Origin of the sequence: Streptomyces griseus (assembly GCF_001715295.1) — a bacterium.
Lineage (GTDB): Bacteria > Actinomycetota > Actinomycetes > Streptomycetales > Streptomycetaceae > Streptomyces > Streptomyces griseus_G.
Genome location: NZ_MDKB01000003.1, coordinates 160,557 through 242,210, shown reverse-complemented (window position 1 = coordinate 242,210; position 81,654 = coordinate 160,557). Strand labels below are relative to the sequence as shown.

The 81,654-nt window shown below is 73.2% G+C and carries 68 protein-coding genes and 2 pseudogenes; 23 read left to right on the top strand and 47 right to left on the bottom strand.

Going from position 1 to position 81,654, the window contains the following annotated elements:
* Window positions 1–25 precede the first annotated feature (25 nt).
* On the top strand, window positions 26–2,737 hold the full coding sequence (gene polA / locus BA175_RS17380; RefSeq protein WP_069172346.1) for a DNA polymerase I: 2,712 nt from the start codon (window positions 26–28) through the stop codon (window positions 2,735–2,737).
* Between the two features lie 6 nt (window positions 2,738–2,743).
* Here the strand turns inward: polA and BA175_RS17375 are convergent, their stop codons facing one another.
* Window positions 2,744–3,616, bottom strand: a complete 873-nt coding sequence (locus tag BA175_RS17375; protein ID WP_069172345.1) for a DUF4184 family protein — start codon at window positions 3,614–3,616, stop codon at window positions 2,744–2,746.
* Window positions 3,617–3,937: 321 nt separating this feature from the next.
* Here BA175_RS17375 and BA175_RS17370 point away from each other — a divergent pair, with 321 nt between their 5' ends.
* On the top strand, window positions 3,938–5,665 hold the full coding sequence (locus tag BA175_RS17370) for a lytic transglycosylase domain-containing protein (protein WP_069172344.1): 1,728 nt from the start codon (window positions 3,938–3,940) through the stop codon (window positions 5,663–5,665).
* A gap of 48 nt (window positions 5,666–5,713) precedes the next feature.
* Here the strand turns inward: BA175_RS17370 and hrpB are convergent, their stop codons facing one another.
* Window positions 5,714–8,260, bottom strand: a complete 2,547-nt coding sequence (hrpB, locus tag BA175_RS17365; protein WP_069172343.1) for an ATP-dependent helicase HrpB — start codon at window positions 8,258–8,260, stop codon at window positions 5,714–5,716.
* Window positions 8,261–8,319: 59 nt separating this feature from the next.
* A complete protein-coding gene (locus BA175_RS17360; protein WP_069172342.1) occupies window positions 8,320–9,144 on the bottom strand; it encodes a class I SAM-dependent methyltransferase in 825 nt (274 codons plus the stop codon).
* A gap of 393 nt (window positions 9,145–9,537) precedes the next feature.
* Between BA175_RS17360 and rpsA the strand changes: the two genes are divergently transcribed.
* From rpsA to BA175_RS17340, 4 genes are all read left to right on the top strand, one after another.
* Complete coding sequence (gene rpsA / locus BA175_RS17355) at window positions 9,538–11,052, top strand: 30S ribosomal protein S1 (RefSeq protein ID WP_014045325.1); 1,515 nt, start codon at window positions 9,538–9,540, stop codon at window positions 11,050–11,052.
* Between the two features lie 506 nt (window positions 11,053–11,558).
* Window positions 11,559–12,497: a PAC2 family protein gene (locus BA175_RS17350; RefSeq protein WP_175420860.1), complete on the top strand. Its 939-nt coding sequence runs from the start codon at window positions 11,559–11,561 to the stop codon at window positions 12,495–12,497.
* A gap of 58 nt (window positions 12,498–12,555) precedes the next feature.
* Window positions 12,556–13,158 (top strand): dephospho-CoA kinase, encoded by a 603-nt coding sequence (gene coaE, locus BA175_RS17345; RefSeq protein WP_069172340.1) that lies wholly within the window; start codon window positions 12,556–12,558, stop codon window positions 13,156–13,158.
* A gap of 116 nt (window positions 13,159–13,274) precedes the next feature.
* Window positions 13,275–13,655 carry a tetratricopeptide repeat protein gene (locus BA175_RS17340; protein ID WP_069172339.1) on the top strand — a complete coding sequence of 127 codons (381 nt, stop codon included), beginning with the start codon at window positions 13,275–13,277 and terminating at the stop codon, window positions 13,653–13,655.
* 234 nt (window positions 13,656–13,889) lie between these two features.
* Here the strand turns inward: BA175_RS17340 and BA175_RS17335 are convergent, their stop codons facing one another.
* A complete protein-coding gene (locus BA175_RS17335; protein ID WP_069172338.1) occupies window positions 13,890–14,255 on the bottom strand; it encodes a hypothetical protein in 366 nt (121 codons plus the stop codon).
* A 218-nt stretch (window positions 14,256–14,473) separates the two neighbouring features.
* On the opposite strand from BA175_RS17335, the gene BA175_RS17330 reads away from it, so the two are divergent.
* The 3 genes from BA175_RS17330 (at window position 14,474) to BA175_RS17320 (ending at window position 19,921) form a co-directional block, all read left to right on the top strand.
* Window positions 14,474–15,559, top strand: coding sequence for a slipin family protein (locus BA175_RS17330; RefSeq protein WP_079159655.1), 1,086 nt, complete (start codon window positions 14,474–14,476; stop codon window positions 15,557–15,559).
* A 127-nt stretch (window positions 15,560–15,686) separates the two neighbouring features.
* The gene (locus BA175_RS17325; RefSeq protein WP_069172337.1) at window positions 15,687–18,641 is read left to right on the top strand and encodes a DEAD/DEAH box helicase; all 2,955 of its coding nucleotides are present in this window, start codon (window positions 15,687–15,689) and stop codon (window positions 18,639–18,641) included.
* Window positions 18,638–19,921, top strand: coding sequence for an SWIM zinc finger family protein (locus BA175_RS17320; RefSeq protein ID WP_069172336.1), 1,284 nt, complete (start codon window positions 18,638–18,640; stop codon window positions 19,919–19,921). The genes BA175_RS17325 and BA175_RS17320 overlap by 4 nt, the downstream gene beginning before the upstream one ends.
* Before the next feature lie 10 nt (window positions 19,922–19,931).
* Here the strand turns inward: BA175_RS17320 and BA175_RS17315 are convergent, their stop codons facing one another.
* A complete protein-coding gene (locus BA175_RS17315; protein ID WP_069172335.1) occupies window positions 19,932–20,240 on the bottom strand; it encodes a hypothetical protein in 309 nt (102 codons plus the stop codon).
* A 462-nt stretch (window positions 20,241–20,702) separates the two neighbouring features.
* Window positions 20,703–21,914: a pyridoxal phosphate-dependent aminotransferase gene (locus tag BA175_RS17310; RefSeq protein ID WP_069172334.1), complete on the bottom strand. Its 1,212-nt coding sequence runs from the start codon at window positions 21,912–21,914 to the stop codon at window positions 20,703–20,705.
* A gap of 86 nt (window positions 21,915–22,000) precedes the next feature.
* Here BA175_RS17310 and BA175_RS17305 point away from each other — a divergent pair, with 86 nt between their 5' ends.
* The 3 genes from BA175_RS17305 (at window position 22,001) to BA175_RS17295 (ending at window position 24,294) form a co-directional block, all read left to right on the top strand.
* Window positions 22,001–22,684 carry a winged helix-turn-helix transcriptional regulator gene (locus BA175_RS17305; protein WP_069172333.1) on the top strand — a complete coding sequence of 228 codons (684 nt, stop codon included), beginning with the start codon at window positions 22,001–22,003 and terminating at the stop codon, window positions 22,682–22,684.
* Between the two features lie 68 nt (window positions 22,685–22,752).
* Window positions 22,753–23,247 (top strand): cupin domain-containing protein, encoded by a 495-nt coding sequence (locus BA175_RS17300; RefSeq protein ID WP_069172332.1) that lies wholly within the window; start codon window positions 22,753–22,755, stop codon window positions 23,245–23,247.
* A gap of 405 nt (window positions 23,248–23,652) precedes the next feature.
* Window positions 23,653–24,294, top strand: coding sequence for a uridine kinase (locus BA175_RS17295; protein ID WP_069172331.1), 642 nt, complete (start codon window positions 23,653–23,655; stop codon window positions 24,292–24,294).
* Between the two features lie 70 nt (window positions 24,295–24,364).
* Here the strand turns inward: BA175_RS17295 and BA175_RS17290 are convergent, their stop codons facing one another.
* From BA175_RS17290 to BA175_RS17280, 3 genes are all read right to left on the bottom strand, one after another.
* Window positions 24,365–25,642, bottom strand: coding sequence for an MFS transporter (locus tag BA175_RS17290; RefSeq protein ID WP_069172330.1), 1,278 nt, complete (start codon window positions 25,640–25,642; stop codon window positions 24,365–24,367).
* 123 nt (window positions 25,643–25,765) lie between these two features.
* Window positions 25,766–26,311, bottom strand: coding sequence for a methylated-DNA--[protein]-cysteine S-methyltransferase (locus BA175_RS17285; RefSeq protein WP_069172329.1), 546 nt, complete (start codon window positions 26,309–26,311; stop codon window positions 25,766–25,768).
* A gap of 163 nt (window positions 26,312–26,474) precedes the next feature.
* Window positions 26,475–27,347, bottom strand: coding sequence for a glycerophosphodiester phosphodiesterase (locus BA175_RS17280; protein ID WP_069172328.1), 873 nt, complete (start codon window positions 27,345–27,347; stop codon window positions 26,475–26,477).
* A 213-nt stretch (window positions 27,348–27,560) separates the two neighbouring features.
* Here BA175_RS17280 and BA175_RS17275 point away from each other — a divergent pair, with 213 nt between their 5' ends.
* Together BA175_RS17275 and BA175_RS29730 are read left to right on the top strand one after the other, a co-directional pair.
* Window positions 27,561–28,430, top strand: coding sequence for an MHYT domain-containing protein (locus BA175_RS17275; RefSeq protein ID WP_069172327.1), 870 nt, complete (start codon window positions 27,561–27,563; stop codon window positions 28,428–28,430).
* A 39-nt stretch (window positions 28,431–28,469) separates the two neighbouring features.
* Window positions 28,470–28,691: pseudogene (locus BA175_RS29730) on the top strand (DEAD/DEAH box helicase family protein); the annotation flags it as partial.
* Window positions 28,692–28,694: 3 nt separating this feature from the next.
* On the opposite strand, the pseudogene BA175_RS29725 reads toward BA175_RS29730, so the two are convergent.
* A pseudogene (locus BA175_RS29725) lies at window positions 28,695–29,981 on the bottom strand (FxsB family cyclophane-forming radical SAM/SPASM peptide maturase); the annotation flags it as partial.
* A 34-nt stretch (window positions 29,982–30,015) separates the two neighbouring features.
* Window positions 30,016–30,180 (bottom strand): FxSxx-COOH cyclophane-containing RiPP peptide, encoded by a 165-nt coding sequence (gene fxsA, locus BA175_RS17265; protein ID WP_069172325.1) that lies wholly within the window; start codon window positions 30,178–30,180, stop codon window positions 30,016–30,018.
* A 212-nt stretch (window positions 30,181–30,392) separates the two neighbouring features.
* Between fxsA and BA175_RS17260 the strand changes: the two genes are divergently transcribed.
* A complete protein-coding gene (locus BA175_RS17260; protein ID WP_254667906.1) occupies window positions 30,393–31,322 on the top strand; it encodes a DUF4231 domain-containing protein in 930 nt (309 codons plus the stop codon).
* A gap of 153 nt (window positions 31,323–31,475) precedes the next feature.
* On the opposite strand, the gene BA175_RS17255 is transcribed toward BA175_RS17260, so the two are convergent.
* The 3 genes from BA175_RS17255 to BA175_RS17245 all read right to left on the bottom strand — a co-directional run bounded on the left by BA175_RS17255 (window position 31,476) and on the right by BA175_RS17245 (window position 34,638).
* On the bottom strand, window positions 31,476–31,955 hold the full coding sequence (locus BA175_RS17255) for a hypothetical protein (RefSeq protein WP_069172324.1): 480 nt from the start codon (window positions 31,953–31,955) through the stop codon (window positions 31,476–31,478).
* Window positions 31,956–32,388: 433 nt separating this feature from the next.
* Entirely contained in the window at window positions 32,389–33,213 is an 825-nt protein-coding gene (locus tag BA175_RS17250; protein WP_069172323.1) for a DUF1684 domain-containing protein, read from the bottom strand.
* A 216-nt stretch (window positions 33,214–33,429) separates the two neighbouring features.
* Entirely contained in the window at window positions 33,430–34,638 is a 1,209-nt protein-coding gene (locus BA175_RS17245; protein WP_175420882.1) for a DUF5685 family protein, read from the bottom strand.
* Window positions 34,639–34,941: 303 nt separating this feature from the next.
* On the opposite strand from BA175_RS17245, the gene BA175_RS17240 reads away from it, so the two are divergent.
* Complete coding sequence (locus BA175_RS17240) at window positions 34,942–35,382, top strand: cell division protein SepF (RefSeq protein WP_069172322.1); 441 nt, start codon at window positions 34,942–34,944, stop codon at window positions 35,380–35,382.
* A 169-nt stretch (window positions 35,383–35,551) separates the two neighbouring features.
* Here the strand turns inward: BA175_RS17240 and BA175_RS17235 are convergent, their stop codons facing one another.
* Both BA175_RS17235 and BA175_RS17230 read right to left on the bottom strand, forming a co-directional pair.
* Window positions 35,552–36,772 (bottom strand): acyl-CoA dehydrogenase family protein, encoded by a 1,221-nt coding sequence (locus BA175_RS17235; protein ID WP_069172321.1) that lies wholly within the window; start codon window positions 36,770–36,772, stop codon window positions 35,552–35,554.
* 69 nt (window positions 36,773–36,841) lie between these two features.
* Window positions 36,842–38,605 (bottom strand): MFS transporter, encoded by a 1,764-nt coding sequence (locus tag BA175_RS17230; RefSeq protein WP_069172320.1) that lies wholly within the window; start codon window positions 38,603–38,605, stop codon window positions 36,842–36,844.
* Window positions 38,606–39,119: 514 nt separating this feature from the next.
* Here BA175_RS17230 and BA175_RS17225 point away from each other — a divergent pair.
* The gene (locus BA175_RS17225) at window positions 39,120–40,205 is read left to right on the top strand and encodes a phosphatase PAP2 family protein (protein WP_069172319.1); all 1,086 of its coding nucleotides are present in this window, start codon (window positions 39,120–39,122) and stop codon (window positions 40,203–40,205) included.
* An 83-nt stretch (window positions 40,206–40,288) separates the two neighbouring features.
* On the opposite strand, the gene BA175_RS17220 is transcribed toward BA175_RS17225, so the two are convergent.
* Window positions 40,289–40,504 (bottom strand): I78 family peptidase inhibitor, encoded by a 216-nt coding sequence (locus BA175_RS17220; protein WP_069172318.1) that lies wholly within the window; start codon window positions 40,502–40,504, stop codon window positions 40,289–40,291.
* A gap of 405 nt (window positions 40,505–40,909) precedes the next feature.
* Window positions 40,910–42,196: a glycosyltransferase family 4 protein gene (locus BA175_RS17215; protein WP_069172317.1), complete on the bottom strand. Its 1,287-nt coding sequence runs from the start codon at window positions 42,194–42,196 to the stop codon at window positions 40,910–40,912.
* 311 nt (window positions 42,197–42,507) lie between these two features.
* Between BA175_RS17215 and BA175_RS17210 the strand changes: the two genes are divergently transcribed.
* Together BA175_RS17210 and BA175_RS17205 are read left to right on the top strand one after the other, a co-directional pair.
* Window positions 42,508–43,290 carry a hypothetical protein gene (locus BA175_RS17210; RefSeq protein ID WP_069172316.1) on the top strand — a complete coding sequence of 261 codons (783 nt, stop codon included), beginning with the start codon at window positions 42,508–42,510 and terminating at the stop codon, window positions 43,288–43,290.
* 137 nt (window positions 43,291–43,427) lie between these two features.
* On the top strand, window positions 43,428–43,733 hold the full coding sequence (locus BA175_RS17205; RefSeq protein WP_069172315.1) for a hypothetical protein: 306 nt from the start codon (window positions 43,428–43,430) through the stop codon (window positions 43,731–43,733).
* Between the two features lie 74 nt (window positions 43,734–43,807).
* On the opposite strand, the gene der is transcribed toward BA175_RS17205, so the two are convergent.
* From der to BA175_RS17110, 19 genes are all read right to left on the bottom strand, one after another.
* A complete protein-coding gene (gene der / locus BA175_RS17200) occupies window positions 43,808–45,277 on the bottom strand; it encodes a ribosome biogenesis GTPase Der (RefSeq protein ID WP_069172314.1) in 1,470 nt (489 codons plus the stop codon).
* A 56-nt stretch (window positions 45,278–45,333) separates the two neighbouring features.
* Window positions 45,334–46,002 (bottom strand): lysophospholipid acyltransferase family protein, encoded by a 669-nt coding sequence (locus BA175_RS17195; RefSeq protein WP_069172313.1) that lies wholly within the window; start codon window positions 46,000–46,002, stop codon window positions 45,334–45,336.
* Window positions 45,999–46,718 carry a (d)CMP kinase gene (gene cmk / locus BA175_RS17190; protein WP_069172312.1) on the bottom strand — a complete coding sequence of 240 codons (720 nt, stop codon included), beginning with the start codon at window positions 46,716–46,718 and terminating at the stop codon, window positions 45,999–46,001. Before cmk ends, BA175_RS17195 begins: the two co-directional genes overlap by 4 nt.
* Window positions 46,719–46,840: 122 nt before the next feature.
* A complete protein-coding gene (locus BA175_RS17185; RefSeq protein WP_069172311.1) occupies window positions 46,841–47,926 on the bottom strand; it encodes a prephenate dehydrogenase in 1,086 nt (361 codons plus the stop codon).
* A complete protein-coding gene (aroH, locus tag BA175_RS17180) occupies window positions 47,923–48,285 on the bottom strand; it encodes a chorismate mutase (protein WP_069172310.1) in 363 nt (120 codons plus the stop codon). The genes BA175_RS17185 and aroH overlap by 4 nt, the downstream gene beginning before the upstream one ends.
* Before the next feature lie 320 nt (window positions 48,286–48,605).
* On the bottom strand, window positions 48,606–49,292 hold the full coding sequence (locus BA175_RS17175; protein ID WP_069172309.1) for a maltokinase N-terminal cap-like domain-containing protein: 687 nt from the start codon (window positions 49,290–49,292) through the stop codon (window positions 48,606–48,608).
* A 204-nt stretch (window positions 49,293–49,496) separates the two neighbouring features.
* On the bottom strand, window positions 49,497–50,519 hold the full coding sequence (locus BA175_RS17170; protein WP_069172308.1) for an ADP-ribosylglycohydrolase family protein: 1,023 nt from the start codon (window positions 50,517–50,519) through the stop codon (window positions 49,497–49,499).
* The gene (locus BA175_RS17165) at window positions 50,516–51,247 is read right to left on the bottom strand and encodes an NUDIX hydrolase (protein WP_069172307.1); all 732 of its coding nucleotides are present in this window, start codon (window positions 51,245–51,247) and stop codon (window positions 50,516–50,518) included. Before BA175_RS17165 ends, BA175_RS17170 begins: the two co-directional genes overlap by 4 nt.
* Window positions 51,244–52,323 (bottom strand): AAA family ATPase, encoded by a 1,080-nt coding sequence (locus BA175_RS17160; RefSeq protein ID WP_069172306.1) that lies wholly within the window; start codon window positions 52,321–52,323, stop codon window positions 51,244–51,246. Before BA175_RS17160 ends, BA175_RS17165 begins: the two co-directional genes overlap by 4 nt.
* Window positions 52,320–52,973 carry a nicotinamide riboside transporter PnuC gene (pnuC, locus tag BA175_RS17155; protein WP_069172305.1) on the bottom strand — a complete coding sequence of 218 codons (654 nt, stop codon included), beginning with the start codon at window positions 52,971–52,973 and terminating at the stop codon, window positions 52,320–52,322. The genes BA175_RS17160 and pnuC overlap by 4 nt, the downstream gene beginning before the upstream one ends.
* 129 nt (window positions 52,974–53,102) lie before the next feature.
* Complete coding sequence (locus BA175_RS17150) at window positions 53,103–54,263, bottom strand: pseudouridine synthase (RefSeq protein WP_069172304.1); 1,161 nt, start codon at window positions 54,261–54,263, stop codon at window positions 53,103–53,105.
* Window positions 54,263–54,913, bottom strand: coding sequence for an SMC-Scp complex subunit ScpB (gene scpB / locus BA175_RS17145; RefSeq protein ID WP_069172303.1), 651 nt, complete (start codon window positions 54,911–54,913; stop codon window positions 54,263–54,265). Before scpB ends, BA175_RS17150 begins: the two co-directional genes overlap by 1 nt.
* Window positions 54,910–56,031 carry a segregation and condensation protein A gene (locus BA175_RS17140; protein ID WP_069172302.1) on the bottom strand — a complete coding sequence of 374 codons (1,122 nt, stop codon included), beginning with the start codon at window positions 56,029–56,031 and terminating at the stop codon, window positions 54,910–54,912. Before BA175_RS17140 ends, scpB begins: the two co-directional genes overlap by 4 nt.
* Window positions 56,032–56,121: 90 nt before the next feature.
* Window positions 56,122–56,703 carry a hypothetical protein gene (locus BA175_RS17135; protein ID WP_069172301.1) on the bottom strand — a complete coding sequence of 194 codons (582 nt, stop codon included), beginning with the start codon at window positions 56,701–56,703 and terminating at the stop codon, window positions 56,122–56,124.
* Window positions 56,700–57,818, bottom strand: coding sequence for a ParA family protein (locus tag BA175_RS17130; RefSeq protein WP_069172300.1), 1,119 nt, complete (start codon window positions 57,816–57,818; stop codon window positions 56,700–56,702). The genes BA175_RS17135 and BA175_RS17130 overlap by 4 nt, the downstream gene beginning before the upstream one ends.
* 370 nt (window positions 57,819–58,188) lie before the next feature.
* Entirely contained in the window at window positions 58,189–59,304 is a 1,116-nt protein-coding gene (gene ald, locus BA175_RS17125) for an alanine dehydrogenase (RefSeq protein ID WP_069173081.1), read from the bottom strand.
* Between the two features lie 143 nt (window positions 59,305–59,447).
* A complete protein-coding gene (locus BA175_RS17120) occupies window positions 59,448–61,520 on the bottom strand; it encodes a tetratricopeptide repeat protein (RefSeq protein WP_069172299.1) in 2,073 nt (690 codons plus the stop codon).
* A 242-nt stretch (window positions 61,521–61,762) separates the two neighbouring features.
* On the bottom strand, window positions 61,763–62,389 hold the full coding sequence (locus BA175_RS17115) for an NUDIX domain-containing protein (protein WP_069172298.1): 627 nt from the start codon (window positions 62,387–62,389) through the stop codon (window positions 61,763–61,765).
* Window positions 62,390–62,469: 80 nt separating this feature from the next.
* Window positions 62,470–64,140, bottom strand: coding sequence for a CTP synthase (locus tag BA175_RS17110; RefSeq protein ID WP_069172297.1), 1,671 nt, complete (start codon window positions 64,138–64,140; stop codon window positions 62,470–62,472).
* A 438-nt stretch (window positions 64,141–64,578) separates the two neighbouring features.
* Between BA175_RS17110 and BA175_RS17105 the strand changes: the two genes are divergently transcribed.
* Both BA175_RS17105 and BA175_RS17100 read left to right on the top strand, forming a co-directional pair.
* Complete coding sequence (locus tag BA175_RS17105) at window positions 64,579–66,381, top strand: glycoside hydrolase family 15 protein (protein WP_069172296.1); 1,803 nt, start codon at window positions 64,579–64,581, stop codon at window positions 66,379–66,381.
* Between the two features lie 56 nt (window positions 66,382–66,437).
* Window positions 66,438–68,063: a PucR family transcriptional regulator gene (locus tag BA175_RS17100; RefSeq protein WP_069172295.1), complete on the top strand. Its 1,626-nt coding sequence runs from the start codon at window positions 66,438–66,440 to the stop codon at window positions 68,061–68,063.
* A 57-nt stretch (window positions 68,064–68,120) separates the two neighbouring features.
* On the opposite strand, the gene BA175_RS17095 is transcribed toward BA175_RS17100, so the two are convergent.
* The 5 genes from BA175_RS17095 to BA175_RS17075 form a co-directional block, all read right to left on the bottom strand.
* The gene (locus BA175_RS17095) at window positions 68,121–69,287 is read right to left on the bottom strand and encodes a glycosyltransferase family 4 protein (RefSeq protein ID WP_069172294.1); all 1,167 of its coding nucleotides are present in this window, start codon (window positions 69,285–69,287) and stop codon (window positions 68,121–68,123) included.
* Window positions 69,288–70,088: 801 nt separating this feature from the next.
* The gene (gene recN / locus BA175_RS17090) at window positions 70,089–71,852 is read right to left on the bottom strand and encodes a DNA repair protein RecN (RefSeq protein ID WP_069172293.1); all 1,764 of its coding nucleotides are present in this window, start codon (window positions 71,850–71,852) and stop codon (window positions 70,089–70,091) included.
* A gap of 74 nt (window positions 71,853–71,926) precedes the next feature.
* The gene (locus tag BA175_RS17085; RefSeq protein ID WP_069172292.1) at window positions 71,927–72,850 is read right to left on the bottom strand and encodes an NAD kinase; all 924 of its coding nucleotides are present in this window, start codon (window positions 72,848–72,850) and stop codon (window positions 71,927–71,929) included.
* Entirely contained in the window at window positions 72,847–73,662 is an 816-nt protein-coding gene (locus BA175_RS17080; protein ID WP_069172291.1) for a TlyA family RNA methyltransferase, read from the bottom strand. Before BA175_RS17080 ends, BA175_RS17085 begins: the two co-directional genes overlap by 4 nt.
* A gap of 7 nt (window positions 73,663–73,669) precedes the next feature.
* Entirely contained in the window at window positions 73,670–73,981 is a 312-nt protein-coding gene (locus BA175_RS17075) for a hypothetical protein (RefSeq protein WP_069172290.1), read from the bottom strand.
* Between the two features lie 42 nt (window positions 73,982–74,023).
* Here BA175_RS17075 and BA175_RS17070 point away from each other — a divergent pair, with 42 nt between their 5' ends.
* Complete coding sequence (locus tag BA175_RS17070) at window positions 74,024–74,371, top strand: SCP2 sterol-binding domain-containing protein (protein ID WP_069173080.1); 348 nt, start codon at window positions 74,024–74,026, stop codon at window positions 74,369–74,371.
* Between the two features lie 12 nt (window positions 74,372–74,383).
* On the opposite strand, the gene BA175_RS17065 is transcribed toward BA175_RS17070, so the two are convergent.
* From BA175_RS17065 to BA175_RS17050, 4 genes are all read right to left on the bottom strand, one after another.
* Complete coding sequence (locus tag BA175_RS17065) at window positions 74,384–75,181, bottom strand: ABC transporter ATP-binding protein (protein WP_069172289.1); 798 nt, start codon at window positions 75,179–75,181, stop codon at window positions 74,384–74,386.
* Between the two features lie 74 nt (window positions 75,182–75,255).
* The gene (locus BA175_RS17060) at window positions 75,256–76,314 is read right to left on the bottom strand and encodes a FecCD family ABC transporter permease (protein WP_069172288.1); all 1,059 of its coding nucleotides are present in this window, start codon (window positions 76,312–76,314) and stop codon (window positions 75,256–75,258) included.
* A complete protein-coding gene (locus tag BA175_RS17055; protein WP_438947337.1) occupies window positions 76,311–77,372 on the bottom strand; it encodes a FecCD family ABC transporter permease in 1,062 nt (353 codons plus the stop codon). Before BA175_RS17055 ends, BA175_RS17060 begins: the two co-directional genes overlap by 4 nt.
* A gap of 498 nt (window positions 77,373–77,870) precedes the next feature.
* Entirely contained in the window at window positions 77,871–78,899 is a 1,029-nt protein-coding gene (locus BA175_RS17050) for an HAD hydrolase-like protein (RefSeq protein ID WP_069172287.1), read from the bottom strand.
* A gap of 70 nt (window positions 78,900–78,969) precedes the next feature.
* Between BA175_RS17050 and BA175_RS17045 the strand changes: the two genes are divergently transcribed.
* A complete protein-coding gene (locus BA175_RS17045) occupies window positions 78,970–80,250 on the top strand; it encodes a DUF1015 family protein (protein WP_069172286.1) in 1,281 nt (426 codons plus the stop codon).
* A 71-nt stretch (window positions 80,251–80,321) separates the two neighbouring features.
* On the opposite strand, the gene BA175_RS32135 is transcribed toward BA175_RS17045, so the two are convergent.
* A complete protein-coding gene (locus tag BA175_RS32135) occupies window positions 80,322–81,128 on the bottom strand; it encodes a tetratricopeptide repeat protein (RefSeq protein ID WP_069172285.1) in 807 nt (268 codons plus the stop codon).
* Window positions 81,129–81,654: the final 526 nt, after the last annotated feature.

Here is an 81,654-nt window from a genome sequence, read left to right as displayed (position 1 = left end):
AGTGGTCCGTGGCAGGATCGGGGGCGTGGCTGAGACGGCATCGAAGAAGACGGCAGACAACCGACCGCGCCTGCTCCTGATGGACGGGCACTCCCTGGCGTACCGGGCGTTCTTTGCGCTGCCCGCGGAGAATTTCACGACGGCGACGGGGCAGCCGACCAATGCCGTGTACGGCTTCATGTCGATGCTGGCGAACACGCTGCGCGACGAGGCGCCCACGCATTTCGCGGTGGCGTTCGACGTGTCGCGCAAGACGTGGCGCGCTCAGGAGTTCCCCGAGTACAAGGCGAACCGTTCCAAGACCCCTGACGAGTTCAAGGGGCAGGTGGAGCTGATCGGCGAGCTGCTGGACGCGATGCGCGCCGACCGGTTCGCGGTGGACGGTTTCGAGGCGGACGACGTGATCGCGACGCTGGCCACGCAGGCCGAGGCGGCCGGGTTCGAGGTGCTGATCGTCACGGGTGACCGTGACTCCTTCCAGCTGATCACGGAGAACGTGACGGTGCTGTACCCGACGAAGGGCGTTTCGGAGCTGACGCGCTTCACGCCGGAGAAGGTGCTGGAGAAGTACGGCCTCACGCCGGCCCAGTACCCGGACTTCGCGGCGCTGCGGGGGGACCCGTCGGACAACCTGCCGGGCATCCCCGGGGTGGGGGAGAAGACGGCGGCGAAGTGGATCAACCAGTTCGGTTCGTTCGCGGAGCTGGTGGAGCGGGCCGACGAGGTGAAGGGCAAGGCGGGCCAGAACTTCCGGGACCACCTGGACGCGGTGAAGATGAACCGCGTCCTGACCGAGATGGTCCGTGACGTGGAGCTGCCGAAGCTCCCCGCCGATCTCGAGCGTGCTCCGTACGACCGCACGGCGGTCACCGGGGTGCTGGACATCCTGGAGATCCGTAACCCGAGCCTGCGTGAGCGGCTGCTCGCCGTCGATCCGGGGGCCGCCGAGGCGAAGGCCCCGGAGCCCGCGGCGGGTATCGAGCTGGACGGTGCGGTGCTGGGGGAGGGCGAGGTCGCCCCGTGGCTGGAGGCCCGTGGGCGCCAGCCCCTGGGCGTCATGACGGTGGACACCTGGTCGCTGGGCACGGGCACGGTCACGGAGATCGCGCTGGCCGCCGCCGACGGGGCGGCCGCCTGGCTGGATCCGGCCGAGCTCGGGGAGGCCGACGAGCAGGCGCTCGCCGCGTGGATCGCGGATCCGCAGCGGCCCAAGGTCCTGCACAACGCCAAGAACGCCCTGCGGGTCTTCCCGGAACAGGGGTGGCGGCTGGAGGGTGTCGCGATGGACACCGCGCTCGCCGCCTACCTGGTCAAGCCGGGGCGCCGTTCCTTCGCCCTGGACGCGCTGGCGGTGGAGTACCTCGGCCGGGAACTGGCCCCCGCCCCGGCGGCCGACGGGCAGCTGGCCTTCGGCGCGGACGACCGTGCGGAGGCCGACGCCCTGATGGCGCAGGCGCGGGCCGTGCTCGACCTCTCGGAGGCGTTCACGACGCGTCTGGAGGAGGTCGGCGCCACCGGGCTTCTGCATGACATGGAGTTGCCGACCTCGATCATGCTGGCCCGGCTGGAGCGGCACGGCATCGCCGCCGACCGGGCGCATCTGGAAGGCATGGAGCAGCAGTTCGCCGGCGCTGTGCAGCAGGCGGTGAAGGAGGCGCACGCCGCGGTGGGCCACGAGTTCAACCTCGGCTCGCCCAAGCAGCTGCAGGAGGTCCTGTTCGGCGAGCTGGCGCTGCCCAGGACGAAGAAGACGAAGACGGGCTACACCACGGACGCCGACGCCCTGGCCTGGCTGGCGGGGCAGACCGAGCACGAACTGCCGGTCATCATGCTGCGCCACCGTGAGCAGGCCAAGCTGCGGGTCACGGTCGAGGGGCTGATCAAGACGATCGGTGCGGACGGCCGTATCCACACCACGTTCAACCAGACGGTCGCGGCGACGGGGCGGCTCTCCTCCACCGACCCGAACCTCCAGAACATCCCCGTGCGTACGGACGAGGGGCGGGCCATCCGCCGAGGGTTCGTCGTCGGCGAGGGTTTCGAGACGCTGATGACGGCGGACTACAGCCAGATCGAGCTGCGGGTCATGGCGCACCTGTCGGAGGACGCCGGGCTGATCGAGGCGTTCACGTCGGGGGAGGACCTGCACACCACCGTCGCCTCGCAGGTGTTCGGCGTCGACACGTCGGCGGTCGACGCGGAGATGCGCCGCAAGATCAAGGCGATGTCGTACGGGCTGGCCTACGGTCTCTCCGCGTTCGGTCTGTCGCAGCAGCTGAACATCGAGGCCGGTGAGGCGCGCAGGCTGATGGACACCTACTTCGAGCGGTTCGGCGGTGTCCGTGACTATCTGCGCCGGGTCGTGGAGGAGGCCAGGGCCACCGGGTACACGGAGACGATCTTCGGCCGGCGCCGGTATCTGCCCGACCTGAACAGCGACAACCGTCAGAGGCGTGAGACGGCGGAGCGGATGGCGCTGAACGCGCCGATCCAGGGGACGGCCGCCGACATCGTGAAGGTCGCGATGCTGCACGTGGACCGGGCGCTGACCGGGGCGGGGCTGGCGTCGCGGATGCTGCTCCAGGTCCATGACGAAATCGTCCTGGAGATCGCGAAGGGCGAGCGGAAGCAGGTGGAGGAGATCCTGCGCCATGAGATGTCCACGGCGGTGGAGCTGCGTGCGCCGCTGGACGTGTCCGTCGGGGTCGGCACGGACTGGGAGTCGGCCGCGCACTGATCGCGGTCAGCCGGCGTCCTTGCCGGCCGGACGGGCCCGGGCGGTCTCCGCTCCGGGCCCGTCCGCGAGCCGGGTGCCGGGCCGTCCGCGCAGCCGCATCCACACCCCGTACAGCAGGAGTCCGGCGGCGAGACCCGCCCCCGCTCCGAAGCAGGCGGTGGGGATGATGTCGAGCGGGGTGTCGATGTGCCCGAAGTAGACGTACCAGCGGGCGCACCGGTGGAGTACGCCCAGCAGCACGCACACGGTGAGCAGCGCGCCGGCCCGGCGGCGCCGGCTCCGGCCGAGCACGGGTACGGACGGCGGCGGGGGGACGGGCCCGGCCTGCCGCAGACCGGCGCGGGTGAACCACACGAGGACGCTCAGGCCGACGGCCGAACTCCCGTACTGGACGAGCTGGAAGACCGGGTGGCCGCCGACGCTCCGGCCGAGGACGGGGATCAGTTCGGTGCCCCACCGGCCGTGGTGGGTGAAGGCGTCCCATACGACGTGGGTGCCCGAGCCGATGACCGCGGACAGGACGAACCACGCGGCCTCGGACGGGGCCGGGCGGCCGGGTGCCCGTGGCCGCCCCCGCAGGAAGGCGTGGACGCGCCCCTGGGAGGCGGCCGGGAGCAGCGCCACCAGGGGTTCACGCAGCATCAGCCACAGGGCGACCAGTGCTCCGGTGAGGAGCACGTCGACGGTGAGAACCCCCCACGGGGCGTGGGTCACCGCGCCGAACTCCATCGCGCCGGGGACGGCCGTGTCGGCGTAGTAGGTCAGGTCGGGTGCGAACGAACCGGCGACGAGGGCGGAGGCGGCCAGGGGGCCGCGGCCCGTTCCGGACCGGCGGATTCCCGGGAGCACGGCCGCGGCATGGCTGAGCGTGAACGGCATGGCGGCACGTATGCGTGAGCACCCGTCACCCGCACCGGGCCGCCGACCGCGCGTGTGGCCGGGGCCCGGGACCCCGGTGCGGGCCGTGCGACCTGCACCGGGACGGGCCGTCACGAAACCCGGCGGCCGGGGGAGTCGGGAACACTTCGGAGGACTTCGGAGCACTTCGGACGCGTTCGGGTACGAGGCGGCGACCGGAACGTGAAAAGTCGGTAAGAAGCGCTCGTGGGCCGGTGTTGTGGCTGCGGGAGTTGCCGTAGGGTCGCCTGAGTCCTCGCGCTGGGGAGCGCGAACAGCCGTCGACGGGGAGGACCAGAACGTATGGCAGCGCAATTCGGCCGTCGGCTTCGCAGGGGGGCCACCACCACCGCGGTGGCGGCTGCCGCGGTGGCAGCCCTGTCCGCCTCCCAGGCTCCCGGCTCGCCACTCGCCGGTAGTACGGCGGGGGGTGACCAGCCGGCAGCCGGTACCGCCGCCGACGGCGAGGGAGCGGCGACCGGCAACTCGCCGTACTACACGGACCTGCCCCCGCTCAACACCCCCGGCAAGCCCGGTACGTCCGTGAATCTGCCGGTGACCGGCACGGCGGAATCAGGCATACCGGCCTCCGTCCTGGCCGCGTACAAGAAGGCCGAGCAGGAGGTCGCGGGTACCGATCCCGCCTGCAGGCTGCCGTGGCAGCTCCTCGCCGCGATCGGCAAGGTCGAGTCGGGGCAGGCACGCGGCGGCAAGGTCGACGCCGACGGCACCACCTTCTCCCCGATCCTCGGCCCGGCCCTCAACGGCCAGGGGTTCGCCCTCATCAAGGACACCGACGGCGGTGCGTACGACGGGGACTCCACCCACGACCGGGCCGTCGGCCCGATGCAGTTCATCCCGCAGACCTGGGCGACCTGGGCGCAGGACGGCAACGGTGACGGGCGCAAGGACCCCAACAACATCTACGACGCGGCGCTGGCCGCCGGACGGTACCTCTGCGCGGGCACGCGCGACCTGGCCGTGGCCGCAGACCTCGACCGGGCCGTGCTGAGCTACAACCACTCGCGGGAGTACCTGCGCACGGTGCGCTCCTGGTTCGAGTTCTACAAGCGCGGTACCCACGAGGTTCCGGACGGTACGGGCGTCCTGCCCGCCGACAGGAGCAGCGGCTCCACCCTCTCGCCCTCGCCCACGCCGCCCGGCGGGCACACCGCCGCGGACCCGTCCCCCGGCACACCGGGCCCGGGCGGTAAGGGCACGGGCGGGAAGGGCACGTCCGGTCCGTCGCCGAAGCCGACCCCGCCCGCCGAGCCGAAGCCGCCCACCGCCGAACCGAAACCGCCCACCACCGGGCCGGCCCCCACACCGACGCCCACGCCGCCCGCGAGGTTCGGCAGCCTGGAGAACGCGGGTACCGGCCCCCTCACCGCCACGGCGGGCGAGGAGTTCGCCGAACGCGTCGGCGTGCGGGCCAGGGACACCCTCGGTGCCCCGCTCGCCGGCACGGACGTCACCTTCACGGTCACCGGCGACACGGACGCGCGCTTCGCCGGCGGGAAGTCCACGGTCACACTGTCCACCGGAGCCGACGGGACCGTCACCGCCCCGGTCCTGACGGCGGGTGAGAGGACGGGCACGTTCTCGGTGACCGCCGTCGCGGGTACCGCCGCGCCGCGCACCCTCACCTTCACGGCGACCGTCACCGCCCGCCGGGCCGACGCCATCGCCCGTATCGGCGACGAGGCCCTCACGGCCGCCGCCGGCACCGCGTTCGCCGGCACGCTCGAGGTCAAGGCCACCTACAAGGGCGTGGGTGTCGCCGGCACCGCCGTCACGGCCACGATGATCACCGAGGGGGAGACCCCCGCGGTGAACGACAAGGGCCCGTACTTCACGGACGCGTCCGGCGCCCCCGTCCGCACCCTCGGCCTGACGACCGGCGACGACGGAGTCCTGCGGCTCCCGCAGATCCACGCCGACGACACCGTGGGCACCTACACCCTGCGGATCACCACCGAGAGCGGGGCGACGGTCACCGTCGAGCTCACGGTCCAGGCGCCCGCCGCCTGATCCGTACGGGCGGGGTGCGGCCGGTGCCCACCGGCCGCACCCCGCCCGTCATCCGCGGCGCAGCCGTGCGGAGGTGAAGCGGGTCGCGGCCACCGTCGTCGGGTCCTCGGGCCACGGGTGCTTCGGGTACCGGCCGCGCAGCTCGGCCCGTACGGCCTTGTAGCCGTCCTGCCAGAACGACGCCAGGTCCGCGGTCACCGCGGCGGGGCGCCCGGCGGGCGACAGCAGGTGGACCAGTACGGGCACGCCCGCGACCCGCGGCGTCTCCCGGAGCCCGAAGAGTTCCTGGAGCTTCACCGCGAGGACGGGCTGCTCCCCGCCGTACTCCACCCGGACCCTGGAGCCGCTCGGTACCTCGATGCGCTCCGGGGCGAGCTCGTCCAGCCGGGCGGCGTCGCCCGTCGACCACGGCAGCAGCCGCCGCAGTGCCTGTCCGGCGTCGATCCGCGCCAGGTCCGCGCGGCGCCTGGCCCGCGACAGTTCCGGCTCCAGCCACTCCTCGGTGCGCGCCGACAGCGCGGCGTCCGACACGTCCGGCCACGGTGCCCCCAGGACCCGGTGCAGGAAGGCGAGCCGCAGCCGCAGCTGCTCGCTGTCGCGGGTCCAGCGCAGCATCCCGAGTCCCTCGCGCCGCAGGCCCTCCCGCAGCGCCTCACGCACCAGGCCGGGGGCCGGCTGCCGCAGCACGCGGGCCGACAGTTCGACGGCGCCCAGACGTTCCACGGCACGTGCCACCACGTCACCGTCCGCCCAGCGGACCTCCTCGCCCGAGAACTCCAGATGACCGGCCGCCAGCCGTGCCGTGTCCTCGTCGATGACCGCGGCCAGCCGCACGCGGGCCGACGCGGCGTGCGCAGGACGGTCGGCGACCGCGACGGCCAGCCAGGGGGCACCGCGCAGCCCCGACCCCTCCCCGGGCTCCGCGCCGGTGCCCGACGCCATGAGGAAGGCGCCGCCGCCCCGGGCCCGTGCCACCCGCTCCGGGAAGGCGAGGGCGGCGACCAGTCCGGCGGCCGCGTCGTCCGTGCCGGCCCCGGAGCCGCCGGTCCCCTCCCCGCCGTGCCGCCCCCGGGCCGCTCCTTCGCGGGGCGCTTCGTCGCGGGCGGACGAGAGCCTGCGGACCTCCTGCCGCCACCGTGCGGCGTAGGCGTCCCCGCCCCGCCGGGCGGTACGCAGGGCGGCCGCCAGGTCGTCCCCGTAGGCCCGGGGCGGTGCCTCGCTCAGCAGGGCCACCACCTCCGCGGCCCGCCGGGCGCCGACCTCCGGGGCGCCGTCCAGCAGGGCGCGCGCGAGGCGGGGATGCAGTCCGAGGCGGGACATCCGCGTCCCCCGGCCGGTCACCCGCCCCGCCGTATCCACCGCGCCGACCGCCGTCAGCACCTCGCGGGCGGCGGCCATGGCCCCGGCCGGCGGCGGATCGAGCAGCGCCAGGCCGGAGGCGTCCGGATCGCCCCAGCAGGCCGCCTGGAGCGCGAACGCCGTCAGGTCGGCCACCCTGATCTCCGGGGACGGGAAGCGGGCGAGCCGGCCGTCCTCGGCCTGGTCCCAGCAGCGGTACACCGTGCCCGGTGCCTCACGCCCCGCCCGGCCCGCGCGCTGGCGCCCCGCCGCCTGTGACGCCCGTACCGTCGTCAGCGCGCTCAGCCCCCGGGCGTGATCGGTACGCGGCTCCCTGGCCAGCCCCGAGTCGACGACGACCCGCACGCCGGGCACCGTCAGGGACGACTCGGCCACGGACGTCGCCAGGACCACCCGTCGCCCCCCGGGCGCCCCGGCCAGCACCGCGTCCTGGACGGCCGCGGGGGCGCGTCCGTGGACCTGGAGCACCTCGGCGGCCACGCCGTCCAGCTGCCCGGCCACCCGGCCGATCTCCCCGACACCCGGCAGGAAGCAGAGCACGTCACCGTCCCGCTCGGCGAGCGCCCGGCGCACCACGGCGGCCACGTGCGTGAGCAGCGCGGGATCGACCCGCATCCCGTGCGGCGCCCGTACGGGGACGGGCGGCGGGGCCCACACCACCTCCACCGGATGGGACACCCCCCGCGCCTCGACGACGGGCGCGTCGCCCAGCAGCCGCGCCCAGCCCTCGGCGTCCGTCGTCGCCGACGCCGCGACGAGCCGCAGGTCCGGCCTGATCGCCGCCCGTACGTCCAGGAGGAACGCGGCGACCGTGTCGGCGTCCAGGTGGCGCTCGTGGCACTCGTCGACGATCACCACGTCGACGCCGGCCAGTTCCTGGTCGCGCTGCAGCCGCTGGAGCAGGACACCGGTGGTCACGACCTCCACCACCGTCCCGGGACCCACCACGCGCTCTCCGCGCACGGTGAAGCCGACGCGTGCGCCGGGCTGTTCGCCGAGCAGCCACGCCATCCGCCGCGCCGCCGCCCGGGCCGCGATGCGCCGGGGCTCGGCGACGAGCACACGGCGCACCGGGCCGCCGCCGGTCAGTCCGGCGAGCACCAGGGGGACGAGGGTCGTCTTGCCGGTGCCGGGCGGCGCGCAGAGGACCGCCACCCCGCGGTCGTCGAGTGCCTGCTCCAGGGCGGGGACAGCGGTGCGTACGGGCAGCTGGCCGAGGGCGTCGGTACGGATCACGCACCCAGTCTCGTACGCCGGGGCCGCCGGGCGCCGCCGGGTCCGGTCCGGCCGCGCGCTCACCAGGTGCGGCGGTCGCGCTCGCAGACGAAGATCGCGGTGCCCGGGATGAGGTTGCCGCGCAGGGGGGACCAGCCGCCCCACTCCTGGTCGTTCCAGGCCGGCCACTCCGGCTCCACCAGGTCCAGGAGCCGGAAGCCGCCCGCCACCACGTCGCGTACCCGGTCCCCGAGCGTCCTGTGGTGCTCGACGTACACGGCGTCGCCCCGCTCGTCCTGCTCGACGTAGGGAACGCGGTCGAAGTAGGAGGCGGCGACGGAGAGGCCTTCCGGGCCGGGCTCGTCGGGGAAGGCCCAGCGGACGGGATGGGTCACCGAGAAGACCCAGCGGGCCCCGGGGCGCAGGACCCGGTGCACCTCGCGGAAGACCTGGACGGGGTCGGCGACGAAGGGCACCGCGCCGTAGGCGGAGCAGGCCAGGTCGAAGGTGCCGTCCCGGAAGGGGAGCCGTCCGGCGTCGGCCTCCACGAGCGGGACGTCGCCGCCGATCCGCAGGGCGTGCTGGAGCTGGCGGTGGGAGAGGTCCAGGGCGACGGGGCGGGCGCCGCGGGCGGCCAGCCAGCGCGAGCACTGGGCGGCGCCGGCGCCGATCTCCAGTACGCGCCGGCCCTTCAGGGCCTCGGCGGGGCCCAGCAGGGCGGCCTCGGCCTCGTCGAGGCCCTCGGGGCCCCAGACGAAGCGGTCGTCCCCCAGGAAGGCCCCGTGGTCGCTCTGGTACGCGTCGGCGTTCCGGTCCCACCAGCCGCGACTGGCCCGGCTGCTCTCCGCCGCACCGGCGTCCCGGCGGGTCGCTTCGGGTTCGGGGTCGTAGATCTCTTGGCTCATCGTGCCCGTCGCTGTAGTTTGCCTTCACCTGCCGCGCGGGCCGCCCCCGGGGCGTACCGGTGAGCAGGTCCGCGCGCGCCGCGTGTCCGCCGGAACCGATGTGGCCTCGGTGAACGTGAGTTGTGCCGGGATTGGGGTGTTGTGCCCCGGGTGTGCGCCTTCGCGCATTGACCCTGTCCGGCTGCCCCCGTATGCTACAAGTTGCGCTGCGAGCCTGCGCGCCTCAGACCTAGCAGGCCGCGCTCGCGTCTGTTGCATGCCCCCTCGGTTGTCGAGGTGCCTCCCGATCTCCGGGGCGGTGCTTTCCAGGCTGTCCGGCGTCTGCAGAGGCGATACGGGCTTTCGGCGTAGCAGTACCTACGACTCACTGTCCGTACCGGAGCCCTTTCCCACATGACGAGCAGCACCGAGACCACCGCCACCACTCCGCAGGTTGCGGTCAACGACATCGGCGACGCGGACGCGTTCCTCGCGGCGATCGACGAGACGATCAAGTACTTCAACGACGGCGACATCGTTGACGGTGTCATCGTCAAGGTTGACCGGGACGAGGTTCTCCTCGACATCGGTTACAAGACCGAAGGCGTCATCCCGAGCCGCGAGCTCTCGATCAAGCACGACGTCGACCCGAACGAGGTCGTCAAGGTCGGCGACGAGATCGAGGCCCTGGTTCTCCAGAAGGAGGACAAGGAAGGCCGCCTGATCCTCTCGAAGAAGCGCGCTCAGTACGAGCGTGCCTGGGGCACCATCGAGAAGATCAAGGAAGAAGACGGCATCGTCACCGGTACCGTCATCGAGGTCGTCAAGGGTGGTCTCATCCTCGACATCGGCCTCCGCGGCTTCCTCCCGGCGTCGCTCGTCGAGATGCGTCGTGTCCGCGACCTCCAGCCCTACGTGGGCAAGGAGCTCGAGGCCAAGATCATCGAGCTGGACAAGAACCGCAACAACGTGGTCCTGTCCCGCCGTGCCTGGCTCGAGCAGACCCAGTCCGAGGTGCGCCAGACGTTCCTCACCACCCTGCAGAAGGGTCAGGTCCGCTCCGGCGTCGTCTCCTCGATCGTCAACTTCGGTGCCTTCGTGGACCTGGGCGGCGTCGACGGTCTCGTGCACGTCTCCGAGCTCTCCTGGAAGCACATCGACCACCCCTCCGAGGTTGTCGAGGTCGGCCAGGAAGTCACCGTCGAGGTCCTCGACGTGGACATGGACCGCGAGCGCGTCTCCCTGTCGCTCAAGGCGACGCAGGAAGACCCGTGGCAGCAGTTCGCCCGCACGCACCAGATCGGGCAGGTCGTTCCCGGTAAGGTCACCAAGCTCGTTCCCTTCGGTGCGTTCGTGCGCGTCGACGAGGGCATCGAGGGTCTGGTCCACATCTCCGAGCTGGCCGAGCGCCACGTGGAGATCCCGGAGCAGGTCGTCCAGGTCAACGACGAGATCTTCGTCAAGGTCATCGACATCGACCTCGAGCGCCGTCGCATCAGCCTCTCGCTGAAGCAGGCCAACGAGGCCTTCGGCGGCGACCCGGCTTCGGTCGAGTTCGACCCGACGCTGTACGGCATGGCCGCGTCGTACGACGACCAGGGCAACTACATCTACCCCGAGGGCTTCGACCCCGAGACCAACGACTGGCTCGAGGGCTTCGAGGCGCAGCGCGAGGTCTGGGAGACCCAGTACGCCGAGGCGCAGCAGCGCTTCGAGCAGCACCAGGCCCAGGTCATCAAGTCCCGCGAGGCCGACGAGGCCGCTGCGGCCGAGGGCGCTGCGGCCCCGGCCGGTGGCAACGCCCCGGCTGCCTCCGGCGGCAGCGGTGGCGGCTCGTACTCCTCGGAGTCGGCGGACAACTCCGGCGCCCTGGCGTCGGACGAGGCCCTGGCCGCGCTGCGCGAGAAGCTGGCCGGCGGCCAGAGCTGACGCTCTGATCCCGGTCGCTCATCGGCTGCGGTAGCTGGAGAGCTGTAGGTGAGGCCCGCTCCCTTCGGGGGGCGGGCCTCACTCGTGTCTCCGGCTGTCGTCGTACCGCGGACGAGCGGAGGCCGTACGTCTGCGGCGGGGCGGGAGCCCTTCCCGGGGCTGCGAACCGGCCCCGGCCGTGCGGTGCGTCGCGGCCGCCGGAGCGGCTCGCCGTCCGGGCTTCCGCCCTCCTGCGGCCCCGGGCCGCACCGGCGCGGGGGGCCACCGACCGGCAGGAGGGGCCCGGAGGCGCCGGCCCGCGGACCGCTCAACAGGCGGCCGGGCATGACTAGTTCGCCGTTGACCGCCTCACCGCACCGAATCCGGCAGCGCGTAGCCCGCACGGCGGCCGTGGCGTGCGCCCGCGCACACCCGCGTCCTCGCACGAGGAGCGAAAGCGGCGCGGACGGGAATGCGGGCGCCGCGCGGGGTGTTGTCTCCGGGGAACACGAGGAGGAGCGGTAACCGTGCCTGATCCGCAGAGTTTGTACGAATGGGAGCCGAAGGGCCTGGCCGTCGTCGACATGGCGCTCGCCCAGGAGTCGGCCGGCCTGGTCATGCTCTACCACTTCGACGGATACATCGACGCGGGCGAGACCGGCGAGCAGATCGTCGACGGCCTGCTCGAGACGCTGCCGCACCAGATCGTGGCCCGCTTCGACCACGACCGTCTCGTCGACTACCGAGCGCGCCGCCCGCTGCTGACATTCCGGCGCGACCGCTGGACGGCCTTCGAGGCCCCGACGCTCGACGTGCGGGTGGTGCAGGACGCCACCGGCGCGCCCTTCCTGCTGCTGTCGGGGCCCGAGCCCGACGTGGAGTGGGAGCGGTTCGCCGCCGCCGTCGAGGAGATCGTCGAGCGGCTCGGTGTCCGCCTGGCGGTCAACTTCCACGGCATTCCGATGGGAGTCCCGCACACCCGCCCGGTCGGCCTCACCCCGCACGGCAACCGCACCGACCTGATGCCCGGTCACCGCAGCCCGTTCGAGGAGGCACAGGTCCCCGGTTCCGCAGAGGCGCTCGTCGAGTACCGGCTGATGGAGTCCGGTCACGACGTCCTCGGCGTCGCCGCCCACGTGCCGCACTACGTCGCCCGGTCCGCCTACCCGGACGCCGCCCTCACCGCGCTCGAGGCGATCACCGCGGCGACGGGCCTCGTCCTGCCGACGGTGGCGCACACGCTGCGCACGGAGGCGCACCGGACCCAGACCGAGATCGACCGGCAGGTCGGCCAGGGCGACGAGGAACTCGTCGCCCTCGTCGAGGGTCTGGAGCACCAGTACGACGCGGTCGCGGGCTCCGAGACCCGCGGCAACCTCGTCGCGGAACCCTCCGACCTCCCCTCGGCCGACGAGATCGGCCTCGAGTTCGAACGCTTCCTGGCCGAACGGGAGGGTGACTCCTGAGCGGCCGGTCGCTGACGGCCCGGGCCACGGGCCACAGGGAAGCCGTTAGGCTCGGCGCATGCTGAAAGTGGGCCTGACCGGCGGGATCGGCGCCGGCAAGAGCGAAGTGTCACGACTGCTCGCGGGCTACGGCGCCGTGGTGGTCGACGCCGACAGGATCGCGCGTGAGGTCGTCGAGCCCGGTACCCCCGGGCTCGCTTCCGTGGTGGAGACCTTCGGTCCCGGCGTGCTGGCGGCCGACGGCACGCTGGACCGGCCCGCGCTCGGCGCGATCGTCTTCGCCGACCCGGACCGCCTGGCGGCGCTCAACGCCATCGTCCACCCGCTCGTCGCCGCCCGCTCCGCCGAGCAGGAGAGGGCGGCGGGCCCGGACGCGGTCGTCGTCCACGACGTCCCGCTGCTCACGGAGAACGCCCTCGCCCCCCTCTACGACGTGGTGGTCGTCGTGGACGCCGCCCCCGAGACCCAGCTCGACCGGCTCGTACGGCTCCGCGGCATGACCCCGTCCGACGCCCGCGCGAGGATGACGGCGCAGGCCGCGCGGGAGCAGCGGCTGGCCGTCGCCGATCTGGTCATCGACAACGACGGGCCCCTGGAGGAGCTGGAACCGCAGGTCCGCAAGGTCTGGGCGGAGCTGAAGGAGCGGGCCGCCGACCGCTGAGGCGCGGCCTGAGGGGGGCACGAGGAGCGCGTACCGTGCCCCCGGGCGTGGCCGGCCCGGAATACCGGCAGCCCGCGCCACGTTGAAGACCGGAAGGCCAGGGGAAGGATGTGACGGTGCCCGAGAACAACCCGGAGACCCATGTCATCGATTTCCGGGCGGCGGAGCAGCTGCTCGCCGCGCGGGACCCCCGGGGTGCGGTCAAGCTCCTCGACTCGGTGATAGCCGCCCACCCGGAGAACACGGCCGCCCGCCTCCTGCGCGCGCGGGCTTTCTTCGCTGCGGCACAGCTGCGTCCGGCGGAGCTGGAGTTCGAGCTGGTCCTGGAGAGGGAACCGGACAACGCCTTCGCGCACTTCGCCCTGGCCCGCACCTTCCAGCGCGCCGGCCGCCCGGAGCAGGCGACCCGGCACTTCCGGCTGGCCGCCGCACTGGACCCGAACCCGGAGTACCTGCGGGCGGCCCGCTTCGACGACCGCCCTGACGACCGCTCCTGACCGCGATCACCCCCGACGCGACTGTCCCTGACGCCCACCGCTCCTGACGGCGACTGTCCCCGACCGTGGTCCGGGCGGCCGCTTCCCCCACGTCGGACGGATCACCGGCGGCGCCCGGACGGCGTTCCCCGCGGCCGGAGGCGGACGAGGACGTGCGCCCGGGCCCGGCCGTCCGGTGTCGGGGGCGCGGGAGCCCAGTGTGGTGCGGAGAGCGGGGAGGCCGGGGCCCGGCGGTCAGTGGATGAACCGGTAGCTGCGCCAGGGCAGAGTGCGCGGGGCCGTGACGTCGGTGACCGTGGTGGGCACATAGGTGGTCCCGCTTCCGGTGCAGTCGGGTGTGCGGTACAGGACCATGTCGATGAGGGTCCTGTTGGCGACCGTCTGCGCCCCGGCGGGCGCCATGCGGTGGCACCCCTTCACCGACGGGCTGTGCACGCTCACGACCATGTCGCCCCCGGTGGTGTAGGTGACCGGCCCCACAGCGGTCCGGCCCAGGCCCGAACAGCCCGAGACGGTGAGCGTGAGCAGTGCGGCGCCGACGGCGACGCCCGCGCGGCGCCGGCGGAGGTCGGTGGGGAGGGCTGTCGCGGTGACGGACATGGCGGGGTCCTCGTCTGCTCGTCCGGCTCATCGGTACGTCACAGAGACGTGCTGGCGCTGGCCACCCTGCCCGGTCCCGGAGGGGCCGGCATCCGGTGCGCGGCCGGCCGGGCCACGGGCACCCGGACAGGGGTTCGACGAGTGCACAAAGCAGGCATATCGTGGTAAAAGGCGCTCGGGTAGACGCTCGGACGCACTGTCTGAGGCAGGGGGCCGTGATGGTGCAGGTGCTTGTGATCGCAATCGTGGCGATCTGTGCGGTCGCCGCGGTGTATGCCATGTCGGCGGCGCGGGTCGTCAAGCAGTACGAGCGGGGCGTGGTCCTCCGGTTCGGTCGGCTGCACGAGCGGGTGCGTCCTCCGGGTTTCACGCTGATCGTTCCCGGCATGGACCGTCTCCACAAGGTGAACATGCAGATCGTGACGATGCCCGTCCCCGCGCAGGACGGGATCACGAGGGACAACGTGACGGTCCGCGTGGACGCGGTCATCTACTTCAAGGTCGTGGATCCGGCGAGCGCCGTGATCGCAGTGGAGGACTACCGGTTCGCCGTCTCGCAGATGGCACAGACCTCCCTCCGGTCGATCATCGGTAAGAGCGACCTGGACGATCTGCTGTCGAACCGGGAGAAGCTCAACCAAGGGCTGGAACTGATGATCGACAGTCCGGCGGTCGGCTGGGGTGTGCAGATCGACCGTGTCGAGATCAAGGACGTGTCGCTGCCCGAGACCATGAAGCGCTCCATGGCACGGCAGGCCGAGGCCGACCGGGAGCGGCGCGCACGGGTCATCAACGCCGACGCGGAACTCCAGGCGTCGAAGAAGCTGGCCCAGGCGGCCCACGAGATGTCGGCCCAGCCGGCGGCGCTGCAACTGCGTCTGCTGCAGACCATCGTCGCCGTCGCGGCGGAGAAGAACTCCACGCTGGTGCTGCCGTTCCCCGTCGAGCTGCTCCGCTTCCTGGAACGTGCTGCACAGCCGCCCCAGGCAGCGCGGAGTACGGACGGGGCCGGGCCGTCGCAGGACGAGCCGGAGCAGCCGGCGACGGGGCCGGACCGGGCGGAGGCACCGGCCACCGAGCCGTCACCGCCGGACGGGCTCACGCCGGATCCACTCGCCGGTCCGGGTGCCCACCAGCCGCCGGGCACCCGGACCCCGCTGCCCGATCCGCTCGCACCCGATCCGGTGCTGCCGGACCCGCTGCTGCCGGACCTGGGGCTGCCCGACCCGCTGGACCCCGCGCCACCGCCCGACCGGGCCGCAACGGACGAGGCTCGCACCGATCGGGCCGACGGTTCGGGCTGAGTTCCGGCCGCTCTGCCCGCTTGCGGCTGGGGCGCACGCGGCCGGGGCGGGCGTTGTCGTACCTCCCGCCTAGACTTCCCGGAACAGCGGGAACACGACCGTGGCGAGGGGCGGGAGGGCGGTGGGCATGGCACAGCGGCGGCATGACGAGTCGGTCGACGCGCTCCTGCGGTGTGCGGCGGTCTTCCTGCCGGCAGAGCTTCCCAGGGACGGTCGCATGGCCTTCTGGGACCCCACGGGGACGGCCGGCCTCGCGGGAGCCGACGGGCCGTGGCCCGGGCTGCCGAGGAGTGGCGAGCCGAACCGCGCGGGCGGGGCGGACGGCGGTGGTGGGGGAGCCGTCCCAGCCGCCGCCGAGCTGACGGTCCTCGTGCGCGACGGCGCCGACGGTGCCCGGCGCCGTACGGTGCCCGCCGTGCTGCTCCCCGTCGCGGACGCCGTGCCCCTGCTCGCCGGAGCCCGGCACCGGGCCGTGGCCCACCCTGCCACCCGCGCCTGGGGCGCCGCCACGCTGCACGCGCTCACCCTGGTGGCACGCGGCAGGCTGCTGCCCGGGCTCACCTCCGAGGACCATGACGCCTGGAGGGCCGGCCCCCGCGACGCCGAGGACATCGCCCACCTGAGAGCCGTCGCCGCATCGATGCCCCCGGAGGGGTACGCGGTCCCGCTGGACGGCACGCCCCTGCGGGTCCCCGAGCCCCAGGCCCTGCTCGGCGCCTTCCTCGACGCCGTCGCCGACACCCTGCCCCGCACACCCGCCGCGGCACACGCGTTGGGGGCGCCCTTCGCCGCGATCGAGGCACAGCACCTTCCGGGTGCCCGTGCCTGGGCCGTCGAGGTGGCCGCGGGACTCGACGCGGGAGTCCGCGTCTCCCTCCGACTCGACCTGTCCGCGTACGACCTCTTCGAGACCTCCGGTCCCCCCGCGCAGCCGGAGGCGGACGCGGAGACGCACGGGCCGCCGGCCGCCGCCCGCCACGCGGCCGCCGCCGTCACCCAGGTGCACAGCCTTGCCGACCCCACCTACGTCACCGACGCGGCCACGCTCTGGAGCGGCGGGGCCGGCGAGCCGTTCGGGCCGAGGTCCAGGATCGACGCGGTGCTGGCGCTGCGCCGCGCCGCACGTGTCTGGCCCCCGCTGGAGAGGCTGCTCGACCAGCCCGTCCCCGATGTGCTCGCCCTTGCCGAGGACGAGCTGTACGAGCTGCTCGGCCAGGCCGGGGCCCGGCTCGCGGAGGCGGGCGTGGCGGTCCACTGGCCCAGGGAACTCGCCCGCTCGCTGACCGCCGCGGCCGTCGTCGGACCGGCACCGGGATCGGCCACCGACGGCACGTCCTTCTTCGACGCGGAACGGCTCTTCGCGTTCGACTGGCAGCTCTCCCTCGGGGACGAGCGGCTCACCGAGGCCGAGATGGACACACTGGCCGAGGCCCACCGGCCGGTGGTGCGGCTGCGCGACCAGTGGGTGGTCGTCGACCCCGACCTCGTACGCAAGGCCCGCAAGCGGGAGCTCGGCCTGCTCGACCCGGTCGGCGCCCTCGCCGTCGCCCTGACCGGCAGCGCCGAGGTCGACGGCGAACAGGTCGAGGCCGTTCCCGTCGGCGCTCTCGCCGAACTCCGTGCGCGCGTCCTGGACGAGGACGCCACCCTCCCGCCGCCCCCCGGACTCGACGCCACCCTGCGCGACTACCAGCTGCGCGGGCTGGCCTGGCTGGACCGGATGACCTCGCTGGGCCTCGGCGGCTGCCTCGCCGACGACATGGGCCTGGGCAAGACCATCACCGTCATCGCGCTCCACCTGCACCGCGCCCACGCCGCGCCCACCCTGGTGGTCTGCCCCGCCTCCCTCCTCGGCAACTGGCACCGCGAGATCAACCGCTTCGCGCCCGGTGTCCCGGTGCGCCGCTTCCACGGCACGGACCGGTCCCTCGGCGGCCAGGACGCCGGCTTCGTCCTCACGACGTACGGCACGATGCGTTCCAGCGCGGAGCAGCTCGCCGCCCACACCTGGGGACTCGTCGTCGCCGACGAAGCCCAGCACGTGAAGAACCCGCACTCCTCCACGGCGAGGGCGCTGCGTACCATCCCGGCCCCGGCCCGCGTCGCGCTCACCGGCACACCCGTCGAGAACAACCTCTCCGAGCTGTGGGCGCTGCTCGACTGGACCACTCCGGGACTGCTCGGCCCTCTGAAGGCGTTCCGGGCCCGGCACGCCCGGACCGTGGAGAACACGGGCACCGCGGCCGGCCTGGGCAACGAGGAAGCGGTCGAGCGGCTCTCCCGGCTGGTCCGCCCCTTCCTGCTGCGCCGCAGGAAGTCCGACCCGGGCATCGCGCCGGAGCTGCCGCCCAAGACCGTCACCGATCACCCCGTCTTCCTGACCCGGGAGCAGGCCACGCTCTACGAGGCCGCCGTCCGCGAGACGATGGCGTTCATCGAGCAGTCCGAAGGCATCACCCGCCGGGGCCTGATCATGAAGCTGCTGGGCTCGCTCAAGCAGATCTGCAACCACCCCGCGCAGTACCTGAAGGAGGAGCCGACCCGGCTCGCCGGACGCTCGGGAAAGCTCGCCCTGCTCGACGAGCTCCTCGACACGATCCTGTCCGAGAACGGCTCCGTCCTGATCTTCACCCAGTACGTGTCGATGGCCCGGCTGCTCTCCGCCCACCTGGCCTCGCGCGCCATACCCTCCCAGCTGCTGCACGGCGGCACGCCGGTGGCCGAGCGGGAGCACATGGTGGACCGCTTCCAGTCCGCGGAGGTCCCCGTCTTCCTTCTCTCCCTCAAGGCGGCGGGCACCGGCCTGAACCTCACCCGGGCCGCCCACGTCGTCCACTACGACCGCTGGTGGAACCCGGCGGTCGAGGAACAGGCCACCGACCGCGCGTACCGCATCGGCCAGACCCAGCCCGTGCAGGTGCACCGGCTGATCGCGGAGGGAACCGTCGAGGACCGGATCGGGGAACTGCTGGAATCCAAGCGGGCGCTGGCGGACGCGGTGCTCGGCTCCGGCGAGGCAGCCCTGACGGAGCTCGGCGACCGCGACCTCGCCGACCTCGTGTCGCTGCGGAGGGCGTCGTGAGCCCCGCCGCGGGCTCCCGCCCCGCAGCCCGGCCCGGCCCCGACGACCTGCGGCGCACCTTCGAGGCGGTGCCCGCCCGGGCCCCGGACGCCGGTGGGCCCTTCGCGGACAGCTGGTGGGGCCGGGCCTGGGTGGACGCCCTGGAGACCCTGTCCATGGACGAGGGGCGGCTGGCACGAGGGCGTACGTACGCCGACGGCGGCCACGTCGCCGCGATCACCGTCACCCCCGGCAGGGTCATCGCCTACGTCCACGGCAGCCGCCCCCGCCCCTACCGGGCGGAGCTGCGGCTGCGTACCTTCTCCGCCGTCGACTGGGACACGTTCCTGGACGCCGTCGCCGCCCGGCCCGGGGATCTGTCCGCGCTGCTCGACAAGGAGATGCCGCACTCCCTGGTCGACACGGCGGGGGAGACCGGCATACGGCTGCTGCCCGCCCCCGGCGACCTCGATCCCGACTGCTCCTGCCCGGACCGCGGGTGGCCCTGCAAACACGTCGCGGCGCTCTGCTACCAGACGGCACGGCTCCTGGACAGCGACCCGTTCGTCCTGCTGTTGATGCGCGGCCGGGGCGAGCGGGAACTTCTCGACGAGCTGGGCCGCCGCAACGCCGAGCACTCCGCCCGCGAGCGCCCCGCCGTCCCCGCCATGCCGTCCGTCGAGGCCGGGGACGCCCTGGCCGACCGCTTCCTCCCCCCGCTCCCCGCGCCCCTGCCGGTGCCGCCGCATCCCGGCGGGCCGCCGCCGTACCCGGAGCTGCCCGGCGCCCGGGACCCGCTGTCCCTCGACCACCTCGCCTCGGACGCCGCCGCCCGGGCCCACGCGCTCCTGACGACGGGGGTGGATCCGCTCGCCGGGCTCACCACCTGGCAGGACGCGGTGCGTATCGCCGCCTCGCGCCCCACGGCGGGACTCACCGCCACGACCCGGGCCCTCTACCGCGAGCTGGCCTTCGCCACCGGCCGCAGCACCACCGACCTGGCCCGCGCGGTCGCCGCCTGGCGGCAGGGCGGGGCCGAGGGGCTGGCCGTCCTGGAGACGCCGTGGGATCCGCCGGCCGGCCCGTTCGACCGGGCCCGCCCCGCCCTGGCGGCGGCGGGCTTCCCGAGGTTCCAGCCGCGGCGCAACCACCTGACCAACGCCGCCGGGACCCTCCAGCTGCGCTTCGGCCACGACCACCGCTGGTACGGCTACGAATCGGACCCGGGCGAGGACGACTGGTGGCCCCGGGCCGCCCCGGACACCGACCCGGTGGGCGCGCTGAGTGCCCTGCGGGGCTGAGGACGGCCGCTCAGGCGAACGCGTAGACGAGCACCGCTATCAGCACGAGGGCGGCCAGCGGCAGCATCACCCGGCGGGCCGTGGCGAACGACTCGTTCTCCTGCTGGGTGAGTCCGCGGTCGGCGCCGTGGACGGTCGCCAGATGCTCCCCGGCCATGTCGATGATCCGCTGCCTCGTCAGCAGGGAAGGCGCCCAGTCGCAGTGCGTACAGACGAGGAAGTCCCGGTAGGGGTCGTACCGGAAGTCGCGCTCGATGTTCACCGTGAAGACCGCGTCACCGGGCCCCAGGGCGGTGAAGTGGCGTATCGGCGTACCCATGTCTATGGCTCCTCGCTCGTGACCGGTGCGCGCGGACATCGGTGTCCGGCGGAACAGTAGCGAACGTGGGGAGAAGAGCGTCGGCCCCCTGCGCGGCGATACGCGCCGGCGGCAGTGCGCGGTGCACCAGGGGGGATCCGTCAGCGCCCCGGCCGTCAGGTCCCTCCGGAGCACGGGGCCCGCGTCGGCGTGGAGTGCGCCGCCCACGGCCGCCCGGCCGAAACCCCCGCGCGCCGCCGCTGCGAGGCCGAGACCGCACCGGCCGGCGGAGACCCGGGCGCCCCCCGCGTCAGCGCTCCGGCCGACGCCGCCCCGCACCGGCGTGCGGGGCCGTGGCCGGCGACTCCCCTTCCGGTGCGGCCGAAGCCGCCGGCCCCGGTCGCCGGGACCGCGTCCCACGGTTTGCTCCCGCAGCCGGCGGGGGCCGGTCAGGCACGCGGGAGCCGGCAGCCGGGGGCCAGGTCACTGACGGTATCCGCTCAGGAAGCGGCCGATACGGCTGATCGCGGCGTCCAGATCGTCGGCCTGCGGCAGGGTGAGGATGCGGAAGTGGTCCGGGCGCGGCCAGTTGAAGCCGGTGCCCTGCACCACCTGGATCTTCTCGCGCAGCAGCAGGTCGAGGACGAACCGCTCGTCGTCGACGATGGGGTGCACCTTCGGGTCGATGCGGGGGAACGCGTACAGCGCGCCCTTCGGCTTCACGCACGACACGCCGGGGATCTCGTTCAACCTCTCCCAGGCCCGGTTGCGCTGCTCGTGGAGCCTGCCGCCGGGGGCGACCAGTTCCCGGATCGACTGCCGGCCGCCGAGGGCCGCCTGGATCGCGTACTGCGCGGGGGCGTTGGGGCACAGCCGCATGGAGGCGAGCGTGGTGAGCCCCTCCAGGTAATTGCGGGCGTGCTGCTGGGGGCCCGAGACGACCAGCCAGCCCGAACGGAACCCCGCGACCCGGTACGTCTTGGACAGTCCGCCGAAGGTGAGGCAGAGGAGATCCGGAGCCAGGACCGCCACGCTGTGGTGCTCGGCGTCGTCGTAGAGGATCTGGTCGTAGATCTCGTCGGCGAACACCATCAGTCCGTGCCTGCGTGCCAGGTCGAGCATGCCCTCGAGGACCTCGCGCGGATAGACGGCGCCGGTCGGGTTGTTCGGGTTGATGATCACCATGGCCCGGGTGCGGTCGGTGATCTTCGAGGCCAGGTCGGCGAGGTCCGGGTTCCAGTCCGCGGCCTCGTCGCAGGTGTAGTGCACGGCCTTGCCGCCCGCGAGCGTGGTCACGGCGGTCCACAGCGGGTAGTCGGGGCTCGGGATCAGGACCTCGTCCCCGTCCTCCAGCAGCGCCTGGACGGCCATGGAGATCAGCTCGGAGACGCCGTTGCCGAGGAAGACGTCGTCGACGTCGACATCGGTCAGGCCCATCGCCTGGTACCGCTGCGCCACGGCGCGGCGGGCGGAGAGGATGCCGCGCGAGTCGGTGTAGCCGTGTGCCTGGGGAAGCATCCGGATCATGTCCTGGACGATCTCCTCCGGGGCCTCGAAACCGAAGAGGGCCGGATTGCCCGTGTTGAGGCGGAGCACGCTGTGGCCCGCCTCCTCGAGGGCGTCGGCCTGTTCGATGACCGGCCCCCGGATCTCGTAACAGACCTCGTTGAGCTTGCTGGACTGCCGGAACTCCATGCGGTGCCTCCCCGACCCGAATTGCGATACTTGGTTTTACCAAGCTGGAGCTTGGAAAGTCCAACAACGTGTCTAGACTGCGTCGCATGCCACGTCAGCAGCAGTCAGCAGCGCGTCCCGTCCGCCGCCGTAGTTACGACCAGTTCTGTGCCACCGCCCGGGCCCTCGACTCCGTCGGCGACCGGTGGACGCTGCTGATCGTGCGAGAACTGCTGGCGGGTCCGCGCCGCTACACCGACCTGCACGCCGATCTTCCCGGCGTCAGCACGGACGTACTGGCCTCCCGGCTCAAGGACATGGAGCAGGGCGGCCTCGCCGTGCGCCGCCGGCTGCCGCCCCCGGCCTCCGCCGTCGTGTACGAACTGACCGAACACGGCCGCGGGCTGCTCCCGGTGCTCACCGCGCTCGCCGGATGGGGGGCTCCCGCGTTGACCGAACGCCGCCCCACGGACGCCGTGCGGGCCCACTGGTTCGCCCTGCCCCTGCTCCGCGCCCTGGACGGCCTCACGCACGCCGGTGTCGTCGAAGTACGCCTGGAGGAGGGGGAGTTCCACTTCCGTGCCGGCGCCGACGCGGCGGCGGGCGACGCCTACGGCTACGGCCCGGCCGAGCACGCTGACGCCTGCCTCGTCCTGGACTCCGAGCTCTGCCTGGCGCTCGGGCGCGGCGAGCTGACACCGGCACAGGCGGTCGAGGAAGGCAGGGCCGAGGTGCTGGGCGACGGTCCGCTCGCCACCGAACTCCGCGGTGACCGCCCCGCGCGCCCCTGATGCTCTTAGCTCAACTCACGCGTACGGTAGGGCCGTTCGGTCGAGGCGGGATGGCGAGGGAGTCGCACATGTGGTTCGGCGGCACGGTCGGTTCGAAGAAGCGGGGAACCCTGCGCAAGGTCGTACTCGTGGGCGTCGGCGTGGCGGCGCTCGGCTTCCTCCCGGCCGCGGCGGTCGCCACACCCGGCAGCGGTGTGAGCGGCACGGTCGTCGCCGAGGGCACCTCTACGGGCAAGCTCAAGGTGAAGACCCCTCAGGGCCGTACGGACGTGACCTTCCGGACGATCACCGTCGCCCCGGGCGGCTCCACCGGCTGGCACACCCACCGCGGTCAGCTGATCGCCGTCGTGAAGTCCGGGACGCTGACCCGGACCCTCGACGACTGCTCGGTCGAGGTGACACCCGCCGGGACCTCGTTCATCGAGCCGTCCGGTCTCCGGCACCGGCACATCGGGCGCAACCTCGGTACGGAACCCGTCGTGCTGTGGGTGACCTACCTGCTCGCCGAGGGCAGCGCACTCTCCGACGACGCCGAAGCGGTGGACTGCCCGGCGCCGCGGTAGCGGATTCGGCGCCTCGGCCGGCGGGCCTTTTCCGTAGGCGCCTCTTCCGGCGACGGCGGGCCGCCGTGGGAGGTGAGCAGCTCGCTCACCCCGCCGCCGACCTGGGCGCGCCGGTCGATCACCGGCGCGCCCTCACCCGCCCGTACGTCCACCCCCGCGCGCCTCGGGTGCGGTCTCCGGTCCGGTCGCCCCGTACGCGTCGCACGGGGCGGCCCTGCCGTGCACGGTGCCGGCCGGACCGCCCCTCAGCACGGAGAGATCACGGCGAGCTGACATTCACAGCGTCGGAGTGGGCAGGAAGCGGTCCAGGCCCCGTGAGCTCCCGTGGCTCCGCCACCGGGCTGCGAACCGGCGGCGAGAGCCGGACCGATACCCGCCATGATGCGTCCGGGGCATGATGGACGCGTGCGACTCGAACCGATCACCTGGGAACGGCTGGCCGAAGCCGTCGCCGACCGTACCGACGGTGCGGAACCCGCCGACGGCGGGCCCTGGCTGAAGGTCGGTGTCGACGGTGCTCCCGCCGCCCGCCCGGGGGACCGGGCCGAGCTGGTCGCCGAGGCGCTGCGGGCCCGGGGCCGCGCCGTGCTCACCGTCTCCACCGGCGGCTTCCTGCGCCCGGCGAGCCTGCGCTACGAGTACGGGAAGCGGGACCCCGACGCGTACGCCGACAGCTGGTTCGACACCGGCGCGCTGTGGCGCGAGGTGTTCCGCCCGCTGGAGCCGGGCGGCAGCGGCCGGGTCCTGCCCGACCTCTGGGACCCCGTCACGGACCGGGCGACCCGGAGCCCGTACCGCACGCTGCCCGAGGGCGGGGTGCTGATCCTGCACGGTCCGCTGCTCCTCGGACACTGGTTCCCCTTCGACCTCTGCGTGCACATCGGCCTCTCGCCCGGTGCGCTGCGACGGCGTACCGAGGAGGGCGAGCTGTGGACCCTGCCCGCCTTCGCGCGGTACGAGGACGAGGTGGCGCCCGCCGAACGCGCGGACGTGGTGGTGCGGGCCGACGACCCGAACCACCCGGCGTGGACCGGTCCGGTTACCTGAGGGCTTCGCCGGACCGGTGCCCCTCCGCCCGTCGGCCGCGTACCCGGACGGGCCCATCACGTGGGCCGACTCACTCCTTCTCGGACGCCACGGGCGGCCGGGAGACCGCCCGGCGCAGGGCCAGGGCCGCCATCGGCAGCAGCAGGCAGGCGGCCGCGGCGTTCAGCCAGCCGTACCCGAGCCCGGAGACGATCAGCCCGGCGACCGCGCCCCCGACGCCCGCCGACGTGTTCATCGTCAGGTCGGACAGGCCCTGTACGGCGGCGCGCGCGGGCTGCGGGACGGAGTCCGTGAGCAGCGCCGAACCTGCCACCAGACCGGCCGACCAGCCCAGACCGAGGACGAACAGGCCCGCGGCGGTCCGGCCGTGCCCGCCGCCGGAGGTGCCGGCCAGGACCGTGGCGCAGCACAGCAGGCCGGCGGCGAGGCCGATGACGGACAGCCGCCCGAACCGGTCGGCGAGCCGGCCCATCACGGGGGAGAAGGCGTACATCCCGGCGATGTGACCGCTGATGACCAGGCCGATGAGCTGGATGTCCGCCCCGTGGTGGCCCAGGTGGACCGGGGTCATGACCATGACCGAGACCATGGCGGTGTGGCACACGGCGACGGTGACCAGTGCCAGCCGGGCCATCGGGGAGGCGCGCACCGCCGCGATGCCCGCCCGCAGGGAACGGTGCTCGGCACCGGTGCTCTGCGGGGCGAGGGCACGGGCGGTGAGCAGCGGGTCGGGGCGCAGGAACACGGCGACCAGGAGGCCGGTGAGCAGGAAGATCGCTGCGGCCCAGGCGAACGGGCCCGCCGCCTCGGGCACCGGGGTCCCCCGGAAGACACGGCCCGCGGGGGCCGCCACGTTGGGGCCGAGCACCGAACCGATGGTCGTCGCCCAGATCACGGTGGAGATCGCCCGGGCTCGGCGGTCCGGCGGGGCCAGGTCGGCCGCGGCGAACCTTGCCTGGAGATTGGCCGAGGAACCGGCGCCGAAGCCCGCCATGCCGAGGAGGAGCAGCGGGAAGCTGCCCGTCACGGTGGCGGCCACGACGAGCGATGCCCCGGCGGCCCCGACGAGATACCCCAGGACGAGCCCGGGGCGCCGGCCGCGCGAGGCCATCAGCGTGGCGAGCGGCAGCGACAGCAGGGCCGTGCCCGCCACCGAGGCGGTGGGGGCGAGCCCGGACACGGCCTCGGAGCCGCTCACCTCCGCGGCGAGGACCGGGGCCAGGGCGATACCGATGGCCACGCCGAGGCCGCCGAGTATCTGGCCGACGACGAGGACGGCGGAGATCCTGCGCTGCAGCGCGGGCAGGTCGGCGTCGGTGATCCGGGGGGCGGGGAAGGCGGTCGTCACCGCCGCAGTGTGCCAGGCCGCACGCCCGTGCGAAACCGGGTCAGCGGGCGCAGGTCCGGGTGCGGCGGCCTGGCACACTGCGGCGGCACGTCTCGGACCGGGGCCGCCCCGGGGCGGGCGGCCTCAGAACAGCGGCTGGGGGAGTATCCCTTCCAGCGCCAGCAGCCGGCGCTTGGTCTCCAGGCCCCCGCCGAACCCGCCCAGCCCTCCGCCGCTCTCCACGACCCGGTGGCACGGCACCACGACCGGCAGGGGATTGGATCCCATGGCCGCCCCCACCGCCTGGGCGGCCCCCGGCTGCCCCACCCGCACCGCCAGGTCCCCGTACCCGACGACCGTCCCGTACGGCACACCGGTCGCCAGCTCGCGGAGCACCTCGCGGTGGAAACCGGAGGACAGCGACCAGTCCAGGTCCAGCGAGAACTCCCGCAGCCCGCCCGCGAAGTACGCCGTGAGCTGGCGCACCGGCTCGGCGAGCCGTTCGGAACCGGGGGCCCGCACGGGCTCCGCGCCCAGTCGCGTCCGCAGCCGGCCGAGCGCTTGGTCCCGGACCGCGGGACGCGCGTGGAAGACCACGTTCACCAGGCCCGTGGCGGTCGCCGCGAGCAGGAGCGGCCCGATGCCGCTCTCCACGACGGACCACTCCACACCCTGCTCCTCGTCGTCCATGCGACCACCGTACGGCCGGGCACCGACATCGATGCCGCGCCCCGGGTTCCGGTGGCGGGGCGCGGGAGCGGACCCGGGGGTCACGCCCGGCGACGGGACCCTGCGGGGCCCGGGGCGGGTGCGTCGCGTCCGGGCCCCGGCGGGTCCGTTCCGTACCGTGCCGTCAGCGGGTGGCGTCCCGCACGATGTCGGGGTTGTTCGTGATGATGCCGTCGACGCCGTAGCCGGCGACCTGTGCCGCCTTGGCGGCGTCGTTGACCGTCCAGGTGTTCACCCGGAGCGGCTTCCCGTGGGCGCCCTTCAGCTTGTGGACCGAGGCGACGTACGCGGCGTCGATCGTCCCGTGGGACGGATTGATCTGGTCGGTGAAGGCCGCGTACGACGGAAGATCGGCCACCGCTGGGGTGCCCAGGAAGCCCGTGACGACGTCGGGACGCTGCGCGTGGACGGTTTTCACACTCTCTGCACCGAAGCTCTGGACGACCAGCCGGTGCTTGACGTGCCGGCGGTCGAGCCACCCCTCCTCGCGCAGGACCCGCAGGGTCTCCTTCTCGATCCCCGGGTAGATCTCCGGGCTCTTGATCTCCAGGAGCAGCTTCTGGTGGTTGCGCTCCACACGCCGCAGGTACTGGGTGAGCGTCGGCACCCGGGCCCCCGCGTAACGGGCGCCGAACCAGCTGCCCGCGTCGAGCTTCGCGATCTCGGCCGCGGTGAAGTCCTTGACCGCCCAGGGGGCGCGGCCGGGGAAGACCTCCTCCGCGTCCGTGGTCCGCTTCAAGTTGGTGTCGTGCATCACCACCAGCACACCGTCCTTGGTGAGCTGCACGTCGTTCTCCACCCAGGCGATGCCCAGATCGTCCGCCGCGTCCACGGCCGCCAGAGTGTTCTCCGGGGCGTAGGCGGAGGCCCCGCGGTGGGCGAAGACCACCGGGGCGTGGCGGGCGTCCGAGGCCTGCGCCTGGGCGGCGGGCAACAGGACGCAGCCGCCGAGCAGGGCGGCGACGGCGGTGGAGGCGCTTGCTGTGCGTACGGACACGTGTGCTCCTAGCGTCAGGATGCGGCACGGAGAGCGTCGCAGCCGATACCCAACGGGCGACAGGATGCTGGTGGCCGAGATGTGAACGGATTGTCGGGTACCCGATTACCGGGCGGTACGCGGACGGCTAAGATGCCGCTCTTATGTTTGCCTGGCGGGCTTCGCCCTTTTAGGGTCACCCCGAACCCGGGCTTCCGCGAAGGGCGTACGAGCATGCAGGGCACAGTTGACGGATTCGGCTACGGCCTGATGACTCCGGTCGTGGCGTTCCTCATGGCATGCCTCGGAGCGGCTCTGGGGCTGCGGTGCACCACCCGGTCGCTGCGCGCGGAGCGCTCCCGCAGAGCCGGCTGGCTGGCCCTGGGCGCGCTCTCCATAGGTTCCGGCATCTGGACGATGCACTTCGTCGCGATGCTGGGCTTCACCGTCCAGGAAGCGCCGGTGACCTACGACAGGCCGCTCACCTTCGCCGGCCTCGCGGTGGCCATCGTCATGGTCGGCATCGGCATCTTCCTCGTCGGCTACCAGGGCGCCACTCCCATGGCCCTGGTCACCGGCGGGACGATCACCGGTCTGGGCGTCGCCTCGATGCACTACCTCGGCATGGCCGGAATGCGGTTCGACGGGCACTTCGCCTACGACACGCTCACCGTCTCGCTCTCCGTCGTCATCGCCGTCGTGGCGTCCACCGCCGCCCTGTGGGCGGCGGTCTCCATCCACGGCTTCCTGCCCAGCCTCGGCGCCGGTGTGGTCATGGGCGTCGCGGTGAGCGGGATGCACTACACGGGGATGGCCGCCCTCCGCGTGCATCTGCACCCCGGCGCCGCGACCGCGACAGCGGGTGACACCCCGACCTCGCTGCTCCTTCCGATGATGATCGGACCGGGGTGCTTCCTGCTGCTGGCCGGGGTGATCGTGATGATCGACCCGCTGGTGGTGACGGGAACGCCCGGCGGCCGCGTCCGCACCCCGGGGCCCGGGTTCCCGGCCGGCCGCCGGGTCGCCGCCATCCCCGTCCAGCGGCGGCGCACGCCCTACGCGTCCGCCGCCCGCAGAGGTGGCGGGCAGCTGCGGAACCGCTGATCCGGCGCCGTTGTCGGTGGCGGGTCGTACGGTGGTTGCATGCGGCCCGTTTCGAAGATCGAACGTTCGGTGGCGCCTTTCGAGGTCGTCAGTCCCTACCAGCCCAGCGGTGACCAGCCCGCGGCCATCGCCGAGCTGGACCGGCGTATCCGCGCCGGCGAGAAGGACGTCGTCCTGCTGGGGGCGACCGGCACGGGCAAGTCGGCCACGACGGCCTGGATGATCGAGAAGCTGCAGCGCCCCACCCTGGTGATGGCCCCGATTGTCCGCGCCCTCGTCGGTCGCCTCCACCGCCCCGGCGAGCTCCCACGCCGCGTCCCACCGGGCGCCGCCCCTGCCGTCCAGCACCTCGTGGAGGCGGGCCAGGAGCGTGCGGGTCAGGTCGTGCTGCGCGGCGGTCAGCTCTCGCCGGTCCGTCACCGCGGGCGGCACGGAGGACGCCGTGCGGGCGCCGATTCCCCGGACCAGCGCTTCCAGGTCCTTGCAGTAGACGGACGGGTTGTCGAACGCACGGTCCGAGCTGTACCGGTGCGCGTAGAGCCCGCCACCGCACGAACGTACGACGGGGCACCGGCGGCACGTCTCGCTGACGCCCGCCAGACCGAGCTGGCGCGCCCGGACGCCGGGGTGGGCGGCGACCTCGTCGAAGGAGTGCGAGAACACGTCGAATCCGGTGGCCGCCGCGCCCTCGTAGGCGGTCTTGAGGGAGTCGACCTGCTCCAGCTGACCGTCCGTCTCGACCACCACCAGGTCCGTGGGGGCGAGGCCGAGGGACTCCGTCAGACTGGGCCCGCCGCGCAGTGTGGAGAGGACCGAGGAGAACAGGCGCACAGGCACCGTGGCGCCCTGCTCCTGCCAGCGGTCGAAGACCGCGAGGAGCCAGTCGGCGTAGGCCGTGGGCGATCCGTCCGGGCGGGGCGGGGGCTGGTCCCAGGTGGCGTGCGGCAGAAGGAAGTCGACGGCCGGGGGGGCGAGTTCGGTGAGGGCGTCCACGACCGTGCGCGGGTCGTTCTCGATGTCGATGGTGCACAGGAGACCGAGATCGAGGTGGCGGTAGCGCTCCTGCCGCAGCAGGTCGACGGCCTTGAGGACGAGGGGGTGGCTGCTGCGTCCGTCGGCGAAGCGCCGGTGCCGGTCGTTGGCCGCACGGTCGCCGTCGAGGGAGATACCCACCTTGACGCCGAACTCGTCGAACAGGTCCAGGTAACGGGGGCTGAGCTGCAGGCCGTTGGTATGGATCCGCAGGTCGAGATCGGCTACGCCCGACAGGGCCTTGCGGAACTCTTCGCAGACGCGGCGCAGACGGGCGGGGCCGGCGAGCAGGGGCTCCCCTCCGTGCAGGATCACTGACACGGAGGGCAGTGCGTGCGTCTCGGCGTGCTCGGCGAGGCGCTGTGCCGTCCGGGCGATGACGTGATCGGAAACAGCTCGGGGCCGGGTTCTCCAGCTCTGATCTGCGTGTTCGTAGACATAGCAGTGATCACATGCGAGGTCGCATCTGCTATGGACTTTCAGAACGATTTCGCGGAATGGGACCGCGGGTCCTGTCATTCCGCCATTCTAGCCAGCGAACGGAGTGGAATGATTACAGCGCGGAGTTGAAGGTCGAGGACTGCGTCGGGCGACCGCCTGCCGTCGCGAGCACCCGCCCGAGCTTCTCGGCGGCGGCGCTGCCGGAGGCGTCGATCTTTGCGAGCGGGACACGACGCTTCGCAACAGCGAAGTTCTGGGGGATTTCGTAGGTCTTCACGGCCGTCCTTGGGGGGCTCGTTCCGGACACGGAAACTGCACCGGCACCTGCACCATTGCAGTGTCCGGCGGCACGACTTTACTCTCATGGCCCCGGTGCGCAACTCAGCGCGTACGGCCGTAACCCGGGTGATTTCACGGACTGCTCCATATGCATGGCACCCCCTTCATTCCGAGTACCGGGTGACCACTACATCGAATACAGGAGTGATCATGACGGCGATTCCCGGACCGTTGCAGAGCATGGTCTTCAGGAGCGCTGATCTGCCCGCACTCTTCCACCACACGGACGCCGTCGCGGTCGCGCGCCAGCGTGAGGCGCTCAACACCACCCGGATCCAGCTCGCGCTGCTCGTCGCCGGCACGGTGCCCGCCGCGCTGCCCTGGCACGCCGAGGTGGGCGGAGGTGTCCAACTCCTGGACGCCATAGCGGCGTTGGCCTATCTGGGTGTCCTGATAGCGACGTACCTCGCCTCCCGGCGCAAAGCAAAGTCGCACTGGCAACTCAACCGCTCCGCAGCGGAGTTCATCAAGTCCAACTGCTGGCGCTACGCGGTCCACGGCTCGCCCTTCGACACCGGCACCCTGCACCCGGAGGCGGTGTTCGCCAACCGGCTGGAGGAAGGGCTCCAGGAGTTGCGGAAGGTCGGCTGGGTGGACCCCCGGGACGAGATGACGGACGCGGGCGAGGGCCTCATCACCACGTCCATGCGGGAGTTACGGGACAGGGCGTTCACCGTACGCAAGGAGACCTACATCCGCGACCGGCTCATCGAGCAGCGGCGCTGGTACCGCAGGCGCAGGCAGGTGTCCCGGCGGGGTGCGGTCGTCTGGGCGGGCACCATCGGCGTACTGACGCTGCCGGCCCTGGTCCTCGCGGTGCTGCAGACCTTCGGGACGGGGGATTCGTTCGCGCTGACGGGGTCGTTCTCCGCCGCCGCGGCGGCCTGTCTCGCCTGGAACGAGACGCGCCGCCATCACCCGCTGGTGTCGGCGCACTCGCTGGTGGAGGAGGACCTGGAGAACATGCAGGCCGCCATGGAGACCACCCTGACCGAACGGCAGTGGGCCGCCGCCGTCTTCGAGACCGAGCGGATCGTCTCTCCCGAGCACACGGACTGGCTGGCCAGACACCGGATGTGAGGCGGGGCCCCGGCCGGCGCCACTCGGCGGGCCCACCGGCGCGGCCCCCGGACCGGTGGACCCGGGAGTGTAACTCCCGCACCGGCCGGGCCGTTCGGCGCCGATCCCCGTACCGCTGCCGGGGGTCGCGCTCCGCGTCGGCGCTCGGGCGGGTCAGCCGCGCTCCACGCCGTCGCGCCAGATGACTGTGACGGGCCGACCGAGGTTACGGGCGTACGTGACGATGTCGCCGGTGCCGCCGAGACCCCGCGCGGGCCTGCCGTCCCAGACGGCGAGCAGCCGGTCGCAGTGGTCGGCGATGTAGGCGCCCGCCGCGTAGTAGGCCTCGTCCGTGGAGTGCGCGAAGTCGAGCCGGACCTCGCGGACGGCCCTGGCCCTGAGCGTGCGGTAGCGCGCCAGGTCGGCCGCCTCGTCGAAGCACGCCTCGTAGTCGCCGCTGGGGATGACGGCGGTGAGTTCGGCGCCGTGCGCCAGCGCGAGGTCGGCGAAGATCTGGTCGGCCCCCACCGCCAGGCTGGAGAGTGCCTCCACGGACCCTTCCGCCGCGCGGAACACCGCCCGGATCCCCTCCAGCACGTGCGTGTGGGCCTCCGGGGGGATGGAACGGTGACCGGTCACTCCGATGCGTTTCACGGACCTGGAACCCCCTGGGTGTCTGCGGGGGCACGGAGGACGGGCCTCCGGACGGGCACAGCGTCCGCCCCCGTGCTCCCTCTGCGACCGACCGTTTGGACATCTTCTCAAAGGCCGAGGGGCGAGCGGGAGCCCCCGCCGGCAATCGGCGGGGGCTCGCGGGAGTGCGACGGTGTCCGGTGTCAGCACGCGCTGACGGCGTACGCGCTGAGCGCTTCGGTGAGCGGACGGAGGAAGACCGCGCCCCCTGCGGTGTGGTCGCCGCTGCCGCGGGGACACCGTCCCGTCCGCGCCGGGTACGGGAGTCCCGGGTCCGTGGAGAGCCGGCTCCGGGACCGCGCACACGCACCCCACACGGAGCGGGCCGGGGAGGGACGGCGGACCCGAGCCCGCAGCCGGGCCCCTCCGGCCGACAGCCCGTCAGGTGGTCGGGTCAGTCGTCGATGCGGTTCCGCTCCCCCGCGGGAACCGCGGCCGTGAGGGTGTTGCCCGGCGGCGGGAGCGGGCAGATGAAGTGGTCGGCGAAGGCGCACGGCGGCAGCAGCGCCCGGTTGAAGTCGACGTCCACCCTGCCCTGCGCGTCGGGCGCCCCCGGCCGCAGGAACCGGAAGCGGTAACTGCTGTCCCCGCTGGTGGCATCGGCGAACACGGCCCAGAGGGAGCCGTCGGGCTCCACCGCGACCTGGAGCGTGTGCTCGACGCCGTCCAGGGTGAAGGCGATCTCGCCGCTGAGGCCCAGCCCGCGCTCGCGCCCGTCGGCGTTCGCGACCCGTACCGTCCGGTCGGCGTCGTACGGGCGGAAGACGCCGTCCAGGGACCAGCGCGGCTCGTACGGAGTGGCGTCGATGGTCCTGAAGCGGCGCCGGGCCGGGGACTGTGGGTCGAAGTCCCTTACCGCCCAGAGGCCTTCGCGGCTCATCACCACCAGCCTCCGCCCGCCCAGCGCGACCCGCGACGCGCCGATCGGCCCGCGGTCGGCGGTGAGCCGGACGTCTCCGTCCAGGGGCTCCCCGTCCACGGTCAGCCCGTCCTCGGCGGTGGCGGTGAGGACGACCTCGTCGTCGCCCTCGCTCCACAGCCCGGGCACGGCCGGAAGGCGACCGTCCGGGTGGTCGGAGAGCCAGTGGGTGCCGGTCAGGGAGAGTGGGCCGTGCGGTGCCGCGACCGCGACGATGCGCTCCTCGTGCCAGCGCTGCCACTCCCGGAGTTCTTCGCTGTCCCGGCTGCCCCGGCTGTCCTGCTGTGCGTCCGTGCTCATGCCGTCAACCTTTCCACACGGGCTCCGGCGGTCCGGGGTGCGACCTGAGGTCGGCCCCCCGGAAGCGGCACCCCGCCGGCGCCGGCGTTCACGGTCACGGGCGGACCGGGCTTGCGGCCGCACCCTGAGACCTGGGGAGGACCGCCCGGGCACGGGATGATCCGGACGTCGCGGATCTCGCGGCCCGGGGCGCTCAGCCGGTCGGCGGAAGCCGGCTCAGCAGTCGCAGCCGCAGTCGCAGCCGTCGCCCTCACCACAGCAACTGCAACAGTTGCCGCAGCATTCACAGCCGTCACAGCAGTCACCGCAGTCGCACTTATGGCAGAGACCTTCGCGCTCCTGGCCGCTCCAGGGGTCGTGGAAGGTGTCGCGGCAGCACATCTGGCAGGTGCAGGCGAGTCCTGCCCACACCAGGCAGCCGGTGATCAGGCCGCGCCGGTTGCGCGGCGGCTCGGGCGGGAGCGGCGGACCGGGCGGGCCGTAGGGTCCGCCCGGCGCCGGGGCGTACGGATTGCCCGGCTGGGGGCCGTACGCCCCCGTCGGCCGGTCCTCCGGCCGGTGCGAGCAGGAGGCGGATCCGAACGCCCGGTCCACGGAGCGCCGCAGTTCGTGGACCAGCAGCACGTGCGCCAGCCGGGCGTCGGTGAACTCCGCGTCCCGCATCGCGAGGCGCACCCCGTGCAGGGCGTCGTCGCACAGCCGCCGGGCCTCTGCGAGCGGGGTGCCGGTCGCGGCGAGGGGGTTCCAGGCGCCCGACGCGGCGTCAGCTTCCCTGTCCTCGACGGCGTCCAGCAGGTGGGCGAGCCGCCCGAAGAGCCGTCCGGCCTCGGCGAGCGGCTCGGCGTTCTGCGGCTTGCCCGCGAGGACGGCGGTGTGCGCGAAGGCCGCGGCGGTCGCCGTCTCGGTGGGCTCGGTGACCGCCAGCAGGGAGGTGCCGGGTCCGGCGAGGGACTCGATGCCGGTCTGCCGGTCGACCGCGTCGACCAGGAGCGCCGTGTCGAAGCCCAGCTCGGCGCCCGTGCGCGCGCCCGCCCTGTCCCAGCCGGCGGCTACCCGGCGGGCCGCCGCGGCGACCGGGCGGCGCTTCAACAGCCCGTCACGGTCGGCCACGTGGTCGCGCACCTTCGCCGACGCCAGCACGAGGGACACGGCGGCGGCGAGTCTGGCGCCCTCCCCGCGAGCGACCGGAGCGGTGCGCATGGAGCGCAGCGGGCACGGTCCGGCGGTACGCCGCCGCCCGGTCGTGCGCTCCGACTGAGCCTCCGTCAGGACGGAAACAATCAGACCGTCATAGTTCGTGACGATCCGGGCGAACTGCCCGTGGTCCGCCCGCAGCGCGAGGCAGAGCCCGCAGAGATGGGCGATCCACTCCGCCTTGAGCCCCTCGGACAGCCGATGGGTACAGGGCCTCACTATTCCGAACACGTCCATCCCCCGAGCACTCACCTGACGCCGCACCTGTGCGCGTGCGCGGCGTGCATCGTATCGAGCGACTCGTTCACCCGTACGTCCCCCAGGTCACCCGTACGGGCGGGCGCATCATATTTTCCTCCCGCAACCCGCCTATAGCGCTCGAACCCTGACGAATCGCCACATGTTCTGCACCAGTCACGTCACGAATCGCGAGCGCGCCGACTATCCCCTTGGCGCATCATCCGCATCATGGACGACCATAGGGATAGGAAAGAGATGCGGAACACCAACGAACCGCGGTGAGAGGAGGCGTCCATGGGATCGGTGCGCAAGGCGAGTGCCTGGCTGGGCCTCGTGGAGGACAACGACGAGCGGTACTACGACGACGAGTACTCCGAGGAGACGGATACCGGTACGAACCATCCCTGGGTGACCGACCCCCGTGTGCAGGTCGCCTCCGAGAAGGCCGTGGACACGGGCCGCCGGATCGCCACCGTCACCCCGGACAGCTTCCGGGACGCGCGCGGCATCGGCGAGCTCTTCCGGGACGGCGTCCCCGTGATCGTCAACCTCACGGCCATGGACCCCACCGACGCCAAGCGCGTCGTGGACTTCGCCGCGGGGCTGACCTTCGGTCTGCGCGGTTCCATCGAGCGCGTGGCCACCCGGGTGTTCCTGCTGACCCCTGCCCACACCCAGGTGGTGAACGGCGAGGCAGCCGGCCGGCCGGCCGACGGCTTCTTCAACCAGAGCTGAGTGGGCACCGCCGGACGTCTCCGGGAGCTGTCCCGCCACCGCGGGCGAGCACTCGGCGACAGCCGCGGCAGCCCGCCGTCGCCGCACCGCCCGCATACACCCGGTGTGCGGACGGCCTCCGCCTCGCGGTGCGCCCCCTCCCGGTCCGGGCAGGCCCGCCGGACGCCCCTCAGCGGAAGGCGTCCAGGCCGGTGAGCGCCTTGCCCAGCACCAGCTGGTGCATCTCCACGGTGCCCTCGTAGGTGAGCACCGACTCCAGGTTCGTCGCATGCCGCATCACCGGGTACTCCAGCGAGATCCCGTTGGCGCCGAGAATCGTGCGCGAGGTGCGGCAGATCTCGATCGCCTCCCGCACGTTGTTGAGCTTCCCGAAACTGACCTGCTCCGGTCGGAGCCTGCCCGCGTCCAGCCGGCGGCCCAGATGGTGCGCGAGCAGGATCCCCTTGTGCAGTTCCACGGCCATGTCGGCCAGCTTGGCCTGGGTCAGCTGGAACCCGCCGATGGGCCGGCCGAACTGCTCGCGGCTCCTCGCGTAGTCGGCCGCCGCCTCGAAGCTGGCGCGCGCCGCGCCCATGGCTCCCCAGACGATCCCGTACCGGGCGTGGCTGAGGCAGCTGAGCGGGCCGCGCAGGCCGGTGGCCCCGGGCAGGACGGCATCGGCGGGCAGCCGTACGCCGTCCATGACCAGCTCGCTGGTGACCGAGGCGCGCAGCGACCACTTGTGCCGGATCTCCGGAGCCGAGAACCCTGGGCTGTCCGTCGGGACCAGGAACCCGCGGACGCCGGAGCCGCCGCCGGCCTCGTCGGTCTGCGCCCAGACGACGGCCACCCCGGCGACCGAGCCGTTGGTGATCCACATCTTGCGGCCGGTGAGGATCCAGTCGTCGCCCTCGCGTGTGGCGTACGTCCGCATGCCCGCGGGGTCGGACCCGTGGTCCGGCTCGGTGAGCCCGAAGCAGCCGATGATCTCGCCGGCCGCCATCCCGGGCAGCCAGCGCAGCTTCTGCTCCTCGGACCCGAAGCGGTGGATGGCGTACATGGCGAGGGACCCCTGGACGGAGACCAGGGAGCGGATCCCGGAGTCGGCCGCCTCCAGCTCCAGGCAGGCCAGGCCGTACTGCACGGCGCTCGCGCCCGCGCAGCCGTATCCGCTCAGGGACATGCCGAGCGCACCGAGTGAGCCCAGTTCGCGGGCCAGCTCACGGATGCCGGGGAGTTCGCCGTTCTCGTACCACTCGGCGATATGCGGCAGGACCCGGTCGGCCGCCCAGGCGCGCACGGTGTCGCGGACGGCGAGGTCCTCCGGTCCGAGGAGGTCGTCGATACCGAGGGGGTCGCGGGGATCGAAGTCCGGCAGCTTCGAGGGCTTCGCGGTCTCGGGGGTGGACATGGGGTGCCTCCGGCGGCTCACGTCAGAAAACTAGCAGTGGTAGTTACAGCCTCGTGCCGACGTTACGGCTCACCGGTGCGGGCGTCCAGAGCCCGTGGCCTCGGCGGGTTCGCGCCGCCCGGGGAGCCGGGGGCCCCGGGGCCGTTCGGGCCTGCCCTGCGCCGGCAGCGGGCGGGATCCGGACCGCGGTCCGGTGACGGCCGGAGCGGGGCCGCGGTCCGCCTGCTCCCGCGCCGGCAGCCGTTCCGGCTCGGGCACGCGCGTCCGGCAGGCCGCTCCGGCCGGCGGGCAGTCCATGGCCCGCGGCAGCCTCAGCGCCGCCAGCGCGCCGAGCAGCAGCAGACCGGCGCTGACCAGCAGGGTGACGTGGAGGCCGTCGACGAAGGCGTGCCGGGCCGTGTTCCGCACCAGGTCACCGACGGGACCGCCCAACCGCCCCGCCACCTGGTAGGCCTCGCCGAGCGAGTGCGCCGCCGCGGATCCGGCGGCGGCGGGCACCCCCTCCTCGTGCAGGCGGGAGAGACCGGGCGCGTAGGCGGCGTTCATGACGCTGCCGAGCAGGGCGATCCCCAGGCCCGCGCCGAGCTGGTACGAGGTCTCGCCTATCGCGGCCGCGCCCCCGGCCCGTTCGGCGGGGACCTCGCTCAGCATCGACTCGTACGCCCCGAAGAGCGTGGACTGCAGCCCGAACCCCAGCAGGACGAAGCCGACGGTGAGCAGCACGGGCCGGTCGTGCTGGCCCATCAGGGTCAGCAGCAGCACGGACGCGGCCGTGAGCACGAAGCCCCACCCCACCATCCGGCGGGGGCCGACCCTGCTGAGCGTGTACGAACCCGTCGCGCCGGCGGCCATCGCGGCGAACGTCAGCGGAAGGAGCCGCAGCCCGGTCTCGAGGGGGCTGAGGTCCAGGACGAGCTGGAGGTACTGGACGGCGATGAGCTCGAGCCCCACCAGGGCGAGCATCGCCAGGACGATGCACCCGACGGCGGTGGTGAACGCGGGCCGGGAGAACATCGCGATGTCGATCAGCGGGTGCGTACGGCGCTTCTGCCTGCGCACGAAGAGGGCGAGCAGCACGGCCCCGGCGACGAGCGGCCCGAGGGAGGCGGGGTCCCACAGGCCCTCCCCACCGCCGACGCGCTTGATGCCGAGCACCACGCCGAGGACGCCCGCCGCCGCCATCAGTGCGCCGAGCACGTCCCACGGTCCGTCGCCGTCGCCGCGGGACTCGGGCAGCAGCCGGCGTCCGAGCGGCAGGAGGACGGCCATGAGGGGAACGTTGATCAGGAAGACGGAGCCCCACCAGTAGTGCTCGACGAGGAATCCGCCGATGACCGGTCCGGTGGCGGCGCCCACGGCGGCGACCGCCGTCCAGACCCCGATGGCGAGGGCCCGCTCCCTCCGGTCGGGGAAGACCTGCCGGAGTATCGAGAGCGTCGCCGGCATGATCATCGCGCCGCCGACCCCGAGCAGGGCCCGCGCCGCGATGAGCACGGCCGGGGTGCCGGCCGTGGCGGCGAGCGCGGAGGCGATGCCGAAGAGGGCGTAGCCGCACAGCAGCACCCGGCGCCTGCCGATCCGGTCACCGAGCGTGCCGAAGAGGATCAGCAGCGCGGCGCAGACCAGCGGGTAGGCGTCCACGATCCACAGCAGGCCGACGGCGCTCGGCCGCAGGTCCTCGGTGACGGCGGGGATCGCGACGTGCAGCACGGTCGCGTCGAGGGCGACGAGCAGCAGGCTGAGGCAGAGGACGACGAGGACGACCCAGCGGTTGGAGCGGGCACCCCCGGCTGCCGCGCGCAGCCGGGCCGCGGTCGTGGACGTCCCGGTCATGTACGTACCTCCCACAATGAGTCCCCCGCGCTCGGCAGACCTCCCGGGGACCCGCGCTCCGGCGTCCCCGAGGCCCGGCATCGATGGGCGAGTGAGCCGTCAGCGTACGCGAGTTCCGCGTGGTCAGACGTGGTCCATCTCATACGTTCGGCCGCACCGGAGTGTGGCGTACGCCACCCGGGAGCCCGCGGGAAGGGGTCCGCGCGGGAGCTCCGCGGCGGCACCGACGCGGCAGGCCGGCCGCGGCGCGGGGGTGCCGGAGCCGTCCCGTCAGCCGTTCGCGACCACCCCTCCGAATGGCTGGACGAATACGGAGAGGAGTCGGCCGGAGCATCTCTTCGGGCATCAAACATTTCCGCGATCGGCGGCCCCGGAGAATAGGCCGCGGGTCCGGGAGGATTTCTCCGGAGCGCACGGAATGGATGCCGTCCCGAGACAAAGTCCACATCACATCGTCATCACAAAGACGCGGGAACGGCAGGATCGCTCACTCACTCGCTGTAACGTCCAATGTGTGCGTACCGACATCTTTGCCCGTCTGGACCGGGAGCCGGAACCGCCGAAGATAGAGATCCCGCGGATGAGCCGTCACCGCATCGCTCTCTTCGGCGGGACGCTGGCGTTCTATCTCGCCATCGTCGTCGCCGTGCTCGTCTCCTCCTGGCTGGTGGCGCTGGACTGGAAGGTCATGCTGTTCCGGCCCTACCAGCAGTGGCCGGAACTCCACGCCTTCCTCGACTACTACGTCGTGCTGGGCCAGCGCGGCCCCACGGCCGTGATGGTCGCCTCCTGGCTGGGCTGGCGTTCCTGGCGCCAGCACACGCTGCGTCCCCTGCTGACGCTGGGCATCTCGCTGCTGCTGCTCAACGTGACGGTGGGCGCGGTCAAGCTCGGCCTGGGGCGCCTGGGCCCGCACTACGCCACGCAGATCGGCTCCGCCGAGCTCTTCGCCGGCGGCGATATATTTCCCTCCGGCCACACCGCCAACGCAGTCGTGACCTGGGGAATCCTCGCCTATCTGGCCACCACGCCACGCGCCCGGCGCTATCTCTCGGCCGTGTCCGCGTTCGTCTCCCTGGGCGTGGGGCTCACCACCGTCTACATCGGCACGCACTGGCTCAGCGACGTCCTGCTGGGCTGGGCTGCCGGTCTGCTGATCCTGCTGGCCCTGCCCTGGTTCGAGCCGCTGATCACCCGTACGGAGATCTGGGTGCTCTCGGTGCGCGAGCAGTGGCGTGAGCGCCGCAGGCGCAGGGCCTCCGCGCCGGGCGCACCCGCTCCGGTGCTCGCGCCGCGGACGCTGGGGGACCTGGCCGCGGAGGCCGCGGCCGAGGCCTCCCGCGAGATTCCTCCGGGGACCTCCCCCGGCACGGCGACGGGCCCCGGAACCGGCGGTACGACGGCCGAGCCGCAGGGGCCGGCCGGGCACCCGGGCCCGGGGGCGGCCGGCCGGTCGCGGGTCCACCCCCCGCACGCGGTGCGCTCGGAGCGGACGCCGCTCACCCCGGGAGGCTCGCGTCGCCCGCCGCACGCGGACCGCGCCCCCCGGGCCGGCAGCGCTCAGACCCGGCCGGTGACGGGCGGTCCGGTCGCCTCCTGACACGACCCGGTACGCACGGCCGCCCGGCCCGCACACCGAAGGCCCCGACATCCGTCGGGGCCTTCGGCACGTCAGGGGCCGGCTCAGCCGACCCAGCAGCGGGTCACGGTGCCGGCCTCGACCTCGAAGTTGATCCGTCCGGAGACGAACTCCATGGTGATGACCGTGCCGGGCGGGAGAGCACGGACCGTGCTCCAGCCCCGCGCTCCGGCCTGCCGCTCGGCGGCCGCAGCGTCGAGGCCCACGTACGACTCGGGCTTGTCGGCCGGCTGGGCGGGTGGTGTCGGTACAGGTGCCATACCTCTCACCGTAGGGCGCCGGGGACCGTGGCGGAAGGCGGAGGCGGCAAGGTGGCCGTACATACACATGTCCCTCGGCGGTCACGCTTGTGTCACAGGTCTCCCACAGGCGTTTACCGGGGACCCGTTCACCCGAACGCACGCTCCACTCCCGGAAAGTCTGCATTCATGACCACCCGCACAAAGCATCCGGCAGGCCGCAGGAGTGAATTACCCGGTGCGTGGATACCGGGCGCGTATGCATTTTCCGGCGGACTGCGGCAGGGCGCGTAAACGGTCACGTCATCCGGAATTCACGTGCCCTTGCTCATGCCGTGTATTCATCTGCGCATCTCGCCGTGACGGCCGGCCGTCCGGCCGCCGTCGGCGGCCGGACGGCCGGGGATACCCGGACCACCGCGAGCATCACAGCGCTTTCCCCTTGCGGATCACACGCGCGGCCTTGTAACGGAGCGCGTACGCCCCGTCCAGCACGCTGCCCCTGGAGCGGTGCAGCGCCGTGCGCACGGCGCTGCGCGAACGCCCACGGGCTCCGCGAGCGGCGGCCAGTTCGGTGAAGAGCCTCTCGTGCCGCTCCGCGATCGGCGCCGGGTCGAAACGCGCCGAGGAGGCCAGCGCGGCGCGCCCCATCCGGTGCCGTAGCGCGTCGTCGTCGATCAGGGCGAGGAGGGCCTCGGTGAACGCGCCGGTGTCCCCCACCGGGACCAGCCGCCCGTCCGTGCCGTCGTCGATGATCTCGGCGGGACCGTGCGGGCAGTCGGTGGCGACGACCGGTACCCCGCAGCGCATGGCCTCCACGATGGTCATGCCGAAGGACTCACGTGCGGAGGTGACCGCAGCGATGGAGCCCCGGGGCCACTCCTTCTCCATCGGGTGGACCGATCCCATGAGGAGCACCCGCTCCCGGAGCCCGAGCCCGTCCACGAGCCCGCGCAGGGCCTGCTGCTCGTTGCCGCTGGCGTCACCGGCGCCGTAGATCCGCAGCCCCCATCCCGGGCGGACCGCCGCGACCTCGGCGAAGGCCCGGATCAGCATGTCGTACCGCTTGACCCGGTGGAGCCGGCCCGCCGCCACGATCCACGGGGCGTCGCCGTCGGCGGGTGCGCCGGAGGGCGCGGGCACGCTGTTCGGGATGGCCTCGATCCGTACGCCGGGCAGCCGCAGCCTGCGGCGGTAGTCGCACGCGTCGGCCTCGGTGACGGTGGTGACCGCGTCGAGCAGCCCGTAGCGGTGGCTTATCTCTCGGCGGAGCCGGTAGCCGTGGCTGTCGAGCGTGAGGTGCTCCTGGCCGACCCGCACCGGGCCGCGGCGCGCCTGCCGGCTGATGTGGATGTTGAGGCCCGGGCGCGTCCCGACGACGACGTCCGCCTCCAGGGCTCCCAGATGGGCCGCGATGCGGGTGTCGGTGAGGCGGCTGTACTGGCGGTGCCTGCTGTCCCCACGCGGGAAGACGGAGGCGGCACGCGCGTGGTCGGCCGCGTCGCCGTCGTACCCCGGACTCGTCCTGCGCAGGTCGACGAGATGGCGCATCCGCACCCCGTCGGGCGCGCCCAGCGTGGGCGCGTCGCGGTGCCGGAAGACGGAGACGATCTCCACGTCGTGGTGCTCGGCCAAGGTCCCCGCGAGCGTGAAGGTGGTACGGATCGTTCCCCCGATGCCGTACGCGTTGTGCAGCAGAAATGAAATATGCATGGCGACGTCGTTTCCCCTGTTCGACTGGTCCCGACAGACCTTACGCGGCGTCACCATGACTGCCCGTGTTCGCACATGAGTCGCACAGAGCCGTGTCGATCCGAACGTGTGGGCGGACATCCGAGCGGGGAGAACGGGCCTTTCGCGGAACACTTCGCTCCGTATCACTTTCACGACCTGTCGACCTGTCGGCCTGCCGACCCGGCCGCCTTCTGCCGCCGATTGACGCGTGACCCCGGCGCCCGGTCTCCCGTTGTCTCTTCATGAGCCGGGAACCGCCCGGCCCACGCCCCGAGTTCGAGGAGCCACCCGTGCCGCGCATGCTCGACGTCAGCGAGGACGTACGCGCCGAGATCGGCGATGCCGAAGCCGACCGGCTGCTCGTCGGCGACAGTGCCCCAGGCAGCTACGACTGCACGTCCTGCCGCACCCCGGGCGACTCGGACCAGGAGCGCACGAGCACCGTGCTCTTCGTGGGCGAGGAGACCGCCGTACTCGCCTTCGCGCACGCGACCTGCATCCCCTCGCAGGTCGTCCACGTGGCGGAGGACCAGTTGCAGGGCGCGGTGCGGTCCATCACCGGCAGCGATCCGCAGACCCCGGAGGGCCGCATGCCCGAACAGGCCGTACTCGGCATCACCAGCGGCCTCGTCCTGATCGAGGACGATCTGCGCCCCGCCCTCGTCGTCGAGCCCACCGGCCCGATCGCCCGGCCCGGCACCGACGGGCGGGACGGCGACCAGTTCCTGGAGCTGCTGCGGGAGCAGGGCTTCCTGCCCGCCCCCGACCTGAGCCGGCTCCCGGGGTTGCTCCAGGGCTGGTCGGTCCTCCTGGCCATGGGTCGGCTGCACGCCGTGCTGCAGCCCGGCGCGGGCGGCGGAAGCCCGGTCGCGTGGTGGCAGGCCCACCAGCCCCTCCAGGTGACCGAGGGGTGGCGGGCCGCCGCGAACAAGTCGCAGACCGTGCTCGTCTTCGCCGCCCCGGCGGGTTCGATCGGCCAGCAGCCGCGCGAGGACCTGCTCCGCGACGCCCTGGACAAGGCCGCCGCCAACGGCCACCTGGTCGCCGCGACGATGCCGCTGGCCGGGACGTGACCGTGGCCGCGCCGCCGTCCCCTCCTGCGCGGACAGCGTTTTCTCCGCCCGGCCCGCATCCGACGGGCGGCGGGGTCGTTGGCACCTACGTGCACTCATACGACCCTTCTCACCAGCAGCCCGCCCCGATCCCGGCGATGCGTCCGTCGCGGGACCCCTCGGGCGGCAAGTCCCCCACCCCGATCTACGACGCCCTGTACTCCGAGTACCGGCGATCGTTCCGGGCGCTCCCCGGGGACCGGACCGGTGAGGAGAATCTGGGCTTCCGGAAGTTCGGCCTCGGGATGTTCGGCAGCCGCACCCCGCTGAGCAGCCGTACCTCGGCGAACGGGCAGGGCGGCCAGAGCGCGCACGGCGGCAACCCCGGTTCCTGGCAGCGGGTGGGGCGGCACGCGGGACGCTCCCGGCCCGCCGCGCTGCCCCCGGGGGCGGCGGACGCCTGACCGGGCGTACGACGGAGCCCCGGACCGCTCGCCTGTGCGAGCGGTCCGGGGCTCCGTCGTACGCCCGATGACCGTTACTTCTTACGGCCGCGCTTCTCGCGGACCCGCACGGAGATGTGGAGCGGGGTGCCCTCGAAGCCGAACTCCTCCCGCAGCCGGCGCTCGACGAAGCGCCGGTAGCCGTGCTCCAGGAAGCCGGAGGCGAAGAGGACGAACCGCGGCGGCTTGGTGCCCGCCTGGGTGCCGAAGAGGATGCGGGGCTGTTTCCCGCCGCGCACGGGGTGCGGGTGGGAGGCGACGATCTCGCCGAGGAAGGCGTTCAGCCGGCCGGTGGGAACGCGGGTTTCCCAGCCCTCGATGGCGGTCTCGATCGCCGGGACCAGCTTCTCCATGTGCCGGCCGGTGACGGCCGAGACGTTGACGCGCGGGGCCCAGGCGATCTGAGCGAGCTCCGTCTCGATCTCGCGCTCGAGGTAGTAGCGGCGCTCCTCGTCGAGGGTGTCCCACTTGTTGAAGGCCACGACGATCGCCCGTCCCGCCTCCACCGCCATGGTGATGATGCGCTGGTCCTGCACGCTGATGGACTCGCTCGCGTCGATCAGGATGACGGCGACCTCCGCCTTCTCGACGGCGGCGGCGGTACGCAGCGAGGCGTAGTAGTCCGCGCCCTCCTGGAGGTGGACGCGGCGGCGGATACCGGCCGTGTCGATGAACTTCCAGGTGATGCCGCCGAGCTCGATCAGCTCGTCGACCGGGTCCCGGGTGGTACCCGCCAGGGCGTTGACGACGACACGGTCCTCGCCGGCGACCTTGTTCAGCAGGGAGGACTTGCCGACGTTGGGACGGCCGATGAGCGCGATGCGGCGCGGGCCGCCGAGAGCGGAACCGAAGGTCTGGGCCGGTGCCTCGGGCAGCGCCTCCAGGACGGCGTCGAGCATGTCGCCGGTGCCGCGGCCGTGCAGCGAGGAGACCGGGTGCGGCTCTCCGAGGCCCAGCGACCAGAGCGCGGTGGCATCGGCCTCGCCGCTCTGTCCGTCGACCTTGTTGGCGCACAGGACGACGGGCTTGCCGGCCCGGCGCAGCAGCTTGACGACCGCCTCGTCGGTGTCGGTGGCGCCCACGGTCGCGTCGACCACGAAGACCACGGCGTCGGCCGTCTCGATCGCGTACTCGGCCTGGGCGGCGACGGAGGCGTCGAGGCCCAGTACGTCCTGCTCCCAGCCGCCGGTGTCGACGACCTTGAAGCGGCGCCCGGCCCACTCGGCCTCGTAGCTGACGCGGTCACGGGTGACACCCGGCTTGTCCTGCACGACGGCCTCGCGGCGGCCGATGATCCGGTTCACCAGGGTCGACTTGCCGACGTTCGGCCGGCCGACGACGGCGAGGACGGGGAGCGGTCCGTGACCGGCCTCGCCGATCGCGCCCTCGACCTCCTCGGGGTCGAACCCCTCCTGCGCGGCGAGCTCCATGAACTCCGCGTACTCGGCATCGCCAAGTGCTCCGTGCTCGTGGTCCGAGCCCTCGGAGTGAATCTGGTCGTTCATGAAGTCCGTTCCTCTTTGCATCATCATCGATGGGCCACGAACTGGTGGCCCACTACTCACGTCGTGGCCGGGCGCCCGGTGAGACGCCTGGCGTTCTCCAGGTGCGCGGTCAGCGCGCCCTGGATCCGGAGGGTCGCCTCGTCCAGCGCCTTCCTGGTGCGCCGGCCGCTGCCGTCACCGGCCTGGAAGGCGTCGCCGAAGACGACGTCGACCCGGCTGCGCAACGGAGGCAGTGCCGGTATCAACCGTCCGCGGCGCTCCGTGCTTCCCAGGACCGCCACGGGGACGATCGGCGCCCCACCGCGTACCGCGAAGTACGCGAGCCCGGCGCGGAGCGAGGCGAAGTCACCCTCGCCCCTCGTGCCCTCGGGGAAGATCCCGAGGGCCCCGCCGTCCTCCAGCACCCCGAGCGCCCGGGTGACGGCCGCGCGGTCGACGGTCGTACGGTCCACCTTGAGCTGCCCGATTCCGCGCAGGAAGGGGTCGAGCGGACCGACGAACGCCTCCTTCTTGATCAGGAAGTGGACGGGCCGAGGTGCGGTGCCCATCAGCATCGGTCCGTCGATGTTGTGCGCGTGGTTCACCGCGAGTATGACGGGTCCGGCGGCGGGCACCCGCCAGGCGCCGAGCACACGGGGCCTGAACAGCCCGTACATGAGCCCGATACCGATCCCCCGCCCGACGGCCGCTCCGCGCGGCGTCGGCGCGGCGGTGGCATCGGTCACTTCGCGGCCCGCGTCTCCCCGACGAGGGTGACGACGCACTCGACGACCTGGGTGAGGGTCAGCTCGGTGGTGTCCACCTCGACCGCGTCGGCGGCCTTGGCCAGCGGGGACGTCTTGCGGCCCGAGTCCGCGGCGTCCCGCTTGATCAGCGCCTCCTTGGTGGCGGCGAGGTCGGAGCCCTTGACCTCCCCGCTCCGCCGGGCGGCGCGCGCCTCGGGCGAGGCCGTCAGGAAGATCTTGATGTCGGCGTCGGGAAGCACGGTCGTACCGATGTCCCGGCCCTCCACGACGATGCCACGCCCGGCACCCGCCGCGATGGTGCGCTGCAGTTCGGTGATCCGGGTCCGCACCTCGGGCACGGCACTGACGGCGCTGACGGCCGCGGTGACCTGCGACGTGCGGATCGGGCCCGAGGCGTCCTCGCCGTCGACGGTGATCGTCGGGGCGGACGGGTCCGTTCCGGAGACGATGACCGGCTTGGCGGCGGCGGTGGCGATCTCCGCGGCGTCGCTCACGTCGATGCCGTTGTTCAGCATCCACCACGTGATCGCGCGGTACTGGGCGCCGGTGTCCAGGTAGCTCAGGCCGAGCTTGGCGGCGACGGCCTTGGAGGTGCTCGACTTTCCGGTGCCGGAGGGACCGTCGATGGCGACGATCACCGGGGCCGGGGCAGTCGGGCGGGCTGCGGCGCTTACGGCTTCCACGGTGGTGGACACCTTCCTGGTACACGGGGTGGGCGGAGCGGGCCAGGGAACGGCCTCCCCCAAGGTTACCGAGTGCGCGAAGCGCCTTTGTACCCCCTGTCCCGGCCGGACCCGCCGGGACAGGGGTACGCGGATCACGGCCGGATGGACCAGCCCCGCTCCGTGAGCGCGGTGCTCAGCGTGGAGGCGGCACTCGGCTCGACCATCAGCTGCACCAGGCCGGCCTGCTGGCCGGTGGCGTGCTCGATGCGGACGTCCTCGATGTTCACCCCGGCCCGCCCGGCGTCGGCGAAGATGCCGGCCAGCTCCCCGGGACGGTCGCTGATGAGGACGGCCACGATCTCGTAGGCGGCCGGGGCCGCCCCGTGCTTGCCGGGCACCCGGACCCGGCCGGCGTTGCCGCGGCGCAGGACGTCCTCGATGCCCCTGGTGCCCTCGCCCCGCTCGTTCGCGTCGGCCGACTGCAGGCCGCGCAGGGCCCTGACCGTCCCCTCCAGGTCGGTGGCGACCCGGGCCAGCACGTCGGCGACGGGACCGGGGTTGGCGGAGAGGATCTCCACCCACATCCGGGGGTCGGAGGCGGCGATCCGGGTGACGTCCCTCACCCCCTGGCCGCAGAGGCGTACGGCGGTCTCGTCGGCCTCCTCCAGCCGGGCCGCGACCATCGAGGAGATCAGCTGCGGAGTGTGGGAGACCAGGGCGACGGCCCGGTCGTGGGCCTCGGCGTCCATGACGACGGGGACGGCACGGCAGAGCGCGACCAGTTCCAGGGCGAGGTTGAGCACCTCGGTGTCGGTCTCCCGGGTCGGGGTGAGGACCCAGGGGCGGCCCTCGAAGAGGTCCTCGGTGGCCGCGAGGGGGCCGGAGCGCTCCTTGCCGGCCATGGGGTGCGTGCCGATGTAGGGCGTGAGGTCGAGGCCCAGCGCCTCCAGCTCGCGGCGCGGGCCTCCCTTGACACTGGCGACGTCGAGGTAGGCGCGGGCGGCCCCTTCGCGCATGGCCCCGGCGAGCACGGAGGCGGTGTGGGCGGGCGGTACGGCGACGATCGCGAGGTCGACGGGTCCCTCGGGCGCCCGTTCCGTGCCGGCGCCGAGCGCGGCCGCCGTCTGCGCCGAGGAAGGATCACGGTCGACGAGGTGGACCTGGATACCGCGCGCGGCCAGGGCGAGGGCCGCGGAGGTACCGACCAGGCCGGTCCCGATGACGAGGGCTGTTCTCACTGGGCGATGTCCTTGCGGAGGGCACCGGTGGCGCCGAGGTAGACGTGGCTGATCTCGGCCCTGGAGAGATACGTCTCGACGTGGGCGAGGATGCGCACCACCCGGGGCATCGCGCCGGTGATGTCCAGCTCCTGGGCGCAGATCAGGGGTACGTCGACGATGCCGAGGCCCCGTGCGGCAGCGGCCGGGAAGTCGCAGTGCAGGTCGGGGGTGGCGGTGAACCAGATGCTGATCAGGTCGTCGGCGACGAGTTCGTTGCGCTCCAGGATCGCGGTGAGCAGAGCCCCCACCCGCTCGTCCATGTGCCCGGCCTCGTCCCGCTCCAGCTGGACGGCTCCACGGACCGCTCGTACCGCCACGTCGCACCCCTGTTCCCTCGTTCTGCGTACCTCCTCAGCCTAGAGGGGCCGCGGGGCGGATCGTCAGCGTGCTCTGTGGGTGAGACAGGACACCGGCCGGCGCGCCGGTTCCGCGCCACCCGGCCGGGGCACCCCGCCGGGCCACGCGGAGCGGGGCGGTCCGCGTGGTGAACGACGTCCCGGTCGGCCTCGGAGCGGGCAGAGCCGGCAGGCCGACCGGCCCCGGACCGCGCACCGGAGCCGGGGCCCTTCGGCCCGCCCGGAACCCCATGGCCGGGACAGCCCGTGGTCCGGCCGGAGGTGCGGCAGCACCGACGGCGTCAGAGCCGCTCGTCGAACAGGGTGAAGAAGGGACCGCGGGCCTCGCCACCGTCCGGGAGGCGCCACCCGGCGGTCACCTGGCCACGGGCCTCCGCCCCACCGGTACGGGTGACGGGCTCTTCCGCGCGCAGGACGCGTGTCACCGCGATGACCGCGGACGCCGCCTGCCCGCCCTCCGACGACGTCCCGAGCACGATGTCGGTGCCGTGCCTCCCGTCGCGGACCGTCGGCGACGTGACCACGGCCGGGTGGGCGGCTCCCGTGGGGTGGACGGCGACGGTCGGGTCGGGGGTGTCGGTCAGGCTCTGGGCCTGCGGCTCGGTACGTCCCGCGAACAGGGCGAGCAGCTGGGCGGCCAGCACCGGGTCGTGGGCGCCGTCGTACACCCAGCGCCGTCCGAGGACCCCGTGCTCGGACGTGCCGACGAGCGCCTCGTCGGCTCCCTCCAGCGGTGCCCCGCGGTAGGTGAGGGGGACGAGGTAGGGGACGGGCCTCTCCCCGGAGGTGTCCGTGACCACCATGAGCTCGATACCCACCTCGCCCTCGGGATCGTCGAGCCGGAAGCCGCCGGCCGGGGTCAGCTCCGCTCCGCCCGCGGGGCCGGTGTACCAGGGCCGGGTGGGCAGCCAGGGGGCGAGGAGCTGCAGCTTGGTCGGTTCCATCGTGGTTCTGTGGATGACAGCCATGCACGGTCAACTCCTCGTACCGGTGGCGGGTTCCCGGCCACGTGGGTGACGCCGCCCCGGCGGCCCCGGCGAGCCGGGCGGTCAGCGCGGTGAGGTGGGCGAACAGCTCGGCGTCGAGGTCACCGGCCCGGGCGGGACCGCGCCCTGACGGCCCGGCGCCGCCCGGTCGGGCCCACCCGGGGCGTCGTGGCGCGGTGGCGTGGGTCAGGCGTCCCAGAGCGCGCCCAGCGACAGCAGGTCGCTGCGGTACTCGATGCGCTCCGCCCACTCCTTGGGCCAGGCGCCGGCCCCCAGGTGGGCCCCGGCCAGCGCTCCCGTCAGGCAGGCCAGCGAGTCGGAGTCGCCCCGGGTGCAGGCGGCCCTGCGCAGGGCGGTGACCGGTTCCTCCGGGAAGAGCAGGAAGCAGTGCAGGGCCGTGGCGAGGGCCTCCTCGGCGACCCAGCCGTCCCCGGTGGCCTCGCACGGGTCGGTCTCCGGGGACGGGTCGCGCAGGGCGTCCTGCACCCGCGCGAGGGCGGCCAGGCACTCGTCCCAGCCTCGCCGGATGTACGCCTCCGGCGAGGCGTCGCCCGCGTACCGCCAGAGGTCGCCGAGCCAGCGCACCGGGTAGCGGCCGCTGTTCTCGTAGGCGTAACTGCGCAACTGGCCGACCAGGCCCATGGGTTCGGCTCCCTGCGCCAGCAGGTGCACCGCGCGGGCCATGAGGTCGGAGGCGGCGAGGGCCGTGGGGTGGCCGTGCGTGAGCGCGGCCTGGAGCTGGGCCGCGCCGGAGCGCTGCTCCTCGCTGAGCCCGGGTACGAGCCCGACCGGGGCGACCCGCATATTGGCGCCGCACCCCTTGGAGCCCGTCCGGCTCGCCTCCTGCCAGGGCCGGTCGCCGTCGAGCATGCGGCAGGCCGTCAAGCAGGTGTTGCCCGGGGCGCGGTTGTTGTCCGGGGAGTGGTACCAGTCGACGAACTCCTTCCGCAGCGGCCGGACGAGGCGGTCCGCGGTGAGGAGCCCCTGATCCATGGCGGAGCGTATGCCGCGTCCCAGGGCGAGCGTCATCTGCGTGTCGTCGGTGACGAACGCGGGTGCCGGCAGCCGCATCTGCCGCCAGGGCCCGCACGTGGCGAGGATGGACGGCACGTCCTTGAACTCGGTGGGGAAGCCCAGCGCGTCGCCGAGCGCGAGCCCGGTCAGCGCGCCGGTGGCCGCCTGTTTGGTGAGTATCCGTGTCGGGATCATGTCGTCCGTCCTTCCGGGCGCAGGAGTGGTGGGTGCAGGGCGGTGGCGGCGCCCGCCCGGTAGAGGGCGGCCGGCTTCCCGCGTCCGCCGGTGCGGCGCGGCGGTCCCTCCACGGCCTCGACGAAACCGGGCGTGGTGAGGACCTTGCGCCGGAAGTTGGGCCGGTCGAGGGTGACGTCCCAGACGGTCTCGTAGACCTGCTGGAGCTCGCCCAGGGTGAACTCGGCGGGGCAGAAGGCGGTCGCCAGGCAGGAGTACTCGAGCCGGGCGCCGATCCGGTCGTGGGCGTCGGCGAGGATGCGGTCGTGGTCGAAGGCGAGCGGGCCGGTGCGGCCGGTCTCCCACCACCGGGCGCGCGCCGCGTCCCCGCCGCCCCGTGGTTCGGGGAGATCGGGTACCAGAGCGGCGTACGCGACGGAGACGACCCGCATCCGGGGGTCCCGGTCCGGATCGGTGTAGGTGCGCAGTTGCTCGAGGTGGAAGGCGCACACGGACTCCTGCGTGAGGCCGGTCTCCTCGGCGAGTTCGCGGCGGGCCGCCTCCTCCGCGGACTCGCGGGGCAGCACGAACCCGCCGGGCAGCGCCCACCGACCCCGGTAGGGCTCCTGGCCGCGCTCCACGAGCAGGACGTGGAGCCGTTCCTCACGGACCGTGAAGACGGCGAGGTCGACGGTGACGGCGAAGGGGGTGAAGGCGCGCGGGTCGTACCCCTCGGGGGCGGGGCTCATCGCCGCTCCGGGAGGGGCGCGGCGAAGTCCCAGGAGGTGGCGAGGAGTTCGTCGACCGCGGTGACGGCAGCGGCCAGGCGGTCGCGGTGCGGGCCGGTGAGCTCGACGAACGTGCGCCCGGTGCGGGTGAGTTCGGCGCGGAAGCGGTCCGTCATCCAGGGCCGCAGCTCCTCGCCGTCGCGGAGTCCGTCGTCCTCGAAGGCGACACCCTCGTGGCCGGTGAGCAGCCACAGGTGGTGGGTGACCCGGTCGGCGGTCTTCTCGACGAGCGGGTTGCGTCCGCCGATGTAGCGCTCGTGCCACACGGTGGTGGCGAAGGAGTCCGTGTCGCAGAAGAGCACCGGGGAGCCGTCCCGCGCGGCGGCCTCCTCCCGGGCGTTCTGGGTCTCGGCTATGACGGGGAAGTCGTCGGTGGTGAAGGTGACGTCCTCCCACCGGGCCCCGGGCCGCTCCGCACGCAGAGCGGCGAGTTTCGACTCGCTGAACTCCCGCCCGTACTCGGCGACGTACCGGGTGTGCGCCCAGACGCCGCCGCGCCGGCGGAAGTGCTCGGTGAGGGCCCGCGCCAGGGTCGTGGTGCCGGTGGACTCGGCACCGAGGACGACGACCCGGCGGGTGAGCGCGGCCCGGACGGGCGGTGCGAGGAAGTCCCAGCAGCCGGCCGGGTCCGCCCGGACGGCGGTTCCGGACACGGGGAAGACGGTGCGCTCCGGGTCGACAAGGACGGACCGGGCGCCGAAGCGGCGGGCCAGTTCGGCCCCGTACGTCTCCGAGGTGAAGACGGCGTCGACGCGTTCGGGGACGGCCGCGGTGAACACGGCCATGTGCGCGTCCCAGACGGCGGGGTCGGTGAGGTCCATGGGGATGTCGTCGACGGCGCCCACCACCCGGACGCCGGGGTGCACCTCGCGCATCCAGGCGACCCGGTCGGCCAGGGGGACGGACTCCACGGAGGCGGCGCAGACCAGGACGGTGAGCCGCTCGCACCGTTCCTGGGCGGTACGGACGAGGTGGTGGTGGCCGGCGTGCGGCGGATAGAACTTGCCGAGGACCAGACCGTGCCCGTGGCGCTTCACGCGGCCACCCGCGCGTCCGCCGTACGGCCGGCCGTGAGGTCCCGGCTCCAGTTGCGCAGCCCCGCGAGGCAGAGCGCGAGGAAACCGGCGTACAGCAGGGAGGTGAGGTAGAGCTCCTTGTACGCGTACAGCGGGATGTACACGAGGTCGGCGGCGATCCACAGCCACCACGACTCCACGCGCTTGCGGCACTGCCCGTACGTCGCCGTCAGGGACAGGGAGGTCGTCAGCGCGTCCCAGAACGGCACGGTCGAGTCCGTGGCACGGGACAGCAGCACGGTGAGCGCGAGGGTCCCCACCACCCCCGCCGTGAGCAGCCAGGCCCATTCCGTGCGCGTGGTCCTGCGCACCGGCAGGACGGGCGCACCTGGTCCACCCCCGTGGGTCCAGGTCCACCAGCCGTACGCGGCGAGGGTGATGAAGACGATCTGGAGGCCGGCGTCGGCGTACAGGCCGGACTGGGCGAACAGCAGCACGAAGAACAGGTTGTTCGCGATGCCGACCGGCCAGTTGGCGAGGTGCTGGCGGGCCACGAGCCCGACACAGAGCGCCCCGCTGCCGAAGCCGAGGACCTCGGTCCAGCTGACCGGGGTGCCCAGGACCGTCACCAGGGGCTGCTGCAGGGGATCGAGGATGTCCGCGAGCATCACGCCACCTCCTTCTTCTTTATGGTCACACTGACTATAAAGAAGAAACGGCCACCGCGAAAGGCCCGCGGCCGGTTCCCGGTCGAAAACGAACCAGGAACCGGCCGCGGGCCGTTCGGGAGCGGGGACGGGCTACAGGCCGACCTCACGCATCAGCATGCCGACCTCGGTGTTGGTCAGACGGCGCAGCCAGCCGGACTTCTGGTCACCGAGCGGGATCGGCCCGAAGGACGTGCGCACCAGCCGGTCGACAGGGAAGCCGGCCTCGGCCAGCATCCGGCGGACGATGTGCTTGCGGCCCTCGTGGAGGGTCACCTCGACCAGGTAGTTCTTGCCGGTGTTCTCGACCACCCGGAAGTGGTCGGCGCGGGCGTACCCGTCCTCGAGCTGGATGCCGTCCTTGAGCCGCTTGCCCAGGTCGCGTGGGAGCGGCCCCTGGATGGCTGCCAGGTACGTCTTCTTCACGCCGTACTTCGGGTGCGTCAACCGGTGGGCCAGCTCGCCGTGGTTGGTGAGCAGGATGATGCCCTCGGTCTCCGTGTCGAGCCGGCCGACGTGGAACAGCCGCGTCTCGCGGTTGTTCACGTAGTCCCCGAGGTTCTGACGGCCGTCCGGGTCGCCCATCGTGGAGACCACGCCGGCGGGCTTGTTGAGCGCGAAGAAGAGATAGGACTGGGTCGCGACGGTCAGGCCGTCGACCTTGATCTCGTCCTTCTGCGGGTCGACGCGCTTGCCCTGCTCCAGGACGATCTCGCCGTTGACCTCGACACGGGCCTGCTCGATCAGCTCCTCGCACGCCCGGCGCGAGCCCATGCCGGCGCGGGCGAGGATCTTCTGCAGACGCTCGCCCTCCTGCTCGGCGCCCGGATGCGTCTTCGGCGTCCTGATCTCGGGCTTCTCCGCGTACCGGTCGCGGTTGCGCTGCTCGATCTTGGCGTCGAGCTCACGGGGGCGGGACGGGGCGCCCACCCGGCGTCCGCCCTTGCTCACGTTCTGCGCCGGCTTCGGGCCGCCCTTGGCTCCGCCACGTGCCGCCGCGCCCCGGCCCTTGCGGGGGCCGCCGTCGCCGCCGCCGGGCTTGTCGGAGCCCACGTCGTAGCGGCGCTCCTCGGGGCGGGGCCGGCGGGGGCGCTGCTCCTGCTTGTCGTCGCGCCCGGAGCCGGAGACCCGGGGGTTCGGGTTGCTGTTCCTGCCGGTGCCGGCGTTGTTCCTGGCGCTCCGGCCGCCACCACCGCTGCGGCCGCCACTGTTGCCGCCGCTGCCGCTTCCGCTGTTCCTGCCACTGCTTCGCATCAAAAATCCGTCTTGTCGTGTGCGTGAGTATCCGGGGTGTCCGGTGCGTCCGGATCGAACGACGGCACACCCTCTAGCGTCTCAGCCTCGATCGCGTCCGCCTCCGGGAGGAAGGGCGCGAGCTCCGGGAGCTCGTCCAGGCCTCGCAGGCCCATGCGCTCCAGAAAGTAGTTCGTCGTCCTGTACAGGATCGCACCTGTTTCGGGTTCCGCGCCCGCCTCCTCGACCAGACCCCTCTGGAGCAGGGTCCGCATCACGCCGTCGCAGTTCACTCCGCGCACCGCCGAGACCCTCGAACGGCTCACCGGCTGCCGGTAGGCGACCACCGCGAGGGACTCCAGTGCCGCCTGGGTGAGCCGGGCGTGCCGGCCGTCCAGGACGAAGCCCTCGACCGCCTCCGCGTACGCGGGGCGGGTGTAGAAGCGCCAGCCCCCGGCGACCAGCCGGAGATCGAACCCGCGCCGCTGGACGGTGTACTCGTCGGCCAGCTCCCGCAGCGCGTCCGCGACGGCCCTGCGGGGCCGCGCGAGGACCTTGGCGAGGTGCTCCTCGGTGGCGGGCTCGTCGACGACCATGAGGACCGCCTCCAGCGCGGGCTTCAGGGGAAGGGCGGCCACCCCGCTCCCCCGCAGTCCGTCGTCCTCACTCATGCGTCCACGTCCTCCCGTGTCTCGCGCGCCTCTTGGTCGAACTCGTCCGTCACCAGCGGTTCCGTCTCCTCGCCGCCCGCCCAGCGCACCAGGAGGTCGCCGAGGGGTTCCTCCTGGTCGAGGGTGACGGCCTTCTCCCGGTAGAGCTCCAGGAGCGCAAGGAAGCGGGCGACGACGGTGAGCGTGTCCGCCGCGTCCTCGGTGAGCGCCCGGAAGCCGATCTCGCCCTCCGCCCGCAGCCGCGCCACCACGATCGCGGCCTGTTCGCGGACGCTGACCAGGGGGGCGTGGATGTGGTCGACGTACACCTGCGGCCTGGGTCTCGGCTGCATCGCCTTGACCGCGAGCCGGGCGAAGCCGTCCGGGCCGATACCGATGACGACCTCGGGCAGCAGTTCCGCGTGGTGGGGCTCGAGCCCCACCGTACGGGGGTAGCGGCGGGACTCCGCGTCGAGCCGGTCGCTGAAGATCTCCGCGATCCGCTTGTAGGCGCGGTACTGCAGCAGCCGTGCGAAGAGCAGGTCCCGCGCCTCCAGGAGGGCGAGGTCCGCCTCGTCCTCCACCTCGGCGGTGGGCAGCAGCCGGGCTGCCTTCAGATCGAGCAGGGTGGCGGCCACGACGAGGAACTCCGTCGTCCGGTCGAGGTCCCAGTCCGGTCCCATGGCCCGGATGTGGGCCATGAAGTCGTCGGTGACCCTGGACAGCGCGACTTCCGTCACATCGAGCTTGTGCTTGGAGATCAGTTGGAGGAGCAGGTCGAAGGGGCCCTCGAAGTTGACCAGCCGTACGGTGAACCGCCCGTCGCCGGCGGCCGCGTCCGCACCGTCGACGGCGGCATCCGGGGCTCCCCGGGCGGAGGGGGCTTCCGGGGCTTCAGGGGGCCTCCCGGGCCCGGGAAGGGCCTCGGAGACCGCAGGTACCTCGGGAGCCGCGCCGGGAGCCGCTGGGGCCGCTCCGGGCTCTCCGGGGTGCGCCCGGGCCGCCGGTACCTCAGGAACGGCGGCCTCCGGAACCTCGGCAGCCGCGCCGGGCTCCCACGCCTCCGGCGCGGCCCGGCTTGCAGGCCCCCGGCCGAGGGCGCGGCGGGCCGGGCGGGGCGGGTCGTCGGCAGTCGGCATGTGCTGAGGTCCAGGGGTGCGGCGGGGCCGGGCGGCGGCCGGGCCGCCGTTTCGGCGGCCCGTCCAGGCAGGCTACCGGCGCCGCGCCGGTCAGCGGCCCCGCAGTCTCCGTACGAGGATGCTCGCGTCGCCCCGCGACTCCAGGTCGGCGAGGACCACGGCGACGGCCTCGCGGACGATGCGCCCGCGGTCGACGGCCAGGCCGTGTTCGCCCCGCAGCACCAGCCGCGCGTGCTCCAGGTCCATGAGTTCCTCGGCCGACACGTACACGGTGATCTTCTCGTCGTGGCGTTCGCGGCCGCTGGGCCGGCGGTTCGCGCCCCGTCCGCCGCCACGCGTGCGCTGCTGCTGGACCGTGGGGGCCGCCTCCTGCGGCGCGGTGCGGGGCTGCGGCGCCGCGGGCCGCTCGCCCCCCTCGCTCCGGCCGCGCGAACCGCCGTCGCCGGCGTCCGCCGCGGAGTGCTCCTCCGGTGCGGGGGCGGCGGACGTGCCACCGCTCGCACCCGGGTTCCCGCCGGGTCCCGTCGCCTCCGCCGCCGGTTCGCCCGCCCCGGCCGGTGGGGGCACCCGGGCCTCGCCGTTCGCCTTGCGTCGCCGGTCGGCCGGGGAGGAGGCCTGGAGGCCCATGCCCCCGGTGGTGCGGAACAGCTCGTCGGCCCCCGGCAGACTCACTCGGCGTGACACCGGGCGAGCACCTCCCTGGCGAGCTGGCGGTAGGCGGCGGCACCGACCGAGTTGGACGCGTACGTGGTGATGGGCTCGCCGGCGACCGTGGTCTCCGGGAAACGCACCGTGCGGCCGATGACGGTGTGGTAGACGTGCTCGTCGAAGGCCTCGACGACGCGCGCGAGCACCTCCCGGCTGTGCACGGTGCGGGAGTCGTACATGGTCGCGAGGATGCCGTCGAGTTCGAGTTCCGGGTTGAGCCGCTCCTGGACCTTCTCGATGGTCTCCGTGAGCAGCGCCACACCGCGCAGCGCGAAGAATTCGCACTCCAGCGGGACTATCACCTTGTGTGCGGCCGTGAGGGCGTTCACCGTGAGCAGGCCGAGCGAGGGCTGACAGTCGATCACGATGTAGTCGTAGTCGGCCAGCAGCGGCTTGAGGGCGCGCTGCAGCGTCGACTCGCGGGCCACCTCGCTCACCAGCTGCACCTCGGCGGCCGAGAGGTCGATGTTGCTGGGCAGGAGGTCCATGTTGGGCACGGCGGTCTTCAGCAGGACCTCGTCGGCGGCCATGCCCCGCTCCATGAGCAGGTTGTAGACCGTGAGGTCGAGCTCCATCGGGTTGACCCCGAGGCCGACCGACAGGGCTCCCTGCGGGTCGAAGTCGACGAGCAGGACGCGTCGTCCGTACTCCGCGAGCGCGGCACCCAGGTTGATGGTCGACGTGGTCTTGCCGACGCCGCCCTTCTGGTTGCACATCGCGATGATCTTCGCGGGGCCGTGCTCGTTCAGCGGCCCGGGGATCGGGAAGTACGGCAGCGGGCGGCCGGTCGGGCCGATCCGCTCGCGGCGCTGGCGGGCGGCGTCGGGCGCGAGGGTGGCCGCGTACTCGGGATCGGGCTCGTACTCGGCGTCGGGGTCGTAGAAGTGCCCCTCGGGCACCTCGGCGAAGTCGGCGAAGTGGGCGGTATCTCGGCCACTTTCGTTGCCGGCCATGGCGTTCACGTGTAGGCCGTCCATCATCTGGGGGGCTGTCGTCATGTGCTGGTGGGTGGCGAAGGTGCGGACAGCGACGGAGCCGACAGCTTCGAGCCCGATCGGGCTCAGACCCCGTGCAGGCATCCCTGGTTGACCACCCCCGGGAGTAATTGTCGACTCATTCACAAGTCGTCTTACCTCCTTGGATGTGACCAGGAAACTTATCGATAGGTCAGCGTGGCACCATGCCGACGATTGGCGACTCTATGGCGTGTCACCGGTTCGCAGCAACACAATCCGCCGGACCCGGCCCGATGTGTCGGCAATCGCGCACCGGTCTGTCAAGGGTGCGGGACGGGTGGCGAAGGTCTTTCGCGGGGGTGCCGGCCGGGCGGGGAGTCACGCCTCCGGCACGTCGGGCGGGGGCCGCGCGAAGGGCCCGGCACACGTGCGGCCGGACCCTGCTGAGCAAGGTCCGGCCGGACGCGCGAGGTTGACGGGAAGCGTTGACCGCTCAGCCCAGGAGCGTGCTCAGTTCGACGTGGTCGAGACCGTGGGCCTCGGCCACCTCGCGGTAAACCACCTGGCCGTCATGGGTGTTGAGACCCTTGGCGAGTGCGGCGTCACGGCGCAGGGCCTCGGTCCAGCCGCGGTTGGCCAGCTCCAGGATGTAGGGCAGAGTCGCGTTCGTCAGCGCGTAGGTGGAGGTGTTCGGCACCGCGCCCGGCATGTTGGCGACGCAGTAGAAGACCGAGTTGTGGACCGTGAAGGTCGGCTCGGCGTGCGTGGTCGGGTGCGAGTCCTCGAAGCAGCCGCCCTGGTCGATCGCGATGTCGACAAGAACACTTCCGGGCTTCATCCTGGCGACCAGTTCGTTGGTGACCAGCTTCGGCGCCTTGGCGCCCGGGATCAGCACGGCACCCACCACGAGGTCGGCCTCGACGACGGCCTTCTCCAGCTCCAGGGCGTTGGAGACGACCGTCCGCACCCGGGTGCCGAAGATCCGGTCGGCCTCGCGCAGCTTGTTGATGTCCTTGTCGAGCAGCGTGACGTGGAAGCCGAGCCCGACGGCGATCTGCGTCGCGTTCCAGCCGGAGACACCGCCCCCGATGACGACCGCCCTGGCCGCCCCCGTCCCGGGGACACCGCCGGGGAGCACACCGCGGCCGCCGACCGAGCGCATCAGGTGGTAGGCGCCGACCTGCGGGGCGAGACGGCCGGCGACCTCGGACATCGGCGCGAGCAGCGGCAGCGCGCGGTTCGCGGTCTCGACGGTCTCGTACGCGATGGCGGTCGTGCCCGACTGCAGCAGCGCGTCCGTACACGCGCGGGACGCGGCCAGGTGCAGGTAAGTGAAGAGGGTCTGGCCCTTGCGGAGCCGGTGGTACTCCTCGGCGACCGGCTCCTTGACCTTCAGCAGCAGGTCGGCGGCGGCCCAGACCTCGTCGGCGGTGGGCAGTATCCGCGCGCCGGCGGCGACGTACTCCTCGTCCGGGATGGAGGAGCCCTCACCGGCGTGGCGCTCGACGAGGACCTGGTGGCCGTGGCGGACGAGCTCATGCACTCCGGCGGGGGTGATCGCCACCCGGAACTCGTTGTTCTTGACTTCGCGGGGGATGCCGACCTTCACGTCGATCACGGCCTTTGGCTCGGAGGTAGCTCGGACATGACGGGGTAAACCGATATGAACCAAGCATAAGGGGAGACACCGCAGGATGGTGCGGCAGAGCCATCATTAATGAAGGACTTCGCGCTGTCCAGCCTTACAAAGCATTAACTTTCAGCGGAAGGACTACGGATTTCGTAGGCCGGGGCCTCGTCTCCCAGCAATCTGTCGGCCGCTGACCTGTGCAGTCCGGCCGCCGCCGGGTCGCCCAGCCGGTCCAGCGTGTCCGCCAGCCTCAGTTCCAGGGCCGCCTGCAGCCGCACCTCACCCGCCCGGCGGGCCAGCTCGACCGCCTCGCGGCAGGTGTGCAGCGACTCCTGCGGCCGGCCCGCGTACTCCTGGACCCGCGCCGCCTCGCTCAGCGCGCGCGCCTGGGCGGGCAGGTCCCCGAGCCGCCGGTACCCCGCCGCCGCGGCCCGCCAGCTCCGCAGGGCTTCGCCGTAGCGCCCGGCGTAGGCGTGCACGGCGCCCAGGCGGCCGTACAGGCGCGCCTCGTCCGCCCGCTCCCCCTGCGCGAGCCGCTGGGCGAGGGCGCGGCCGTACCAGTCGGAGGCCCGGTTGAAGTCGCCCAGCTCCGCGTAGGCACCGCCCACGGATTCCATGGCGCGCCCGGTCGCGTACAGGTCACCGGCCGCGCGCCCGGCGTCGAGGGCCGCCCGGTAGCGGGCCAGCGCCTCCCGGGTCCGGCCGGTCCTGGCGTCGAGGTCGGCGAGGTTCAGCAGAGCCGCGGCCTTCTCCCGGGGCAGTTCGCGACGCTCGGCCACGTCGAGGACCAGCCCGTGCAGTCCGTACAGCTCGGGCGCCGCGTCCTCGGTGCCCCGGTGCGCGGCGAGGGCGCGGACGAGCGCGGCCACCAGCCGGCGGGCCAGGGTGTCCAGGTCACCGTCGCGGACCGCGAGCCGGGCGGAGGCCAGCAGGGCGGGCTGGCGCATGCGCAGCCACTCGGCCGCGGACTCCGGGTGCGGGAAGCGCAGCGAGCGCGGCAGCCCGGCGAGCCTGCGGCGGGCCGGGGAGCCCTCAGGATCGGTGATCGCCCGGCAGGCCTGGAGCTGACGCACGGTCCGCTCCAGCATCCTGGCCCGGGCGAGCTGGATCTCGGCCGGCCGCTCCCGTTCCTCCAGGACCGCCCGCAGCAACGGGGCGAGGCAGCCGGGGACTTCGTACTGGGGCAGCCCCGCGCCGTTGGTCCGCAGCAGCCCGTACGACACGAAGTCGTCCATCGTCGTCCGGGCCGCCGACACGGAGCACCCGGCCAGCGCCGAGGCGGTGTGGGCGTCGGCCAGTCCGGCGGGTGCGAGGGCGAGCAGTCGCAGTATCCGGGCCGAGGCCGCGGGCAGCGTGTCGTGGACCAGGCGGAAGGCGCGGGCCAGCGGCCGGGTGCCGGAGGGCTGTTCCGGGTCGCCGGGGAGCTCGCGCAGCCGCCTGGTGGCATCGGCGACCGACGCGCCCGGACGGGCGGCGAGCCAGCCGGCGACCAGTACCAGGGCGGCCGGCTGGCCCTCGCACTCCTCGGCCAGGGCCTCGGCGGTCCGCGGATCCACGGTGACGCGGACCTGGCCGATGGTGCGGGCGAGCAGCTCGACGGCGGAGCCCGCGTCCATGCCACCCAGGGTGCACGGGCGGACGCCCGGGATCCCGGTGAGCGGCCCGGTCGAGGTGGCGACGACCAGGCAGTCCGGGTTGTCGGGCAGCAGCGGATCGACCTGTTCGGCGTCGGCCGCGTCGTCGAGCAGGATCAGGGCCCGGCGTCCGGCGAAGGCCCGGCGGACCGTTTCGGAGAGCTCGTCCTCGTCCGCGCCGGGTGGGGCGGCGATCGAGAGGAGGTCGAGGAGTCCGCGGGCGGCGCGCTCGGCGGGGACCCGCTCACCGCCGGGCTCGGTGAGTCCGACCCGGTACACGCCGTCGGGGTGGTCGCCCGGTTCGCCGAGCCGGCGGACGAGCTCGGCGGCGAGCGCGGTCCGTCCGGATCCGGGTCGTCCGGCGATCAGCAGGACCCGGGCGCGTGCGGCTTTGCGGCCGGCCAGGGTGTCGAGTCCGGCATGCTCGACGTCCGCCTGAAGGGCTTTCAACTCTCTTCGGCGGCCGAAGAATTGGGGAGGGTTCGCGCCGGACGGTACCTCGGTCCCCGCCGTTCCCGCCGTTCCGGCCGGGCCGCTGGTGTCCACCGCCTGATCGGTCACGAGCCACGCTCCACTTCGCTGCACGCGGTTGCCCGCCGGAACTCCGGTCGGGGCCTTTCGAGCGTAGTTCAGTGGTGCGGACGATCACGGCCGAGCGCGGCTGACGGATCCCTCGATCGGATCAGCATTTCTTACGATCGGACGCCCGGACGGCCCCACGGGGCCGTGGAGAGGCAGACCGGGAAGGGGCGACCCGGGTCGGCGGCCCCCGGAGTCCCGGGCCCACCGGGCGACGGGCCCGGTCAGACCTCGAACGGCCGGGCGGGCCACGGCGCCTGGGCCGGGCGCAGCGAGTCCACCCCGTCGCCCGCGAGTACCGCGGTCAGCGAGAGGACGCCCACCACCAGGCAGTTGTTGTGCAGGTCTCCGGCGAGCACCCCCCGTACGAGCTCCTGCAGGGGCACGCGGGCCAGCTCCATGTCGGCCTCCTCCTCGGCGACCTCGAAGCGCTCCCCTTCCGCCTCGGAGAGGTCGCGGGCGAGGAAGATGCGGACCGCCTCGTCGCAGCCGCCCGGGGTGGGGTAGACGTCGGCCAGCACCCGCCAGTCCTCGGCCTTGACGTGGGCCTCCTCGTACAGCTCGCGCTGGGCGGCGTGCAGCGGGTTCTCGCCGGGGACGTCGAGGAGCCCGGCCGGGATCTCCCACAGCTTGTGACGCACCGGGTGCCGGTACTGCCGCAGGACGAGGACCCTGCCGTCCTCGTCGAGCGCGAGCACGGCGACCGACCCCGGGTGCACCTGGTAGTCGCGGCTGTGGACACTGCCGTCGGGCATCACCACGTCGTCGGTGCGGACGCTGGTCTTGTTGCCGGTGAAGGGGGTCGCCGTCGCGGTGACCTGCCACTCCTCGGGGGTGTCCTGGAAACCCATGTACGTCCTCCCACGAACCGTAAACGACGAACCGGGGCACGCGTCCGGTGAAGGACCCGTACCCCGGTCAACCGTATCGCCTACGCGTCGGTGCCCGTTCCGCGTGCCGCGGCCTGGCGCTCCACGGCGGCCTTCACCAGGCCGGCGAAGAGCGGGTGGGGGCGGGTCGGGCGGGAGCGGAGCTCCGGGTGCGCCTGGGTGGCGACCAGGTAGGGGTGGGTCTCGCGCGGGTACTCGACGTACTCGACGAGCTTGTTGTCCGGGGAGGTGCCCGAGAAGACCAGGCCGGCCTTCTTCTCGAGCTCCGCGCGGTAGGAGTTGTTGACCTCGTAGCGGTGGCGGTGGCGCTCGTCCACATAAGGCTGGCCGTCGTACGCCTCGCGGACCAGGGAGCCCTCCGCGAGCTTGGCCGGGTACAGGCCGAGCCGCATGGTGCCGCCCAGGTCGCCCGCCCCCTCGACGTACGCGAGCTGCTCCTCCATCGTGGAGATGACCGGGTGGCTCGTGGCGGCGTCGAACTCGGTGGAGTTCGCGTCGGGGATCCCGGCGAGGTTGCGCGCGGCCTCGATCACGATGCACTGCAGGCCGAGGCAGAGGCCCAGCAGGGGCACCTTGTTCTCGCGGGCGTACTGGATGGCGCCGACCTTGCCGCCGACACCGCGCTCGCCGAAGCCGCCGGGGATGCACACGGCGTCGACGTCGCCGAGGGCCCGCTGGGCGCCGGCCGGGGTCCTGCAGTCGTCGGAGGCGACCCACTTCACCTTGACGCGGGCCTTGTTCGCGAAGCCGCCGGCCCGGATGGCCTCGGTGACCGAGAGGTAGGCGTCGGGCAGGTCGATGTACTTGCCGACCAGCGCGACGGTGACCTCGTGGTCGGGGTTGTGGACGCGGTCCAGCAGGTCGTCCCAGGTGGTCCAGTCGACGTCGCGGAAGGGCAGGTCGAGCTTGCGCACGACGTAGGCGTCCAGGCCCTCGGTGTGCAGCACCTTGGGGATGTCGTAGATCGACCGGGCGTCCGGGCAGGCCACCACGGCGGTCTCGTCGACGTCGCACATCAGCGAGATCTTGCGCTTGATGGCGGTGGGCACCTCGCGGTCGGCCCGCAGCACGATGGCGTCCGGCTGGATGCCGATGTTGCGCAGCGCCGCGACGGAGTGCTGGGTGGGCTTGGTCTTCAGCTCGCCGGAGGGGCCGATGTACGGCAGCAGCGAGATGTGGACCACGAAGACGTTGTCGCGGCCGACCTCGTGACGGACCTGGCGGACGGTCTCCAGGAACGGCAGCGACTCGATGTCACCGACCGTCCCGCCGACCTCGGTGATGACGACGTCCACGTCGTCGGTCGCCATGCGGCGGATGCGGTGCTTGATCTCGTTGGTGATGTGCGGGATGACCTGGACGGTGTCGCCGAGGTACTCGCCACGCCGCTCCTTGGCGATGACCTGGGAGTAGACCTGGCCGGTCGTGACGTTGGCCGAGCCGTCGAGGTCGACGTCGAGGAAGCGCTCGTAGTGGCCGATGTCCAGGTCGGTCTCGGCACCGTCGTTGGTGACGAACACCTCACCGTGCTGGAAGGGATTCATCGTGCCGGGGTCGACGTTGAGATAAGGGTCGAGCTTCTGCATGGTGACCCGCAGGCCACGTGCCTTGAGCAGGGCACCCAGGCTGGAGGCAGTCAGACCCTTGCCGAGGGAGGAGGCGACACCCCCGGTGACGAAGATGTGCTTGGTCGTCGTGGATGTGGGCTGCATAGCCAAAGGGGGCTCCCGTGGTCGCGATCATGAGGTGCGTGCCGGCGTGCCACTCGGAAGTTCCGGGGTGCCGTCGCTGCGGTTCGGGGGCCTCGTCCGCTCGGGGACGACCACCGGTCCACGGGCTACCAGGGTAACAGCGACGAAGGGGGGCTGCTTCCGGCCACGCTTCGCACACGGCAGGCGCACAGGATCGCCGTACCTCATTCGCGTCCCACCCATTCGCAAGGTGCAGGAGTAGGACAACTGGCGGACAGTCGCGCGGAACCCCCTGGTGCGTCGTATCCTGCTCGGACCTTCGCTGCCGAGTCGGCCGGCCCAGCGGCTCCACCCCAGCCCGCTACACCCGCGCAAGAGCTCGTCGGTTCTACTACAACGACCCCTTGACCAGCAGTAAGAGCCCTTCGGGGCGACATGGCCGTTCGACTGGAGACGCACGTGGCCGGGCGCATCGAGGATTACGCACTCATCGGAGACATGCAGACCGCCGCCCTGGTCTGCCGGGACGGCACAGCTGACTGGCTGTGCCTGCCCCGCTTCGACTCGCATGCCATTTTCGCCGGGCTCCTCGGCACCGAGGAGCATGGTTTCTGGCGGCTTGGACCCGCCCGTCCGGAGGGCGCGGAGCCCCCGGCCGCGGACCGGCGCCGCTACCGCGGGGACTCACTCGTCCTGGAATCGGAGTGGGACACCCCCCGCGGCACCGTCCGCGTGACCGATTTCATGCCGCCGCGTGACGGCGCACCGCAGCTGATCCGCATCGTGGAGGGTGTGAGCGGCCGGGTGCCGATGCGCTCCGAACTGCGGATGCGCTTCAGCTACGGGCGGGTCACCCCCTGGGTGCACAAGGTGGACGGCCGCACGGTCGCCGTCGCGGGCCCGGACTCCGTCTGGCTGGACACCCAGGCCGACACCTACGGCCAGAACCTGACGACGTACTCCGACTTCACCGTGGCACCCGGCGACCGGATCGCGTTCACCATCAGCTGGCAGCCCTCGCACCACGAGCCGCCCGCCATGCCGGACCCCGAGGGGTCCCTGGAGGCGACGGAGCACTTCTGGCGCGAGTGGGTCGAGCAGTGCACGTACCACGGGCCCTACCGGGAGGCGGTGGTCCGCTCGCTGATCACCCTGAAGGCGCTCACGTACGCCCCGACCGGCGGCATCGTGGCGGCGCCGACCACCTCCCTGCCGGAGGACATCGGCGGTTCCCGGAACTGGGACTACCGCTACACCTGGCTGCGGGACGCGGCGATCACGCTCTCCTCCCTGCTGCGCACCGGGTACCGCGAGGAGGCCCGCGCCTGGCGCGAGTGGCTGCTGCGGGCCGTCGCGGGAGACCCGGAGAACCTGCAGATCATGTACGGCATCGCGGGCGAGCGTGAGCTCGGCGAGGCGGAGCTGGACTGGCTGCCCGGTTACGAGGGCTCCGGCCCCGTGCGCGTCGGCAACGGCGCGGCGAACCAGCTGCAGCTCGACGTGTACGGCGAGGTCACCGAGGCGCTCCACCTGGCGCACATGACCGGGCTGACCCGCAACGACTACGCGATGGGCCTCCAGCTCAAGCTGATCGAGTACCTGGAGGACCACTGGGAGGAGCCGGACGAGGGCATCTGGGAGGTGCGCGGGCCGCGCCGCCACTTCGTCCACTCCAAGGTGATGGCCTGGGTCGCGGTCGACCGCACCATCAAGCTGATCGAGTCCGGGGACGCCGACGGGCCGCTGGAGCGCTGGCTCCAGCTGCGCGAGGACATCCACCGCGATGTCTGCGAGCGGGGCTACGACAAGGAACGCAACACCTTCACCCAGTCCTACGGGTCGAGGGAACTGGACGCCTCCCTGCTGCTGATCCCGCAGATGGGCTTCCTGCCGCCCGACGACAAGCGCGTCATCGGCACGATCGAGGCGATCCAGCGGGAACTGTCCACGGAGGACGGGTTCGTCCTGCGCTACCCGACCGAGGGCGACGAGGCGGGCGTGGACGGTCTGGAGGGCGACGAGGGCGCGTTCCTGGCCTGCTCGTTCTGGCTGGCGGACGACCTGGCGATGATCGGCCGGGTCGACGAGGCCCGCCAGCTCTTCGAGAAGCTGCTCTCCCTGCGCAACGACCTGGGGCTGCTGGCCGAGGAGTGGGACTCCCGGCTCCAGCGCCAGGTGGGGAACTTCCCGCAGGCCTTCAGCCATGTGCCGCTGATCGACACGGCCCTGCGGCTCACGGCGAGCGGGGCGTATGTCGGCTGATTCCCACGCGTGACCCCGGGCGTGGGCCGGCGAGGACGAGCATGGAACCGCGATCAGTGGAGACAGAAGGCGGGATCACCGTCCGGCGGGCCCTGGAGCTGCCCGGGCTGCGCGGTGGGCTCCCGGAGGTCCTGGCCGGCGCCGACCGGCTGGACCGTACGGTGCGCTGGGTGCACGCCGGTGAGGCGCCGAACATCCCCGCCCTCCTCAAGGGCGGGGAGCTGCTCCTCACCACGGGGCTGACGCTCGGGGCGCGCCCCGCCGAGCAGCGTGCGTTCGTCCGCAGGCTGGCGGAGCGGGGCATCGCCGCCCTGGTCGTCGAGCTGGGTCCGCGCTTCCGCCGGCTGCCTGCGGCGATCGTGGACGCCGCGCGCACGGCGGGGCTGCCGCTCGTCCAGCTGCACCGTGAGGTCCCGTTCGTCGCGGTGACCGAGGAGATCCACACCGAGATCGTCAACGGGCACTACGCCCTGCTCCAGCGGGCTGAGGAGGTGCACCGGCGCTGCACGCGGGCGGTGCTCGACGGCGGCGGCGTCCCGCAGGTACTGGGCATTCTGGCCGATTTCACAGCGAACCCGGTCTTCCTGGAGACCCCGGACGGCCGGCTGCTGTACGCGGCGGGCACCGGCGGCGCGCCGGTCGGCGCCGATCCCCTGCAGGTCTGGGACGGGCTGCGCGGCGGCAGGGAGGACCGTGAGGCACCCCCTGCCGGAGCGGTCCTGGTGGAGGTGCCCGGCGGCGGTCAGGGCGCCGGGTCCGTACGGGCCCGGCTGGTCCTGCTCGCCGTGGCGGGGCCGCTGGTGGCGGTGCACCGGATGGCCGCCGAGCGGGCGGCGGGCATCCTGGCGGTCGTCCTGATGCAGGCACGTCAGGAGGAGGAACTCGCGGCGCGGGGGCGTGGGGACTTCCTGACCGATCTCGCCGAGGGCCGGATCGCGGCGCAGGACGCGCCCGCGCAGGCCAGGGTGCTGGGGTTCAGGCCCGGGACCGATCCGCTGCTGCCGGTGGTGATGCGGCTGACCCCCGGCTCGGCGCCGGCGGGCAGCTGGGCGCTGCTGGCACGGGCCGTCACGGAGGAGCTGTCGGCGATGGGGGTGCCCGCGCTGCTCGGGGTACGGCCCGTGGAGGGCCGGATCCCCCTGCTGCTGGCACTGCGCCCGGGAACCGGTCGCACCGCGATCGCCGACCGGGTGGCGGCGGTGCTGAGGGCCGGGGTGGAGCGGGCGGGCCTGGAGCGGGCGGGGGACCGTACGCCGGTCGTCGTGGTCGGGGACGCGGGCGGCTGGGCGGCGGCGGGCGCGGGTCTGCGGCACGCTGCGGAGGCTGCCACGGCGGCGCCGGAGCTCGGCGACGAGCCCTGGTTCGACGCGCGGGGCCTCGACATCGACCTGCTGCTGTGGCGGCTGCGGGACGACCCCGGCCTCGCGTCGTTCGTGGACCGGGCGATCGGGCCGCTGCGCGAGCACGACCGGACTTCGCGTCCCCCGCTGCTGCCCACGCTGGAGGCGTACCTCGCCCATGCCGGCCGCAAGGCGGAGGCCGCGCGTGACCTGCATCTGAACCGGCAGACGCTCTACAACCGGCTGGCCCGCATCGGGGATCTGCTCGCCGCCGACCTGGACGACCCCGAGACCGTACTGGCGCTGAGCCTGGCCCTGCGGGCCCGCCGCCACACGCCCTGAGGCGCACCGCTCCCCCTGGGCGGGACGCGGCGGCCGGCTCCCGGCGCGGCGGGGTCCTCACGTACGCGGCGGCGCCGACGGCTGGGCCAGTTCGTCGTACACGGACAGCACATGGGCGATCACGTCGTCCTCGGTCGGCCAGCCGGCGGCCTGCAGCCGTCCCGCTTCGGCGAGGCGTTCACGCCGGCCCGCGTCGCCGAGGAGCCCGGTCACCGCGCCGGCCAGGGCCTCCGCGTCACCGTAGGGCACCCACGCCGCCGCCCCGCCGACGAGATCGGACAGGCCCTCGGAGGCGGCGGCCACCAGGGGGACGCCGAGCCGCAGCGCCTCGTGCGCCAGGACCGGCCGGTGTTCTCCTCGGCCGGGCAGCACCGCCAGGTCGGCGGCGGCGAGGATCTCGCCGAGTCCCTCGCGGCCGGCCGGCACGACGGTCGGCCCCTCGTCACCGATCCGGCGGCGCAGGGCCGCGGTCGGACGGTCCCGCTCAACGACGACCAGCAGAGGTACCGGGTCGAGCGCCCGCCAGGCGCGGGCGGCGTCCAGCAGCGTGTCGTGGCCGTGGTGAGGCGTCGAGCCCGCCACCGACACCAGCAACGGCCTGCCGATCGCGCCGAGTTCGGCGCGCACCTTGCCGTCGTCGCGCCCCGGGTGCTCCGGGGCGGTCGCCTCGCCGGTCCCGGTGTCGCGGCCGGTCGTCCCGTCCTTCGCCGCCTCCCCGGCGGCGCGGGCGAAGCCGCTCGCGGGAACGGCGGGGCGGGCGAGCCTGGCGTCCCTGGCTCCCCGGCGGCGGGCCCGGTCGACCAGTTCCGTCGACGTACCGAGCACAACGGCCGCCGCACGGGCGGCTCTTCGCTCCAGAAGGCGCAGCAACCGGCCGCGGGCGCCCTCCGCCGTGGCCCGGTGGTGCCAGGTGACGACCAGCGGCGTACTACGGCCGCTCAGTGCTATCCCGGCACGGACGGCGGCGTGCAGACCGTGCGCGTGGACCACGTCCGCGTCGGCGCAGGCGGCGCGCAGGGCGGCCACGGCCACCGGATCACTGCGCCGGGGCACGGCGGCGAAGCGGGCCCCGGTGGAGGGGAAGCCGTGGGCCCGGTCCGCGCCGGGCGGTGCGCAGACCGTGACCCGCACCCCCCGGGCGACCAGTCCCGCCGCCAGGGAGGTGACGTATGCGCTGCTCCCGGCACCGCCGCCCAGGACTTGGACCGTACGCAGCTCTGACACGTTGGATGGCTCCCGGGGCTCCCGAGTCGGCGGAATGTACAGCGCCAAGGATGCCAGCCCGTACGCACGTTCAGGCACCGGAGAAACGTTGCTCCCCTCGGCGTGGCGACAGCCGGACGACCCACCCCACCCGTGCGAGTGACCCTGGAGAGCGGAGTTGACGCGTGGTCATCCCCGCCCTCGCCCGGCCGGCCGTCTCCCGCGTCCCCGGACCGCAGCCGCCCGCGCCCGGCAGGCGTCTCCGGGACGTCGCGCCGTCCGCCCGGTGGGCAGGGCGTACGGCGTCAACGGCCGCGCGCCGCACGGCGGATACCCGTGCGCCTGTCAGGCGTGAGCTGACGGTCCGGCCGGGGCGGGCCCGGCGAGAGGCCCGCGCGGCGCGCGGCGGCCGGCACGGTAGGGACGGCGTGGTGCGCAGGTGCCGTCCACCCGGCGACGCCTCGCACGCACACGCACCGGTGACGGGGATCGCCCGGAAGTACCGGCTCCCGGGCGATCCCGGCCTCGCGCCCGCACGAACCGGAGCACAACGCCGGGACACGCGGACCGGGACCGCGCCCCCGCCTCGCGCGCGCACGAACCGGACGCCGCCGGTCCCGCCCTCCGGGCGGCCGGCGCTCCTTCCGAGGCGCGTCCGAGGGGGCTGTCCCGTGCTCCCCGGCGGGCGCACGACGACGGCTACGACACCTCGCGGCGTTGCCGGAACGGCGGACACATCCCGTCCGCGGACGGGATGTGTCCGCCGTGCGGGGCACCGCGGCGGACGCCGCGCGCCGATCCGCCACGGTGACGGGACGGACCTCAGCCGCCCGCCCGCGCGGTCGCCAGGAGTTCCTCGGCGTGCGCCCGGGCCGTCTCCGAGTCCTCCTGACCCGCCAGCATCCGGGACAGCTCCCGCACCCGGTCCTCGCCCTCCAGGACCGTGACACCGCTCCTGGTGACCGAGCCGTCCACGGTCTTCTCGACCAGGAGCTGCCGGTCGGCGAAGGCGGCCACCTGGGGCAGGTGGGTGACCACCACGACCTGCGCGGACCGGGCGAGCTTCGCCAGCCGCCGGCCGACCTCGACGGCGGCCTTTCCCCCGACACCCGCGTCCACCTCGTCGAAGAGGTAGGTCGGCACGGGGTCGGAGCCCGCGAAGACGACCTCGACGGCGAGCATCACCCGGGAGAGCTCACCCCCGGACGCGCCCTTGGCGATGGGCCTGGGCTGGGCACCGGGGTGGGGAGCCAGCAGCAGTTCGACCTCGTCGGCCCCGGACGGCCCGTAGACCACGCTGCGGCCCCCGATGTCGATCCCGGACGCCTCGTCCGCCGCCTCGGTCTGCCGGACGGCGAAGGAGACCCGGGCGTGCGGCATCGCGAGGGAGGACAGTTCCCCCGTCACCGCCTCGGCGAAGCGTGCCGCCGCCTCCGTCCGCGCGTCGGTCAGCGCCTGCCCGAGCCCGGACAGCTCGGCGCGCAGCGCGTCGCGTTCCGCGGTCAGCTCACCGATCCGGTCGTCGTCGCCCTCCAGCTCGGTCAGCCGGGCGGCGCCCTCGCGGGCCCAGGCGAGTACGGCCGCGGTGCTGTGACCGTCCAGGCCGTCCTGGCCGTACTTGCGGATGAGCGCCGTGAGCGCGGCACGCCGCTCCTCGACGGCGGCCAGCCGCAACGGGTCGGCGTCCAGCTGGTCGGCGTACCCGGCGAGCTCTCCGGCCACGTCGGCGAGGAGGATGGAGATCTCACCGATCCGGTCGGCGAGCGCGGCCAGCGCCGGGTCGTGGGCCCGGACCGCGTCCAGGGACCGCCCGGCGGCGGCGACCACCGTGGTGGCGTCCACGCCCTCCGGGTCCTCCGGGTCGCCCGCGAGCGCGCTGTGCGCCAGGGCGGCGGCGGAGGCGAGGGCCTCGGCGTGGCCGAGCCGTTCCGCCTCGGCGGCGAGGTCGGCGTCCTCCCCGGCCAGCGGTTCCACCGCGGCGATCTCGTCGAGGCCGAAGCGCAGCAGGTCCGCCTCCTGGGCCCGTTCCCTGGCCCGGGTGGTCAGTTCCTCGAGCTCGGCGCTGACCGCGCGCAGCCGCCGGTAGGCCGCCGTGTAGGCGGTGTGCGGGACGGTGACGCCGTCGCCCGCGTACCGGTCGAGTGCCTGCCGCTGCCGCGCGGGCTTGAGCAGCCCCTGCTGGTCGGTCTGGCCGTGGACGGCGACGAGCTCGTCGGCTAGTTCGGCGAGCACCCCGACGGGCACGGACCGGCCGCCGAGGTGGGCCCGGGAGCGCCCTTCCGCCGAAACGGTACGGCTGACGAGCAGCGCGCCGTCCTCGATCTCGCCACCGGCCTCCTCGGCGCGCACCGCCGCCGCGTCACCCGGGGAGACCGTGATCCGCCCCTCGACGACCGCGGCCTTGGCACCGACCCGCACCAGGGCGGGGTCGGCACGTCCGCCGAGCAGCAGACCCAGACTGGTGACGACCATGGTCTTGCCCGCGCCGGTCTCACCCGTCACCGCGGTGAAACCGGGTGACAGCTCCACCACCGCGTCGTCGATGACTCCGAGCGACCGTATCCGCATCTCCTCCAACACGGACATGACCTTACGAGGTCCGGGCCCCGGCGCGCTAACGGCCTGCCCGGCGACACGGAGCTCTCCCGTCACGGCGCGGATCAGTGCGGAGCGCCCCGCCAGCCCTGGACGGGCAGGGCGAACTTGGCGACCAGACGGTCGGTGAACGAGGCGTGGTGAAGCCGGGCCAGCCGTACGGGCACGGCTCCGCGCCGCACCTCGACCCTGGCTCCGGCCGGCAGCTCGACGGACCTGCGCCCGTCGCACCACAGCACCCCGTGCGGGGTGTGCGGCTGCACCTCCACGGCCAGCACGGACGTGGGCGAGGTCACGAGCGGCTTGGCGAACAGCGCGTGGGCGCTGATGGGAACCATGAGCAGGGCCTCGACCTCGGGCCAGACGACGGGCCCGCCCGCGGAGAAGGCGTACGCGGTCGAACCGGTCGGGGTGGCGCAGACGATCCCGTCGCAGCCGAACCCGGTCACCGGCCGGCCGTCGATCTCCAGGACCACCTCCAGCATCCGCTCGGGCGACACCTTCTGCACGGCGGCCTCGTTGAGGGCCCAGTCGGCGTGCACGATGTCGCCGTTGCTGCGGACGACGACGTCGAGCGTCATCCGCTCCTCGACCTCGTAGGCGCGGGTGACGACCCGGTTGACTACCTTGTCCAGGTCGTCGCGCTCGGCCTCGGCGAGGAAGCCCACGCGGCCCAGGTTGACGCCGAGCATCGGGACGCCGGAGGCACGGGAGATCTCGGCACCCCGCAGCAGCGTCCCGTCCCCGCCCAGCACGATCAGGAGTTCGCAGCCGTCCAGGACCGCCGGGGTGGCGTCCGTGACCGTGTGCACGGACGGCGGCAGCGGGAGGTCGGCCGCCTCCGCGGCCAGCACCCGCACACCCAGACCGTGCGCCAGCAGGCCCTGGACGACGAGTTCGGCGCTGCGGATGGCCGCCGGCCGGCCGGTGTGCGCCAGCAGGAAGACGGTGCGTTCCGCGTTTCCGGGTTGTGCCGCATGCGTCGTCAACGAGGCCCCTCCGCCACTGCACGGTCGACATCCGCGGGATCCAGCTCAGGTGCTCCGGCCCGCAGCCACAGAAAATACTCGACGTTTCCGGAGGGGCCGGGCAACGGGCTCGCCGTGACCCCCCGCACACCGAGGCCCAGCAGACCCGCCCGGCGCGCCACCTCCCGTACGGCCTCCGCCCGCAGCTCGGGGCTGCGCACCACACCGCCGCTGCCCAGGCGCTCCTTGCCCACCTCGAACTGCGGCTTGACCATGAGGACCAGGTCCGCGTCGGGGGCGGCGCAGCGCGCGAGGGCGGGCAGCACCAGGCCGAGCGGGATGAACGACAGGTCGCCGACCACGAGGTCCACCGGCTCTCCGTCGATCTGCTCGAGCGTCAACTCGCGCACGTTCGTACGGTCCTTGACGGTGACCCGTTCGTCGGACTGCAACGACCAGGCGAGCTGCCCGTAGCCGACGTCGACGGCGAGGACATGGGCGGCTCCGGCCCGCAGCAGCACGTCGGTGAAGCCCCCCGTCGACGCCCCGGCGTCCAGCGCCCGCCGTCCCTCCACCTTCAGCCCGAGGGGGCCGAAGGCGGCCAGGGCGCCCGCGAGTTTGTGCCCGCCGCGCGAGACGTACTCGGGGTCGCTGTCGTCCTCGAGGACGACGACGGCCGCACTCGTCTCGACCTGGGTGGCGGGCTTGGCCGCGGTGCTGCCGCCGACGGTCACCCGCCCCGCTGCGATCAGCTGGCTGGCGTGCTCGCGCGAGCGGGCCAGCTTGCGGCGTACCAGCTCGGCGTCGAGGCGGCGTCGTGCCACTCCTGCCACGTTCGGTTCAGCTCCTGTGGTCGTGCGCGGGCGTCGGTGCGGGGGCGGGCCGGGTGTCCAGCGCGGTCAGCTCGTCACGCAGCCCACGGTGTACATCCTCGTACACCGCGGTGTGACCGTCCGCCGGGAGGTGGTCGGCATCGGCCAGCCGCTCCAGCCGCGCGTCCACCCCGGCGTGTCCGGTGGGGGTGCGCGGGACGCCGAGGGGGGCGGGCGGGGCGGGTTCGAAGGAAGGGGCGTCCGGGAGGGCGGGCGGCGCGGCCGCGCCCTCCGCGCCGTCCTCCCGCTCCGTGCCCGGTTCCGGCATCCAGTGGCTCATGCGGGAACGCTACCCCGAAGGGCCGGTGTACCGTCGGTGACGATGGCGACCATGGCGGAGTGCCGCAGCGCACTCGACACACTTTCCGGCAACCTGGCGGGCGCCGACGGCGACGTACGCAGCGCCGCTGCGCTCGACCGCTCGTTGAGCTGCCACATCACGGACCTCGACGGCACGTTCGCCGGACGGCTGGCGAACGGCCGGATTCAGGTGCTCGACACCTACGACGGCCCTCCCCGCGAGAAGGCGCAGATCCGGCTCGCGATGACCGGGGACGACCTGGTGGCCATGGTCAACGGCGACCTCCACTTCGCGAAGGCCTGGGGATCGGGGCGGGTCAGGCTGGAGGCGGGCTTCCGCGATCTGCTGAAACTCAGGGCCCTGCTGTGACGGTCCGCCGGCTCACGCGCGGGCCCGCCTCCTGCGGGCGGCGGGGACGACGAGCGGGGTGCCCGTCTCCGGGTCGGCGATGACCTGACAGGGCATGCCGAAGACCCGCTCCACGAGTTCGGCGGTCACGATGTCGCCGGGTGCCCCCTCGGCGATGATCTCGCCCTGGCGCATGGCGATGAGGTGGGTGGCGTAACGGGCGGCGTGGTTCAGGTCGTGCAGTACGGCGACGAGCGTGCGCCCCTGGGTCTCGTGCAGCTCCGCGCAGAGGTCGAGTACGTCGATCTGGTGCTGGATGTCGAGGTACGTCGTCGGCTCGTCGAGGAGCAGCAGCGGGGTCTGCTGGGCGAGGGCCATGGCGATCCAGACTCGCTGGCGCTGCCCGCCGGAGAGCTCGTCGACATAACGGTCGGCGAGCTCTTCGACGCCCGTCGCGGCCATGGACCCGACGACGATCCGCTCGTCCTCGGGCGACCACTGGCGCAGCAGTCCCTGGTGCGGGTACCTGCCGCGCGAGACGAGGTCGGCGACCGTGATGCCGTCGGGGGCCACGGACGACTGGGGCAGCAGACCCAGGGTCCTGGCGACCTTCTTGGCGGGCAGCTGGTGGATGGACCGCCCGTCCAGCAGCACCTCTCCGCTGCTCGGCCTGAGCATCCGGGAGAGCGCGCGCAGCAGGGTCGACTTGCCGCAGGCGTTGGGGCCGACGATCACCGTGAAGGAGTGATCGGGGATCTCGACCGAGAGGTTCTCGGCGATGATCCGCCGGTCGTAGCCCAGGGTCACCGAGTCCGCGGTGAGGCGCTGCATGGTCGTGCTCCCGGTCTCGAAGGGGTTCGTCCGCGCGGTGGCGGGGTCCGATGGGGTCGTCGGGGTACCGGTTCTCATATGCGGCCCGCCCTGCGCTCGGACACCAGCAGCCACAGCAGGTAGCAGCCACCGATCACGCCGGTGACCACGCCAACCGGGAGCTGCCGGTCGCCGAAGGCGTTCAGGGCCGTCCAGTCGGCGACGAGGAGCAGGGCCGCGCCGGTGGCGGCCGACGCGGCCAGGCTGGGCCCCGGCGCACGGGTGAGCCGCCGGGCCACCTGCGGGGCGCTGAGCGACACGAAGACGATGGGACCCGCGGCGGCGGTGGCGACCGCGACGAGCAGCACGGCGCATCCGAGCAGGAGGAGCCGGGTGCGCTCGACCCGTACGCCCAGCGCGTGGGCGGCGTCGTCGCCCATCTCGATCATGCGCAGCGCCCGGCCGTGCCCCAGCACCACGGGCACGAGCACGGCGCAGACCGTGAGCAGGGGCCACACCTGCGCCCAGTCCCGGCCGTCGAGGGAACCGGTCATCCAGACGACGGCGCGGGTGGCGTCGACCAGGTCGGCCTTGGTGATCAGGTAATGAGTGGCGGCGGTGAGCATCGCGGCGGCGCCGATCCCGACGAGGACGAGCCGGTAGCCGTGCACGCCCCGCTTCCAGGCGAGCAGGTGGACGGCGACTCCGGTGAGGATGCCGCCGGCCACGGCTCCCGCGGCGACCTCGGCGGCCCCGCCGCCCAGGAGCACGATCACGACGAGGGCGCCGACCGCGGAGCCCTGGCCGAAGCCGAGCACGTCGGGGCTGCCCAGGGGGTTGCGGGAGAGGCTCTGGAAGACGGCACCCCCCACGCCGAGGGCGGCACCGACGAGAAGGCCGACCAGGACCCGTGGAAGCCGCAGTTCGGTGACGACGAACTCCTGCTGGAACGTTCCGCCGCCGCTGAGCGTGGTGAGCACCTCGCCCGGCGACATGGCGTAGTCGCCGCTGCCGAGGAGCACCACCGCGGCGGCGAGCGCGGCGGCGAGGAGCAGCACGACGGCGAGGAACGCCCGTACGTCGACGCGGAAGGAGTACCCGCCGGTGGTCCGTACGGCACGGACCGTCCTGGTGGCGTCCTGTGCGGCCTTCACAGCTGGACCATCCTCTTGCGTCGTACGAGGTGGATGAAGACGGGTCCGCCGATCAGCGCGGTGACGATGCCGACCTGCAGTTCGGAGGGGCGGGCGATCACCCGGCCGGCCACGTCGGCGCCCAGCAGGAGCACCGGCGCGAGCACGGCGGCGTAGGGCAGGATCCACCGCAGGTCGGGGCCGGTGATGCTGCGCACCAGGTGCGGGATCATCAGCCCGATGAAGACGATCGGCCCGCAGGCGGCGGTCGCGGCCCCGCAGAGCAGGGTGACGGCCACCATGGCGAGGATCCGGGTGCGGGTCAGGTGCGCGCCCAGCGCCCGTGCCGTGTCGTCGCCCATCTCCAGCGCGTTCAGCGGGCGGGCGATGAGGAGGGTCACCAGCACGCCGAGCGCGATGAACGGCCACACCTTGCCGACCGTCCCCATGTCGGCGGAGGCCAGCGACCCGACGGTCCAGAACCGCAGCCGGTCCAGCGCCGCAGCGTCGAGGAGCTGTACGGCGTTGACGTAGCCGAACAGGGCGGCGGTGACCGCCGTGCCCGCGAGGGCCAGCCGGACCGGATTCGCGGACCGGCTGCCGCCGAGGACGTACACCGCGACGGAGACGACCGCCGCACCGCCGAACGCGAACCAGACGTACCCGGTCAGCGAGGTGACACCGAAGAAGCTGATGGCCGAGACGACGGCCGCCGACGCGCCCGCGTTGACCCCCAGCAGCCCGGGTTCGGCGAGCGGGTTACGGGTCAGCGCCTGCATCACCGCACCGGCGAGGCCGAGCGCGGCCCCGACGAGCAGCCCGAGCACCGTACGCGGCACCCGGACGTCCCGGACGAGGACGTCACCGCTGGTCCCCGAGGCGTGGAACAGACCGTGCCAGACCTCGGAGAGCGGCAGGGCCTTCGCCCCTACGGCCACACTCGCGAGGCATACCAGCACCAGCACGCCCACGGCCGCCAGCAGCCCTGCGGCGCGCAGCGTGTGCCGTCCGGCGCGCACGGGTGTCTCCGGCGCGGCTCCGGGGCCGGCGTTCGGTTCGGGGGGACTCTCGACCAACACCGGGTTAGGTTAGCCTATCCTCCCATCGCATGGCCTGCCCGGTACGGAACGTGCGCCCGTGCGCTCCGCCCGGTGGGTAGTCCGGTACGGTCCGTACGCACCGCCAGGTGGGCGGTCTTCCCCAGGGACGGCCATCCCGTGGTCAGGTCCCGGTGCACGGCCGTCCCCCGTGGCCGCACGCCCCCAGCCGGCCACCCCGTGGTCCGGCTACCGGACAGGTGACCTCCCTCGTGGCCCGGCTGGCAGGGACGGGCCCCCGGTGCTCGAGCCGGGCCCGGGCCGGTGCTCGGGACGCCACCGGCCACAGGCCGAGCGCGGCCATCCCGTGGGGAGGCCACCCGTGGACGGCCTTCCTCCTGGTCGCACGTCCGCATCCCCACCGGCGGCCATCCCGTGGTCCGGCTACCGGACAGGTGGCCCCCTCGTGGCCCGGCTACCCGGGGACGGGCCTACCGGGTGCTCGAGCCGGGCTCGGGCCGGTGCTCGGGCCGCGCTCGGTCACAGACCGAGCCTGGCCACCGCCTTCCCCGTGTCGAGGACGCACGAAGCCGCACCCGCAGACGTCCAGGCAGCCCCGCACAGGGCCCGCAGACCGTCCAGTGCGTCGCCGTCGCCCTCCAGCGAGAGCGCGTCGCCCCGTACCGCGGCCGTCCAGCCCCCGCAGTGGAAGGCGCCGTCCCGCTCCGACACCTCCGGCTGTCCGGTGAGCAGACCGCGCAGATCCCGGTCGACGTAGGTCGGCCGGTGTTTCGGCTCGGCCGCGAGCAGTCGCGCCGCGTCGGTCACCCCGGTCAGCACCAGGAGCGAGTCAACGTCCCCGTTGAACGCCCCTTCGATGTCGGTGTCCAGACGGTCCCCGACCACGAGCGGCCGCTCGGCCCCTGTCCGCAGAACCGTTTCGCGGTGCATCGGCGGCAACGGCTTACCGGCCACCTGCGGCTCCGCGCCCGTGGCGATCCGTACGACCTCCACCGCTGCGCCGTTGCCCGGCGCGATGCCCCGGGCCCCCGGGATCGTCAGGTCCGTGTTGGACGCGAACCACACCGCCCCGCCCGTGATCGCGTACGCCGCCTCGGCGAACCGCCCCCACGGCAGGTCGGGCCCCCCGTACCCCTGGGCGACGGCGACCGGGTCGTCCTGCGCCGACTCGACGGGCACCAACCCCCGCTCACGCAGCGCGACGCGCAGCCCCTCCCCGCCGACCACGAGGACCCGCGCCCCCGGCGGCAGCTGATCGGCCATCAACCGGGCGACCGCCTGCGCCGATGTGATCACGTCGGCCGGCTCGGCCGGGATGCCGAGTTCCGTGAGGTGCCCGGCCACCGCGTCGGGGGTGCGCAGGGCGTTGTTGGTCACGTACGCCAGCCGCATGCCGCCCGCGCTCGCGGTGCCCAGCGACTCGACGGCGTGGGCGATCGCATGCCCGCCCGCGTACACCACCCCGTCCAGATCGAGCAGCGCCGTGTCGTACGCCGCGCTCAGCGCCACACCGCTTCCGAGCGGCCGGGACCTGTACTGCTGACTCATATGCCGCGCTCCTCTTTCCATGCCTCTCCCCCGATCATCGCCCATCGCCCGGCGCACATACGATGCACGGATGAACTCACCCGGGCCTGCCGGCGGCCATGGACTGCGGCTGATCCCCTTCCGCGGACTGCGGTACGTCCCCGAAAGGGTCGGCAGTCTGGCCGCCGTGACCTCTCCCCCGTACGACGTCGTCGTACGTCCCGACGGTCTGCACCACCTCGAGTCGGCGGACCCGCACAACATCGTGCGGCTGATCCTCCCCCAGGCGGACAGCGCCGCGGCCCGGCACCGGCAGGCGGCCCGGACCCTGCGGCGCTGGCTCGCGGAAGGCGTCCTCGCCGCCGACCCGGAGCCGGTGCTGTACGTCTACGAGCAGCGGGCCGGCGACGTCCTCCAGCGCGGAGTGATCGGGGCACTGGCGCTCTCTCCCCCGGACGAGGGTGTGGTACTGCCCCACGAGGACGTCATGGCCGACATCGTCGAGGACCGCGCCGCCCTGATGCGTACGGCGGCGGCCCACCTCGAACCGCTGCTCCTGACCTACGCCGGCGACGGCGGGCCGACCGGGGCGACGGCCGTCATCGAACGGGTGGTGGAGCGCCTGCCGCTGCTCGCGACGACCACCGAGGACGGGGTCGCCCACCGCCTCTGGGCGATCACGGACCCCGCGGAACGGGCGGAGGTCCAGGCGGACCTCTCGCGGCACCAGGCGCTGATCGCCGACGGTCATCACCGCTGGGCCACCTATCTCAGGCTGCAGCGGGAACGGTCCGGCCCCGGGCCCTGGGACTTCGGTCTGGTCCTGCTGGTCGACACCGCCCGCTACCCCCTGCAGGTCCGTGCCATCCACCGCCTGCTGCACCGTCTTCCGGTCGCGGAGGCGCTCCGGGCTCTCGAAGGCGCCTTCAGGGTGCGGGCCGTTGAGGGCCCTCTCCCCAGGGCGCTCGACGTCCTCGCGGAGGCCTCGGCCGAGGGTAACGCCTTCCTGCTCGCGGGCGACGGCCGCTTCCATCTCGTCGACCGGCCCGACGCGAACCTCCTGGCCCGAACGGTGCCCGCGGACCGGCCGGCGGCGTGGCGCGCGCTCGACGCCACGGTGCTGCACTCCGTGCTCCTCGACCATGTCTGGCGGATACCGGACGACCCGGACCACATCGCCTACATCCACAGCGCCGAGGCCGCGGTCGAGCAGGCCCAGCGGCGCGGCGCCACCGCGGTCCTGATGCATCCGGTGAGCGAGGACATCGTCCGGGACCTGGCCAGGCAGGGGGTCACCATGCCCCGCAAGTCGACCTCGTTCGGCCCCAAGCCGGCCACGGGCCTCGTCCTGCGCAGCCTCGACACGGACTGACGGGCCGGAACGCAGGAGGGGGCGGCACCCGGCGGGTGCCGCCCCCTCCTGTGCTCGTGGTGCGTCAGCGCTTACGCCTTCGCGGGTCCGTCCACGCCCTCGACGCCATGGTCACCTTCAGCCTCTTCGGCCTCCACGGCGTCATCCGCCTCGTCGGCGTCCTCGGCGCCCTCCGCGTCGGCCTTCTCGCCGGCGCGGTCCTGCGCGTCCGGGCCGTCCGCGGCGGCGGGTACGACGGCGTCCTGCTCGTCGTCGTCCTCACCGAGGGCGTCGACGAACTCGACACCGTCGAGCGCGGCGAGGCGGTCGGACGCGTCGGTCGCTCCGTCCTTGTCGGCCTCCATGGCCTTCGCGAACCACTCGCGGGCCTCGTCCTCGCGCCCGGCCTCCAGCAGGGCGTCCGCATAGGCGTACCGCAGACGCGGCGTCCAGGAGTGGACTGCGCTGGAGGCGAGCTCGGGGCTCTGCAGCGTGACGATGGCGGCGTCGATCTGCCCCATGTCCCTGCGGGCCCCGGCGGCCACCAGACGCATCTCGACCTGGCCCGCCTTGTCCAGCTTCTGCACCTCGGGCTCACCGGCCATCGCCATGGCCCGCTCGGGGCGCCCGAGCCCACGCTCGCAGTCCGCCATGACGGGCCACAGGTCGACGGACCCGGTCATCCTGCGGGAGGCCCGGAACTCGGCCAGCGCCTCCGCGTACTTCTGCGTGGCGTACGCGGCGAAGCCGGCGGCCTCACGCACCGCGGCGACGCGCGAAGCCAGGCGCAGGGCGATGCGCGAGTACGCGTACGCCTGCTCGGGGTCCTCGTCGATCAGGCGGGCCACCATGACGAGGTTCCGTGCGACGTCCTCGGCAAGCGTCTTCGGCAGGCTCATGAGCTCCTGGCGGACGTCCTTGTCGATCTCGTCGCCGGTGACGTCGTCGGGAATGGGCAGTCGCTTGATCGGCTCACGGTCGCGGTCGTCACGCCCCTGGTAGCCACCTCGGTCGTCCCGGCCACGGTAACCCCCGCGGTCGTTGCCCCGGTCGTTGTCACGGCGCGGGCCGCGGTCGTCGCGGCGGAAGCCGCCGGCGCGGTCGTCGTCGCGGCGCGGGCCACGGGGACGGTCGTCACGGCGCTCGAAGCCACCGCCCGGACGCCCACCCCGGTCATCACGCTGCTGACCACCGCGGTACCCACCCCGGTCATCCTCACGACGCGGCGCACGATCGTCACGACGGGGGGCGCGGTCGTCACGACGGAAGGTGCTCGGCCGCTCATCGTCCCGGCGCGGGCCACGGTCGCGGTCGTCGCGGCGGAAACCACCACCGGTGCTGCCACCCCGGCTGTCGTCACGCCGGAAACCGCCACCGGTGCTGCCACCGCGGTCGTCGTCGCGGCGCGGGCCACGATCACGGTCG

Excerpts from the sequence above, each read along its gene's own strand:
- BA175_RS17370 (WP_069172344.1), top strand. The coding sequence starts at position 3,938 with ATGGCAGCGCAATTCGGCCGTCGGCTTCGCAGGGGGGCCACCACCACC.
- BA175_RS17175 (WP_069172309.1), bottom strand. The coding sequence starts at position 49,292 with ATGGCTGTCATCCACAGAACCACGATGGAACCGACCAAGCTGCAGCTC.
- BA175_RS17300 (WP_069172332.1), top strand. The coding sequence starts at position 22,753 with ATGTGGTTCGGCGGCACGGTCGGTTCGAAGAAGCGGGGAACCCTGCGC.
- BA175_RS17215 (WP_069172317.1), bottom strand. The coding sequence starts at position 42,196 with ATGCATATTTCATTTCTGCTGCACAACGCGTACGGCATCGGGGGAACG.
- BA175_RS32135 (WP_069172285.1), bottom strand. The coding sequence starts at position 81,128 with ATGAGCCTGCCGAAGACGCTTGCCGAGGACGTCGCACGGAACCTCGTC.
- BA175_RS17330 (WP_079159655.1), top strand. The coding sequence starts at position 14,474 with ATGGTGCAGGTGCTTGTGATCGCAATCGTGGCGATCTGTGCGGTCGCC.
- BA175_RS17230 (WP_069172320.1), bottom strand. The coding sequence starts at position 38,605 with ATGACCGGGACGTCCACGACCGCGGCCCGGCTGCGCGCGGCAGCCGGG.
- BA175_RS17260 (WP_254667906.1), top strand. The coding sequence starts at position 30,393 with ATGACGGCGATTCCCGGACCGTTGCAGAGCATGGTCTTCAGGAGCGCT.
- BA175_RS17150 (WP_069172304.1), bottom strand. The coding sequence starts at position 54,263 with ATGCGAAGCAGTGGCAGGAACAGCGGAAGCGGCAGCGGCGGCAACAGT.
- BA175_RS17070 (WP_069173080.1), top strand. The coding sequence starts at position 74,024 with ATGGCGACCATGGCGGAGTGCCGCAGCGCACTCGACACACTTTCCGGC.
- BA175_RS17075 (WP_069172290.1), bottom strand. The coding sequence starts at position 73,981 with ATGAGCCACTGGATGCCGGAACCGGGCACGGAGCGGGAGGACGGCGCG.
- BA175_RS17375 (WP_069172345.1), bottom strand. The coding sequence starts at position 3,616 with ATGCCGTTCACGCTCAGCCATGCCGCGGCCGTGCTCCCGGGAATCCGC.
- BA175_RS17050 (WP_069172287.1), bottom strand. The coding sequence starts at position 78,899 with ATGAGTCAGCAGTACAGGTCCCGGCCGCTCGGAAGCGGTGTGGCGCTG.
- BA175_RS17315 (WP_069172335.1), bottom strand. The coding sequence starts at position 20,240 with ATGGGTACGCCGATACGCCACTTCACCGCCCTGGGGCCCGGTGACGCG.
- scpB (WP_069172303.1), bottom strand. The coding sequence starts at position 54,913 with ATGAGTGAGGACGACGGACTGCGGGGGAGCGGGGTGGCCGCCCTTCCC.
- BA175_RS17325 (WP_069172337.1), top strand. The coding sequence starts at position 15,687 with ATGGCACAGCGGCGGCATGACGAGTCGGTCGACGCGCTCCTGCGGTGT.
- der (WP_069172314.1), bottom strand. The coding sequence starts at position 45,277 with ATGAACGACCAGATTCACTCCGAGGGCTCGGACCACGAGCACGGAGCA.
- BA175_RS17110 (WP_069172297.1), bottom strand. The coding sequence starts at position 64,140 with ATGCAGCCCACATCCACGACGACCAAGCACATCTTCGTCACCGGGGGT.
- BA175_RS17335 (WP_069172338.1), bottom strand. The coding sequence starts at position 14,255 with ATGTCCGTCACCGCGACAGCCCTCCCCACCGACCTCCGCCGGCGCCGC.
- BA175_RS17140 (WP_069172302.1), bottom strand. The coding sequence starts at position 56,031 with ATGCCGACTGCCGACGACCCGCCCCGCCCGGCCCGCCGCGCCCTCGGC.
- BA175_RS17115 (WP_069172298.1), bottom strand. The coding sequence starts at position 62,389 with ATGGGTTTCCAGGACACCCCCGAGGAGTGGCAGGTCACCGCGACGGCG.
- rpsA (WP_014045325.1), top strand. The coding sequence starts at position 9,538 with ATGACGAGCAGCACCGAGACCACCGCCACCACTCCGCAGGTTGCGGTC.
- BA175_RS17170 (WP_069172308.1), bottom strand. The coding sequence starts at position 50,519 with ATGATCCCGACACGGATACTCACCAAACAGGCGGCCACCGGCGCGCTG.
- BA175_RS17130 (WP_069172300.1), bottom strand. The coding sequence starts at position 57,818 with ATGCCTGCACGGGGTCTGAGCCCGATCGGGCTCGAAGCTGTCGGCTCC.
- BA175_RS17165 (WP_069172307.1), bottom strand. The coding sequence starts at position 51,247 with ATGAGCCCCGCCCCCGAGGGGTACGACCCGCGCGCCTTCACCCCCTTC.
- BA175_RS17205 (WP_069172315.1), top strand. The coding sequence starts at position 43,428 with ATGCGTCCGTCGCGGGACCCCTCGGGCGGCAAGTCCCCCACCCCGATC.
- BA175_RS17045 (WP_069172286.1), top strand. The coding sequence starts at position 78,970 with ATGAACTCACCCGGGCCTGCCGGCGGCCATGGACTGCGGCTGATCCCC.
- BA175_RS17310 (WP_069172334.1), bottom strand. The coding sequence starts at position 21,914 with ATGGAGTTCCGGCAGTCCAGCAAGCTCAACGAGGTCTGTTACGAGATC.
- BA175_RS17275 (WP_069172327.1), top strand. The coding sequence starts at position 27,561 with ATGCAGGGCACAGTTGACGGATTCGGCTACGGCCTGATGACTCCGGTC.
- BA175_RS17250 (WP_069172323.1), bottom strand. The coding sequence starts at position 33,213 with ATGAGCACGGACGCACAGCAGGACAGCCGGGGCAGCCGGGACAGCGAA.
- BA175_RS17285 (WP_069172329.1), bottom strand. The coding sequence starts at position 26,311 with ATGGACGACGAGGAGCAGGGTGTGGAGTGGTCCGTCGTGGAGAGCGGC.
- BA175_RS17220 (WP_069172318.1), bottom strand. The coding sequence starts at position 40,504 with ATGGCACCTGTACCGACACCACCCGCCCAGCCGGCCGACAAGCCCGAG.
- coaE (WP_069172340.1), top strand. The coding sequence starts at position 12,556 with ATGCTGAAAGTGGGCCTGACCGGCGGGATCGGCGCCGGCAAGAGCGAA.
- recN (WP_069172293.1), bottom strand. The coding sequence starts at position 71,852 with ATGTCCGTGTTGGAGGAGATGCGGATACGGTCGCTCGGAGTCATCGAC.
- BA175_RS17360 (WP_069172342.1), bottom strand. The coding sequence starts at position 9,144 with ATGAGCCAAGAGATCTACGACCCCGAACCCGAAGCGACCCGCCGGGAC.
- BA175_RS17235 (WP_069172321.1), bottom strand. The coding sequence starts at position 36,772 with ATGTCCACCCCCGAGACCGCGAAGCCCTCGAAGCTGCCGGACTTCGAT.
- BA175_RS17065 (WP_069172289.1), bottom strand. The coding sequence starts at position 75,181 with ATGCAGCGCCTCACCGCGGACTCGGTGACCCTGGGCTACGACCGGCGG.
- BA175_RS17240 (WP_069172322.1), top strand. The coding sequence starts at position 34,942 with ATGGGATCGGTGCGCAAGGCGAGTGCCTGGCTGGGCCTCGTGGAGGAC.
- BA175_RS17305 (WP_069172333.1), top strand. The coding sequence starts at position 22,001 with ATGCCACGTCAGCAGCAGTCAGCAGCGCGTCCCGTCCGCCGCCGTAGT.